100 protein-coding genes, 2 tRNA genes and 1 pseudogene (2 of these 103 only partly in view) are annotated in these 114177 nt (G+C 59.9%); 51 read left to right on the top strand and 52 right to left on the bottom strand.

All coding sequences use genetic code 11. From position 1 onward, the window contains the following. The 3 genes in view from ACWFVE_RS02445 to ACWFVE_RS02455 are tightly spaced (at most 3 nt apart) and all read left to right on the top strand, a layout consistent with a single transcriptional unit that may run on beyond the window. Nucleotides 1-870, top strand: partial view of a nucleoid-associated protein gene (locus tag ACWFVE_RS02445; RefSeq protein WP_447527707.1) — the 3' portion only. The gene continues 141 nt to the left of window position 1, outside the view; only the last 870 of its 1011 coding nucleotides appear in the window; the start codon falls outside the window, past its left edge; it ends in the stop codon at nucleotides 868-870. 3 nt (nucleotides 871-873) lie between these two features. Continuing rightward, a complete protein-coding gene (locus ACWFVE_RS02450) occupies nucleotides 874-1338 on the top strand; it encodes a tellurite resistance TerB family protein (RefSeq protein WP_447527708.1) in 465 nt (154 codons plus the stop codon). Beyond that, nucleotides 1331-1924 (top strand): exopolysaccharide biosynthesis protein, encoded by a 594-nt coding sequence (locus tag ACWFVE_RS02455; protein ID WP_447527709.1) that lies wholly within the window; start codon nucleotides 1331-1333, stop codon nucleotides 1922-1924. Before ACWFVE_RS02450 ends, ACWFVE_RS02455 begins: the two co-directional genes overlap by 8 nt. A gap of 33 nt (nucleotides 1925-1957) precedes the next feature. On the opposite strand, the gene ACWFVE_RS02460 is transcribed toward ACWFVE_RS02455, so the two are convergent. Then, a complete protein-coding gene (locus ACWFVE_RS02460) occupies nucleotides 1958-2956 on the bottom strand; it encodes a serine hydrolase domain-containing protein (RefSeq protein ID WP_447527710.1) in 999 nt (332 codons plus the stop codon). Nucleotides 2957-3286: 330 nt separating this feature from the next. Further along, nucleotides 3287-3607: a hypothetical protein gene (locus ACWFVE_RS02465; RefSeq protein WP_447527711.1), complete on the bottom strand. Its 321-nt coding sequence runs from the start codon at nucleotides 3605-3607 to the stop codon at nucleotides 3287-3289. A gap of 291 nt (nucleotides 3608-3898) precedes the next feature. Between ACWFVE_RS02465 and fliD (ACWFVE_RS02470) the strand changes: the two genes are divergently transcribed. From fliD (ACWFVE_RS02470) to ACWFVE_RS02520, 11 genes and pseudogenes are all read left to right on the top strand, one after another. After that, the gene (gene fliD / locus ACWFVE_RS02470) at nucleotides 3899-5254 is read left to right on the top strand and encodes a flagellar filament capping protein FliD (protein WP_447527712.1); all 1356 of its coding nucleotides are present in this window, start codon (nucleotides 3899-3901) and stop codon (nucleotides 5252-5254) included. Between the two features lie 151 nt (nucleotides 5255-5405). Next, nucleotides 5406-6755, top strand: coding sequence for a flagellar filament capping protein FliD (fliD, locus tag ACWFVE_RS02475; protein ID WP_447527713.1), 1350 nt, complete (start codon nucleotides 5406-5408; stop codon nucleotides 6753-6755). 226 nt (nucleotides 6756-6981) lie between these two features. Next, entirely contained in the window at nucleotides 6982-7869 is an 888-nt protein-coding gene (locus ACWFVE_RS02480; protein WP_447527714.1) for a flagellin N-terminal helical domain-containing protein, read from the top strand. Between the two features lie 277 nt (nucleotides 7870-8146). Next, on the top strand, nucleotides 8147-9007 hold the full coding sequence (locus ACWFVE_RS02485; protein WP_447527715.1) for a flagellin N-terminal helical domain-containing protein: 861 nt from the start codon (nucleotides 8147-8149) through the stop codon (nucleotides 9005-9007). A 265-nt stretch (nucleotides 9008-9272) separates the two neighbouring features. Then, entirely contained in the window at nucleotides 9273-10160 is an 888-nt protein-coding gene (locus ACWFVE_RS02490; protein WP_447527716.1) for a flagellin N-terminal helical domain-containing protein, read from the top strand. A gap of 274 nt (nucleotides 10161-10434) precedes the next feature. Further along, complete coding sequence (locus ACWFVE_RS02495) at nucleotides 10435-11322, top strand: flagellin N-terminal helical domain-containing protein (RefSeq protein WP_447527714.1); 888 nt, start codon at nucleotides 10435-10437, stop codon at nucleotides 11320-11322. Nucleotides 11323-11596: 274 nt separating this feature from the next. Further along, nucleotides 11597-12484: a flagellin N-terminal helical domain-containing protein gene (locus ACWFVE_RS02500; protein WP_447527714.1), complete on the top strand. Its 888-nt coding sequence runs from the start codon at nucleotides 11597-11599 to the stop codon at nucleotides 12482-12484. Between the two features lie 251 nt (nucleotides 12485-12735). Further along, entirely contained in the window at nucleotides 12736-16767 is a 4032-nt protein-coding gene (locus tag ACWFVE_RS02505; protein WP_447527717.1) for an FkbM family methyltransferase, read from the top strand. Nucleotides 16768-16881: 114 nt separating this feature from the next. Continuing rightward, nucleotides 16882-17864: pseudogene (locus ACWFVE_RS02510) on the top strand (IS30 family transposase). A gap of 74 nt (nucleotides 17865-17938) precedes the next feature. Then, nucleotides 17939-20194, top strand: a complete 2256-nt coding sequence (locus ACWFVE_RS02515) for a flagellin N-terminal helical domain-containing protein (protein ID WP_447527718.1) — start codon at nucleotides 17939-17941, stop codon at nucleotides 20192-20194. 258 nt (nucleotides 20195-20452) lie between these two features. Further along, nucleotides 20453-21052 carry a hypothetical protein gene (locus ACWFVE_RS02520; RefSeq protein ID WP_447527719.1) on the top strand — a complete coding sequence of 200 codons (600 nt, stop codon included), beginning with the start codon at nucleotides 20453-20455 and terminating at the stop codon, nucleotides 21050-21052. Nucleotides 21053-21213: 161 nt separating this feature from the next. Here ACWFVE_RS02520 and ACWFVE_RS02525 read toward each other — a convergent pair whose 3' ends face one another. Then, nucleotides 21214-23154 carry a methyl-accepting chemotaxis protein gene (locus ACWFVE_RS02525; RefSeq protein WP_447527720.1) on the bottom strand — a complete coding sequence of 647 codons (1941 nt, stop codon included), beginning with the start codon at nucleotides 23152-23154 and terminating at the stop codon, nucleotides 21214-21216. 595 nt (nucleotides 23155-23749) lie between these two features. Here ACWFVE_RS02525 and thpD point away from each other — a divergent pair. Continuing rightward, entirely contained in the window at nucleotides 23750-24730 is a 981-nt protein-coding gene (gene thpD, locus ACWFVE_RS02530) for an ectoine hydroxylase (protein WP_447527721.1), read from the top strand. A gap of 147 nt (nucleotides 24731-24877) precedes the next feature. Here the strand turns inward: thpD and ACWFVE_RS02535 are convergent, their stop codons facing one another. Next, nucleotides 24878-25177 (bottom strand): hypothetical protein, encoded by a 300-nt coding sequence (locus tag ACWFVE_RS02535; RefSeq protein WP_447527722.1) that lies wholly within the window; start codon nucleotides 25175-25177, stop codon nucleotides 24878-24880. 468 nt (nucleotides 25178-25645) lie between these two features. Between ACWFVE_RS02535 and ACWFVE_RS02540 the strand changes: the two genes are divergently transcribed. After that, a complete protein-coding gene (locus ACWFVE_RS02540; RefSeq protein ID WP_447527723.1) occupies nucleotides 25646-26149 on the top strand; it encodes a ferritin-like domain-containing protein in 504 nt (167 codons plus the stop codon). 452 nt (nucleotides 26150-26601) lie between these two features. Continuing rightward, nucleotides 26602-27408, top strand: coding sequence for a Crp/Fnr family transcriptional regulator (locus ACWFVE_RS02545; RefSeq protein ID WP_447527724.1), 807 nt, complete (start codon nucleotides 26602-26604; stop codon nucleotides 27406-27408). 175 nt (nucleotides 27409-27583) lie between these two features. Here ACWFVE_RS02545 and ACWFVE_RS02550 read toward each other — a convergent pair whose 3' ends face one another. Both ACWFVE_RS02550 and ACWFVE_RS02555 read right to left on the bottom strand, forming a co-directional pair. Beyond that, entirely contained in the window at nucleotides 27584-29440 is a 1857-nt protein-coding gene (locus tag ACWFVE_RS02550; RefSeq protein WP_447527725.1) for an Lnb N-terminal periplasmic domain-containing protein, read from the bottom strand. Between the two features lie 79 nt (nucleotides 29441-29519). Beyond that, nucleotides 29520-30017: a DUF3015 family protein gene (locus ACWFVE_RS02555; RefSeq protein WP_447527726.1), complete on the bottom strand. Its 498-nt coding sequence runs from the start codon at nucleotides 30015-30017 to the stop codon at nucleotides 29520-29522. A gap of 396 nt (nucleotides 30018-30413) precedes the next feature. On the opposite strand from ACWFVE_RS02555, the gene ACWFVE_RS02560 reads away from it, so the two are divergent. Beyond that, on the top strand, nucleotides 30414-31079 hold the full coding sequence (locus tag ACWFVE_RS02560) for a fumarylacetoacetate hydrolase family protein (protein ID WP_447527727.1): 666 nt from the start codon (nucleotides 30414-30416) through the stop codon (nucleotides 31077-31079). Nucleotides 31080-31178: 99 nt separating this feature from the next. Here the strand turns inward: ACWFVE_RS02560 and speA are convergent, their stop codons facing one another. After that, nucleotides 31179-33098, bottom strand: coding sequence for a biosynthetic arginine decarboxylase (gene speA / locus ACWFVE_RS02565; RefSeq protein WP_447527728.1), 1920 nt, complete (start codon nucleotides 33096-33098; stop codon nucleotides 31179-31181). Then, nucleotides 33095-34057 (bottom strand): homoserine kinase, encoded by a 963-nt coding sequence (locus ACWFVE_RS02570; RefSeq protein ID WP_447527729.1) that lies wholly within the window; start codon nucleotides 34055-34057, stop codon nucleotides 33095-33097. The genes speA and ACWFVE_RS02570 overlap by 4 nt, the downstream gene beginning before the upstream one ends. Before the next feature lie 211 nt (nucleotides 34058-34268). Between ACWFVE_RS02570 and polA the strand changes: the two genes are divergently transcribed. Beyond that, a complete protein-coding gene (gene polA / locus ACWFVE_RS02575) occupies nucleotides 34269-37034 on the top strand; it encodes a DNA polymerase I (protein ID WP_447527730.1) in 2766 nt (921 codons plus the stop codon). A gap of 48 nt (nucleotides 37035-37082) precedes the next feature. Here polA and ACWFVE_RS02580 read toward each other — a convergent pair whose 3' ends face one another. The 3 genes from ACWFVE_RS02580 to dctP are packed head-to-tail and all read right to left on the bottom strand — an operon-like array spanning nucleotide 37083 to nucleotide 40069. Beyond that, nucleotides 37083-38417 (bottom strand): TRAP transporter large permease, encoded by a 1335-nt coding sequence (locus ACWFVE_RS02580; protein WP_447527731.1) that lies wholly within the window; start codon nucleotides 38415-38417, stop codon nucleotides 37083-37085. Further along, on the bottom strand, nucleotides 38401-38916 hold the full coding sequence (locus ACWFVE_RS02585) for a TRAP transporter small permease subunit (RefSeq protein ID WP_447527732.1): 516 nt from the start codon (nucleotides 38914-38916) through the stop codon (nucleotides 38401-38403). The genes ACWFVE_RS02580 and ACWFVE_RS02585 overlap by 17 nt, the downstream gene beginning before the upstream one ends. A gap of 58 nt (nucleotides 38917-38974) precedes the next feature. Then, nucleotides 38975-40069 (bottom strand): TRAP transporter substrate-binding protein DctP, encoded by a 1095-nt coding sequence (gene dctP, locus ACWFVE_RS02590; protein WP_447527733.1) that lies wholly within the window; start codon nucleotides 40067-40069, stop codon nucleotides 38975-38977. A gap of 273 nt (nucleotides 40070-40342) precedes the next feature. Here dctP and ACWFVE_RS02595 point away from each other — a divergent pair, with 273 nt between their 5' ends. Next, nucleotides 40343-42529, top strand: a complete 2187-nt coding sequence (locus tag ACWFVE_RS02595; RefSeq protein ID WP_447527734.1) for a tRNA(Met) cytidine acetyltransferase TmcA — start codon at nucleotides 40343-40345, stop codon at nucleotides 42527-42529. A gap of 32 nt (nucleotides 42530-42561) precedes the next feature. Beyond that, nucleotides 42562-44028 (top strand): aminoacyl-histidine dipeptidase, encoded by a 1467-nt coding sequence (locus tag ACWFVE_RS02600; protein WP_447527735.1) that lies wholly within the window; start codon nucleotides 42562-42564, stop codon nucleotides 44026-44028. Between the two features lie 79 nt (nucleotides 44029-44107). On the opposite strand, the gene ACWFVE_RS02605 is transcribed toward ACWFVE_RS02600, so the two are convergent. Further along, nucleotides 44108-44584 carry a Dps family protein gene (locus tag ACWFVE_RS02605; RefSeq protein WP_447527736.1) on the bottom strand — a complete coding sequence of 159 codons (477 nt, stop codon included), beginning with the start codon at nucleotides 44582-44584 and terminating at the stop codon, nucleotides 44108-44110. A 185-nt stretch (nucleotides 44585-44769) separates the two neighbouring features. Continuing rightward, nucleotides 44770-45915, bottom strand: a complete 1146-nt coding sequence (locus ACWFVE_RS02610; RefSeq protein WP_447527737.1) for a glycerate kinase — start codon at nucleotides 45913-45915, stop codon at nucleotides 44770-44772. A gap of 143 nt (nucleotides 45916-46058) precedes the next feature. On the opposite strand from ACWFVE_RS02610, the gene ACWFVE_RS02615 reads away from it, so the two are divergent. The 4 genes from ACWFVE_RS02615 to ACWFVE_RS02630 are packed head-to-tail and all read left to right on the top strand — an operon-like array spanning nucleotide 46059 to nucleotide 48758. Further along, nucleotides 46059-46616, top strand: a complete 558-nt coding sequence (locus tag ACWFVE_RS02615) for a hypothetical protein (protein ID WP_447527738.1) — start codon at nucleotides 46059-46061, stop codon at nucleotides 46614-46616. After that, complete coding sequence (locus ACWFVE_RS02620) at nucleotides 46613-46987, top strand: hypothetical protein (RefSeq protein ID WP_447527739.1); 375 nt, start codon at nucleotides 46613-46615, stop codon at nucleotides 46985-46987. Before ACWFVE_RS02615 ends, ACWFVE_RS02620 begins: the two co-directional genes overlap by 4 nt. Further along, complete coding sequence (locus tag ACWFVE_RS02625) at nucleotides 46984-47676, top strand: DUF1007 family protein (RefSeq protein ID WP_447527740.1); 693 nt, start codon at nucleotides 46984-46986, stop codon at nucleotides 47674-47676. The genes ACWFVE_RS02620 and ACWFVE_RS02625 overlap by 4 nt, the downstream gene beginning before the upstream one ends. A gap of 2 nt (nucleotides 47677-47678) precedes the next feature. After that, the gene (locus ACWFVE_RS02630) at nucleotides 47679-48758 is read left to right on the top strand and encodes a nickel/cobalt transporter (RefSeq protein ID WP_447527741.1); all 1080 of its coding nucleotides are present in this window, start codon (nucleotides 47679-47681) and stop codon (nucleotides 48756-48758) included. Nucleotide 48759: 1 nt separating this feature from the next. On the opposite strand, the gene ACWFVE_RS02635 is transcribed toward ACWFVE_RS02630, so the two are convergent. Further along, complete coding sequence (locus tag ACWFVE_RS02635; RefSeq protein ID WP_447527742.1) at nucleotides 48760-49179, bottom strand: HIT domain-containing protein; 420 nt, start codon at nucleotides 49177-49179, stop codon at nucleotides 48760-48762. Between the two features lie 174 nt (nucleotides 49180-49353). Between ACWFVE_RS02635 and ACWFVE_RS02640 the strand changes: the two genes are divergently transcribed. Next, nucleotides 49354-49485 (top strand): entericidin A/B family lipoprotein, encoded by a 132-nt coding sequence (locus tag ACWFVE_RS02640; protein ID WP_447527743.1) that lies wholly within the window; start codon nucleotides 49354-49356, stop codon nucleotides 49483-49485. Between the two features lie 117 nt (nucleotides 49486-49602). Next, complete coding sequence (locus ACWFVE_RS02645) at nucleotides 49603-49965, top strand: I78 family peptidase inhibitor (protein WP_447527744.1); 363 nt, start codon at nucleotides 49603-49605, stop codon at nucleotides 49963-49965. Between the two features lie 7 nt (nucleotides 49966-49972). Here the strand turns inward: ACWFVE_RS02645 and ACWFVE_RS02650 are convergent, their stop codons facing one another. From ACWFVE_RS02650 to ACWFVE_RS02685, 8 genes are all read right to left on the bottom strand, one after another. Continuing rightward, nucleotides 49973-50584 (bottom strand): LysE family translocator, encoded by a 612-nt coding sequence (locus ACWFVE_RS02650; protein WP_447527745.1) that lies wholly within the window; start codon nucleotides 50582-50584, stop codon nucleotides 49973-49975. A 53-nt stretch (nucleotides 50585-50637) separates the two neighbouring features. Further along, nucleotides 50638-51642, bottom strand: a complete 1005-nt coding sequence (locus ACWFVE_RS02655; RefSeq protein WP_447527746.1) for an ion transporter — start codon at nucleotides 51640-51642, stop codon at nucleotides 50638-50640. A 32-nt stretch (nucleotides 51643-51674) separates the two neighbouring features. After that, a complete protein-coding gene (locus tag ACWFVE_RS02660) occupies nucleotides 51675-52199 on the bottom strand; it encodes an acyl-CoA thioesterase (protein WP_447527747.1) in 525 nt (174 codons plus the stop codon). Between the two features lie 71 nt (nucleotides 52200-52270). Next, nucleotides 52271-53581 carry a short-chain fatty acid transporter gene (locus ACWFVE_RS02665; RefSeq protein ID WP_447527748.1) on the bottom strand — a complete coding sequence of 437 codons (1311 nt, stop codon included), beginning with the start codon at nucleotides 53579-53581 and terminating at the stop codon, nucleotides 52271-52273. An 86-nt stretch (nucleotides 53582-53667) separates the two neighbouring features. Next, a complete protein-coding gene (locus tag ACWFVE_RS02670) occupies nucleotides 53668-54969 on the bottom strand; it encodes an MATE family efflux transporter (RefSeq protein WP_447527749.1) in 1302 nt (433 codons plus the stop codon). Nucleotides 54970-54976: 7 nt separating this feature from the next. After that, nucleotides 54977-55225 (bottom strand): YfhL family 4Fe-4S dicluster ferredoxin, encoded by a 249-nt coding sequence (locus ACWFVE_RS02675; protein ID WP_447527750.1) that lies wholly within the window; start codon nucleotides 55223-55225, stop codon nucleotides 54977-54979. Between the two features lie 67 nt (nucleotides 55226-55292). Next, the gene (gene coaD, locus ACWFVE_RS02680) at nucleotides 55293-55793 is read right to left on the bottom strand and encodes a pantetheine-phosphate adenylyltransferase (protein ID WP_447527751.1); all 501 of its coding nucleotides are present in this window, start codon (nucleotides 55791-55793) and stop codon (nucleotides 55293-55295) included. 1 nt (nucleotide 55794) lies between these two features. After that, the gene (locus ACWFVE_RS02685) at nucleotides 55795-57681 is read right to left on the bottom strand and encodes a beta-ketoacyl synthase (protein ID WP_447530492.1); all 1887 of its coding nucleotides are present in this window, start codon (nucleotides 57679-57681) and stop codon (nucleotides 55795-55797) included. Nucleotides 57682-57885: 204 nt separating this feature from the next. Between ACWFVE_RS02685 and trmB the strand changes: the two genes are divergently transcribed. From trmB to ACWFVE_RS02710, 5 genes are all read left to right on the top strand, one after another. Further along, a complete protein-coding gene (gene trmB / locus ACWFVE_RS02690) occupies nucleotides 57886-58563 on the top strand; it encodes a tRNA (guanine(46)-N(7))-methyltransferase TrmB (protein WP_447527752.1) in 678 nt (225 codons plus the stop codon). A gap of 152 nt (nucleotides 58564-58715) precedes the next feature. Beyond that, complete coding sequence (dacB, locus tag ACWFVE_RS02695; RefSeq protein ID WP_447527753.1) at nucleotides 58716-60110, top strand: D-alanyl-D-alanine carboxypeptidase/D-alanyl-D-alanine endopeptidase; 1395 nt, start codon at nucleotides 58716-58718, stop codon at nucleotides 60108-60110. A 27-nt stretch (nucleotides 60111-60137) separates the two neighbouring features. After that, entirely contained in the window at nucleotides 60138-60509 is a 372-nt protein-coding gene (locus ACWFVE_RS02700) for a diacylglycerol kinase (RefSeq protein ID WP_447527754.1), read from the top strand. Between the two features lie 53 nt (nucleotides 60510-60562). Beyond that, nucleotides 60563-63517, top strand: coding sequence for a bifunctional [glutamate--ammonia ligase]-adenylyl-L-tyrosine phosphorylase/[glutamate--ammonia-ligase] adenylyltransferase (gene glnE / locus ACWFVE_RS02705; protein ID WP_447527755.1), 2955 nt, complete (start codon nucleotides 60563-60565; stop codon nucleotides 63515-63517). Nucleotides 63518-63535: 18 nt separating this feature from the next. Further along, entirely contained in the window at nucleotides 63536-64429 is an 894-nt protein-coding gene (locus ACWFVE_RS02710; protein WP_447527756.1) for an AEC family transporter, read from the top strand. On the opposite strand, the gene ACWFVE_RS02715 is transcribed toward ACWFVE_RS02710, so the two are convergent. Beyond that, nucleotides 64426-64785: a hypothetical protein gene (locus ACWFVE_RS02715; protein WP_447527757.1), complete on the bottom strand. Its 360-nt coding sequence runs from the start codon at nucleotides 64783-64785 to the stop codon at nucleotides 64426-64428. The two genes, ACWFVE_RS02710 and ACWFVE_RS02715, sit on opposite strands and share 4 nt — an antisense overlap. A 177-nt stretch (nucleotides 64786-64962) precedes the next feature. Between ACWFVE_RS02715 and ACWFVE_RS02720 the strand changes: the two genes are divergently transcribed. Together ACWFVE_RS02720 and ACWFVE_RS02725 are read left to right on the top strand one after the other, a co-directional pair. After that, nucleotides 64963-66594: a BCCT family transporter gene (locus ACWFVE_RS02720; protein WP_447527758.1), complete on the top strand. Its 1632-nt coding sequence runs from the start codon at nucleotides 64963-64965 to the stop codon at nucleotides 66592-66594. Nucleotides 66595-66642: 48 nt separating this feature from the next. Next, complete coding sequence (locus tag ACWFVE_RS02725) at nucleotides 66643-66810, top strand: hypothetical protein (protein WP_447527759.1); 168 nt, start codon at nucleotides 66643-66645, stop codon at nucleotides 66808-66810. Between the two features lie 127 nt (nucleotides 66811-66937). Here ACWFVE_RS02725 and ACWFVE_RS02730 read toward each other — a convergent pair whose 3' ends face one another. The 3 genes from ACWFVE_RS02730 to ACWFVE_RS02740 are packed head-to-tail and all read right to left on the bottom strand — an operon-like array spanning nucleotide 66938 to nucleotide 69670. Continuing rightward, nucleotides 66938-68191 (bottom strand): GGDEF domain-containing protein, encoded by a 1254-nt coding sequence (locus ACWFVE_RS02730; RefSeq protein WP_447527760.1) that lies wholly within the window; start codon nucleotides 68189-68191, stop codon nucleotides 66938-66940. Continuing rightward, nucleotides 68188-68838 (bottom strand): substrate-binding periplasmic protein, encoded by a 651-nt coding sequence (locus ACWFVE_RS02735; RefSeq protein WP_447527761.1) that lies wholly within the window; start codon nucleotides 68836-68838, stop codon nucleotides 68188-68190. Before ACWFVE_RS02735 ends, ACWFVE_RS02730 begins: the two co-directional genes overlap by 4 nt. Before the next feature lie 46 nt (nucleotides 68839-68884). After that, on the bottom strand, nucleotides 68885-69670 hold the full coding sequence (locus ACWFVE_RS02740) for a substrate-binding periplasmic protein (protein ID WP_447527762.1): 786 nt from the start codon (nucleotides 69668-69670) through the stop codon (nucleotides 68885-68887). 132 nt (nucleotides 69671-69802) lie between these two features. Between ACWFVE_RS02740 and ACWFVE_RS02745 the strand changes: the two genes are divergently transcribed. The 3 genes from ACWFVE_RS02745 (at nucleotide 69803) to ACWFVE_RS02755 (ending at nucleotide 71932) form a co-directional block, all read left to right on the top strand. Then, nucleotides 69803-71146, top strand: coding sequence for an MFS transporter (locus ACWFVE_RS02745; RefSeq protein WP_447527763.1), 1344 nt, complete (start codon nucleotides 69803-69805; stop codon nucleotides 71144-71146). 16 nt (nucleotides 71147-71162) lie between these two features. Next, a complete protein-coding gene (locus ACWFVE_RS02750) occupies nucleotides 71163-71678 on the top strand; it encodes a retropepsin-like aspartic protease family protein (protein WP_447527764.1) in 516 nt (171 codons plus the stop codon). A 74-nt stretch (nucleotides 71679-71752) separates the two neighbouring features. Then, the gene (locus ACWFVE_RS02755) at nucleotides 71753-71932 is read left to right on the top strand and encodes a PLDc N-terminal domain-containing protein (RefSeq protein WP_447527765.1); all 180 of its coding nucleotides are present in this window, start codon (nucleotides 71753-71755) and stop codon (nucleotides 71930-71932) included. A gap of 87 nt (nucleotides 71933-72019) precedes the next feature. Here the strand turns inward: ACWFVE_RS02755 and ACWFVE_RS02760 are convergent, their stop codons facing one another. Beyond that, nucleotides 72020-72160 (bottom strand): hypothetical protein, encoded by a 141-nt coding sequence (locus ACWFVE_RS02760; protein ID WP_447527766.1) that lies wholly within the window; start codon nucleotides 72158-72160, stop codon nucleotides 72020-72022. A 271-nt stretch (nucleotides 72161-72431) separates the two neighbouring features. Between ACWFVE_RS02760 and ACWFVE_RS02765 the strand changes: the two genes are divergently transcribed. Together ACWFVE_RS02765 and ACWFVE_RS02770 are read left to right on the top strand one after the other, a co-directional pair. Beyond that, on the top strand, nucleotides 72432-73139 hold the full coding sequence (locus tag ACWFVE_RS02765; RefSeq protein ID WP_447527767.1) for a response regulator: 708 nt from the start codon (nucleotides 72432-72434) through the stop codon (nucleotides 73137-73139). 47 nt (nucleotides 73140-73186) lie between these two features. Next, a complete protein-coding gene (locus ACWFVE_RS02770; protein WP_447527768.1) occupies nucleotides 73187-74797 on the top strand; it encodes an ATP-binding protein in 1611 nt (536 codons plus the stop codon). Here the strand turns inward: ACWFVE_RS02770 and ACWFVE_RS02775 are convergent. Together ACWFVE_RS02775 and ppk1 are read right to left on the bottom strand one after the other, a co-directional pair. Beyond that, nucleotides 74760-75698 carry a LysR family transcriptional regulator gene (locus ACWFVE_RS02775; RefSeq protein ID WP_447527769.1) on the bottom strand — a complete coding sequence of 313 codons (939 nt, stop codon included), beginning with the start codon at nucleotides 75696-75698 and terminating at the stop codon, nucleotides 74760-74762. The genes ACWFVE_RS02770 and ACWFVE_RS02775 overlap by 38 nt on opposite strands. A 146-nt stretch (nucleotides 75699-75844) precedes the next feature. Further along, a complete protein-coding gene (gene ppk1 / locus ACWFVE_RS02780; RefSeq protein WP_447527770.1) occupies nucleotides 75845-78037 on the bottom strand; it encodes a polyphosphate kinase 1 in 2193 nt (730 codons plus the stop codon). Nucleotides 78038-78346: 309 nt separating this feature from the next. Between ppk1 and elbB the strand changes: the two genes are divergently transcribed. After that, a complete protein-coding gene (gene elbB / locus ACWFVE_RS02785) occupies nucleotides 78347-79018 on the top strand; it encodes an isoprenoid biosynthesis glyoxalase ElbB (protein WP_447527771.1) in 672 nt (223 codons plus the stop codon). Nucleotides 79019-79105: 87 nt separating this feature from the next. On the opposite strand, the gene tatC is transcribed toward elbB, so the two are convergent. From tatC to ACWFVE_RS02850, 13 genes are all read right to left on the bottom strand, one after another. Beyond that, the gene (gene tatC / locus ACWFVE_RS02790) at nucleotides 79106-79888 is read right to left on the bottom strand and encodes a twin-arginine translocase subunit TatC (protein WP_447527772.1); all 783 of its coding nucleotides are present in this window, start codon (nucleotides 79886-79888) and stop codon (nucleotides 79106-79108) included. Next, nucleotides 79885-80334, bottom strand: coding sequence for a Sec-independent protein translocase protein TatB (gene tatB / locus ACWFVE_RS02795; protein WP_447527773.1), 450 nt, complete (start codon nucleotides 80332-80334; stop codon nucleotides 79885-79887). Before tatB ends, tatC begins: the two co-directional genes overlap by 4 nt. A 3-nt stretch (nucleotides 80335-80337) precedes the next feature. Next, nucleotides 80338-80610, bottom strand: a complete 273-nt coding sequence (tatA, locus tag ACWFVE_RS02800; RefSeq protein WP_447527774.1) for a Sec-independent protein translocase subunit TatA — start codon at nucleotides 80608-80610, stop codon at nucleotides 80338-80340. A 57-nt stretch (nucleotides 80611-80667) separates the two neighbouring features. Further along, on the bottom strand, nucleotides 80668-81012 hold the full coding sequence (locus ACWFVE_RS02805) for a phosphoribosyl-ATP diphosphatase (protein WP_447527775.1): 345 nt from the start codon (nucleotides 81010-81012) through the stop codon (nucleotides 80668-80670). 88 nt (nucleotides 81013-81100) lie between these two features. Beyond that, nucleotides 81101-82723: a ubiquinone biosynthesis regulatory protein kinase UbiB gene (ubiB, locus tag ACWFVE_RS02810; protein WP_447527776.1), complete on the bottom strand. Its 1623-nt coding sequence runs from the start codon at nucleotides 82721-82723 to the stop codon at nucleotides 81101-81103. Further along, entirely contained in the window at nucleotides 82720-83370 is a 651-nt protein-coding gene (locus ACWFVE_RS02815; protein WP_447530493.1) for a ubiquinone biosynthesis accessory factor UbiJ, read from the bottom strand. Before ACWFVE_RS02815 ends, ubiB begins: the two co-directional genes overlap by 4 nt. An 82-nt stretch (nucleotides 83371-83452) precedes the next feature. Further along, entirely contained in the window at nucleotides 83453-84208 is a 756-nt protein-coding gene (gene ubiE / locus ACWFVE_RS02820) for a bifunctional demethylmenaquinone methyltransferase/2-methoxy-6-polyprenyl-1,4-benzoquinol methylase UbiE (RefSeq protein WP_447527777.1), read from the bottom strand. Nucleotides 84209-84383: 175 nt separating this feature from the next. Next, nucleotides 84384-84767 carry a gamma-butyrobetaine hydroxylase-like domain-containing protein gene (locus ACWFVE_RS02825; RefSeq protein ID WP_447527778.1) on the bottom strand — a complete coding sequence of 128 codons (384 nt, stop codon included), beginning with the start codon at nucleotides 84765-84767 and terminating at the stop codon, nucleotides 84384-84386. Between the two features lie 96 nt (nucleotides 84768-84863). After that, nucleotides 84864-86186 carry an ATP-dependent protease ATPase subunit HslU gene (hslU, locus tag ACWFVE_RS02830; protein WP_447527779.1) on the bottom strand — a complete coding sequence of 441 codons (1323 nt, stop codon included), beginning with the start codon at nucleotides 86184-86186 and terminating at the stop codon, nucleotides 84864-84866. Nucleotides 86187-86194: 8 nt separating this feature from the next. Beyond that, the gene (hslV, locus tag ACWFVE_RS02835; protein WP_447527780.1) at nucleotides 86195-86728 is read right to left on the bottom strand and encodes an ATP-dependent protease subunit HslV; all 534 of its coding nucleotides are present in this window, start codon (nucleotides 86726-86728) and stop codon (nucleotides 86195-86197) included. 191 nt (nucleotides 86729-86919) lie between these two features. Continuing rightward, complete coding sequence (locus ACWFVE_RS02840) at nucleotides 86920-87654, bottom strand: SPOR domain-containing protein (RefSeq protein WP_447527781.1); 735 nt, start codon at nucleotides 87652-87654, stop codon at nucleotides 86920-86922. Then, entirely contained in the window at nucleotides 87655-89340 is a 1686-nt protein-coding gene (gene argS / locus ACWFVE_RS02845) for an arginine--tRNA ligase (RefSeq protein ID WP_447527782.1), read from the bottom strand. A 162-nt stretch (nucleotides 89341-89502) separates the two neighbouring features. After that, entirely contained in the window at nucleotides 89503-91755 is a 2253-nt protein-coding gene (locus ACWFVE_RS02850; protein ID WP_447527783.1) for a primosomal protein N', read from the bottom strand. A gap of 158 nt (nucleotides 91756-91913) precedes the next feature. On the opposite strand from ACWFVE_RS02850, the gene rpmE reads away from it, so the two are divergent. Together rpmE and ACWFVE_RS02860 are read left to right on the top strand one after the other, a co-directional pair. Then, the gene (gene rpmE / locus ACWFVE_RS02855; RefSeq protein ID WP_447527784.1) at nucleotides 91914-92129 is read left to right on the top strand and encodes a 50S ribosomal protein L31; all 216 of its coding nucleotides are present in this window, start codon (nucleotides 91914-91916) and stop codon (nucleotides 92127-92129) included. 301 nt (nucleotides 92130-92430) lie between these two features. Further along, nucleotides 92431-93702, top strand: a complete 1272-nt coding sequence (locus tag ACWFVE_RS02860; RefSeq protein ID WP_447527785.1) for a malic enzyme-like NAD(P)-binding protein — start codon at nucleotides 92431-92433, stop codon at nucleotides 93700-93702. Nucleotides 93703-93969: 267 nt separating this feature from the next. Here ACWFVE_RS02860 and ACWFVE_RS02865 read toward each other — a convergent pair whose 3' ends face one another. After that, a complete protein-coding gene (locus ACWFVE_RS02865) occupies nucleotides 93970-94788 on the bottom strand; it encodes an acyl-CoA thioesterase (RefSeq protein WP_447527786.1) in 819 nt (272 codons plus the stop codon). A gap of 66 nt (nucleotides 94789-94854) precedes the next feature. Here ACWFVE_RS02865 and tadA point away from each other — a divergent pair, with 66 nt between their 5' ends. Next, the gene (gene tadA / locus ACWFVE_RS02870) at nucleotides 94855-95313 is read left to right on the top strand and encodes a tRNA adenosine(34) deaminase TadA (protein ID WP_447527787.1); all 459 of its coding nucleotides are present in this window, start codon (nucleotides 94855-94857) and stop codon (nucleotides 95311-95313) included. 24 nt (nucleotides 95314-95337) lie between these two features. Continuing rightward, nucleotides 95338-95883, top strand: coding sequence for a sterol desaturase family protein (locus ACWFVE_RS02875; RefSeq protein ID WP_447527788.1), 546 nt, complete (start codon nucleotides 95338-95340; stop codon nucleotides 95881-95883). Here ACWFVE_RS02875 and crtB read toward each other — a convergent pair. The 7 genes from crtB to mltF all read right to left on the bottom strand — a co-directional run bounded on the left by crtB (nucleotide 95810) and on the right by mltF (nucleotide 103832). Next, nucleotides 95810-96760 (bottom strand): 15-cis-phytoene synthase CrtB, encoded by a 951-nt coding sequence (crtB, locus tag ACWFVE_RS02880; RefSeq protein ID WP_447527789.1) that lies wholly within the window; start codon nucleotides 96758-96760, stop codon nucleotides 95810-95812. The two genes, ACWFVE_RS02875 and crtB, sit on opposite strands and share 74 nt — an antisense overlap. Further along, the gene (locus tag ACWFVE_RS02885) at nucleotides 96753-98252 is read right to left on the bottom strand and encodes a phytoene desaturase (RefSeq protein WP_447527790.1); all 1500 of its coding nucleotides are present in this window, start codon (nucleotides 98250-98252) and stop codon (nucleotides 96753-96755) included. Before ACWFVE_RS02885 ends, crtB begins: the two co-directional genes overlap by 8 nt. Next, nucleotides 98245-99417, bottom strand: coding sequence for a lycopene beta-cyclase CrtY (crtY, locus tag ACWFVE_RS02890; protein WP_447527791.1), 1173 nt, complete (start codon nucleotides 99415-99417; stop codon nucleotides 98245-98247). Before crtY ends, ACWFVE_RS02885 begins: the two co-directional genes overlap by 8 nt. Then, nucleotides 99404-100696 carry a glycosyltransferase gene (locus ACWFVE_RS02895; protein ID WP_447527792.1) on the bottom strand — a complete coding sequence of 431 codons (1293 nt, stop codon included), beginning with the start codon at nucleotides 100694-100696 and terminating at the stop codon, nucleotides 99404-99406. The genes crtY and ACWFVE_RS02895 overlap by 14 nt, the downstream gene beginning before the upstream one ends. 21 nt (nucleotides 100697-100717) lie before the next feature. Beyond that, the gene (locus ACWFVE_RS02900; protein WP_447527793.1) at nucleotides 100718-101623 is read right to left on the bottom strand and encodes a polyprenyl synthetase family protein; all 906 of its coding nucleotides are present in this window, start codon (nucleotides 101621-101623) and stop codon (nucleotides 100718-100720) included. Between the two features lie 153 nt (nucleotides 101624-101776). Beyond that, on the bottom strand, nucleotides 101777-102355 hold the full coding sequence (locus tag ACWFVE_RS02905) for a YtfJ family protein (protein ID WP_447527794.1): 579 nt from the start codon (nucleotides 102353-102355) through the stop codon (nucleotides 101777-101779). Nucleotides 102356-102392: 37 nt separating this feature from the next. Next, on the bottom strand, nucleotides 102393-103832 hold the full coding sequence (mltF, locus tag ACWFVE_RS02910) for a membrane-bound lytic murein transglycosylase MltF (protein ID WP_447527795.1): 1440 nt from the start codon (nucleotides 103830-103832) through the stop codon (nucleotides 102393-102395). Between the two features lie 165 nt (nucleotides 103833-103997). Between mltF and purL the strand changes: the two genes are divergently transcribed. Continuing rightward, nucleotides 103998-107930: a phosphoribosylformylglycinamidine synthase gene (purL, locus tag ACWFVE_RS02915; protein ID WP_447527796.1), complete on the top strand. Its 3933-nt coding sequence runs from the start codon at nucleotides 103998-104000 to the stop codon at nucleotides 107928-107930. A 119-nt stretch (nucleotides 107931-108049) separates the two neighbouring features. Here the strand turns inward: purL and ACWFVE_RS02920 are convergent, their stop codons facing one another. After that, on the bottom strand, nucleotides 108050-108283 hold the full coding sequence (locus tag ACWFVE_RS02920) for a hypothetical protein (RefSeq protein ID WP_447527797.1): 234 nt from the start codon (nucleotides 108281-108283) through the stop codon (nucleotides 108050-108052). A 112-nt stretch (nucleotides 108284-108395) separates the two neighbouring features. Between ACWFVE_RS02920 and ACWFVE_RS02925 the strand changes: the two genes are divergently transcribed. The 6 genes from ACWFVE_RS02925 to ACWFVE_RS02950 all read left to right on the top strand — a co-directional run bounded on the left by ACWFVE_RS02925 (nucleotide 108396) and on the right by ACWFVE_RS02950 (nucleotide 113410). Further along, nucleotides 108396-110186: a DEAD/DEAH box helicase gene (locus ACWFVE_RS02925; protein ID WP_447527798.1), complete on the top strand. Its 1791-nt coding sequence runs from the start codon at nucleotides 108396-108398 to the stop codon at nucleotides 110184-110186. A 137-nt stretch (nucleotides 110187-110323) separates the two neighbouring features. Further along, entirely contained in the window at nucleotides 110324-111256 is a 933-nt protein-coding gene (locus ACWFVE_RS02930) for a segregation and condensation protein A (RefSeq protein ID WP_447527799.1), read from the top strand. Continuing rightward, nucleotides 111253-112140: an SMC-Scp complex subunit ScpB gene (gene scpB / locus ACWFVE_RS02935; protein WP_447527800.1), complete on the top strand. Its 888-nt coding sequence runs from the start codon at nucleotides 111253-111255 to the stop codon at nucleotides 112138-112140. The genes ACWFVE_RS02930 and scpB overlap by 4 nt, the downstream gene beginning before the upstream one ends. Then, on the top strand, nucleotides 112127-113002 hold the full coding sequence (gene rluB / locus ACWFVE_RS02940; protein ID WP_447527801.1) for a 23S rRNA pseudouridine(2605) synthase RluB: 876 nt from the start codon (nucleotides 112127-112129) through the stop codon (nucleotides 113000-113002). The genes scpB and rluB overlap by 14 nt, the downstream gene beginning before the upstream one ends. Nucleotides 113003-113141: 139 nt before the next feature. Next, nucleotides 113142-113217, top strand: a tRNA-Lys gene (locus ACWFVE_RS02945). 117 nt (nucleotides 113218-113334) lie between these two features. Beyond that, nucleotides 113335-113410 (top strand) — tRNA-Lys (locus ACWFVE_RS02950). Between the two features lie 71 nt (nucleotides 113411-113481). Here the strand turns inward: ACWFVE_RS02950 and ACWFVE_RS02955 are convergent. Then, nucleotides 113482-114177, bottom strand: partial view of a M48 family metalloprotease gene (locus ACWFVE_RS02955; RefSeq protein WP_447527802.1) — the final stretch only. It continues 765 nt past the right edge of the window; 696 of the gene's 1461 nt are visible here — the last part of the coding sequence; its start codon lies beyond the right edge, outside the window; the stop codon is at nucleotides 113482-113484.

The raw sequence follows: 114177 nt of genomic DNA on the forward strand, positions 1-114177 counted from the left end.
AACACCAAGGCCAAGGGGTGGGGGCGCTTCGCTCTCGAGGGCGAGCAGGCCGGGCCGCTGGTGGCCTGGCTTGCCGCATACCTTAAAGGTGATCAGGACTTCATGGCATTCTCCACCGCCTTGACCGAGCGCCTGGCGCGCGAGCTGCAGGAGGCGCTTTCGGTGAGCGGGTATCTGGTGATCGCCCACCAGCGCCAGGGCGATACCGAAACGCTTTTCTTTGCGCTCGTGCATCAGCGCGAAGGCATCGGTATTAGCGAATCCCACCAGGCCGTGCCCGCCGCCCAGCTCAATACCCAGCAGCTCACCCTGGCCGCGCGGGTCAACATTACCCAGTGGCAGGGCGATGAGACCGCCAGCCAACAGTACGTCTCGTTTCTAAAGGATCGTGGCGCGAAGAAGCTGGCCGATGGCGTGGCGGCGGTGCTCGGCATGGAGGAGGGCATCGACGCGCCCGCCGAGACGCGCACGCTGCTCAAGGCCTTTAGTGACTTCGTCGAGCAGGAAGAATTCGACGAAGAGGCCAGCCGCGAAAAGACCGATACGCTGGTGGACTACGCCAACGAGCAGATGCGCCGCGGCGAGCCGATGACCCTGGAAGAACTCTCCGGGCTCGTCGACGAGCAGCAGCCCAAGGCGTTTTATGAGCACATTCGCAACGCCGACTACGGCCTTTCGCCGGAGATTCCGCCGGACAAGAAAACGCTGAGCCAGTTTCGCCGCTTTACCGGCCGCGCCGGTGGTGTCTCCATCAGCTTCGATTCGCACCTGCTAGGCTCCAGCATCGAGTACGACGAGGGCCAGGATCGGCTGATCATCAAGCAAGTGCCCAAACAGCTCAAAGAACAGCTTGCCAAGCGTAAGGAGTGAGCCATGCTCGACGCGATTCGTGATTTTTTTCAGGACGCGCTCGCCGAGCCCGAGCGGCGCGAAAACCAGCACCTGACACTGGAACTTGCCTCGGCGGCGCTACTTTGCGAAGTGATGCGCGCGGACTTCGAGCAAACCGATGCCGAGCGCCAAACGCTCAAGCAGATACTTATGGCCCGCTATCGGCTGGGAGATGCGGAAGTCACCGAGCTGATGGCGCTGGCGGATGCCGAAGTGGAGGAGGCGGTGGACCACTACCAGTTCGTAAGCCTCATCAAGGAGCACTACGACTACGCAAAGCGCTGCGACCTAGTGGCGCTGATGTGGCAACTGGCGTGGGCGGATGGCAGCATCGACCCGCAGGAAGAGCACCGCATTCGCCGCCTGGCGGATCTTCTGCACGTAAGCCACAGCGACTTCATTCGCAGTAAACTCGCCGCCGAGGAGCACCAACGCCCCCATGAGTGACGAATCCCCGGCCGCGAGCCTGACCGAACTGCTCGACGCCATGGCGCAAATGGAAGAGGAAAAGCGCCGCGTCAGTGTCGAGGACATTCTCGATGCCGTCGGGCGGCGCTCCTTTGGGCCGCTGCTGCTGGTGGCCGGCATCATTACCCTGGCGCCCGTCGTGGGGGATATTCCTGGCGTGCCTACGCTCATGGCGGTGCTGGTGCTTCTAACCTCGAGCCAATTGCTTTTGGGGCGCAAGGCCTTCTGGCTGCCGGGCATACTCTTGAACCGGTCGGTCTCGCGCAAAGGCTTCGATAAATCACTGGGGCTGATGCGCAAGCCTGCCAAGTGGGTCGACGGGCTTTTGGGCGTGCGCTTGGCCTGGATGAGCGGCTATATCGGTATGCGTGCCACGGCGCTTGCCTGCTTGTTGGTGGCACTGGCCATGCCACCGATGGAGTTCATTCCCTTCACCGCCAACGGTGCAGGGCTTGCGCTAACGCTCTTCGGCCTTGGGTTGGTGGCGAAGGACGGATTGGTACTCTCGCTTGGTTTTCTGATCACCGGCGCCACCTTCGCCGCTATCCTCATGTATCTGCTTTAACCCCCGCGCTGCGCTCGAGAGTTGAAGGGAGCGTTAGCGGTAGGTCAGCAGGTTCATCACCAGCCGGTTCAACTGCTGCTGAAACTGCCCGCCCGGTGAGGGAGGCGTGGGGTCGGAGGTGATCACCACGGTCATGTCACGCTCGGGAATGACGAATAGCGCTTGGCCGCCGTAGCCGCGCCCGTAATACACCGGCGTGGTGCCAAGGGTGGTGACGAACCAGCCAAGCCCATAGCCATCCCCGGTCCACTGGGAACTACCCCGCGGTGTCCAGGAGTCCTCTACCCAGCCTTCGGGCAGAATGCGTTCGCCGTTTACCACGCCGTCATTGCGGTAAAGCTCGCCGATTTCCACCAGCGCCCGGGGCGAGAGCTGCATGTCGTTGCCGCCAAAGTAGATACCCTGCGGGTCCTGCAACCAGCGGGGAATGGCAATGTTCAGCGGTTCGGCCAGAAGCCGCTGAGCAAGCTGGTAGGTCGACTCGCCGCTTGCGTAGGTGAGCGCGGCGGATACCAGATGGCTCGAGCCGGTAGAGTAGAGCATGCGCCCGCCGGGCTCATCCACAAAGGGCCGGGTCAGGGCATCCTCTACCCAGTTGGAGCTTGCCACCCAGGCGCTGTAGTTGCCGCCCGAGGTGCGCTCGAGCCCCGCCTGCATGGCGAGGAGGTTCTCGATGCTAATCTCGTTAACCTTCGGGTCTGCGCCTGGCGGCACACGGCTGCCTAAAAGCTCGACCAGTGGTTGGTCGATCGAGTCGATCACACCGGCCTGGATAGCGGCGCCGGTAATCGCTGCCAGTACGGTTTTGGAGAGCGACTTTACGTTCGCCGGGGTGGCGACCCCCGGCCCGCCCTGCTTAAATTCGTGAACGATCTCCCCCTCGACCGCGACCACGACCGTATGCAGGCGGCCAAGCGCGCTGGCTTGCTCATCCAGCACGTTAAATGCCTCTCTCGAAGGCGCTTCGGCTTGAGCGGTAAAAGGTAGCCCCATGGCCATCACCACCCCTAATCCCATTAACATTGCGCGCATTGGCACCCCTTTCGACGACGGCTTGACTGCTAAAAAGCGTAGAGTCTTCGACACGCTAGCGCACGTAAATTACGCAAAGAACCCAAAAGCCTGCTAGGATGTGGGTGTTGCCCCGATGGGGAAAGCAACCCGTTGATTTTTCTAAACGCAAAAAAGCAAGGAGCGCCGTTATGCGTAATATCATCTACATCGTGGGTCTGATAGTCGTCGTACTGTTTATTCTTTCGATGCTTGGCCTTCGTTAATTACAACGCCGTGCCAAACACAAACGCCCGCATTCGCGGGCGTTTTTGCGTTTAGAGCGCTTATTTTAAGAGGTTCGGGCTATCCCTAGGCGCAGTCCGCCGCCCCTTGGCCAAACATATCGAACATGATCTCGCGGCCCAGCGCCGTTAGCACAAAGCGCCCCGCTGCGTTGGTGGTGCCCGCCTCGCTTGCCTCGAGCGTTTTGCGACACCTTGCCCAGCCAGCGTTTTGCTCTTCCAGTACGGCCATCTCCCGCTTCGCCAGTCCGCAGCCGGGTAGTGTAATGGTTTCCAGCACGTATCCGTTCACATAGAGAAGCTCCGCCACGTTAAAAAGGCACCTACGCAGTTGCTCTCGGCTAAACGGGGCAGGGTTGGCAGTAAGGGTGTTGCCCTGGGCAAACATGAGGCTCTCCAGCAATGAACGCACAATACGCTGGCCAGTGTAAGTCACTCCCGGGTATTAGACCAAGGTCTAAATAAGACGGTGGTTCAACGAACGCTTTTTAGCGGATTCGTTGGGAAGCGGCGTAGCCCAAAACTTTCCAAACATTACAGAAAATAACCTTTTAATGAGTTAAAACAGGTCAAGAGCTAAAGAAAAAGCGCCGGATGCCGATATTCAATGCATCAACGCAGGCAAATTTTCAGGTCGCGCTGTCGAATGAGCGACACTACTTCCAAGAGGCACTAACTCATGGCTGCTATTACATCACTGGGCATCGGCTCCGGGCTCGATTTGAACGGGCTGCTGGACCAGCTTGAGACTGCTGAGCGAGCCAAGCTCACGCCCATCGCGCAACAGGTACAATCTGAACAAGCGACGGTTTCGGCTTACGGGACACTCAAGAGTGCGGTGGCCACTTTTCAGGATGCCACTGAGGCGCTCAACGACACAGCCACGTTCGAGAGCCTTACTACCAACGTCGACGGCGATGCCGTGACGGCGGTAGTTAGTAACGAAGCACAAGCCGGCAGGTACGAAGTTGAGGTCGATCAGTTAGCAACGGCTGGAAGTTTCGTCACGGAGCGTTTGGGTTCCTCCGATGAAAGCATCGTCAGTGGTGAGCAAACACTAACTTTCGATGTGGCTAAAGGCGATATGGCCCCCATAACCATTGCCGACGGCAGTTCGCTGCAAGACATTCGCGACGCCATCAATGAACAAGGCGGTGGTCAGGTAACGGCTTCCATCATCGATGACGGCCAAGGGTATCGGCTATCGGTCATGGCGAGTGAAACGGGAGCCGACGCCAGCATCGAAAGCTCCAACTTCTCCTCCGTTCTATCCGAAGCAGCCGTGACGTCGGACACCCAGGTGATTCAAGCAGGGCAGGATGCGGCCTTCAATGTGAATGGCATCGACATCGTAAGCAGCTCCAACCAGGTCGAAGAAGCCATTCAGGGCATGACCCTGAATCTCACCGAAGCGGGCGCCTCGAGTACCATTAGCGTCGAACAGGATGACGAAGCGTTGCGGAAAAACGTTGATGCCTTCGTTGAAGGCTTCAACTCGCTCAAGGATACCTTGACGCGCTTGACCAGTTTCGACGCCGAAACCGGTCAATCAGCAGGTCTGAACGCCGACGCCACTACGCGGGCGGTTGAACGGGATCTGCGTTCTGCTATTAGCAGCGTAGTGGGCGGCGATGGCTTTAGCGTGCTTTCTGACATCGGCATTTCACTGCAAACCGATGGTAAGCTTAAAATCGATGATGACAAGCTGGACAACGTCATCGCGACGGAGCCCGATACGCTTGCCAACTTTTTTGCCGGCAGCAGCGATGACACGGGTATGGCCGGGCAAATCAATGCCTCTCTCGAGCGCATCGTGGGCGACGGAGGACGCCTGGATACGGCTGAAAGCAACGCTGAAAGCCGTGTTGGAACGTTAGAAAATCGTTTCGCCCGCACCGAGGAGCGCATCGATCAGACTATCGCGCGCTTTCGCGCCCAGTTTCAGGCAATGGATAGCATGGTGGCGCAGATGAACCAGACCAGCAGTTACCTGAGCGAGCAGTTGGGAATGCTGGGCCAGAACAACCAGTCGTGATCGCCAAGCGATACTCGTGAGACAGGAAATGCCCGGCACTTGCCGGGCATTTTTACAGGACTTTAAGAATCTTAGCCGCTAAAGTTCGTCGTTTATCAGCCGATAGAGTATTTAACTGTACTTCTCTACTACTTACTAGAGGACTAACCTCATGGCGTCTATTACGGCATTGGGTGTGGGGTCTGGGTTGGATTTGTCGGGCTTGGTGGATCAGCTCAAGGCGGCCGAACGCCAAAAGCTCGTTCCCATCCTTGAGCAGAAAAGCGCTCAGCAAACCAAGATTTCTGCTTATGGGCGCCTGGAATCCGCAATGGATAGGGTGCAGAACTCTATTACGGCGTTGAACGATGCCGCTACTTTCAATCAGCAAAAAAGTACGGTAACGGGAGAAGGCGTACTGGCGACGGCGAACGAAAAAGCCAATCCAGGTCGCTATGAGGTGACGGTTTCCCAGCTGGCGCGCGGCGGCAGCGCTGCGTCCAATAGCGTGTCATTGGACCAGGAGCTTACGGCAACCGATACGAAATTGATGCTGAATTTCGGAGCTGGCGATACGCAAAAAACTTACGGCGTCGATATTAAAGCAGGCAGTACCCTGGCTGAGGTGCGTGATCAGATCAATGCGGATAAAGAGTCTGGCGTTACGGCTTCGCTCATCAATGATGGTAAAGGGTATCGCCTGGCGCTGAGCTCCAAGGAAACGGGCAAAGAGGCTTCGCTGACAGGGTTTTCAGGGCTGACCTCCCTTTCGATGGACCCCACCACGCTACGTGCTGGCCAGGATGCCGAGTTGAATGTCAACGGCATCGCGATTACGAGTAAAAGCAATCGGGTAGAAGAGGCTATCCAGGGAGTAACGCTCAACCTGACCGCTGCCTCCCCGACCCCGTCCACGCTTGTAATCGAGCGTGATGAGGCGTCACTGAAAGAAGCCATCAATGCCTTCGTTAGCAACTATAACGAAATGAAGTCCACCGTTGGCCGTATGACCGAATTCAAGGGCGTAGGTAATACATCGGGCGATTTAGTGGGCGACCGTACCGTTCGTACTATCGAAAACCGCCTGCGTCAGGATGTAACGGGCAACTTTGGAACGGGCGATATAACGCGGCTTGCTCAAATGGGTATCGACATCGACAAGCAGGGCCGCCTCCAGGTCGATGAAGCCAAACTGGATGAAGCAATTGCCAATAACTCCGAGGGTTTGGCTGCCTTTTTTGCAGGTGACACGAAAGAAGGCGGCTTTGCAGGGAAGATAAGTTCGACGCTCAAGGACATAACCGGGGATGACGGCATCATCAAGAGCTCCATCGGCAGTGCTGAGCTGCGAATAGAGAGCCTGGACCAGCGCAAGCTGCGTATGGAAGCCAGCATCGAGCGAAGCACTGAGCGCTACCGTAAGCAGTTCGGCCAGTTGGACGGCATGCTCGCCCAGATGAACTCCATGAGCAGCTACCTCTCTCAGCAGTTCGATATGATGAGCGCCATGCAGAAGAAGTAGGTCGTATTTTCCTGGCTGGGTCAGAACGCTTTTGACGTAACAGCCATCAACGCAAGTGACGGGGCCGAAAGGCCCCGTTTGCCGTTTGAGGATGCAACGACTTTTTTTATAAAAAAGTGCAAAAGAGTTAAAGAAGTGGGGCGACAGGCCGTTAATTATAATAACGGCGATGCAAGTGCCGATTCATAGGCCTCTCCCGGGCCACTAAACACCGAGGATTAAATTCATGTCTGTTATCAACACCAACATCACTTCCATGATCGGCCAGAACAACCTGAGCAAGTCCCAGGGCATGCTGGCTCAGGCGCAAGAGCGTCTCTCTTCCGGCCTTCGTATCAACAGCGCTTCCGACGATGCGGCTGGCCAGGCCATTGCCAACAAAATGACTGCCCAAATCAAGGGCATGGATCAGGCGAGCCGTAACGCCAGTGATGGTATCTCATTGGTACAGACCATGGAAGGCGGTCTGGATCAGGTTAACGATAACCTTCAGCGTATTCGCGAACTGGCAGTACAGGGTGCCAACGACACCAACACCGCTGATGACCGCGCCGCCATCACTACCGAGATCAACGAGCGCCTGGCAGAAATCGATCGTGTTGCGGGCAGCAACAACTTCAACGGTACTAATCTGCTAAACGTAGCTAGCGGTGCCGGTGCCGCGCTAAGTATCCAGGTAGGTTCTAATACTAACGTAGAGGACGTTATTACAGTTCAACGAATCGATGCTACCGTTAGTGGTCTTGGTTTGGAAACAGCGGCAGGATCTGGTGCTGCTGCAGTAGCTGGTGGGGAATTTAACGTTGCCAATGCTTCTGGTGGAGCTACTCACGCTGAGTTCCAGACAATGATCGATGCCGTGGATGCGGCTACCAAATCTCTGGATACCAACCGCGCAACATTGGGTGCCACGCTGAACCGTTTCGACTCGGTGATTGACAACCTGGCGACCACCACCACCAACCTGTCCGAAGCGCGTTCACGTATCGAAGATGCGGACTACGCGGTGGAAGTGTCCAACATGACGCGTGCCAACATCCTGCAGCAGGCCGGTACCTCCATGCTGGCCCAGGCCAACCAGACTCCGCAGTCCGTACTGTCTCTGCTGGGCTAATAGTACGCTAGCGCTAAATCATGACGGGGCCAATAGGCCCCGTTTTTTGGTTTTTTAACCCGCAATTTTTGTTAATTGAGTTTTTTGAAAATCGCCGCATGGCGGGAGCTTAAGCGCGATGGCTTGGGTGTTGAGTGGCTAATGTTACTTTCCCTTACATAAAAAACGTATTGTTTTCTAAAGACTTTGTACGAGCAGCCGTTACCAAGGGGTAGCGGCATGACAAACGTCGCAAAGTTGGCCCGCTGGCCAGTTATACTTCCAGGAGAAAATACTCATGTCTGTAATCAATACGAATATCACCTCCATGATCGGCCAGAACAACCTGAGCTCTTCGCAGAGCATGCTGGCTCAGGCGCAAGAACGTCTCTCCTCTGGTCTGCGCATCAACAGCGCTTCTGACGATGCCGCTGGTCAGGCCATCGCCAACAAAATGACCGCGCAAATCGATGGTATGAGCCAGGCAAGCCGTAACGCCAGCGACGGTATCTCGCTGGTACAGACCATGGAAGGCGGTCTCGACCAGGTGAACGACAACCTGCAGCGTATTCGTGAGCTGGCAGTACAGGGTGCCAATGACACCAATACTCAAGAAGACCGCGCGGCGATTGCCACTGAAATTAACGAACGTATCGAAGAAATTGATCGCGTTGCGGGTAGCACAAACTTTAACGGCACCAACTTACTGGCGAGTGGTGGTGGTGCTGACCTGAATATCCAGGTTGGCGCGAACACTTCCGGAAACGACACTATTGAAGTCTCCGTTTTTGACGCCACCAGCGAAAACCTGGGCGTAAGTGGGTCGGCGGCTACTATTTCCACGAATGCTGCTTCGGGTGGCTCCGGCGCCACTAACGAAAATTTCCAAGACCTGATCGACGATATTGATGATGCAGTAGAGACGCTTGATACCCAACGTGCGACGCTAGGTGCAACACTCAACCGCTTCGACTCGGTCATCGACAACCTGGCGACTACCGAAACCAATCTTTCCGAAGCGCGCTCGCGCATCGAAGATGCCGACTACGCGAAAGAAGTCTCCAATATGACCCGCGCCAACATTCTGCAACAGGCGGGTACGTCTATGCTTGCACAGGCGAATCAGACCCCGCAGTCCGTGCTGTCTCTGCTGGGCTAATAGTGCACTATTTGTAGCACTTAATAACGACGGGGCCACAAGGCCCCGTTTTTTATATTTTAGGTTAGGTAAAACCTTTTTTATCAATATCTTGTTGTTATTATTTTCCCTGCTTTTAAGCGTCACGCGTTCTCGAGAAAGATTTTTCAAAAAAATGAGCTATCGGCTAAAGAACTCGGTCGTACGGCCGTTAATTATAGTAACGGCGATGCAAGCGCCGATTTCCCGGCCCTTCCCAGGCCACTAAACACCGAGGATTGCTTCCATGTCCGTTATCAATACCAACATCACTTCCATGATCGGCCAGAACAACCTGAACAAGTCCCAGGGCATGCTGGCCCAGGCTCAGGAACGTCTTTCATCCGGTCTGCGCATCAACAGCGCCAAGGACGATGCCGCGGGTCAGGCCATCGCCAACAAAATGACCGCCCAAATCAAGGGCATGGATCAGGCGAGCCGTAACGCGAGCGATGGTATCTCGCTGGTACAAACCATGGAAGGCGGTCTGGATCAGGTTAACGATAACCTTCAGCGTATTCGCGAACTGGCAGTACAGGGTGCCAACGACACCAACACTGCTGATGACCGCGCCGCCATCACTACCGAGATCAACGAGCGCCTGGCAGAAATCGATCGTGTTGCGGGCAGCAACAACTTCAACGGTACTAATCTGCTAAACGTAGCTAGCGGTGCCGGTTCCGCGCTAAGTATCCAGGTAGGTTCTAATACTAACGCAGAGGACGTTATTACAGTTCAACGAATCGATGCTACCGTTAGTGGTCTTGGTTTGGAAACAGCGGCAGGATCTGGTGCTGCTGCAGTAGCTGGTGGGGAATTTAACGTTGCCAATGCTTCTGGTGGAGCTACTCACGCTGAGTTCCAGACAATGATCGATGCCGTGGATGCGGCTACCAAATCTCTGGATACCAACCGCGCAACATTGGGTGCCACGCTGAACCGTTTCGACTCGGTGATCGACAACCTGGCGACCACCACCACCAACCTGTCCGAAGCGCGTTCACGTATCGAAGATGCGGACTACGCGGTGGAAGTGTCCAACATGACCCGTGCCAACATCCTGCAGCAGGCCGGTACGTCCATGCTGGCCCAGGCCAACCAGACCCCGCAGTCCGTACTGTCTCTGCTGGGCTAATAAAGCAGTATCAGTAGCGTTTAACAATGACGGGGCCAATAGGCCCCGTTTTACGTTTAAGCCCCATACTGATGCTGAATGGTTTAAGTGTGGAAACGAGTCGCCGTAGCTTTGTACCGTCCTGGGATTCAACTGCTTGCACAGGATGGTTTATTTCTAAAAAGAGGTATTATTTTCTAAAGAATCCGGGCATACAGCCGTTAATTATAGTAACGGCGATGCTAACGCCGATTTCCCGGCCCCTCCCAGGCCACTAAACACCGAGGATTACCCCATGTCCGTTATCAACACCAACATCACTTCCATGATCGGCCAGAACAACCTGAGCAAGTCCCAGGGCATGCTGGCTCAGGCGCAAGAGCGTCTCTCTTCCGGCCTTCGTATCAACAGCGCTTCTGACGATGCGGCTGGCCAGGCCATTGCCAACAAAATGACTGCCCAAATCAAGGGCATGGATCAGGCGAGCCGTAACGCCAGTGATGGTATCTCATTGGTACAGACCATGGAAGGCGGTCTGGATCAGGTTAACGATAACCTTCAGCGTATTCGCGAACTGGCAGTACAGGGTGCCAACGACACCAACACCGCTGATGACCGCGCCGCCATCACTACCGAGATCAACGAGCGCCTGGCAGAAATCGATCGTGTTGCGGGCAGCAACAACTTCAACGGTACTAATCTGCTAAACGTAGCTAGCGGTGCCGGTGCCGCGCTAAGTATCCAGGTAGGTTCTAATACTAACGTAGAGGACGTTATTACAGTTCAACGAATCGATGCTACCGTTAGTGGTCTTGGTTTGGAAACAGCGGCAGGATCTGGTGCTGCTGCAGTAGCTGGTGGGGAATTTAACGTTGCCAATGCTTCTGGTGGAGCTACTCACGCTGAGTTCCAGACAATGATCGATGCCGTGGATGCGGCTACCAAATCTCTGGATACCAACCGCGCAACATTGGGTGCTACGCTGAACCGTTTCGACTCGGTGATCGACAACCTGGCGACCACCACCACCAACCTGTCCGAAGCACGTTCACGTATCGAAGATGCGGACTACGCGGTGGAAGTGTCCAACATGACCCGTGCCAACATCCTGCAGCAGGCCGGTACGTCCATGCTGGCCCAGGCCAACCAGACTCCGCAGTCCGTACTGTCTCTGCTGGGCTAATAAAGCAGTATCAGTAGCGTTTAACAATGACGGGGCCAATAGGCCCCGTTTTACGTTTAAGACCCATACTGATGCTGAATGGTTTAAGTGTGGAAACGAGTCGCCGTAGCTTTGTACCGTCCTGGGATTCAACTGCTTGCACAGGATGGTTTATTTCTAAAAAGAGGTATTATTTTCTAAAGAATCCGGGCATACAGCCGTTAATTATAGTAACGGCGATGCTAACGCCGATTTCCCGGCCCCTCCCAGGCCACTAAACACCGAGGATTACCCCATGTCCGTTATCAACACCAACATCACTTCCATGATCGGCCAGAACAACCTGAGCAAGTCCCAGGGCATGCTGGCTCAGGCGCAAGAGCGTCTCTCTTCCGGCCTTCGTATCAACAGCGCTTCTGACGATGCGGCTGGCCAGGCCATTGCCAACAAAATGACTGCCCAAATCAAGGGCATGGATCAGGCGAGCCGTAACGCCAGTGATGGTATCTCACTGGTACAGACCATGGAAGGCGGTCTGGATCAGGTTAACGATAACCTTCAGCGTATTCGCGAACTGGCAGTACAGGGTGCCAACGACACCAACACCGCTGATGACCGCGCCGCCATCACTACCGAGATCAACGAGCGCCTGGCAGAAATCGATCGTGTTGCGGGCAGCAACAACTTCAACGGTACTAATCTGCTAAACGTAGCTAGCGGTGCCGGTGCCGCGCTAAGTATCCAGGTAGGTTCTAATACTAACGTAGAGGACGTTATTACAGTTCAACGAATCGATGCTACCGTTAGTGGTCTTGGTTTGGAAACAGCGGCAGGATCTGGTGCTGCTGCAGTAGCTGGTGGGGAATTTAACGTTGCCAATGCTTCTGGTGGAGCTACTCACGCTGAGTTCCAGACAATGATCGATGCCGTGGATGCGGCTACCAAATCTCTGGATACCAACCGCGCAACATTGGGTGCCACGCTGAACCGTTTCGACTCGGTGATCGACAACCTGGCGACCACCACCACCAACCTGTCCGAAGCGCGTTCACGTATCGAAGATGCGGACTACGCGGTGGAAGTGTCCAACATGACCCGTGCCAACATCCTGCAGCAGGCCGGTACGTCCATGCTGGCCCAGGCCAACCAGACCCCGCAGTCCGTACTGTCTCTGCTGGGCTAATAAAGCAGTATCAGTAGCGTTTAACAATGACGGGGCCAATAGGCCCCGTTTTTGTTTTGCTTTTTGGAAAGTAAGCTTCTTACTTGCTTTAAATACTGAAAACACTGGGGGTGACGGCTTTCTCGGTTGGTCCATGCTCCAGGTAGCGATTGCCAGAATACCTGCTTAAACATGGGCGCATTCGCGCCTTTGCCTTCCTTATTAGCAACGTAAACTAGCTATATAATCACTACTGCTATGCGAGTCGTTTAATGGCCAAGCAAAAAACTGCACCTGTTTCAGAAAAACGCAAGCCTCGCCTTCTCTGGGCCAACCCTTTCTGCCTGTTGGATACGTCCAGCGGTGCCAGTATGACCGTACGGCAAATGTTGCTGCAGCTAGTGGCCAGCGGTTATGAAGTGCAGATACTAGGCGCAACGGTGTTTGATAACCCCAAGGGCATGGGGCTTCTCAAGGAGCAGTTTCCCGATCTGAGTACACCTCTGCACCAACTGATCGAAGCGGAAGATGGGCCACTGACGCATCAATTAGTTGTGAGTTACAGCCATAATCGCAATCACTTTACCACCCACGAAGAGGGGCTTTGGTATAGCCAGTACCTGTACCTGCTCGACTCTTTCAAGCCGGATATCGTCTGGTTCTACGGCGGCCAAACCGTCGACATGCTCATTGCCGACGAGGCTCGGGACCGCGGTGTCCCGGTGGCTTTCTATCTGGCCAACGGCCACTACAAGTCGCCACGCTGGTGTCGCGATATCGACTTGATTCTCACCGATAGTCAGGCCACGGCGGATATGTACCGTAAGGACGTGGGCTTTGCCGCCAAGCCGGTAGGTAAGTTCATTGCCGCGGACCGCTTCATCGCCAAAGAGCACGAGCGCAAGCGGCTGCTATTCGTGAATCCTAGCTGGCAAAAAGGCGCTAGCGTGTTCGTGCAGCTAGCCGAAAAGCTGGAGCGAGAGCGGCCCGATATCGAGCTAGAGGTAGTGGAAGCGCGTGCTGACTGGACAAGCGTTCTGCGCGAAACAACCCATCGAATGGGGCAGCAGCGTAACTCTTTAAGCAATGTGACCGTGACGGCCAATACCGCCGATATGCGAGGGCCCTACAGCCGGGCACGTGTGCTGGCAGCCCCCAGCCTCTGGTGGGAAAGCTCGGGGCGCGTACTGGCCGAGGCCATGCTCAATGGCATACCGGCGCTTATTACCAACCGGGGTGGCATGCCCGAAATGGTGGGTGAGGCAGGTATTGCTTTTGATTTTCCAGCACAGTGTTACGAAGAGCCTTACCAGCAGCTGTTGAGCGAGGAGGAGCTTCAGCCGCTTTTCGACGCGGCCGTGGCCTTTTTCGATGATGAAGCACTTTACCAGGACTACGTAGCGCGGGCGTTCAGTGTAGGGGAAGAGAAGCACCATATAAATCGCGCGACCGAACGGCTGCTCGATGCCTTAACCCCCTTGGCGCGTGATCGCGCAGGCAATAAAGACTTTTCAATTAGCCAGAAAAAACGCCATCGTCAGCGCTTGCCCAGTGTAGCCAACAAGCCTGAGCTGAAAGTTGATCGTTCTTTGGAGCAGTTGCTTACTAACAAAGCGGGTAGCGGCGAAGAGGGCGTATCAAAGGTTCCCCGCCTACACCTCACGGAAGACTTTACCTGGCAGTTCAAGGGTAAAATTATCGTACTCGATAACCGCGCCAGCTTGATCAAAAGTGGTCTGGCCGATCAGATGGCCGCAACGAGCGCTTTTGGCATCGTAGCCTTTGATCCTGCCAGCGAAGTAAAGAATGCCAAGCAGTACGAAGGCAGCGATACGATCCAGATTTTCCAGCATGCCTTATTGGGCGATGGCAACGCAGCCACGCTCAATGCCTGCGTTGCCCCGGAAATGACCAGCACGCTAAAGCCAATGCCCGCCGAACAGCTTCCCGAGCGCCACCACTTGGGGACACAGCTATTGGCGGAATTGCCCATCAATTCGGTTGCTCTGGACAGCATTACCGGTCTGGAAAGCCTTGACTGGCTGATTCTGGATGAACTTAGCGATGCCATGGCAGTGCTCGAGAATGGTAAAGAAGCGCTCGAACATACATTGCTCATCCAAGCACGCATTCCCTTCCAGCTAACACACGAAAAGCAGCCGAGCCTGGCCGAACTCCAGCATTGGGCGATCCGCAACGGCTTCCGCTTCTATCGTTTTCATAACATTCGCCATTATAGCCACTTGCCCGAGAAACTAAATGAGCGTTCTCCATGCGCCAGTGAGCAAGAAAGTGCAGATGTTCTTTTTATACCTAATCACCAGCGCATGGCAGCGCTGACTGATGATCGAAAAAATAAGCTTGCCTTTATTTTGAGTGCCGGTTTTGCAGCGCACGATATGGCCTTTGAGTTGATGGCGGATAGTGGTCAAGATAATGCAATGGGTTTCTTGGAGTCGCTAGGCTTTTTGCCAAAGCAAAATAGCGACGATGATCAGAAAGCAAAAGCGTCTTTAGAAAAGAATGAAATTAAAACCGAAGAAGCTTCGGCTGAAAATGATAACGCTATTGCGCTCTCTCAAAAAGACGGAGTAAAGCCAAATGGACGTTCCGTCGAGAGAGATTTAAACCGTGTTTTGAAAAAGATCAAAAAAATCGACTTCAACGAGAACTTGGCAAGTGATGTCGTGAAGTTGGCCGACGATTTGGTTGTTGTTGAGGGGCAAAGAGTTATTAATGAAATTGTTAAAAAAATAGAAGTTTCGTTTAAAGAAAAGCCGGATAGCATACCTCTTTTTTACCTTTTAACCAATGCATTGATGAATGCGGACGCGCCGGTAGCAGAAGGAAAGTTATCGACGATTGTCGAAAAGAGGTTAGAAAGTATTGGTTGGAGCGCCAAATCCCGCCTTTATTCATGGTGGGTAAGTAATGTTGAATATAAAAGTGAAGAGTATGCAGAGAGTTCTATATCAGTAGTGGTTATATGTAATAAATACAAGCAGGAAACACGAGATAATCTGATAGAACTCTGTCGGCAAACTAGAGGGATCGGTGATGTTGTTTTTGTTAATAATGGCGATAGGAGCCAAGAAATAGCAAGGCTCAAGGATTATGCTGATGTCTTCATCGAGCTGAAAGGCAATAGTGGGGCATATTTGGCTCGGAATATTGGAGCCGCATTTTCTAACGGAAATGTTATCGCCTTCATAGATGATGATGGATTACCCGAACCCGGTATGATTAATGCACACCTCGAGGCGCACTCTAACTATACGTTGGACTCTGTGCGCGGGAGCTATCTTCCTAAAAACAAGGACGAGACCCCGCCTCCCCACTACCACTTGGGTGAAAAACCTGTTGTGGCAATTAACTCATTGGAAGGCAATTGCTCATACAGGAAAGATATTTTTCTGAAAATGGGAGGGTGGGGTGATTATATTTTATTCGGCCATGGTGGACCCGAGCTTTACGTAAGAATGATTGAACAAGGCAGTAAGAATCATAATCATGTATATATACCCAACTGTATATTGAGACACAATTATTTTCGTGGTGAAAAACATGCAGTCAGTAAAAAGAGAAAGCAGGCTGAGTCCGCTTTTATCTTATACGCTAGAGATAAAAAAATAGCCCCGATGGTGTCTGGCTTTTTGAAAAAAAATGAAAATTTAGATAAGGATATAAAAGTAAGTAGTTATTCTCAATATGGGGAAGATCTTGCTATAGCTGAAATTTTGAAGCCAGAAAATAGATCTGGTGTGTATGTAGATGTTGGTGCCTTTCATCCTACAAAATATTCTAATACAGCACTTCTTCACTCTTATGGATGGTGCGGCATAAATGTTGATGCTTCTGAGGCCTCTATTTCTTTGTTTGAGAAAGCTAGGCCAGAGGATATAAATATTTGCTGTGTTGTTTCAGAGCAGTATGGCTATTTAACTTTTTATGAGTCTCAGCGTGGTACTGTAAGTACACTTTCAAAAAAACATCGTGATAAATGGATGTCAAGGGGGGAGCCTTATAAGGAGGTTAGAGTTAAGTCCAAAAAACTGGTTGAGATTTTTAGCTGTTTGAATGGTCGTAGAATAGATTATTTAAATATTGATGTGGAAGATGCTGAAATGGGAGTTCTTTTGTCAAATGATTGGTCTGAATTTAAGCCTAGTCTGATAACAATAGAGGTCCATGATTTGGATGTTAGTGATATAGAGAAGAACGAAGTTTGTGAGTTTTTGCTGGATAAGGGATATGAGTTTAACCGTTATGTAAAGCCTACAGCTTTTTTTATATTAAAAGTGTGAGGTAGGTATGAATTTGGATTCATAGAATAACTGCAGAACTTTGGATTACACAGTAGAGAAAGGAGGGCCAGTGCCAGTACCCTCTTGACTTTACCGACCAAAGTGAAGCAGAGCATGGGATACCGACAGCTGTCCTGGGCACAACGGTACCAAATTTTTGCTTATTTTGAGACCGGCATCAACCAGCGACAAATAGCCAGAACGATTGGGGTTCACAGCAGCACCATCAGCCGGGAGATAAAGCGCAATGGGCCTGCGGCTGGCTATGCGCCTGAGCAGGCGCAATCAAGAAGTGATCATCGCCGACGCAGTGCTTGGAAAGTAACGAAGCGGCTGACAAGTCTGATTCGTTGGGTGACTGATCAACTGATGGATGAATGGAGCCCTCAGCAAATTAGCGGCTTCATGGCGAATGCCAACGGGGGTTGTGTAAGCCACCAGTGGATCTATGCTTTGATCCGAGATGACAAGAAACACGGCGGCTAATTATGGAAGCGGCTCCGGCTACCACACCAGCGGCGCTATCAGCGCCAGTTGGCCAAGTATGCGGGATTGGGCAAGATCCCACACCGGGTGGGCATTGAACAGCGCCCCGCAGAAGTGGAAGGACGAAGCTATATCGGCCATTGGGAAGGCGATACGGTACTCAAGGGTCATAAAGAATCTGGCCTGGTGACCCTGGTCGAGAGACGCAGCGTTTATCTCTTGGCAGCGCGCCTGTCGACGATCACGGCCATTGGACGGCCAAAGCGATGACCTTTTTATTAAAACTACGCTGAGGCGCAGTGCAGACTATCGCCTTGGATAACGGTTCGGAATTCGCCTAGCACTCACAGGTTGCCAAGCCCGCCTCGGCCAGGACTTATTTTTGTGACCCGTACCGCTCATGCCAGCGTGGTACCAATGAGGATACCAACGGCCTGATTAGGCAGTATTTCCCGAAAGGAACGGACTTCCGAAAGGTGAGCGACTCAGCACAGAGGAGAGTCGTTGCCAAGCTGAACGATCGCCCCAGAAAACGTCTGGGGTATCGGATACCGGCACAAGTGTTTCTCGGAGAGTATTCAGAGGCGCTGAAAACTGCAGAGGCTGCTTAATGTTTGAATTCAGGATTATAAGGTTTTCTCCATTTCAGCGGATGACCATACTAACCCTTTAGAGTAAAGAGCCTATGCCCGTCATCAATACCAATATTACGGCCATAACCTCGCAGCAAAACCTGCAACGCTCGCAGTCGTCGCTTGCGACCAGCCTCGAGCGCTTGTCATCAGGGCTGCGTATCAATAGCGCCAAAGATGACGCTGCCGGTCAGGCGATCAGCAACCGTATGACCAGTCAGATCAACGGGCGGGCCATGGCCATGCGTAACGCGAATGACGGTGTGTCGCTATCGCAAACCGCTGAAGGGGCGCTTGATCAAATCAACGACAAGCTCCAGCGTATCCGCGAGCTGACGGTCCAGGGGTTGAATGGCACGCTCAGTTGGAGCGATAGCGATTCGATTCAAAATGAAATCAATATGAACCTCAAGGAGATCGACCGTCTGGCGGAATCCGCTCAGTACAACGGCATACCGCTACTGGATGGTCAGAAAGGCCTGGTCAATTTACAGGTCGGTGCCAATACCAGCGATACTCTGAATTTAGATCTTTTGCCACCGGGGTTTAGTGTGGAGGCGTTAGGGCTCGAGGACTTTACGGTGAGGGGGATAGACGGAGACGTCGCCCCAAGGAATACGCTGAAGGGGCAAGCCATTGATATCGAGCTCTATCCGCAGGACTCAAATCAAACCCGGGTCACTTATACAGGTGTAACGGGCACTGAGCCGACCTTGCGTCAACAAAATGCGACCGATGGCGGGCTAAATTACTATATCAGTACGCTAGACAATGACGGCAATCCGCGTTTTTACGATACCCGCACGCCAGTGGCCAACCACACGACGGCCACTGATAGTAGTACGGTACGCGTTGCGAGTACCGGGCTGCTTTATACCGACGCACTATCCAACGAGCCCGAGCAAGAAATTTCCAGCATTACCTTCAACGATGCCAACGGTAATACCCTGGAAGGCTCGGCACGCCTGCTGCAGTCGAATGGACGCTATTTGATCGAGCAAACATCCGATAACGGTAGCGTAAGTTACTTTGATGCCGAGCTCGATTATGTGCCTGGTGAACAAGTGGCTACTGCCAGTGCGGTAAGCAACGCGCGTACCGCTGAGCAAGCATATTTTATGGCTTCGGATATCGAAGTCGACGGGGCAAATTACGCGTTTGGCGACGCAGAGCTCGTATTTCAAAGCCGCGACGGCGAAACCTTATCCAACGCGGATGTCCTCGAAAAGGGTGATAACTACTATATTCGCAGCCAGTTGGACGGAGAAACCGTTTACTATCGCGTGGATGAGGTTAGTGCTACGACCACGACGGAAAGTGGCGTCGAAGAAACGACGTTGGTTTTTCAAACGGATACTACCCGCGCCTTTTTAAGTGATGATTTCGCCGATAGCGATGAAGTCACGACGTTACCCGCGATTGATTTTTCCGCTTCGCCCAACATGAATATTACCGATGTTGATGGAAACGTTAGCAACGATAATGCGCGGCTAATGCAGGACGTGTCGACCGGCGAGTATATGGTGGAAATCAGCGATGGTGGGGGCCGCTACAGCTACCATGAAGCCAACGTAGCTTTTTCGCTGGGGCCTAACGGAGATGTACAGGTCGATGCCCAGGCGCAGTCGACGGCGGTAAATACGTTTGATCTCAATGAGCGAGTCGAAAAAGTAGACGGCACCTCAACGATTACGCTCGACCCGCGTAACGTGACAGTTAACTATACGGATTCCAATGGTGACACCTTTAGCGATGTGCTTCGCCAGCGTGAGGATGGGAACTACTACTTCGATTTGCCTAATAGCCATTCAAGCTACGGCAATTCTAAAGTCGCAAGCCTGGTCGATGTCGATGGTAACGATACGCTGATCAAAACGATCAACGGTACGGGGGAGGTGATTATCTATCATCCTCTGAATGTAGCGCCGTTATCGGTCAATGTCGTCACGGATGCTAACGGCGCCGCCGGCGATGGCGTGCCTCACAGCACGGTGAATTTGACCGAGGTGGATCGGGATATCCGGCTGCGCACTCCGCCCAACCCGCTGGCAGCGTTGGATCAGGCCATTGCCATGGTGGATAGTAAGCGGAGCTATTTAGGGGCTTTCGAGAACCGGCTGGGATCAGTGATCGAGAATAACCTGAATGCCAATATCAACCTCTTGGCCGCTCGATCACGTATTGAAGATACCGATTACGCGAGCGAGGCCTCCAATATGGTAAAAACTCAAATACTCCAGCAGGCGGGTACCGCCATGCTGGCCCAAGCCAATCAAACGCCTCAAACTATTCTCACTCTGTTGGAGTAGTTCAAAGCGTTAAGCAGAAACCGATATTCAATAAGTGGGCGGTAGGGGAGACACCTCAAAGGGCTGTGGGTATGCGCGCATTTGAAAACGTTCAACGTCCATTAGGGGCCGCTCATGGAAAGCAGCGCCGCCTGTGATATAGGCCGAAGACCCTTCGTTCATTGTTGTTATATCTCATAAGTCTATTCTGATATGCTTTACTGGCTTAACCTATGATAATAAGCAGTTGGTTCAGTTTATAAGCCAAGGCCGTACTCAATGGACACCGTTACCCTAACCCTCGTTTTTGCCATTCTGGCGATGTGGCTTAGCTTTACCTGCGCACTGGTCGTGGTGTATTTGCTTCTCAGCGGCCAGCCCGCCGGGGCGGCCTCTTCTGGCAATGCGGCGGGAGAAGACAGTAATAGGGGAAGCGAACCCGATAAAAACGCCCCTATGCTGGTGAATGATAGCGGCGTCGCCTGGGGAGTGCAGGTGCTCTTCGAAGACCCATCGACCGCTACCAATCAGCGCCTGATCAACGTACTGGCTTCTCTAGGGGCCGAGTATGAGAGTGCCACTAAGGTCTATACAGTCTCGGGAGAGACGTCGCGCACGCCCATCGTGGTTGAAAACGCCGCGGCCCCTGCGCCGCTACCGGCGCCAGACGATGTCGATAGCCCCTATATAGTAAAGGGCGTAAGCGTTCAGATCCGCGCGAATAGCGAGGTGATGAAACCCGGCAAGCTGCAGCTAGCGCGCTTGGTCAAAATCGCCAAAGCGGTGACCCGAGTGGGGGGGACCGTGGTGGATGCCCAGAAAGCGCCGATTACTAAAGCGGGTTTCAAGGCCGTGATTGCCGGTAAGGCCAGAATGTAGCCGCGTCGCTTCAATCGTGCTGTTGGCCGCTCCCCGGTTTGCTGAGGCAGGCGGATCTGGGCAGCAACGAAAAAGGCAGCCTGTGGCTGCCTTTTTCGTTGCTGCTTTTCCTTGGGAGTGCAATAGGGAGGCGCTATGAACGCCCCCGATAAAGCAGTCCCTTAGTGCGCCAATGTAAGCGGCTGGTGTTCACCGGTTACCTTGAAGCGGCTGACCATACTGGCCATGTCGCTGGCCTGGTCATCCAGTGCACTGCTCGCCGTGGCGACCTGTTCTACCAACGCCGCGTTTTGCTGGGTGACTTCGTCCAGCTGGGTCAATGCCTGATTGATCTGCTCGATCCCGGAGGACTGTTCCGCCGTGGCGGCGGAGATTTCCGCGACCAGCGCGGCGGTGTGCTGGGCGCGTTCGGCAATGGTTTTGAGCGTGTCGCTGGTCGAGGTCACCAGGTTTTCGCCTTCCTGAATGCTTTCGACGTTATGGTGGATGAGCTGGCGAATCCGTTTGGCTTCTTCGGCGCTACGGCTGGCCAGGTTGCGTACTTCCGCTGCGACCACGGCGAAGCCGCGGCCCTGCTCACCCGCCCGCGCCGCTTCCACAGAAGCATTCAATGCCAAAATGTTGGTTTGGAAGGCGATGCCGTCGATCGCTTCGATGATCGCGGTGACCTGCTGGTTGGCTTGGTGGATTTGCTCCATGGCCAGGCGGGCCCGCTCGGCGATATCGTTGGCCGCGTTGGCCTGCTCGGCCATGTCCTGGGTGGAGTGGCTTGCCTGTTGCGCGGTGCTCGCGCTTTGCTTAACGGTTGCCGTGATTTGCTCCATGCTGGTCGCCGTTTCCACCAGTGAGGAGGACTGTTCTTCGGTGCGCTGCGCCAGATCCGCATTGCCCTTGGCGATCTCTTTGCTGGCCACTTCGACGGACTGTGCGCCCTGTTTGATACTGGCGACCAGCTCTTCTGTTTTGGCCGTCGACTCATTGAACGCTAGGTAAAGCCTTGAAAGTTCATCGCTGCCGGGAACGGTCAAACGCTGGGTGAGATCGCCGCCTCGGGTTTGAATGTTGTGAAGCGCAGCATTTAAAGGCCTTACGATGCTGCGCACGATCAGGATGGAAAGCACGATGGCCAGCACCGCGGCGGCCAGCGTTAAAATCAGATAAGACGTCAGCTCGCTCACCGCATCGTCGCGAAGGCCACTGGCGGTCTCGAGCAGCTGTTCGGCCGCGCTTTGTCCGACTCCGGCCAACTGGTCGATCAAACGGGTTTGCTGCTCGAACCACTGCTGGTGATCCACATTGAAGTTACCGGCGGTTCCTTGCGCTATGGCGATACCGCGCATGTCGCTCAAGGTTTGGGCCAGGGGGCTTGTCAGTATCTCATCGAGTTCGCTTTGAAGCTCTGCGTTGGAGAGTTTGTTGAACGTGCTTACGTATGCCTGAGAGCGGCCGGTTAGCGAAAGCAGGTTGGCGTACGTGGCGGGCAGCAGGGTGTCGACACTGAACGCGGTGGTCAGCACCGCGCGCTCGATCCCGGCCAGTTCCTTGATATTCAGGAGGCTGTAATAGGCGTTGAGCTGCCGGACGATCTCGCCACGCTCGACACTAAAGGTCAATGCGCTAACGATATCGATCAACAGGGTATTGATGTTCGTGTAGTAGGCAGTCGATTGTTCACCCGCAATGGCCAGCTGATCGATACGCTGGCGATACGACGCCAACTCACTCAGCAGGGCGCTCGCCTGATCTACTTGCGCTCGCACTGCTGTATCATCGCTGGTAAAAGTCAGGGTATTCGAATAGAGGTTGAAGTCCTCAAACTTCGCGTCGGTTTGACGCCGCTGTTCTGGCAGCTCCGCACGAAAGTTTTGGCCCTCACTGCCTAGAAAAGCCGCTGACATTCCTCGTTCGCGTTGAAGCTCGTGAACCAGAACGCCGGCCTGCTGACTAAGCTCCGTCATTTCTTGAAGATGGCCCATTTCGGAGGCTATGTCCTCACGTTCTAAAATGCCCGTTACCGCCAGCCAAGCCATGGCGAGCAAGGGTAACGCTAGGGTCATGGCAAATTTACGTCCCATGGATATACGATGTAGTGCCTTTTGCATGGCGGTTTCTCGTCTGAAAAAAGGTGGCCTACCGAGGCTGACAGGAGGGCGGCAAGGGAAGATGCGCACAGTCCTTTCAATGGTATCGGCTTTAGGTCCGCACTCTTGACGAGAGAAAAAAGCCGTTAAAAAAATCCATGATATAGATCAATATTTTTTAAAATTTACGGCTGATTTTTTGGCTTTAACGCTATTCGGGGAGGCTCTCGGGCGTTTTGATACGAAAGGATCGTCTCTCCTGATATGTTTTGCTGATTTATTGTTTTAACTTATATCAAATAGTAAGTTTAACTTTAAGCGATTTTCTCCTGATAGTTTAGTAATGTGAGGAGGTCGTTTAGTGGAGTAAATATATTGTATTTTTATTTTAATTTTATAAGCAATTGATTTTTATAATAAATTTATTTTAAAAAGACGTCAAAATCAATAAGCTGGGGAAAATGAGGAAGTTGAGGCTGTCATTATAACGTGCGTTAGTAATTAGTGTTTCAAGGGTTGCAAGCCTGCCTGTATTGGCTACTTTTGTTATTACACAGTTAGTAACGTTTTAAAAAGCTTCTAGATCTGAAGTTTAATCATACAAGGAGTGGATTAGATGACAGTCACCAACACACCTCTTAACGTTGTGACCGCTCATAAACAGTATAGCGAGATGGGCGATATGGCCTCTACCCAAAGCGTGAAAGAGCAGGATTTATATCCTACGCGTCTTTCCAAAAAGCCCGCCTCACTCACCCAGCCGCGCCGTGATGCAGTGGTGAAAGGCGGTGAGCTAAGCGGACCGCTATCCAAAGCGCAGCTCGATGAGTTCGAGCGTAAAGGGTTTTTGTTTATCCCTAACCTGATTAGCGGCGACGAGCTCGACGAGCTTTGCGATGACATCACCGAGCTTATGAACACAGACGAATTCCGCAACCGGGAATTCAGTATTACCGAGCCGGAAAGTAACGAGATCCGCTCGCTCTTTGCGGTGCATAAGCTCTCTGAGCGGCTGGGCCAGCTTGCAAATGACGAGCGCGTGGCAGGCGCCGCCCGCCAGATCATCGGTGATGACCCCTACGTGCATCAGTCGCGTATCAATTACAAGCCGGGCTTTGCTGGTAAAGGTTTTGATTGGCACTCGGATTTCGAAACCTGGCACGCGGAAGACGGCATGCCGAACATGCATGCCGTGAGTGCTTCGCTGATCCTGACCGATAATCATGAGTTCAACGGACCGCTGATGCTGATCCCCGGTTCGCACAATGAGTTCGTACCGTGTTTGGGTGAAACCCCGGAGGATAACCACAAGAGCTCATTGAAAGCGCAGGAAGTGGGCGTTCCCAGCGCCGAGGCGCTGACAGAGCTTGTAGACAAATACGGTATCGAGGCGCCCAAGGGCAAGGCAGGGGGCTTATTGTTGTTCGATTGCAACACCCTTCACGCCTCCAACGCGAACCTGTCGCCAGACCCGCGCAGCAACGTGTTCTTTGTTTTCAACCGCCCGGATAACCGTTGCGGCGAGCCCTTCGCGGCACCCAAGCAGCGCCCCGGCTTTTTGGCCCATGGTCCTGACGGCGGCTGGTCGCCGGAATAAGGTTGAATGCCTTGACTGCCAGGGCGTGCATTTAAAAGAAAGGCTCGGGTCTAAATAGCACCGCCCGAACCAGGCTTCACGGCTGGTTCGGGCGGTTTTTTATTGAGACAAAGGTCGTTGACTCAGGATGGGGCGGATGACGAGTGACTATTCACTGCTTTTTGGATCTGCCTTGTCATTCTCCTGATCAATATTTTTCTTGTGTGCTTTCTTCTCCTTGACGACCTGAGCACCGGAAAAAGGCGCATTCTTCATGGAGGTGTTGTGTGCCGGCGACGTTGAATGGTTCTTTTGGCCATCTACGTTTTCGTCAGGCCGATAAGGCTTTGGCTTTTGGGTGTGCGAGCCTTCTTGCGGTGCCTCCTCGCTATTGGGCACGTCTCTCTCCATTAGCCGTTCGGCTTCTTTAACGTCACCACGTTTTTGATCGCTGCGTTGATCGTTCATCGGAATACTCCATTGCGGATGAGAAGCAATTTAAAAGGTAGTATCTTCTTTTTATTTATCAATCGTTATTTAGGGGTTTTCGAATGTTCTAGAATAAAAAAATATTAATGTAGGTTATCTTATTGCTGAGCATTGACAGGTTCTAATGATATTTATTGAACTATCCTGTCGTTTACCAGCTCTTAGCTTTAAGTTGGCGCTTATTTTTTCATGACGTGTTTTTCTAAGGATACTTTTATAAATATAGCTTTCTAAATATGGTTAGCTGATAACGCTTGTCGATTTTTATTAAAGTTATTCGATAGAAAGATCTCATTTGAGATGGATAAGCGCTCAATGGGTATGGAGAAGGTCTTTATTTATACTGAAGTAGCTGGCGCTTGAGCGGAAATCGTTTTTACTGGAATGTTGTTAAGACATGCGTAGTCATTAATACGTATAACGCTTTTAAATCGAGGAGTAAGCACCATGGAAAACAGACATCTTTTGGACTGGCTTCGAGATGCCCACGCGATGGAGAAACAGGCCGAGCAAATGCTAAGCGCTCAGGCGCGGCGGCTTGAAAGCTACCCTGAACTTCAAAAGCACATCGAGCAACATATAGATGAAACGCAAGGTCAGGCCCGAAAACTCGAGCACTGTATTGGGCTTTTGGATGCCAACACATCTACCATCAAGGATATTGGCGCGCAGATGATGGCGTTCGGCCAAGCCATTGGCGCAATGACGGCTGAGGACGAAGTGATCAAAGGCAGTATTGCTTCTTACGCTTTCGAGCATTTCGAGATCGCCTGCTATAAGGCGCTCATCGCAGCGGCGGATATGGCAGGAGAAGCGGAGATATCACAAATTTGTCATGAGATCCTCGAAGAGGAAGTCGCTATGGCGCAGTGGTTGAATAAGCACCTCGAAGATACGACGCGTGACTTTTTAGAGCGTTCGGACAGCGAGAGCCTGCGCTCTAAAACGTAGCCTTGGAATTGGCCTATAACGCTAGTGGCATTGAAACGATCACCCCGGCTTGCCGCCGGGTTTTTTTATAATTCATTATTCGATTATGTGGTTTTTATTAACCTTTTATAATGTTTTAGGGGTTGAATCGAGTTATTTAGCTTTTATTAAAGCCTTTCTTTTCAATAACATAGGTTATGACTTTTGCGTGCTTTATTCTTTGACAAAAAAAGCCTTTTTGTTTAATCATTTAGCCGCGATCGAAAGATACAAGGACTTTAGAAATACAGGCTGAGTAGTCGGTGCATTTTATTAACATTTATTAATAATATTCTCTTTGGTCAGGGTTAGACCTGGTTATGAGTGTTGCTATATTTTTCGTCCATTTGGCTGTTCCGTTATATATGTGTACGCGCCCTGTATTTTGTCTTTTAAAATCATAACTTTTGTATAGCGGTAATGGAGTGTTGAGAATGCGTAGCAGGTATGGCGCTGATGGACAGGATTTGATGAAAGATAGTAGTTATACTTCGTCGCCAAACACTATTGTAAAGCATGAGAAAAATATCTCGCTTGCGAAAGCGCTAAGTCTTTATGGCGTTGTTAGCGAGAAATCCAATGAGCTGTTGACTCGAATTGCTGTCAAAAAAGTCGAGCTAAAGCGCCACCAGAAGCTGTTTTTTCTACAGGAAGGGAAGCCCAAACTTTTTATCGTTAAAAAGGGATGGGTCAGTATTTGCCAATCAGTTAAAAATCACGGGCAGGATATATGTAACGTTTATATGCCTGGCGATATTGTAGGTCTGCGTGAAAGTTTTTTCGACACTAACGATGTTGCCATAGTGGCGCTACAAAACTGCGAGCTGGAGCGTGTGTCCGCTGAAGAGGTTCACGCACTGTTTGAAATACACGATGACATAAGAAAGGCGATTATTTCTTATGTCATGGTCAATGACAATATCGCCATTGCACGGTTAAGAAGCTGCACCCACCACAAGGCGGAAGAGCGAGTCGCCCACTACCTGCTCGAAGTATATGCCCGCTACCGGTTCAAGCAGGCGAGCGATACAGACTTTTTCACGCTTCCCATTACTCAAGAGGTCATTGGTGAGCTTTTAGGAATGACCAGCGTGCACGTTAGCCGCTGTATGACCACGCTGGAGCAGAAAAAGCTGATCCGAAAAAATCGTGCCGCCATAAAACTGCTCGAACCCGAGCGTTTGATTGAGGCAACGGGCTTTGACGAGCGGCTGATTTATGGGCATGTGTACTCGAACTGAGATGTTCTGCTTTGTACCGGTCATGCAAGCGGCTTAGGCTCTGTTTGAAAAGTGCCTGCGCTCGACAATACGGCGTTAAAAATTGGCTCAAAATACTCATTTACACGTGTAAACTCCGTTTTTTCGCCAATTTTTGCCTTGTCTTGTCTTCGCTCGTCGACTTTTCAGACAGACCCTAGAAATACCATGATAAACCGATACTGACCTCTTCGGCACGCTCGTCGTGTTCTATACCGATGCGGGCGTCCAGTGATTTGTCGATCGCCAAACGGTGCTGCAGTTGCCAGTGGGTACGCCGCCCGGCCGCGCCCTTGAACGAGTCGGTATGCGTGGCCTGTAGCAGGGTACGCTGGGCCGCGCTCCACTCGGTCAGTACGCCCAGTTGGGCTGATGGGGCAACCGCGCCCGATTGATAGCGCTCTGTACGTGCCTGGCCGCCCACCATGGCAAAGGGCAGGTAGCGCCCAACACGAAACGACTTCCCCGCTAAAAGTGTTGTATGTGCCTCCAGGCAGCCATGGCAGGCAAGGTTCGAGCGTTCGATACCGCCGGATGCGTGCCAGGCGGCACTGGGCAAGGTGGGTAGTGGAACGCTCTGGGCGTGCAAGTTGGTGATATGAAACAGTGATAGCCGACGCAGGCGGGCGGTCTCATCGGTAAGGGATAACTCGACGCGGCCAATCTCGAGCGCGGCGTTGGGCATTCGGGTGGTATTGCTATCCAGCAAATCGTATTGCAAGGGCCTTAATGTCAGGCGCAAAGCCTCGCCCTGTTCGTCGTTGTAAAGCCCCTCAACGCGTACCAGGGAAGAGGGCGTGGCCTCGTGTAACGGTGTTAACGCTCCAGGTGCTTGTGAAGTGCTTGCCTGGGGGAGGGCCAGGCGCGCTTGAAGCAATCGGCGTTCGGTTTCGGCCTGGTTGGGCGCATCACCGGCTTGCTTTAGAAACGCGGCATGACTTAGCAAAGTATCCAGCACGCGGGCCTGGCTTGCCGCGGGCAATGCCCGCAATACCGTGCTGTTGAGTTCGAGTTTCTCTATGTCCGGCCAGGTACTGGGTACAGCCTGCTGCTCCTGACGGTTGAGTGCCTGGTAGTGGCGTTCGGTTTGCAGGCGCCGCGAGGGCACGTGCCGTGTCTCCTGGAGTAGTGGCTGATTGTCCCCTTGTGTTTCGCCGATAGCGCGTATCAGCGTTTCCGGTGCCACCCAGAGCGCGCGGCCAGGCGTCAGGTCCCGGTCAATGACGAGCTCGAGGGTACGGGCAATGCGTGAGGCGCAGTTCTGGGTAAGAAACAGGTAGTCGAAATGCTGGCTGCGGATTTCATAAAGATGCGCTATCAGAAGCTCGCGCTTCTCTAGCGGTAGATTGAGTCGGTAGTGCCATAGATCGCGCATCTCGCGCTCACTGTAGACCGTGTTATTACGGTAAAAAGAGGCGTGAGAGTAGCGGGCTTCGTAGCCGCCCAGCATCCCCTTGGCCATATAGGTTACAAGACCGTCATCCGCTGGAACATCGGCGCCGAAGTTGAAGCTTGTATCAAGAAGCCGTGAGACCGAGGTCGCGCCATCTTCGTCGCTTTTTTCCAGGTGTAGCATCAGGTGACCAAAGAAAGAGGCAGGGTTACCCAGATAACCCGAGGCAAACATCAGCCCGACTTCTGAACCACCATAACGGCTCTGCCAGTCATCCCATTCGGGGCAGGACGCTTCAGGCCACTGCTCGCCGGTCATTTGGGTCAGCCAGCGCGCACGAGCGGGAAACCGACAGCGCGCGTGGGGTTCACGTGCTCGAGCGGGCAGGCGCAGGGCCGCAAGCGTTGCGGCAAGCTCTGCTTGCGGGTCGAACGGGCCATTCTCGGCCAGGAAGAAAGCGTCATCCAGTACGGCGCTGCGCGGCTGGCTAAACGTGCCCGCTCGGTCAAAGTGCAGCAGCGAATGCCACTGTGGATGATTAGAAAGCGCGAGTTGTGCGCCTTGACTAACGCCCACGTAAAGAGACAGGCACGCTGAAAGCGCTACCAGAAGGCGTCGCATGGCAAACTCATCCTCACATTGATCGGTCGAGCGGGGTGGGAATAGCGAGACCGAACGTTCATCGGCCCCGCAGTGTCACTTAGCTAGCAAAACAGCTAACGGTGGCTTGGTTCAGGCTGGTGTAAAATTGAAAGGCTTTATCGGCGTGGGCCTGGTCGGCGTAACCGGTAGACGCGGTGCTGGCTTGCAGATCGGTGCGCAACTGGCTCACTACCTCTTGCTGAGCGCTGGCCGAGCAGTCCATCAGGCCAAGGGCGGCAGTCAAATGCTCACCTTCACCCATGGCGGTTTCCATGGCCAACTGGTCGTAAGTGGTGTCGATGAACTGGGCCACTTCGATTTCCTTGCTGCTGCAGGTATCCGGCGAAATGGTCGCAGATGTCACAGCGGTAGAGCCCGAGTCCCAGATAACGTTTGAGAGTGCCGCTGCTGTGGTGTTGTTATCAAAAATCGCGGCGCCAATACCGCAATGCTGCCAAGGGTTAATATCCTGGCTCGTTTCTGCAGCGGCGGTGCTGGTACCCATTACCATCAGGCAGCCGGTCAGCGTGGCGGCAGAAAGCGTCATTAGTTTCATTTTTTCTAGTTCCCTTGTTCAAGTATGACGACCTTGTTCAGCGCTTCATCAGGAGGGCCGTCGTCTCCCAATAAGATTTACATCGTTGCCGACACCGGCGGGCTCTATTAACGAAGGTAGCCACGGCAATCGAGATTGCAAAGTATAATTAGCCAATTTGTAATTGTAAGTATACTTTGATTATTAATGATTGTTAATATTGACTTTTTTATTCGCCAGCAGTAAAGGTGTTCGGGTTGGCTTGGAAAAGCAGCGCTGGCGGCGCGGTGCGCGGGTGGCCTTGACGTTCTTGGCAAAAAAGCGGGGGAGGGTTGTCGTACAGGTAGTCGGGTGGGGTAGACTAATGCGCCTGTCGTTGAGTATGCGGCACGTATAATGAGAAGGAGAGTACCCGCCATGCGTTTTGTTCCACAGTTTACCGATGGCCAGGAATTTCCCCACGCGCTGGGTAAGGTCGTGTGCGTTGGCCGTAACTACGCCGACCACGCCAAAGAGCTGCAAAATCCTGTTCCGAGCGAGCCGTTGCTGTTTATCAAGCCGGCGACCAGCGTGGTCGATATTACCAAACCGTTGGATCCTCCCTTCTCCCGCGGTGATGTGCACTATGAAGCCGAGCTTGCGCTGCTGATCGGCGAAACGCTGACCCACGCGACCCACGAACAGGCCGAGCGCGCTATTGTCGGCATTGGCCTGGCGATGGATCTAACCCTTCGCGACGTGCAAACCCAGCTCAAAGAGAAGGGCCACCCCTGGGAAACCGCCAAGGCCTTTGACGGGGCGTGCCCGCTCTCGGCGTTTTTGCCGCTTAGCCGGGTGCCCAACTGGAACGCGCTGACGTTTACGCTCGATATCAACGGCGAGCAGCGCCAGTACGGCGAAGGCGCGGATATGCTGTTTGCGATCCCGACGCTGGTGGCGGAAATGAGCCGCCATTTCACCCTGGAGCCTGGGGATGTGATCTTGACCGGCACGCCGGCGGGTGTCGGCGAGCTGCCTCGTGGCGCGGCGCTCAAACTGACGCTGACCGGCGGGCTCGAGGTGAATACCACCGTCGTCGAATAAAAGCAGGCATTAAAAACGCCGCCGACCCTTGGGGCCGGCGGCGTTTTTGCGTCTGCGCTACATGTTTGCCGTTCGAGCGTCATTCAAGCTAGAGGCCCATCATTCAAGATAGGTGTAGCCTTCAAGCCCTTCGTTGAGGCTCGCGGCGAAGCTCTCTTGTTCGGCCTCGGAGAAACCACTTCTGGTGAGTTGGTCGAACAGTTTGCGCTTGAGGGCCGCGGCGTCAAAGTTCACGTAGCCCAGCACGTTGGCCACCGTATCGCCGGCTTGCGGGTTGGAGAGCACCCACTCGCCGTTCTGGCCCAGGGCGGCGTCGACGGAGTCGGTGTCGCCAAACAGGTTGTGCAAGTCGCCCAGAATCTCCTGATAGGCGCCCACCAGGAAAAAGCCGAGCCAGCGCTCTTCGTTTTCGGGCCACTCGGGTAGCGGCAGGGTGCTTTCAACGCCCTGGCCGTCCACGTAGCTGTCGATACGCCCGTCGGAGTCGCAGGTAATGTCCTGAATCACCGCGCGGCGGGTGGGCGCCTCGTTCAGCCCGGTCAGTGGCAGCACCGGGAAGATCTGCTCGATCCCCCAGACATCCGGCACCGACTGGAACAGCGAGAAGTTCACGAAAAGCTTGTCGGCGAGTTTCTCGGCCAGCTCATCCATGATCTCGCGGTGGGCGCGGTTGCGGGTATCCAGCTGGCCGCGCAGGCGCGCGCAGGTCGCCATATAGAGGCGCTCGCCCTGGGCGCGGGCGTCGATGTTGGAAAGCCCCATTACGAAGCGTTCGTGCAGCTCGCTGACCGCCTGTAGCACGTCGTGCCAGGCTTCGACCAGCACGCGGGGCTCCTGAGCGCTCTCGAGCTGGTCGAAAACGCGCCAGAGCGCTTCCACCTGGGGGTCGTCCTGTTGTTCGCGCACCGGTGGGGTGTCGTCGATGCGCTCCTCGCCGATCACGTTGGTGATTAGTACCGCGTGGTGGGCGGTCAGCGCCCGGCCGGATTCACTGATCAGGTGCGGGGCGGGCAAGTTCGCCTCCTGGCAAAGCTGAGCGAAGGCGTTGACCACGTTGCGGGCGTACTCGCGCATCGAGTAGTTCACCGAGCAGTCACTTCTCGAGCGCGTGCCCTCGTAATCGATCCCCAGGCCGCCGCCCACGTCCACCGTATCCACCGGCGCGCCCAGGGCGATCAGGTTCTGGTAGAAACGGGCGCACTCGCGCAGCCCGCGCTGAATATCGCGAATGTTGGCGATCTGCGAGCCCAGGTGGAAGTGCACCAGCTGCAGGCTTTCCAAAGCGTTTTGGCTTCGCAGGGTGTCGACCACCTGCAGAATCTGGCTGGCGGTGAGACCGAACTTGGATTTCTCGCCGCCGGTGTTTTGCCATTTGCCTTTGCCCACCGAGGCGAGCCGGGCGCGCAGGCCGATACGCGGGGTCACCTCGAGCGCGCGGGCCTCTTCGAGAATCATCGAAAGCTCGGAGAGCTTTTCGACCACGAGATACACCTTGTGACCGAGCTTTTCGCCCAGCAGCGCCAAGCGCACGTACTCGCGGTCTTTGTAGCCGTTGCAGACGATCAGCGAAGAGCCGGCATCCGAGAGCGCCATCACGGCGATAAGCTCGGGCTTGCTGCCCGCTTCCAGGCCCACGCGGCCGCTGCCGCGCTCGGCGGTGGCGAGTATTTCCTCCACCACGCGGCGCTGCTGGTTCACCTTGATGGGATACACCGCGGTATAGCCGCCGGCGTAGTCCGCTTCCTGCATGGCACTGTCAAAAGCGCTGCAAAGCTGCTCGACCCGGTCGTGAAGAATATCGCTAAAGCGCACCAGTACCGGTAGACGAAGCCCGGCGTTTTGCAGCTCCCGGGTCAGCGTACTGAGCGCAAGTGCCGGGCCCTCGGCGTCGCTGCCCAGCGGGCGCACCAGCGCCTGGCCCTGCTCGTTGACGTCGAAATAGCCGCTGCCCCACTGGTCGATGTTCCAGGTGCGGCGCGCGCGCTGGGCGGCGCTTTGGGAGCTTGAAGAGTCACTCATTCATCAATGGCCTCAGGCAGCGGCAAGGCCCCGTGGGCGATGCGTGCCTTCAAGATGGTGCGAAAACGCTCCGGGTCGTGGGGCGTCAAATCGTGGGCCGGCGGGTCGACATAAACGACCAGAAGGCGCGAGAGCCAGTAACGAAGCGCGGTCATGCGCAGCATCGTCGGCCACAGCGCACGCTCTTGCGCGGTGAAGGGCCGCCGCGCCATGTACGCCGATAAAAGGGTGTCGTAACGCTCGGCGTTGAGCGTGCCGTCTTCATCGGTTGCCCAGTCGTTGATCACGATGGCGACGTCGAATAAGAGCTCGCCGGTGCAGCCGTTGTAAAGATCGATAATACCGCCAAGCCGGTCGCCCTCGAACAGCGTGTTATCACGAAACAGGTCGCCGTGAAGCGCCCCGGTGGGCAACGCATCCGCCTGGCCAAACGCGCTTTGAAAGTCGTCGACCTCGTCTTTCATCAGCGCTTGATCGGCGGGGCTCAAATACGCCAGCACCTTGTGGTGTACCGCCTCCAGCCAGTTTAGATCCCGCGGGTTGGGGCGCTGCCCCGGAAAATGTTGGGAGACCACGTGCAATTGGCCCAGCGCCTCGCCCAGCGCCCGGCACTGCGCCAAATTGGGGCTGGCGGGGTGGCGCCCCGGCATACGGGGAAACAAAAGCGCCGGCTTGCCCGCCAGGCTTTGTAGCGCCGTACCGTGATGGTCGTGCACCGGGCCGGGTACCGGAATGCGGTGCTCGTCCAGGTAATCCATCAGGTCGACGAAAAACGGAAGCTCTTCGTGCTCGCCTTGCTCGAAAAGGGTCAATACCAGCTCCCGCTGGTCGGTCGTGACGAAAAACGTCGAATTCTCCGTGCCGCCGGCCACGCCCTCCAGCGCGACCAACCGGCCCACGTCGAATCGTTCCAGAAAAGTGGCGACCTGCGCGTCGCTAAGCGGGGTGAATACAGCCATCGTTTTCTCGCCCGGGGTTTGGTTGGCTCATTGTAGCGACTCGACTCGCCAGTTGGCAGCGTTATGGTGATTTCCTCGCCGTACCCATTCTGCACCCTGGCCCACGAACGCGTATCATGGCCGCCCACAGCTTGCGTTTTGGCCTATAGTGACCACCATTAACGCTCAAGCGATACCGCTCATTTCACCCGATCTGCAATAGGGACTGGTTATGGCCCGCGCTCCAATCGTGCTCGTCGATGGCTCTTCGTATTTGTACCGCGCCTTTCACGCGCTGCCTCCGCTCAATGCCTCCAACGGCCAGCCCACCGGCGCCGTGAAGGGCGTTTTGAACATGCTCAAGCGGCTCATCAAGGACTACCCCCAAAGCCCCATGGCGGTGGTGTTCGACGCGCCCGGCAAGACCTTTCGCGACGAGATGTACAGCGAGTACAAGGCCCACCGCCCGCCCATGCCGGACGACCTGCGCGGCCAAATCCAGCCGCTGCACGACTGCGTCAAGGCGCTGGGTCTGCCGCTTTTGTGCATCGAAGGCGTAGAAGCGGACGACGTGATCGGCACGCTCGCCTTTCACGCAACACAAGCCGGGCGCGACGCGGTGATCTCCACCGGCGACAAGGACATGGCGCAGTTGGTCAACGCCCATATCACCCTGGTCAACACCATGAAGGACGAGACCCTGGATGTGGCGGGCGTGGAAGACAAGTTCGGCTTGCCGCCGTCCTTGATCATCGATTTTCTCGCGCTGATGGGCGACAAGGTGGATAACATCCCAGGCGTGCCCGGGGTGGGCGAGAAAACCGCGATCGGCCTTTTGCAGGGCATGGAAGGTGGGCTCGATACCATTTATGGTGATCTGGATAAGATCAAAACGCTGAGCTTTCGCGGCGCCAAGACGCTGCACAAAAAGCTCGAGGAGCACCGCGACCAGGCCTACCTTTCCTACCAGCTCGCCACTATCAAGACCGACTGTGAGCTGCCGGTGGGCCTCGATGATCTCGACATCGCCCACCCGGACCGGGAAAAGCTCACCGAGCTCTATCAGATGCTGGAGTTCAAGCAGTGGCTGGTGGAGCTGCTCGAGGGCAAGGATGAAGGCGTCGACGACGTGAAAGGCGGCGAACCGGCCCCGAGTGAGGCCGGGGAGGCCGAACCCACCCCCAGCGCGACGCGGGAAGACCACGTCATCACCGACCAAAAAGAGTTCGATGCGTGGCTCGAGCGGCTTACAAAGGCCGATCGGTTCTGTTTCGATCTGGAAACCACCAGCCTTAACTACATGGAGGCGGAGATCGTCGGCGTGGGTCTTTGCCTGCAGGCGGGGGAGGCGGCCTATATACCGTTGGCCCACGACTACCTCGACGCCCCGGCCCAGCTCGACCGGGCTGCGGTGCTCGAAGCGCTCAAGCCGATTCTGGAAGGCGAGAAAACCGTCAAGATCGGCCAGAACCTGAAGTACGATATCTCCGTGCTCGCCAACTACGACATTTCAGTTGCCGGCCCCCTGGCGGACACCATGTTGGCTTCTTATGTACTGAACTCCACCGCCACCCGCCACGACATGGATTCCCTGGCGCTCAAGTACCTCGGCGAGAAAACCATCTCGTTCGAGGAGATCGCCGGCAAGGGCGCCAAGCAGCTCACCTTCAATCAGATCGCGCTGGAAGAAGCCGCGCCCTACGCCTGCGAAGACGTGGACATCACCCTGCGCCTGCACGACACCCTGCGCCCGCTGGTCGAAAAAGAGGGCCGCCTGGCCGAGGTGCTCGACCGGCTTGAGCTACCGCTGATTAAGGTGATTTCGCGCATCGAGCGCAACGGCGTGGCCATCGATGACGAGCGCCTTCACACGCAAAGCCAGCAGCTCGACACGCGCATTCGCGAGCTCGAGCAAAAGGCGTTCGAGCTTGCCGGTCGGGAGTTCAACCTGGGCTCGCCCAAGCAGCTCGGCGAGATCCTGTTCGATGAGCAAAAAATCCCGGTGCTCAAGAAAACCCCGAAGGGCGCCCCGTCTACGGCGGAAGCCGTGCTCGAGGAGCTGGCGCTGGACTACCCGCTGCCCAAGGTGATCATGGAGCACCGCGGGCTTTCCAAGCTCAAATCCACCTACACCGATAAGCTTCCACGCTTGATCAACAAGCAGAGCAAGCGGGTGCATACCAGCTACCACCAGGCGGTGACCGCCACCGGGCGGCTATCGTCCTCCGACCCGAACCTGCAGAACATTCCCATTCGCACAGAAGAGGGGCGCAAGATTCGCCAGGCGTTCGTCGCCCGGCCCGGCTACAAGATCGTCGCCGCCGACTACTCGCAGATCGAGCTGCGCATCATGGCGCACCTGTCCGAGGACAAGGGCCTTCTGGAAGCGTTCGCCGAAAACCGGGATATCCACACCGCCACCGCCGCCGAGGTCTTCGGCACGGCGCTTGATAAAGTCAGCAATGAGCAGCGCCGCAGCGCCAAGGCGATCAACTTCGGGCTGATCTACGGCATGAGTGCCTGGGGGCTGGGTAAGCAGCTACACATCGAGCGCAATCAGGCGCAGACCTACATCGACCGCTATTTCGACCGCTACCCGGGCGTGGCCCGCTATATGGAGCGCATTCGCACCCAGGCCGGTGAAGACGGCTTCGTCGAGACCGTACTGGGGCGGCGCCTGTACCTGCCGGAGATCCACTCGCAAAACCGCAACCGCCGTCAGGGCGCCGAGCGCACCGCGATCAACGCCCCCATGCAGGGTACCGCGGCGGACATCATCAAGCAGGCGATGATCGACGTCGACGCCTGGCTCGCCGAGGGTGAATTCGACGCGCTGATGGTCATGCAAGTACACGATGAGCTGGTGTTCGAGGTGAAGGAGACCCAGGTAGAGTCGTTCATCCAACAGGTGCAAAAACGCATGCAAGGCGCGGCGGAATTGAAAGTACCGCTGATCGTCGAGGCCGAAACCGGCGATAACTGGGACGAGGCGCACTAGCCACTGACCCCGAATTACCGCCGCCTATCCTGGGCGGCGGTACGTAGCTCAATAACCGATCATTACGCTCGGCAGGCCCGTCACCAGCACCGGGAAGAATGCCATCAGCAGGCAGGCGAGCAGAATCAGCGCGCAGAAGGGAATCACCGCCTTGTAGAGATCGACGATTTCCACCCCGGGCGGGGCGACGCCTTTAAGATAAAACAGCGCGTAGCCGAAAGGCGGGGTGAGGAAGGACGTTTGCAGTACCACGGCCACCATCACCACGAACCAGAGCGGATCGATTCCCATTTGTTGGATGATCGGCAGCATGATGGGAAAGCTCAGCAGCACGATGCCGGTCCAGTCCAGAAACATGCCCAGCACGAACACCAACAAAAACATCATGATCAGCGCCCCGGTCGTGCCGCCGGGCATCGCCAGCAGCAAGTCCTGTATCACCTGCATGCCGCCGCCCCGGGAGAATACGCCGGTAAAGGCGGTGGCGCCCACCAGCACCAGCATCACCATGGTGGTGGTCTTGCCCGCGTCGATCAGCGTACGGTAACAGGTCGAGAGCTTACGGTCGCCGAAGATCAAAAAGAGCAGAAAGGCGATGAAAACGCCGATCGCCGAGGCCTCGGTGGCCGTCGCAATACCGGTAAACAGCGCCCCGAGCACACCCAGAATCAGCGCCATGGGCGGCACCACGTACTTGCCCAGCATCTTGAGAAGCTCGTGCGTGCTGACCTCGTCGCGCTCCTCCTTTGGCACAGGCGGGCCGTAAGAGGGTTTGAAGTGGCAAACGAGCAACACGTAGAGCGCGTACATGGTGCCCAGCATCACGCCCGGCACCATGGCCCCGGCAAACAGAGCCCCGACCGAGACCGGCGAGTAGCTCGCCATCAGGATCAGCATGATGCTCGGCGGTATCAAAATCCCCAGGCAGCCACTGGCCATGATCACCCCGGCGCTGAGCTCCTTGTTGTAGCCGTATTTCAGCATCGGCACCAGTGCGATCATGCCCATCACCGCAATCGAGGCGCCGACGATACCGGTGGTCGCCGCCAGCAATATCGAGACGATCACCACGGTCAGTGCCAGCCCCCCGCGCAGGTTGGCCAGAAGCAGCCGCATGGCGTCGAACATGCGCTCGGTGACGCCGGAGTCGTTGAGAAACCGCGCCATGAGCACGAACAGCGGAATGGCCACCAGCACGTAGTTGTCCATGGCGTTGCCGAAGATATTGTTGATCAATGTACCCAGCACCCGCTCGCCGGGGCCGAGAAAGGCGCCGATCACCGCGACCCCGCCCAGCACGAAGGCCAGCGGGTGGCCCATGAAAAGCCCAACCAACAGCCCGCCGAACATCGAAAGCGCCAACAGTTCAGGACTCAGGTTCATAGCGCCTCTCCTCACGCAGGGCGATGAAAGCGCGCAGCACGATGGCGAAGGCCTGCAGCAGTATCAGTACGGCGGCCACCACGATCACGCCCTTGATGGGGTAGACGGGAATGGCCACCATGCCGTAGGTCGTCTCACCGCGACTGAAGGAGCGCTCGAAAAACAGCCAGCCGTATTTCAACAGCATCCAGATGAACGGCACGAAGAAGATCGCATAGCCCAGAAGGGTCAGCACCGCTTGGCGCTTTAGCGAGAGCAGGCGCTTGAGTACGTCCACTTCGACGTGGGCGTGGTGTTTCAAGCCGTAAGCGGCCATCAGCATGAAGTGGGCGCCGAACAGCATCTTGGTGACGTCGAACGCCCAGTCGCTGGGTCGGCCCAGGAAAAAGCGCGAGGCGATATCGAACAGCACGATCAGGGTGATGACGGCAATCAAGGGCGCGATGAGACGCCCAAAAAGCTCGTTCACGGCATCGATCGCCTTGGCAATGGCGTGCATGGAGAACCCTCCGCAGTCAGCAAAGCCGCCCCGTGGTTAGCGAAGCGGCCAACGCGCCTTATAGGCAGGCTTCGATCTCTGAAAGCGACGGCAGGCTCTCCATGGTCCGGCTCATGTTGAAGGGGGCGGAGACATCGCGCCAGGTGGCGTAGTCCTCCAAGTAGCTCACCATCGACTGGTAGACTTTGGCGTGGTCCGGGTTCTCGCAGGCGCCCTGAACGATCACCTCGTTGGTGACCTCCTGAATGCGCGCCAGGTCCTCCTCGGAGAACTGGTTGATGGTCACGCCGTCTTCGATGAACTGGCGGGTCGCCTCGTTGGACGCGCGCTCGGACCAGGCCAGCGACCAGGCCATGGTGGCGTCGGCGGCGATGCGCAGCTTTTCCTGGGTCGTCTCATCGAGCGCGTTCCAGGCCTCCATGTTGATCATCACGCCGAACACACTCGCGGACTGATGCCAGCCAGGCGTTGCCCAGTTGTCCGCCACCTCGGAAAAGCCCGCCTTGTAGTCCACGCCGGGGGTGGAGAACTCGCCGGCGTCGATCACGCCGCGCTCGATGGCCTGGTACACCTCGCCGCCGGCCAGGGTCACCTGGGAGCCGCCCAAGCGTTCGAGCACGCGCCCCTGGTCGCGGCCGGAAAGGCGCAGGCGCTTGCCTTCAAGGTCCGCGATGCTCGCGATCGGCGTGCGGCCCATGAAACCGGATTCGTTGTTGGTGATGCCGTAGGGCAGGTACATCATGTTGAACTGGCCGTAGATCTCCTCGTAGAGCTCACGCCCGCCCCACTGCTGAATCCAGTTCAGGTAATCGACGCCGTTGAACAGGCTCGTAGTGGTGGCAAGCGGTGAGAACGCCGGGTTGAGCCCCGCCCAGTAGCCCGGCCAGTCGCCGGCGGCCTCGATGCTGCCGGTTTCGGTGGCATCGAACACCTCGGTGCCGGGCATCAGGGTGCCGCCGGCGCGAAAATTGATTTGTAGTTCCTCGCCGGCAAGCCTATTGACCAGCTCCACCCAATGGCGGTCGATCTGAATCAGGTCCAGGTTGTCCGGCCAGGTGGAGGTCATGGTCCACTGCTGCTGGGCCTGGGCGGTGGAGGCGAAGAGCACGCCGGTGGCAAGCGCGCTTAGAGCGAAACGGGAGATCGTCGTCATGATGAGTTTCCTTAGCGTGTGATGTTGTTGGTATTGGTAAACGGTCAGGAAAACCAACGCAGCCTTACGTATACGTCAACTTGGGTGCGCTACAGCGATAAGCTAGCATACTCCCCGGGCCCGCGCGCCATAGCCGTTGGTGGTAGACGCTCAAAGCCGGTCTTGCCGCGTTGAAAGTGTATTCCCGGGGCAGGCGTCGCGTTGCAGGACTTACGTTGCAGGACCGCTTACGCCGGCGCTTAACGACCCAGACCCACCTGTTCAGGAACTTCCATGATAGAGCGCCCCGCTAATGCATCGGCCCCCTTTTCCAAGCGCTGCGCCCAGGTCGTGGCCGCCCACGCCAAACGCCTGAAGCGGCGCCGCTGGCGCCAGCTGGTGTGGCTTCACGGCGAGACTAGCGCGTGCCGAGAAACGGCGCTGGCGCTCTGGCAAGCCCAGGCTTGGCACGCGCCGCTTTGGGTGGCAAGCCCGGAAGACGCCCCGGTCGCGGCGCTATCCAACAAAAAAGCGCGCAGCCGGCTGGGGGGCGAGCACCAGTTGGTGGTGATTGACGCAAGCGGAGCTCAGGGCTTCGACCCGGACGCGCTCGGCGTACTGGCGGGCACGTTAACCGCAGGCGGGCTTTGCGTGCTGATTACCCCGTCGGACTGGGGCCGCGCGCCGGACCCGGACTACGCTCGCTTTACCGACCACCCCTGGCATTGGCAGGGGCTGAGCGCCTACTACCTTCAGCGACTGGCGGGCATTTTGACGGCCTCTGCTGATGTCGTCCGCTGGCCGGTAGCGCTCCGGCCCTGGCTGCCCCGGCTTGGCCCGGTACCACCCGCCCCGCACTATGTGGAAGACCCGGCCTGCCAAACCCCCGACCAGGCGCGGGTGGCTTCCCTTATTACTCGCTTGAAGCGCCGCCGGCCGCTGGTGATTACCGCCGACCGCGGCCGGGGTAAGAGCGCGGCGCTGGGCATCGCCTGCGCGCGGCTGCTGCAAAGCGGCGTAAACGACATCGTCGTCACCGCGCCGTCGCTTGATGCTATCGTAAGCCTCACCGAGCGGCTCGGCGCGCTCTGCCCCGCGGGGCGCTGGCAAGGACCTGGGCACTTCGAACTACCTGGCGGGCAAACGGTGCGCTACTTGACGCCCCAGGCACTCGGCGAGCAGGTAAGCGACGGTGTGCTTGGCGGCGATGGCCGCTATCTGCTCGTGGATGAAGCGGCGGCGATCCCCGCCGGGCTGCTGGCCCAGTGGCTCGAGGCGTTTCCGCGCATTGCGTTTGCCACCACCGTGCACGGCTACGAAGGTTCCGGGCGCGGCTTTGCGCTGCGCTTTCGCGAGGTACTCGAGCGCCAAACCCCGCTCTGGCGCGAAGTACGCCTGGATGCGCCGGTGCGCTGGGCCGCCCAGGACCCGCTGGAAGCGGTGCTGAAAAAACTGCTGCTGCTGGATGCGCCGCTTCCCAGGCTCCAACGCGGCGCCCCTGGCGCGACCCAGGCGCTCACCCAGCCAATGCTTTCCCGCGACCCGGTGCTGCTGGAAACCCTCTTCGGTTTGCTGGTTCAGTCGCACTACCGCACCACGCCCAATGATTTGCGTCAGCTAATGGACGGCCCGGGCACCGGCTTTCGCATGATGGGCGAGGGCGCCGCGCCCCAGGCCGTACTGGTGACCCGGGAAGAAGGGGGCTTCGAGGCCGAGCTCGCCGACCAGGTCGCCCGGGGCGAGCGTCGCCCGCGCGGGCACCTGCTCGCGCAGTCGCTGGCCGCCCACAGCGGCAGCCGCGGCGCACTCATCGCCCGCTGGCGCCGGGTCGCGCGTATTGCCACTCACCCGCAGCGCCGCCGTGAAGGGTTGGGCCGGGCGCTGATCGAGGCGGATATCGCGGCCGCGCGGGAAAGCGGCCTGGCGCTTTATGGGGCGACCTTCGGTGCCGAGGCCTCGCTTTTACGCTTTTGGCGGGCGCTGGGGTTCAAACCGGTGCGGCTGGGCGTTACCCGCGAAGCCTCCACCGGCGAGTACGCGGTGATGGTGGCGCGCGCGCTCAACCCGGAAGGCGAAGCGGTGCTAAAGGAGCTCGACGCCTCCTTTAGCGCGGGTCTTGAAAGTCTGCTCGCGTTTGAGCTACCAACGCTTGCCCCGGATGTCGTGGTGTTACTGCTCGGTGCGCTAAAGCCTGCGTCTTTGAATGCGCAGCAGCGCCAGGACGTGCGGGACGTGGCCTACGCCCACCGCGACCCGGCGCTGGCCCGGCCGGCACTTGCGTTGCTGGCGCGTTTGGCAAGCGCCGAGCAAGAAAAGCCGGGCGCGCCTTCGGATGCAACCCACGCCCTCGAAACCCTGACCGCGTGGGCGTTTCAAAACCGCCTGCCCGCCCCCGCGCCGCGGGAGGCGAACCGGGCGCTTCGGGCGGCGGTTCGGTGTCTGGCCGAGTGGGCTCTTTTCCCCGACGAGCGGGAGCGGTAGAGTAGGACGGTTATGAATCACAAAGAGCTATCATGAACGCACATCTGGACTCGCTTGAACCTACGCTGGTATGGCGCCACTTCCGTACGCTGTGTAATACGCCCAGACCCTCCGGTTTCGAGGCCGCGCTGGTCGAAAAGCTCGAAGCCTGGGCGGCGGGGCTTGGCTTGACGTCCGATCGCGACAGCTTCGGTAATCTGCGTATCAAAAAGCCGGCAAGCCAGGGCTTTGAAAGCGCCCCCGGCGTGATCCTTCAGGGCCACCTGGACATGGTCGCCCAGGCCAACGCCGACACCCCGCACGATTTCACTAAAGATCCGATCAGCACCTACGTCGAAAGCGGCTGGCTACACGCCGATGGCACCACCCTGGGGGCGGATAACGGGCTTGGTGTGGCGGCGATTCTGGCGCTGCTCGAAGACGACACCCTGACCCACGGCCCGCTGGAGGCGCTGTTCACGCTGGAGGAAGAGAGCTCCATGGGTGGCGCGCTGAACCTGGACGAGAACTGGCTGGAAGGCTCGCTGCTTTTGAACCTGGACAGCGAAGAGCGCGGCGAAGCGTATATCGGCTGCGCCGGCGGCGCGGACGTGCTGGTGGATGCCAAGCTGCCCGGCAGCGCCCTGCGCGAAGAGGAAGCGGTGATCGAGCTTTCGCTGACCGGGCTCAAGGGTGGCCACTCGGGGATAGACATTCACAAGCCGCTGGGCAACGCCAACCGCTTGCTGGTGCGCGCGCTGCGGGCGCTGGATATTCTCGATGCGCGGCTGATCGACTACCGCGGCGGCACGCTGCGAAACGCGATCCCCCGCGAGGCGTTTGCCACCGTAGCGCTGCCCGCCGATGAGCTGGACGCCGCACTTGGTAAGGTGGAAAAGCTCGCAGACATTCTGAAAGCGGAGCTCGGTAGCGGTGACCCTGGCCTTTCGCTAAAGGCCAAACAGGTCGAAGGCGATAGCGCTCAAGAGCCGCTGACCCGCGATGCCAGCGCCATGCTGGTGGCCGCGCTTTACGCCGCCCCCTGTGGGGTGGAACGCATGAGCGCGGACGTTCAGGGCGTGGTCGAGACCTCGAACAACCTGGGCGTCCTCAGCCTGGAGGATGGGCGGCTGCATCTTTGTGCGCTGGTGCGCTCGCTGCACGACAGCGCTACAACGGCGCTGGCGGATCGCTTCAGTGCGCTGTTCGGGCTCATGGGCGCGCGTGTCCGGGTGGAAAACGGCTACCCCGGCTGGGCGCCCAACCCGCAGAGTGAGCTGCTGGCCACGTTCAAGGAGCGCCACCAGGCGCTGTTGGGCGTCGAGCCCGCGGTGAAGGTCATCCACGCAGGTCTCGAGTGCGGCATCTTGGGCAGCAAGTACCCGCATTTGGACATGATCTCGTTTGGCCCGCTGATTCGCGGCGCCCACTCGCCGGACGAGCGGGTCGAGCTCGCCTCCGTCGAGGAGTTCTGGAAAATGCTGCGCGCCTTTACCGAGGCGCTGGCACAAAAGCGCTAGCCACTTCGGTGTTCCAGAAGTGCTGGTGGTACTCACAAAAACGGCGCCTACAGGCGCCGTTTTTGTGATGCGGTGCGGGTTACTTGCTCAAATAAGCGTTTAACATCCACACGGTTTTTTCCTGCTCGCGGATGTAGTCGCCGGCCTGGGCGGCGGTGCCTTCATCGTCGGCATCGGAGGCCAGGGCCAGCACTTCGCGCTGCAGGGCGATCAGCGTCTGGTAGCCGTCGAGCACGCCTTTAACGCAGGCCTGGCCATCGTGTACGTCCTTGTCTTCCTCCAGGCGCGAAAGCTTGGCGTAGTCGCTGTAAGCGTGAACCGGCTTGTGGCCCAGCGTCAGAATACGCTCGGCGACTTCGTCTACTTTGGTGAGCAGGTCGGTGTAGAGCTCCTCGAACTTCTCGTGAAGCTGGAAAAAGTCGCTGCCCTTGACGTTCCAGTGGTAGCCGCGCACGTTCATGTAGAAGATCTGGTAGTTGGCGAGCAGGTGATTGAGCTTCTCGGCCAGTTGGCTTGCACTACCTTCGTGTAGACCAATGCTGTTGAACTCGGACATAAAGACTCCTTCCTGTAAAACCGTACTGTGAAACCGTTCCTGGGCGTTCGGCCCTTCGTGGCACTTACCTTCGTGGTGCTTAGAGTAGCGAAGGGCAATGGCGCGATAAAACGGGTTTTGTGTATCGCGTTCATAGCGTGGCGATATCACCGCCGCTTCTACCCTGTTAAGTGCAGGCGGCCAGGCTATTTTTCAACCGCCGGGGCGCCGCAGTAGAGCCGGGTGATACTTTCGCAGCGCGCGCTCAAAAGCTCGGCGGTGCGCGCCAGCGCCTCCTCTAACGTCATGGGGCCGTCGGCCAGGGCGAAGGCCGCCGTCACGCCCTCCTCGAGGCACGCCTGCCAGCCTTCACCCAGGCTGCCCGCTAGCACCACCACCGGTTTGCCGTACGGCCGGGCGGCCCGGGCTACGCCAATCGGCGTTTTGCCCGCCAGGCTCTGGCCGTCCAGGCGGCCTTCGCCGGTGATCACCCAATCCGCGTCTTCGATCAGCGCGGATAGGTTCGCCTGGGCCATGATGATCTCGATACCCGGCTTCAGGTTGGCCTTCAAAAAGCTCGCCGCGGCAAAGCCCATGCCGCCCGCGGCCCCGGCGCCGGGAAGCGCCCGATGGTCGTCCCCCAGCGCCGCCGCGCTAACGTCGGCGAAGCGCTCGAGCGCTTTATCCAGGGTGGCCACATCCGCCTCAGTGGCGCCTTTTTGCGGGCCGAAAACGGCGCTTGCCCCGCGGCTGCCTAAAAGCGGGTTGTCCACGTCTACCGCCGCCTCGACACTGAGCGCTTCAAGGCGCGGGTCGAGCCCGGACAGATCCAGGGTGTCGAGCGAGGCGAGCGCGGCGCCGCCCGGCGCCAGCGTTTTCCCGCTGGCATCTTTAAGGACCGCCCCCAGCGCTTGGAGCATCCCTGCGCCTGCATCGTTGGTGGCGCTACCGCCCAGCAGTAGCAAAGCTTTTTCGGCGCCGGCGTCCAGGGCGGCGCGAAAAAGCTCGCCCACGCCAAACGTGCTGGTGTGCAGGGCGCGGCGCTCCTGGGGGGGCAAGTGCTGCAAGCCGCTGGCTTCGGCCAGTTCTATAAATGCGGTACGCTCGCTAGCGAGCCAGCCCCAGCTGGCCAGGCGGGGCCGGCCCAGGGCGTCGTGTACCTCGATTTGGCAGCGGCTGGCATTCGTGGCGGCAATCAGTGCGTCGAGGCTTCCTTCACCGCCGTCGGCGAGCGGGCAAGCGTGCACGGTCGCCGAGGGGCACGCCTTGCGGACGCCTTTTGCCATGGCCTGGGCGGCCTTTTCGGCACTCAGCGCATCCTTGAAGCTATCGGGGCAGAGCACAACCTTCATGACGCAGCCTCCATAAAACCTTATGATGAATTGTTTGTCTTGGAAGAGAAATTAAGGCCTGAGCTTAACGTGGCACCAGGTTGGGTACCAGGGCTTGCGTTATCAACCCTACAAGAGCCGGTTTGAACGCCGAGGGAGCACCCATGAAGTCACTACCGATCGGGGTCGTCTGTTTAATGGCGCTGGCAGGCTGTCAGACCGTGCCGGATCAGCTGCCCCGCGCCGAACCGGCACCGGCGCCGGCGTGCTACTTTCCAACCCAGGGCGCCGACGCGCAGGATCTCGTGATCCAGAGCGTGGCGCTTCTGGAAAACTGGGACTTCGAGCTCGATACGACGGATACCACCCTTGGCCTGGTGAGCGCTAGCAAGGAGCGGGAGCTGGTGGGCTATTACGACGCCTACGATGGCTACCGTTACGGCTCCGGCGTGCGTCTGTTTGGCGGGCTGGGGATCGGCCGCGGCTCCTCGGTCGGCCTTGGGGTGGGCACCGGTATCGGTATCGGTATCGGTCAGCAGCCCATCGAAAGCGAGCGGGTGAGCGTGCTGGTCCACAACGACCACGTGCGTATATCCCGTGATATTCGCCGCTTCGATCATGTGCGCGATGTGCGTGAATCGCGCACCGCCAGCAACGACGACTTCTGCCGGCGCTTTCAGTCGGCGCTGCCCGCCTTCGAGCACTCCGGGAGCCGCTTATGATGCTTTTTCGCCGTGCTTTCGCAGCGCCCGCCCTGATGTTCTGCGCCCTGGCGCTTGCCGGGTGCGCCACTACCCAGCCGGTCGACCCGCGCGAGCTTCGCTTTAACGCCGCGCCGGAGCGCACCTTCCGCGAGGCGGTGGATTTGATGGTGGCCCAGGGCTACGTGATTCGCCACGCCGATTTGGCCCTGGGGCGGGCGGAAGGCGCGTTGGCTCGCTGGCCGGAGTACCGCCTGACGCTGCAGGTCGAACCGCTAGGGTCGGCAAGCCAGGTACGTGTTTCTGCACTGCGCGGCGCCACGCCCCTGGCGCCGTACCTGCTCGACCCCTGGCTTGTCGAGCTGCAGCAGCGGCTGGGAGAAGCCCCTTGAGCATTTTGCACCGACTGGGCGGCTGGGCGACACGCCCGGCGAGGCTTGGCGCCCTGGCCTTTACGCTGAGCGTGCTTGCCAGCCCCGGCGCCCAGGCGCACCCCCACGGGTGGATCGACCTGAGCGTGAACGTTTTGACCGACGAGCAGGGCCGGGCCACGGCGCTCAGCCAGACCTGGCGGATGGACCCGTTCTATAGCCTGATCGTATTCGATGAGCTCTCTCGGGTGGAGGATGCAAGTTTCGAGGAGGGGCTGGATCAGTTGGGCCAGGACATACGCGAGAATCTCGAAGCCCAGGGGTATTTCACCGAGCTTTGGGTCGATGGCGAACCTCAGGCGCTTGGCGAGGTTAGCGAGTACACCACCCTCAAGCGCAACGAGCGGCTGGTGTACATGTTCACGCTGCCCCTGGCGGAGCCGGTGGCGCTCGACGGCGCGCTGCTCGAGTACCAGATTTTCGATCCGACCTATTACATCGAAGTGGTCCATGAGGAGCAAAACGGCGCCCCCGCAGAAAGCGCGCTCGCGCTCGCCGGTGAGCTTTCCTGCGATTTGAGCGTAACCCCCGCCGACCCGGACCCGGAGCTTGTGCTACAGGCCGCGTTGCTGGACAAGGGCGAGCAGGGCGAGCCCGATCTGGGGCGCTTTTTTGCTGAAACCGGCCACGTTAACTGCACCGAGTCGTAGCCATGCGTGATGTCACCTTCAAAAGCCCCGCCGTACAAAAGCCCTCTTCGAAGAAAAAAATCCTCGGCGCGGCGGTGTTGGCCGTCTGCCTGGCGCTGGCAGCCTACGCAGCGTACGGCTGGTTTCAGGGCGCGAGCCTGCAGGTGCTTGCCTGGCAGCGCGGTCTGCACCGCTCGCTCACTCTGGCGGTCACCGAGCTTGCTCGTACGCCTTCGCCCTCGGCGTGGTTTACGCTCTTGAGCGTAAGCTTCGGCTATGGCGTGTTCCACGCCGCGGGCCCGGGCCACGGCAAGGCGGTGTTGGCCACCTATCTCGCTTCCCACGGCGGGGCGACCCGTCGGGCACTAGGGCTCTCCTTCGCCGCATCGCTTTTGCAAGGCGTCACCGCCATCGCGATGGTGGGGGTGCTGGTGTTGGGGCTTGGCTTCGTGACCCGTCAGGCGATGGGCAGCGTGGTTTGGGTCGAGCAGGCAAGCTTTGCGCTGGTGGCGCTTTTGGGCTTATGGCTGTGCGTTCGGGCACTCCGCCAACTGCGCCACGCCTATCGAGCGCCACCGCGCGCGACGTTTGCGCCGGTCGCGGCCTCGCCCTTGAGCCTAAGGCCGTCTTCGACACCTGGCCCGGCGCATCACCACCACCACGACCACCACTGCTGTGGCGGGGCGCATCATATCGAACCCGACCAGGCGCTCGATTGGCGCACCGCGCTGATGACCGTGGGCGCGATCGGCATGCGCCCGTGTTCCGGAGCGGTGCTTTTGCTGGGCGCTGCGGGGCTTTTAGGGCAGTTTTACGTGGGCGTGACGGCGGTCGTTGCGATGTCCGTCGGCACCGGGATGACGGTATCGGCGTTGGCCTTGGCAAGCGTTTTCGCTCGCGGCTGGGCCACGCGGCGGCTCAAGCGTCAGTCGCGCCAAAGCGTGCTGGAAAAAACCGCGGCCTGGGCGGCCTTTGCAGGGGGCGCGGTGATTATCCTGCTGGGGGTGTCGCTTTCGGTTGCCGGGTTTAACCAGCCGGCGAGTTCGCCGCTTTTTAGCGAACCCGCCTCGCGCAGCGCCGCGCCCTTTGGCGCCTCCCCCTGATTTAGAAGGTGAGCTTGTCCATATGCGCCAAAATCAGCTCGCGGCGCTCGCTTTGCTGGGTGGGGGTGTAGGGCACGGCTTCACCTCTGCCCCATACCGGGGCTGGCCAGCTTTCATCGCTTTCAAAGCGCACTACCAGGTGAACGTGCAGTTGACTGACCACGTTGCCAAGCGTGGCGATATTGAGCTTGTCGCCCTTGAACGCACTATTCATCGCTTTGCCCAGCGCCGTCGCTTCCTGCCAAAGCCGGGTTTGGTCCTCGGCGCTTAGCTCGAAGACTTCACAGGCGCTCTCGTAGCGCGGCACCAGAATCACCCAGGGGTAGCGGGCATCGTTCATTAACAGGGCGCGGCAAAGCGGCAGGTCGGCCAGCGCCAGGGTATCGGCGGCCAGGCGAGGGTCTAGCGTAAAGGTGCTCATGGGCGGGCTCCAGGTTCAAATGTTGACGACTAGCATGGCAACTGCTATCTAATTCGGGTGAGCGGCGGTGCGTTAAACGGGCACGATGGCCCAAACGCTGTTACGCTAACACAATGCCTGCGTTACCTATTAAAGCGAAGGCTTCCCCGGCCCATAATTGTTAAGGAGAACACGATGAAAAAACTAATCGCGATGAGCTTCATTCTACTGGTTAGCGCCGCCACTCTGGCAGGCTGCAACACCATGTCGGGTGCAGGCCAGGACGTTCAAGCGGGCGGCCAGGCCGTACAAGACGCCGCCGAATAAGATCGAGCGGGGTTCGAAAAGCAGGCGAGATACTCTCTCGCCTGCTTTTTTATGTCAGGCCGTTGTGCAACTCGAACGCCGCGGCCCGTTCACCACGCACTCACAAGGATAAGTGGCATGTTAAGCGTTAATCGATTGTGCAAAACCGGTTCCGCCGCGCTGGCGCTGGCGGTACTTCTCAGTGGCTGCGCGACCAGCACCGGCGTCGCCCAGGCGCCCACCAGCCCGGACGTTAGCGCGCCGCCGCCGCCGCGGGTAAGCGAAACCGCCCCTAGGGGCGAGTGCGACATTGCCAGACTCGACCAGGTAACGGGCGAGCAGTTAACCGATGCGCGCACCCGCGAACTACAGGCCGAAAGCGGCGCGAGCGACGTTCGCGTGCTCACGCCGGACAGCTCGGCCACGATGGATCATCGTGCGGACCGGCTCAACATCGAAGTCGATGAGGCCGGGCGTATCAGCGCGTTTCGCTGCGGTTAATGAGCGCCTAGCGCAAAATCAGCACTACACAGGCGGCGGTTAGAACCCCCATGGTGATATTGAACGCCCGCCAGGCGCCATCGCTTTTGATAAAGCGCCCGATGGCCACGCCAAAGACCGCCCACAACAGCAAACAGGGCATGGCCACGAACTCGGCAAAGCCCACCAGTATTACCGCATTAACCAACGTGGAGCCGCTGTCGGGCAGAAATCCGGCAATCAGCGCAAGCCCCAGCACCCAGGCCTTGGGGTTGGCCAGTTGAAACAGCGCCGCCTGCCAAAACGTCAGCGGCGCTCCTTTTGTGCGCGTGTCCGTTAAATCCGGCGGGGGCGCCGTGGCAATCTTGAAAGCCAGGTAGAGCAGGTAGGCGCTCCCCACCCAGCGCAGTGTGATCTGCAAAATCGGAAAACGCTCGAAGAGTACGCCCAGACCCAGTGCAATGGCCACATAAAGGGCGAAGCATCCTCCCAGAATCCCCCCCATATGGGGCACGGTTCGGCGAACGCCGAAGTTCGCCCCGGAGGCCGTCAGCATCAAGTTGTTCGGCCCCGGCGTCAGGGTCATCGACACAATGAAAACCGCCACCGGCCCTAGTAGTAAAAGTAGTTCGCTGTTCATCTCTTCGGGCCTTGTCCTGTGAAGCGCTTAGCGGGTAGGTCGAATGTGCTCGTTTAGTCGTAGCGGTCTTTCCAGCGCTGACGGCGCACCTGCTCCTTGAGCATTTCCAGCATGTCGTAGAGCACCTGCTCGGTGACGTAGGCGCTGGTTTCGTCCACGGTAAGCCAGCTCTCAAACCCGCTTTCGGCGGTGCGCTCGACGAGCTGACGGAAATCCGACGAGTGAATGCCGAGGGCCAGCTCGTCGACCAGCCGCTGGGCCACGCCGCTTAACGAGGCCTGCATGACGCTGGAGGCGGCTTCGCCCATCGGCAGGCGGTTGAGCCGCTGAATCTCCGGGCTTTCGTTGAGCGTGCGGGTGATCAAACCATCGATGGAGCTCATGATCGACGCGCGGTTTTGCTCGTAGGCCTTGCCCACGGTCGATTCCAGCCGCTGGGAGATCTCGTGAATCAGCTCGGCCTTGCGGGGCATGATCACCCGGTCCACCAGCCGCTCGGTGAGCGAATCCGCCGCCAAAATCTGCTGCTGTACGTTACCCATCAGGCGCAGCGCGATACGATCTGAAAGCTCTTCGAGCAGGATGTCGTAGTACTTGGCCACGAACTGAAAGCTCGACCAGCTGCGCACGTTGATCAAACCCAGCCGGTGCAGGCGGTTGATCAGCGACAAAAGCCTGAGCGCGCGCAGCCAGCGAAAGCCCGCCAGCGGAATGCAGCCGAGCACGTCGTACCAGTGGATGAACGGGTAGAAAAACCAGCGGTGGTAGCGCCGCTCGACGACGGCGGCGATCCAACTCAGCAGCACGTCGATCACGAATATCGTGACGAACACCAGGTCGATGGCGAAAAACCGGCTATGGATGGTGCGCTGGTAAGCGTCGTGAAAGCCGGGGGCGGTACTTTCCAGGCCCTGGCGAAACCAGTCCAGCAAAAAAAGCGAGTCGAACAGCAGCAGCGCCAGGTTGACGATCACCACGGCCAGAATGAAAAAATCCCAGCCGATGTGCGCGTACTCCACGGCTTTGGGTAGTTGGGGGTGGCGCTCTCTGGCCAGCATGAAGACTCCTTTCAATAGTGGTCAAAAACGGGCTAGGACTCGTCGCGTAGGTGTTGCTGGGCGAGCCTTTCTTCCTGCTCGGCCTGTTTTCGCAGCTTTTTACGCAGTGCCGCCTTCTCGAAGCGCAGCTTCTGAAGCGGCGTATCGAGCGAAAGCGGGGGCACTGTGGCGGGCTGGCCCTGGGGGTCGACCGCCACCATGGTCAGGTAGCAGCTATTGGTGTGGCGGATCAGCTTTTCGCGGATGTCTTCCGCCACCACCTTCACGCCGATCTCCATCGAGGAGCGGCCCACGTGGTTGACGGTGGCCAAAAACGTCACCAGTTCGCCGACCAAAATGGGCTGCTTGAAAAGCACCTGGTCGACGGAGAGCGTGACGACGTAGTGGCCGGAGTAGCGGCTGGCGCAGGCGTAGGCCACCTCGTCGAGCTTTTTGAGAATAGCACCGCCGTGTACCTTGCCGCTGAAATTGGCCATGTCCGGGGTCATCAGCACCGTCATGGAAAGCTCGCGCTGACCGGGCAGGGCCGTGGCGTCGGCGCGTTGGGTATCCGTCATACAAAAGCCTTCTTTAAAATCTGAAAAGCGCGTACCCGTTCGATTGTGGGCCGCGCATCGAACGGAGCGGGTTAAAACCACACCAGCCCAATGGAGATGATCGCGCCGGTTAAAAATAGCTGAACCAGGCAAAAGCCCATAATGTCCTTGGCTTTGAGCCCGGCAATGGCGAGTACCGGCAGCGCCCAGAACGGCTGCAGCAGGTTCGTCCAGGCATCGCCCCAGGCGACCGCCATGGCGACCCGGGCAACGTCCGCGCCCAGTGCCTCGGCGGCGGGCAGCATGACCGGCGCCTGCACCGCCCACTGCCCGCCTCCGGAGGGCACGAAAATGTTCACGATACCGGCGCTGATAAACGACCAGAACGGCAGCGAGGTGGCACTGGCAAACGACACCAGCCACTCCGACAGGCTCTGGGCCAGCCCCGACTCCACCATGATCGCCATGATGCCGGCGTAGAACGGAAACTGGATGACGATCCCCGCGCCGCCCTTGATCGCCTCGTTCAGGCTGGTGAGCAGGTTACGTGGCGTACGGTGCAAGACGATGGCTAAAAACAGAAACAGAAAGTTGACCACGTTCAGGTTGAGCCCGCCGCTGCGTAGCAGAAAGTGATCCAGCAAAAACAGCAGGCCAGGCACGCCCACCAGCAGGGCAAGCCAGGTGCTGTTTTCGAGCTTCTCGGCGGGGCGGGTGGTGCGCGCGGTCGTTTCCGGCTCGTCGTCCAAAAGCGCCGGGTCCACGTACACGCTCTCCTGGTCGGCGGGCAGCATCAGCCGGTTGATCAGCGGAATCGCGATGAACAGACACACGACGATGGCCAGGTTGAAGAAGGCAAAAATGGTCGAACCGGTGCCGATCACGCCGATCTGCTCAAAGGAGAAGTGGCCTTCGGTGGCGATGGTGAGCGGAATCGACCCCGCCAGGCCCCCGTGCCATACCACGAAGCCCGAGTAGGCGCTGGCCACCAGCAGCCGGTAATCGACCTTGATCAGCCGGGCGAGTTCCTTGGCGAACAAAGCGCCGACCACCAGCCCGAAGCCCCAGTTGATCCAGCTGGCCGCAAGCGATACCAGCGTGACCAGGATGATGGCGCCGCCCGGGCTTTTGACGGTGCCCGCCAGACGCTGAAGCAGGCGTTTGACCGGCGGTGAGCTCGCCAGCATGAAGCCGGTCACCAGCACCAAAAGCATCTGCATGGAGAACGTCAAAAGCCCCCAGAAGCCGTCGCCCCACATGCGCAGCACGGCAAGCGGGGTTTGGCGCTCTACGGCGATGGCCGCGACGCAGGTGATCAAGGTGAGCAGCAAAACGAAGATATAGGGGTCGGGCAAATAGCGCTCGACCAGCTTGACCGCGGGTCTGGAGATAAACCTTAGCATGGGAGGCTCGCTTTATTCGTTATTGGGAACGCGTGCTCAATATACGAGCCCGGGGTGGTTTTTTCATCCCCACCAATGGATCAATGTTAGGCGTCGGCGCTTCGCCAGCGCGTTTGGCGGTAGTGCACGTAGTAGCCGATCAGCACCGCCGAGCGGGTGAGCATGAACAGCGTGAAGGCAAGCCATAGCCCGTGGTTGCCAAGCCCCTGGCAAAGCCACCAGGCGGGCAGGTAGACCAAAAGGCCGATAAAGATACTGTTGCGCATCTCGCGCACTGCCGTGGTGCCGATGAACACGCCGTCGAGCAGGTAGCTCCACACCGCAATCAACGGCATGACGACCATCCAGGGCAGATACACGGCAGCGGCGGCGCGCACTTCGCCAAGGCCGGTCAACAGCGCAATGATCGCGTTACCAAACAGCGCAAAGGCAAGTGCTGCCAATGCGGCAGTGTAGAACGAAAAGCGCGCCGCAGCGCCCACCGTGGCGCTAAACTGCGCCCAGTCGCGCTTGCCGAAGGCCCGGCCCACGAGCGACTCGGCGGCGTGGGCGAAGCCGTCCAGGGCGTAGCTCGTCATCATGATGAACTGCAAAAGCACGGCGTTGGCCGCCAGTACCGTATCGCCCTGGCGGGCGCCCTGGGCGGTAAAAAACGCCGTGGCGAACAAAAGCCCAAGCGTACGCACGAACAGGTGCGCGTTAACGCTAAAAAGTGCCTTGTAGGCGTGAAGCGTTAAAAGGCGCGCGCGATCGAAGGCGCCTTTTAAAAGGCGTAGTTGGCGCAGTACCAGCCAGCTACCGAAGGCCAGCGCACTGTAGTCGGCGATGACGCTAGCGAGCGCCACGCCGTTGCTGGTCATGCCCAGCCCGACCACGAAATAGAGATCGAGCACAATGTTCACGCTGTTGGTCAGCACCAGCATCATCAGCGTGACGCGCGCATTTTGCTGGCCCAAAAACCAGCCCAGCAGCGTGTAGTTGGCGAGCACCGCCGGCGCCGACCAAAGCCGGATCTCGGCGTACTCCCGGGCCAGCGCCTGAGCGTCCTCGCTGCCATCCAAAAGCCAAAGCCCTAAATCGATCAAGGGCGCGCCCAGCAGCAGCAGGAGGGCGCCAATAACAAACGCCAGTAAAAGCGACTGGCCGAGCAGGGTTTTGACTTCAGAGGGGCTTTCGCGACCGACCGCTTGGGCGACGAGCCCCGTGGTGCCCATGCGCAGAAAGCCAAAGCCCCAATAAAGGAAACTAAAAAGTGTCGCGCCCAGGGTCACCGCGGCCAGATAGCGCGAGTCCGGCAGATGGCCGACCACGGCGGTATCCACCAGCCCCAAAAGCGGGACGGTGAGGTTGGAAAGGATGATGGGCCAGGCAAGCGCCCAGATGCGCACGGGCGGCTTAGGCGGCGGTGATGATGTGATACTTCTTCAAAAGCTGCTCTTTGGATTCCGGGCGTTCGGGGTCGAGCGGAATGCAATCCACCGGGCAGACCTGCTGGCACTGGGGCTCGTCGAAATGGCCCACGCACTCGGTGCAAAGGCCAGGGTCGATCACGTAGATCTCGTCACCTGGTGAAATCGCATCGTTGGGGCACTCCGGTTCGCAGACGTCGCAGTTGATGCATTCGTCGGTAATCATCAGGGCCATGGCTATTACCTCTTGAATGGCGAATTCCCTGGCGCGCTTGCCGCGCATCAGGGTGAAGCAGAGGGCTTCAGCGCGCGTTGGCGTAGCGCTCGCGTAGTGCGTCGACGACCGCCGACGGCACCAAAGCCGAGACGTCGCCGCCGAGCCTTGCGATTTCACGTACGATGGTCGACGAAATATAGGAGTTTTCCACCGCCGGCGTGAGAAAAACGCTTTCGAGCTCCGGGTTCTGCGCGCGGTTCATGTTAGCAAGCTGCAGCTCGTACTCAAAGTCGGAGGCGGCGCGAATGCCGCGCAGCATGATGCGCGCATCCAGCTCCCCCATCAAGGTGGTCAAAAGCGACGAAAACCCGACCGTCGAGACATTGCCAAGCTCGGCGCAGGCCGCCTCGCTGAGTTCGATGCGCTTTTCAAGCGAAAGCGCCGGCGTCTTGCCCGGGCTTGCCGCCACGGCGATGATGACCTGGTCGAACATCCGCGCGGCGCGCTCGATCAGGTCGAAATGGCCGTTGGTGATGGGGTCGAAGGTGCCCGGATAAACGGCGATGGTCGGGTGCTCGGCGCTCATGTTAAAAGCTCTCCTGGTCGTCGAGCCGGCCGAAGGGGTTGTCGGCTTTCAAGGAGACCGGCTGCGCGTAGCCTGGAATATGGATGCGCTCGGCGCTGATGTCCAGTTCCGGGCCTTCGAGCACCGCTTCGCCAAACTGGTAGCGCGGCGCGAACTGCCCGCGGCTGGCCCGGTCGAGATAGCTTTGGGCCGTGGCGTTGACCGCCTCGCGGCGCTTTTTCCAGGCGCTGATCGCGGCTTCGCCGTGGCGTTGGGTCAGCAGGCGCTCGGTGACGCCTGGTGAAAGCACCACGCCGGTGGCGTTGTTGCCGCCAAAGCCCTTGGCATTGATGAAGCTGGCGTCCGCCTCGAAGGCGATCGGCTCCTTGAAAAAGCGTAGCCGCTCGGCGAAGACATCGTCGGCCACCGCGTCAAGGGTCGGGATGCCGGGCAGCAGGGCGTGGCTGAAGCTGCCCAGCGCGCTTGCCAACTGGTCGCCGGCCGCCGAGCCCTGGGAGTGGCCGATAAACGCCTTGATCGCGACCACCGGCCACTGTTCTATACCGTGGGCCCGGGCGATCTCGTGGAGCACGTGGGACTCGGTGGTGCGGTTTTTCGGCGTGCTGGTGCCGTGGGCGTGCATGAAACTTCTCGTCGCCAGCGACTTTTCGCCCAGCATATCGCGCACCAGCGCCGCCGCCTTGCCCAGGGTAATGTAGTTGCCGATACCCGGCGCGGAGATCGAGCGCTTGAAGCCGTCGGCGTTGACGAATACATCCGGCACCGCGCCCAAAATATTGGCGCCGACCTCGAGGGCGAGGCTATCGTCCATCAACATGACGAACTGGCTCGCCTCGGCCATGGTGAAGCCGCAGTTTTGCGCGAAGGGCCTGCAGGCGCGCTGGTAGTCGGCGTCGGTCAAAAGCGTCAGCGCGTCGAGCGCCTTGAGGCCGGCGTCGTCGGCCAGCGCCCCCATGGCGCGAAACCCTTCGATGATTTCCGGGGTGATCGGCGCATCCGAGGTGCCGACCATGACCACCCGGGCGCGCCCGGCGCGAATATCGTGGATTCCCAATCGCAGGTTGTACAAAAAGCTTGCGCAGGCGCCAAGTGCGGCGCCGGTACTGCCGACACTGCCCAGCACGTAAGCGTTCAAAAAGTCCGCCGGCATCTGCCCGTAACCCAAAGGCATCTGTTTGGAGGTGGCACGGTTGCCGGTCACCAGGCTTTTCATTAGCCCGCCCCAGCCCTCGTCGTCCAGCTGGCCGATGGAGTTGCCTGCGTAAACGGCGATGTTATCCGGGTCCAGGCGCGCGCGCAGGCTCTCCCAGTCGAGCCCGCTTGCGCCCAAGCAGTCGCTGGCGGCAAAAATGGCCATGGCGAGCCCGCGCGGGTGGTGCACGCTACGATAGAGGCTGGCCGGGTCGAACCCCGCCGGTAGCTGCGCGGCGGCAACGACTTTAGGTATCTGGGCATCGGGCAGTAGGGCGCTCAGTGTGCCACCGGGCACGGTCACCTTGACGTGACGGGTATCTTCGGCGGGGCTGAGTGTCCAGTCGGCGGGCAGGTTCTCCGGTAGCTGGCGGCGGCGCAGCGTGAAACGTAGCGGGGCATCGAGGGCCATATCGGCCTGGCGGCCAGCGGGCAGGCCCGGGGCTAAAAAGCGCGGGTCTTCGTTACGCCGAATCAGCGTATGGCGCAGAACCTGCTCGGCAAGCGCCTCGGCCGGCTCCTCGAGCGGGGCTCCTTGGGCGTCCTGCCAGCCTTGTTCGGTGTGAATCGCCAAGCGCATCAGCGCCGCCAGGCCTTCCAGCGTGTGACGCTTTTGTTCAGCGGGTAGCGCATCAAGCACGGTGCGGCGAAAGGCCTGATGGCCCGAGGTTCTGCCAGCAGGATTGATGCCGCCCATGCCGACAATTACCGGTAAGTGTGACAAGCCGGATTCCTCGTGGTGCGATAATTAGGTAACGTTAGCGTAAGCGGGGGTAGTCGAACACACCCATGCCAAGCGCCATACAATTTAAAGGCATGATCATAGCACCGGGGGTGCAATGGCGTCATGCCGCGCGCGCCAGAGACTGATAGAATCATGGCTTTTCCATCAGAGGCTGGTATGCAGCACGCGTCTCGAGTCGTTACATCCAACCAGACCGGACCGCACAAGGATCTAAAGCGCCGGGTAGAGCGCGCCCTGGCGCATCCGCTTCAAAAGCCCGTGGCCGAACATAGCCGCCAGGCGTTCGAGACCGCCAACGCCTGGTACGCGGAGGCCAATGCCCCCTTGATTCTCGATGCCGGCTGCGGTGTCGGGCTTTCGACACGGCGTTTGGCGGCGCGGTTCCCGGATCACGTCGTGATCGGTGTGGACCGCAGCGAAAGCCGGCTGGGGCGCGAGCACGGGGCGCTGCCCGCCAACGCCCTGCTGGTGCGCGCGGACCTGGTCGATTTCTGGCGGCTGGCGCTGGCGGCGGGGTGGGCGCCGGCACGTCACTATCTGCTCTACCCGAACCCTTACCCCAAGGCGGCGCACTTGAAAATGCGCTGGCACGGCCATCCGGTGTTTCCCACCGCCCTTGCACTGGGCGGACGGCTGGAGGTGCGCTCCAACTGGCAGATTTACATCGAGGAGTTCGCTTGTGGTGTGATGTTGGCCACCGGGCGTCAGGCGCGGGTCGAGCCGGTCGTACCCGGCGAGGAGTACCTGACGCCGTTCGAAGCCAAGTACGCGCAGAGCGGCCAGCCGCTTTGGCGACTCGAGTGCGCACTCGAAAGACAGAAGGCAAGCGCATGACGGCGCTTTGGCGATCGATGCCGCGACCGGCGGCGGGGCGTGACAGCGGGTCTTTTTCAAACGAACGAGTAATAAGGTAGGTGAGTGTGAGTCGTTGCAAACCATTGAGGCGGTGCCTAACGCGGGCCGCGGGCGTTGCCGCTGCGGCCCTTTTGTTCAGTCAACCGCTGCTGGCGGACTTTAGTCGCCTGAGCGAACTTCGCGAGCAGGGCTTTTCGATCAGCGCCGAGGCACGCCTTTTAGGGCCGGATGCCGACCGGGTGCTGGGCAGTATCGACCCGGACCGCCAGCTCTCGCCGGCCTCGGTCACCAAGGCGTACATGAGCGCGGCACTGCTTAGTCGCTTTGGCCCCCAGCACCGCTTTACTTCGGCGCTGGTCAGCAGCGGGGTGATCGATAACGGCGTGCTGCGCGGCGACCTGATTTTCGAAGGCGGCGGCGACCCGGGGCTGACCAGCGAAGACCTGTGGCGACTGGTGCAGCGTTTGAAACTGGCCGGGGTTCAGGAGGTCGATGGGGCGCTGGTCGTCAGCCAATGGCGTTTCGGGCCGGTGACCTGCGCCACGACCGACCGCTGCAATGCGCAAACCCGCGTGACCAACGCCTACAGCGCGCCGCTCACCTCGGCCGGGGTCAATTTTGGCACCTGGTGTGTGAACGTGGCCCCCGGGGCAAGCGCCAATACGCCGGCGCGTACCGGCCTTTGCGATAGCCCCGCACCGCTGATCACGATCGACAACCAGGTACGCACCGTGCCCGCCAATAGCGGCACCGAAATTGGCGCCGTGCGTATTTCTGATGAGCGCGGCGACGTACTGCGTCTGACCGGGCAGATCTCCACTAACGCCTCGCCCCAGGACATCTACCGTGGCGCTGGCGACCCGGCGGCGCAGACCGCCCAGGTACTTTTGAGTATGCTCAATCAGGCGGGCGTGACGGTGCGCGACCCCTGGCAGGTGACCTCTAGCCGTCCGGCGGGGGCGAGCCGGCTGGCGGCGGTGGACAGCAAGCCGTTGCAGGAGCTTTTGCTGCGCACCATGAACTACTCCAACAACTACATGGCCGATGTGCTGGCGCTCAACCTGGTGGAAACACCCCAGGCGCAGCTTGGCCAGGCCGGGCAGGCGATCGAAGTCTTTGCCCAAAGCCTTCCTGACCACGGCCCGCTGACCATGGACAGCGGCAGCGGTCTGACCACCGGCAATCGCATCTCCGCCCACGGCGCGACCGTCATGCTCGAGGCGATGTTCAATCAAAACGCGCTCTTTCCAAGCTTCGTGGCGGCATTTCAGTCGCCGGAAAACGGTGTGATGCGTTTTATACGCCGGGGCTCTTCCGCCTTCCAGAACAGCGTGATGCTCAAGACCGGCACGCTGAACGAGCCGTTTGCGGTACGCGCGGCGGCAGGCTACTTTCGTACCGCCCAGGGGCGCTGGGGCGTGTTTAGCGTATTGGTGAATGGCACCGGCTCGACGCCTTATTTAAGCTGGTCGGCAGTGCTCGACCCGCTCTCCCAGGATTTGGATGCCATGATAATGGCAAACTAACAACGCTTAGCAGGTGAAACTCACGCCATGAAGCCACGCCATACCGGAATAACTCACTTGGTCCACTCCACGCGCTATTCGTGGAAGGGGCTGCGGGCGGCTTTTACCAACGAGGCGGCCTTTCGCCAGGAAGTCGTGATCTGCGTTGTCCTGCTACCGCTTGCCTGGTGGCTGGCGGATACGGCCATGGCCTGGCTTACGTTGGTGGGCAGCCTTTTCATGGTGCTGATCGTCGAGCTTTTGAACAGCGCCGTCGAGAACGTGGTGGACCGCATCGGCCCGGAGCATCATGAGCTCTCCGGCCGCGCCAAGGATATCGGCTCCGCGGCGGTCATGCTCTCGCTGATCATGGCAGGGCTTACCTGGGGGGTGCTGGGCTGGGTGAAACTGGCCGGCTAACGCGCAAACTTAACAACGCGCCGGGGTGTACCCGGACAGGCAACGAGGTGGCTATGCAGTGGAACGCAGCGGTTTTATCCCAGGCGCCCGAGGCGCTCACCCCGCTTGCCGAGCAAGCGTTTGCGAGTTTGACGGAGGCGCTCGATAAGGCGGACAACGTCGCCTCGATGACCGACAAGCCGCTCCCGTCGCGCGCCTTCGAGGCGCTCGATGAGCCGCTTTTGGCCGCGCTTTATCGCGTGATCACCGTCTCCCATTTCGCCGGTGAAACCCTTGGCCGCTACCCCGAATGGTTGGGCGAGCTGATGGACAACGCCGAGTTCGACGCCACGCCGGATAAAGCCACCCAGCAGGCCTGGCTTGAAAAGGCGCTGGCCGGCGCCGAAGACGAAGAAGCCATGCACCGGGTCATCCGCCGCTTTCGCCGGGCGCGCATGCTCGGGATTATCTGGCGCGATCTCAATCGGCCGGCGGATTACGCCATGTGGCAAACCGCCCAGGCGCTTGCCTGGCTTGCCGAGGTGTGCCTGGAGGGGGCGCTTGGCTGGCTGGAAACCTTCTACGCCCCGCGCTGGGGAACCCCCGCGCCCTGCGCCGATGGCCGCCCGCAGCGGCTGGTAGTGCTGGGTATGGGCAAGTTGGGGGCCGGCGAGCTCAACCTCTCCTCGGATATCGACCTGATTTTCGCTTTTCCGGAAAAGGGCGAGACCCAGGGCGGGCGCAAGCCGCTGGAGCACCAGGAGTATTTCACCAAGCTTGGTCAGCGCCTGATCGCTGCGCTCGATGCACTCACCCGGGACGGCTTCGCCTTTCGCGTGGATATGCGCCTGCGCCCGCTTGGTGACGGCGGGCCGCTGGTGGGGAGCTTCGCTATGCTGTCGAGCTACTACCAGGACCAGGGGCGCGAGTGGGAGCGCTACGCGATGCTCAAGGCGCGCCCGGTCGCCGGGGATGTCGAAGGCGGCAAGGCGCTGCTGGCAAGCCTGCGTCCCTTCGTTTACCGGCGCTACCTGGATTTCGGCGCGATCGAGTCGCTTCGAGAGCTGAAAGCGATGATCAACCGGGAAGTGAAGCGCAAGGGCATGCAGAGCAATATCAAGCTCGGCCCTGGCGGCATTCGCGAGGTGGAGTTCGTCGTCCAGGCGTTTCAACTGATTCGCGGTGGCCGCGATACCGAACTACAGGTCGCCTCGCTTGCCCGCGCGTTGAGCGAGCTGCCCCCGCTTGGCCTGCTGCCCGAAGCGGTCGTCGAAGAGCTTTTACACGACTACGCGTTTTTACGCGACGTCGAGCATGCCATCCAGGCGCTCGACGACCGCCAGACCCAGATGCTGCCCGACGATGACGACGAGCGCACCCGCGTGGCCTACGCCCTGAAGAAACCAGACTGGGCAGCACTCGTCGAGGCGCTGGACGCGGCGCGGGAGCGAGTGCGCCGCCACTTCGATGCGGTCATCGCCGACCCGGAAGGCGAGGTGGACGACGAAAGCAGCACCAGTGTCGAGCTCGAGCAGTGGCGGCTTTTATGGCGCGGGGAGCTGGAGGAGGACGAGGCCCTGGCGCAGTTGGACGCGGCGGGCTTTGCCGACCCGGCCCAGGTGCTCAAACGCTTGAAGAACTTCTATCACTCCCGCCAGGTACAGGGCATGCAGCGTATCGGCTTCGAGCGCCTGAACGCGCTGATGCCGCTGCTGCTCGACGCCGTCGCCGAACACGACACGCCGGACACGGCGCTTGAACGGGTCCAGCCGTTGATCGAATCGGTCCTGCGGCGCACCGCGTACCTGGCGCTTTTAAGGGAGAACCCCCACGCCCTCGAGCACCTGATGCATCTTTGCGCTCCCAGTCCCTGGATCGCCCAGCACCTGGCGCGCTACCCGATTTTGCTCGACGAGCTGTTAACGCCGGAGACGCTTTACACCCCGGCGGATAAGGCGGCGCTAAGCGATGAGCTTCGCCAAACGCTGAACCGGTTGCCCGAGGACGACGAAGAGGCCCAGCTCGAGGCGCTGCGTGTGTTCAAGCACGCCAAAACGCTGCACGTCGCCGCCTCGGATATCGCCGGTACCCGCCACCTGATGAAGGTGAGCGACTACCTGACCTACATCGCCGAGGTGATTCTGGAGGCGGTGCTGGCCATGGCCTGGAAGCACGTGGCGCGCAAGCACGGCGTGCCCGCTGGGCTGAGTGAGCATGAGCCGGCGTTTTTGATTATCGGTTACGGCAAGCTCGGCGGCATCGAACTGGGGTACGGCTCCGACCTGGATCTGGTGTTTCTCCACGACAGCGACACCAAGGGCGCCACCAACGGGCCCCGCCCGCTGGATACGCCGGTGTTCTACACGCGCCTTGGTCAGCGCATCATTCACCTTTTGACCGCCACCACCCCGGCGGGCAGCCTTTATGAAGTGGACATGCGCCTGCGCCCGTCGGGCAACGCCGGGCTTTTGGTCACCTCCATCGACGCCTTCGGCGAGTATCAGCGCCAAAACGCCTGGACCTGGGAGCACCAGGCGCTGGTGCGCGCCCGGGTCGTGGCGGGCCACGCCGCCCTTGCAGAGAAGTTCGAGAAGCTGCGCGCAGGCCTTTTGACCCAGCCCCGCGAAGGCGAGGCGCTCAAAAGCGATGTGGTGGGCATGCGCCAGAAAATGCGCGATCACCTGGCGACCAGGCCCGGGCCGAAGGAGGCCGCCACGACCTTCAATCTGAAGCAGGACGCCGGCGGCATGGTGGATATCGAGTTTCTCTGCCAGTACGGGGTGCTGGCGCTCTCGAACAAGACCCCTGAGCTTGCCACCTACCGCGACAATATTCGGCTGTTGGAGACGCTGGCCGAGCACGGTTATATCAGCGACGACGAGGCGGGCGCGCTTCGAGAGGCTTACCTTGCCTACCGAAGCCGCACCCACCGCGCCGCGCTGACCGGCGACAAACCCGTGGCGGACCCTGACCCGTTTACCCAGCACCGCGAGGCGGTTTGTGCGCTCTGGCAACGCTTTTTGGGCTAGCACCTTGAGTAGCGATCCATGACCGGCCATATCCTTGCCACGCTGTTACCCGTTTTCCTGATTGCCGCGGCGGGGGCGCTTTACGGGCGCTTTCGCACGCCGGATATCGCAACGCTCAACACGCTCAATATGGAGCTGTTCGTGCCGCTTCTGGTGTTTGCCGTGCTGGCGGACCGCCAGGCGCCGCTGGCCGAGTACGCCTGGCTTGGCGGGGCGGCGGCGCTGGTGGTGCTTGGCTCGGGGGTGGTGCTCTGGCCGCTGGCCCGGTGGCTAAATCTTGACCGCAAGGTGTTCTTGCCGTCGATGATGTTCAATAACTCGGGCAACATGGGCGTACCGCTTCTGGTGTTCGCCTTTGGCGAGGCGGCGCTGCCGGCGGCGGTGGTGGTGTTCATCGTCGAGATGCTGCTGCACTTCTCGGTGGGGCTCTACATGCTCGATTCGCGTACGTCACTTTGGCGCATGCTCAAAATGCCGATCGTGGCGGCCAGCGTAGCGGGGCTTTTCATCAATGTGGGCGATATCGCGCTGCCGGGCTGGCTGCTGGACGCCATGCACATGCTAGGCGGGGTGTGCATTCCATTGATGCTCTTCGCGCTGGGCGTGCGGTTGCTGGAGGTGGATCTTGGCGACTGGCGCACCGGGCTTTTAGGGGCGGTCTTGTGCCCGCTATCGGGGCTTGTGATCGCGCTGCCGCTGATGTGGCTGCTGCCCCTGGAACCCCTTCAACTGGCAACGCTTTTGGTATTCGCTGCACTCCCCCCGGCGGTGCTGAACTACCTGGTGGCCGAGCAGTACGACCTGTTACCCCAAAAGGTGGCCTCTATCGTACTGATCGGAAACCTGGGGAGCCTGGTCGTGATGCCGCTGGTGTTGGGCGTTACCTTCGCCTTCATCCATGCGCCGGTTTAGCGTTTCTCCTTGACCTCGAAGGTGCCTTCGAGCGCGTCCTGCTGGCCATGACGCGTGTCCTGGGCGTGAGAAGAACCGCCGGCACTGCCGCCAATATCCTGGGCCTGGTCGGCGCGCATCTGATCCATACGCTTTTTCATCTTGTAGCGCATCAATGGCATCAAGGCCCAGCCGATCAGTAAAAAGACCAGCCCGAACACCACGCCGACGATCATCAAGGCGCCGAAGGCCAGCCATACCAGGGCAAGCTTCAGGGTGCCTAAAAGGCCGTGGGGTTGGGTATTGGCCGCTTTGGCACGCCACTGATGGGCGGCCTGCCAGGCAGCGTTTTGCGAATCACGATGAGGGTGGCGCATGAGGGACTCCCTTGATCTTTGGCAACCGGTCTTTGGCAACCCGTCTTTTGCAAACATTGGAACACAGCGCGTAGGGCGAGTTCACTTCTGGCGCGGCGCTTGCTTTAGACCCTGTTAGCTGCAAGGGTTAAAACACTGAATGGGGATGATTTAAATCCGGGAGAATAAGGAGATCAAATGGCGCGTAAAGAAGGCAAAACGGTATTCATCGCTTCCGCCGTTATCATCTTTGCACTGGTGATAATCGGCGCGGCGTTTCCCGAAAATTTTGGTAACGGCGCCGAGGCCGCGTTGGGTGCGGTGACCGAGCACCTGGGCTGGTTCTATCTGATCTCGGTGTTCGGGTTCGTCATCTTTTTGTTCGGGCTGGCGCTGAGCAAGTATGGCAAGGTGCGGCTGGGCCCCCAGGACAGCCGCCCCGACTATACCTTTTTCTCCTGGATCAGCATGCTGCTGGCGGCGGGGTTTGGCGTTGGGCTGGTGTTTTACGGTATGGCCGAGCCCATGAGTCACTTCATCGAGGTGCCCTACGGCGATTTCGAGTCCGAGACCGAGGCCGCCGCGCGCTACGCGATCCAGTACAGCTACTTCAACTGGGGCATTCATCAGTGGGCGGCGTTTTCGGTCGTCGGGCTGATCATTGCTTATTTCCAGTTTCGTAAGGGCCAGGCGGGGCTGGTATCGTCGGTGCTTTCATCGGTGGTGGCCAAAAAGCCGCGGCTGCGCTCCTACGTTTCCTGGATCGATGTGTTCGCCGTGGTCGCGACCGTCATGGGCGTGGCGACCTCGCTGGGGCTTGGCGTGCTGCAAATGAACGGCGGATTGAACGCAGTGTTTGGCGTGCCCGAAGGTACGCTTTGGCAGTTCATCATTCTTGCCGTCATGTTCTGCGCCTACATGCTTTCGACCTGGGCGGGGCTTGATAAAGGCATCAAGCGCCTTTCCAATTTGAACCTGGCGATCTGTATCGGCCTGATGCTCTACGTGCTGATTACCGGGCCGACGGTGGCGATCCTCGAAACCATTACGCTGGGCATTGGCGACTACCTGCAGAACTTCATCGGCATGAGCCTGCGCATTTCACCTTATAGTAGCAACGAGTGGGCCAGCGAGTGGACGATCTTCTACTGGGCCTGGGTAATCGCTTGGTCGCCCTTCGTGGGCACCTTCGTGGCGCGCGTTTCCCGCGGGCGCACCATCAAGGAGTACGTGTTCGGCGTGCTGATCATGCCGCCGCTGCTGGCGTGTTTGTGGATCGGTGTGTTTGGCGGCGCCGCGCTCACCATGGAGATCAATGGCGACAATATCGGTCTGGCCGCGGCGACCCAGGATAACATCACCGTGGCGCTTTTCGAGATGTACGAGCTGATGCCCTTTACCAGTGTGCTCTCGCTCGTTTCCATTTTGCTGATATTTATCTTTTTGGTGACCTCGGCGGACTCGGCCTCTTATATTGTGGCGCAGATGACCGACAACGGTTCGATCAATCCGCCGCTTTACAAGCGCGTGATCTGGGGCGTATTGATTGCCGCCATTTGCCTTACGCTGATCGCGGCGGGGGGCTTGACCGGTTTGCAGTCGGCAGCGGTGTTGGCAGCGCTTCCCTTTACGTTCATTCTTTACCTGATGGTGTTCGTGCTGGTTCGTGAGCTGCAGGCGGATCGTCGCTCGATGCTGACCCAGCTTTATCGTCGTCACGGCGATACCCCGGTCGGCGCGGACGCTTTCGAGGCCGGCGAGCTAAGCGATGCCGAGCAGGAACGCTTGCGGCGTGCACCGCTCGTGGTCAATCGGCGCATCAAGGACTAGACTTTATCCAGGTATTTTATAAACTGTCTAAAGAGGGAGTAAGCGCTAATGGCTCGACCGCGCCAAGGCGCAACGCGACGTCAGCCCAAAGGGGCTGGCCTTGGTCGATGTGGGGCTGTCTTCGACCGCTGGCTGGATTTGATCGTCATCGTGGCGGTTCTGACGGCGCTGGTGATCGGTTTGTCCGCCGTTTTGGCGCACTGGCTGCTCACCTGACCAGGACGAGACTCAGCCAACAAAAGGGGCGCATTACGCGCCCCTTTTTTAATGTCTCGCAGTGAGTTTCTCGTGCATTTCGATGGTTCGTTCACTCAGTGCATGCTTGACCTTTCAAACGCCGTGTTTAAACCGGGTCGAAGGCTTCTATGCGATTTCGGCCACGGTTTTTGGCATGGTAAAGCCGATCGTCGGCTTCGCTTAGCAGCTGACTAGCGGTTTTGTCATTGGTGGGCAGGGCGCAGGCCACCCCGATGCTCACGGTGAGCACGCTATCCTGGCCACGGGCGTGGGGAATGGCCAGCGTCAGTACCGTTTGGCGCATGTGGTTGGCGATGCTCAGGGCGCGATAAATATCCTTGGCCGGCAGTACGCAAACGAACTCTTCGCCTCCGTAGCGCGCCAGCAGGTCGGTTTCTTGATCGATGCAGCGGCTAAGCGCGCGGGCAACGCTTTTGAGTGTATCGTCGCCCATGGTGTGGCCGTAGTAGTCGTTGAACGCCTTGAAACGGTCGATATCGACAAATATCACCGAAATAGGCTCTTCCGCCTTGAGGGATTTCTCCCAGTGGCTGGCCAGAAAGGTGTCGAAGTAGCGTCGGTTGGCGATACCGGTCAGGCCGTCGTGCCGGGAGAGCTGATGCAGGTGGTCGCGCTGCTCCAGACCGCGCTGAAACTCACGCAGCAGGTGATCCATGCTCTCGACCAGGTGGCCCAGCTCATCGTTTCGATGGCCGCGCAGCGTGGGCTTGGGCCACTGGGCCGGAAAGGCCGGGTCGGTCAGGGTGATGGCGGCGTGAACCTTTAAAAGCGGCCGGGTGATGAAAATATGGAAAAAAGCGATAAACAGCGAGCTGAGTAAAAAGGCTTCGACGATACTGATACCCACCACGCGATAGCCTCGGGCGAGAAACTGGGCCGTTAGATAATGCTGGTCCAGCGATAGCCGGATTTCCCCGACCTGTGAGGCCGGCACGGTTTCGCCCATGTGATAACGAAGCGGTTCCTGGTAGTTGAGTATATCGCCAAACAGCGCCTGCCCAAGGCGCCCGGACGGCAGCGTGGGCGATTCGAATTCGGCCAGCTTACGGCCAAAATCATCCTCGATGACCACGCGAGCGACATCGCTATCATTGAAAAGCCCCCGTGCGATCTGTTCGGCAAGCTGGGGGTTGAGCTGAAACGCCGCCTCCGCCGCCGCGCCATTGATGATGGCAAGCTGCTGCTGGGTGCGTTGTTCGATGCTGGCCCGCATACCTTTAGCGTGGCTCCAAAGCTCGAGGCTGCCCGCGACCAGGCTGATCAGCGTGGCGATGAGAAGCGTCAAAAGCGCTTGCTTCAAGGTCAAGCGTCCTTTGATGAGCCGGTTTTGGGTGTTCATGGCAGCGCCCTTATTGCGTGCTGGATTTTGTCCATTACCTGGCGGGGGACGCTTGGGTTGCAGGCCAGATAAAGCGGCACATGGGCAAAGCTAAACAGGTAAACGAGCGGGATGCCTTCATCCTGGGCGATGAACTCCCCCGGTGTCCGGCCGGAAACGATCACATCCAAAAAACCGGCTTCCAACCGTGCGATGTTGACCCGCTCGCTGGGTGCTCTTATAACGTCGATACCTTGGCTTTTGACGTAGTCGCCCACGGCATCTTCTCGAAAGCTGCCGACGCGCAGGCCAGCCAGGTCCTCGAGGCGGATTAACTCGCCCGCATGGCCCTCGAGCGCGAACGCCGCCCACTCGTTCGCCGCCAGCGGCCCCGCCCAGCGAAAAAGCGCCTCGCGCTGTGGGGTGCGCGTGGTCGAGTAAACGCAGTGGTCGCGGCGAAGCCGCGCTTCGGTATAGGCGCGCGCCCAGGGAAGCAGATAAAACCGGGCCTCGATCCCGGTTTGTTCGAGCGCCTGCTGTAAGCGCTCGGTCGCGTAACCCTGGATGTCGCCACCCAGGCCATGGTTGAAGGGCGGATATTCTTCGGTATTAATCGTCAAGAGGTAGGAGGGCGCCGGGCTCGCCGTCACCTTCATGCTTGAAAACATCACAATGATCATAACGAGTACAGGTGAAAAAGATGGGAGCCAGCGGTTACTCATCCTCATATACCGGCGACGGAATATCAAATGAACTTAGCTCAAGAAGCATCGTTTGAAAATATTCGGTCAGCGCCGGGTCGCTCTCCTTGTTGATCGCGAAGTAGAGCGGATAGCGACTCAAGGTATAAACCGGGATCAAAGTGGCAGGCCGGTAGCCCTCGTGATCGACGATCCAGTCGACCACGTTTGCGCTATAGGCCCACAGGTCGACCCGTTCATTGATCAGCATATTGAGCGCACTCTGGTTATCCAGCGCATGGTGAATGAGCGTTTCCGGGTAGCCCGCCTCCGTCAGGCTCAATTCACCGATATCGCCCCGGATTACCACGACGCTGAGGCTTTGCGCGATGGCGTCACTCAGTTCCTCGATGCGTAGTGGCTTGCTGGCATGACCGATCAGTGTGACCTGGTCGATGGCGATGGGCCCGGCCCAGTGAAAAAGCGCTTCGCGCGAGGGCGTCCGATTGGTCGAGAAAAGCACTGTGTTGGGCGTTTGCAGCGCCATGTTGTAGCCTCTTATCCACGGGTAACTGTGAATATCGGCGTATTCGAAGGGTGTTTGAGAGTAGTTGAACAGACGCTTTAAAAGATCGACCGTTTGACCCTTTGCAACACCTTGTTCGACATAGTTATAGGGGGGATACTCTTCGGTAATATAGCTAAAGGCAGCGAGGGAGGGGGACGTATCGGCAAAGGATGCGCTTACCCCCATAAGCACCGCGACCCGCAATGCGCCCTTGGCTATTGAATGCTTTTTGACGGCGAATTCATGCGTCATGCGCAGATACCCCAACGTAACTCCCAGGAAAATTTAGAGTAACTTTCACCCCCTGTCATCCCCCTTTTACTGGCTTAGGCGTTAATGTAGTCGAGCTGGCCCCTTTGATGCACTATCTGCACGAGAGCTTCTATGTCCTCTGAACCCGTAAAAAGCGCAGCGGCCTACGCCTCCCGGCGCGAGATATTTGGTTGGGCAATGTTCGATTTTGCCAACCAGGCCTATACGCTGCTGATTATCACGGTGGTTTTCGGCGAGCTTTTTACTACCGTGATCGTTGGTGATCGCGGTGACAACTTCCGACTGGCCAATTTTTTATGGAGCCTGGCGCTTGCCACCAGCTACCTGATGGTGGTGATTACCGCGCCGCTTAGCGGGGCCATCATGGATTATCGGGCCGAAAAAAAGCGCTTTCTGCTGGTAAGTTATCTGGCGACGATCGCCACGACCGCCATGCTCTATTTCGTCGAACCCGGCTACGTGGTGGCGGGGCTTTTGCTGATCATACTCTCCAACTACGCCTACTCCATGGGCGAATCGTTCATTGCTGCGTTTTTACCCGAACTCGGCCCGCCCTCGGCGCTGGGTAAAATTTCCGGGGTTGGCTGGGCGCTTGGCTATATTGGCGGGCTATTCGCCGCGGGATTTACGCTTTTGGTGCTGGGCGAAGCCACGCTTGAGAATTTCGAGCGTATTCGCTGGGTCGGCCCGTTCGCTGCCGGATTCTTCCTGGTCGCCGCCATTCCTACCTTCCTGTGGTTAAAAGAGCGGGGGGAGCCCCGAGAGAAGGGCGTATCGTATTGGCGGATCGCGCGGGGGCGCTTGACGTCTACCTTCAAGGAGCTTCGCTACTTCAAGGACCTGACCATTTTTTTGGTGTCGCTGCTTTTCTCGATGGCCGGGGTCTACATCATCATCGCGTTTGCGTTCATCTATGGCGCCCAGGTGATCGGCTGGGACGAAGGGGTACGCAACATCATGTTCATCGTCGTGCAGCTCACCGCGGCGGCGGGGGCGCTGGGGTTCGGCTTTATTCAGGATAAGCTGGGTGCCAAGCGCACCTACCAGATGACCCTGGCGCTCTGGGTCCTGGCCATTCTGGCGATTTGGGCGACGCCAGAACTTACCCAATGGGCCAATGCGCGTTTTGGCTGGCAGTGGCAGGCGCAATACGTCTTTTTATACGTGGGCTGTTTGGCGGGGCTGAGCCTGGGGTCGAGCCAGTCGGCCAGCCGCGCGCTGGTCGGGGTTTTCTCGCCGCTTGCCAAGTCCGCGGAATTTTTCGGCTTCTGGGGCCTGGCGAACAAGCTGGCCGGGGTGCTGGGCATCGTGCTGCTGGGCGTGTTGCAAACGTTGATTGGTTTGCAGGCCTCTATTCTATTATGTGTAGGGTTGTTCATCATGGCGATGCTGATTTGTGCAGGCGTGAACGAGCGCCGCGGCCGCGAGGCGGCGACTGCATGGGAAAGCACCTAACGGGCGGAGAGGGTGTATGACATCGCTAAGCACACAGCGCGGCGGCATCGTGATGATGCTGCTATTTTGGATAGCCTTGATCGGGGCGGGCACTTGGCTTATCGACGGCGGTTTCAAAAACCTCACCACTCCCAACGCTCATATCATGGACACCTCGACAGAGGGGGCGCCGGTGCGGCTCAAGCGCAACCGCTCAGGCCATTTCGAGGCCCCCGGCCAGATCAACGGCGAGCCGGTGACTTTCCTGCTCGATACCGGCGCCACCTATGTGGCCGTGCCCCACGAGCTTGCCGATAGGTTGTCGCTAGAGCCCGGGCGCAGCGCCTGGTTCAATACGGCCAACGGCCGGGTACAGGGTAACTTAACCGAGCTCGACGAAGTGTCCCTTGGCGGGCTACGCGCCAGTAACGTGCAGGGCTCGATCAGCCCCGGTATGGAGCGCGATACCGTGCTGTTGGGCATGAGCTTTTTGAATCTGCTTAGTATCGAAATAGCGGACGGCGAAATGCTGCTGCGCTTGCCGCCTCAGTAACGCTCGCATGTTGTCCAGGAAGTGCTATGCTGAGCGCGTAATGTAAGGATATCGGCACACCAAGGAGCGTTGTTATGGGAATTGAAGTAGGCGGCCTGTTAGGCCTTATCTGGCTTGTCATTGTCATTTGGGCCATTGTTAAAGTCGCCAAAAGTTCGGCTGGCGGCCTTGCCAAGCTGATCTGGATTCTGGTGTTACTCTTCTTCCCGCTAATCGGTTTGATTATCTGGTTCGTGTTGGGGCCCAAGGGATAGCCGGTTTAAGCGAAATAAAAAAGCAGGCCCTGGGCCTGCTTTTTTTGTATTCTAAAAGCGCGTCTTGTAACGCTTAAAAGCGCTTCGCTAGTCTTCGCCGCTTTCGTCACTCGCGGGCGGCGCCTTGTAATGCCCGGGGATCGTCAGCTTTTCGCCGTTGGGTAAATCGCGCACCTGAGTGGGTACGTAGACGCGTTTTATGACGCTTTTGGTTTTTTGATCGCCCATCGCCTTCTCCTGTCATGTCCAAAAGATGGTTGACAACTCGCGAGTTCAACATTAGCGCGCTACGCATCAACAATCAAGCGGCGTGCGCCGCTTAAAACTAGTGAAAAGCAGCCTGGCAGGTTCTCCGGGGGTGCCGATTTATTCTTGCAATTTGCCCTTCAAACGTTAATAAAGAGTAAGCTAGTGTTACCATTAAGCACTTTGCCACGTTGATCAGATACCATGAAGTTACCGAGGCTATTGACCATTATAAAGGAAGCGGGAGCCGCTCATGTCTGACTATCCCGATCAAGACCATGTGCTGATTATCGAAGATGACCAGCGTCTGGCCGAGCTAACCCGAGAATACTTGGACAACAACGGCTTTAAAGTAACGGTCGAAGCCGATGGTGCGAAAGGGGTCGAGCGGATTCTGGAGCTTCAGCCGGACCTTGTCATTTTGGACTTGATGCTGCCAGGCGAGGACGGTCTTTCGATTTGCCGGCGCGTACGCCCCAATTTCACCGGGCCTATCATGATGTTGACCGCGCGCACCGATGACCTCGACCAGGTGCTGGGGCTCGAAATGGGCGCCGATGATTACGTGCCCAAACCCGTCAAGCCCCGGGTGCTGCTGGCACGCATGCGGGCCCTGTTGCGCCGCGCCGACGCGCCGGTGGCCCCCAATGGCGAGGTGCGCCTGCAGTTTTCCAATCTGGATATCGATAGCGCCACCCGCGAGGCGTGGCTCGAGGGGGAGCGTATCGACCTGACCAGTGCGGAGTTCGATCTGCTTTGGCTTTTAGCGAGCAATGCGGGCACCGTGCTGACCCGGGAGGAGATATTCAGCGACCTGCGGGGGATCAAGTACGACGGCCAGGACCGCTCTATCGACGTGCGCGTGTCACGCATTCGCCCCAAGATCGGCGATGACCCCCATCAGCCTCACCGTATTAAAACCGTGCGCAGCAAAGGCTACCTCTTTGTCAAGGATAGCTAATCGCAGCGTCGCGGGACCCGGTCAAAAGCGTCAGCGAGGTGAATGCCATGCCGCGCGTGCTTAGCCACGGCTCTTTTTTTAGATTTTACGTGCTGCTGGCCCTGGCGCTTTGCGTGGTGTTCGTCATTACGATCGGCGGGCGTACCTTCATCGAACAGGTACGCCGCGAAGAGTTTCGCGAAAAGATGGTGAGCCTGCCGATGACGCTAATGACCCGGCAGTTGGCCGAGCTTGCCCCGGAAAATCGAGAAGCGCGTTTGAACGCTTTCTCGCATCAGTTCGGTATGCAGCTGGCGCTGGTACCGGCCAACGATGCCGAACTCGGCTATTTCGAGAAAGCCCGCCTGGCGCGGGGTAATATTTTGATCGAGACCAACCCCTGGCGGCTTCGCCAGCGCATTCCCGATGAGCGCTCGGCGCAGGATAGTCTCTTGAGCGCTACCTTCCTGGGCTGGAACGAGCGCCAGTGGCAGGGCAGCATGGTGGTCCTGGGCGAGTGGCTGGCACGAACGCCCGCTCCCCAGCGCCAGTCAGTGCTTGCCGATGTGAATCTGCCGGGATGGCCGCTGGCGCTCGTCTCGACACTGCCCGAAGGCCTCACCCCGGCCCAGCGCCAGCAACTGGCCCGCGGCGAGGTCGTGACGCGGCTGGTCACCGAGCAGCTCTCTCTTACGTTTCTTTATCAAATACCCGGCAGCGAGCAGTGGTTGAAAGCCGGCCCCATTACCCGGCGGGATACGCTACCGCTGAGCCTGCATTTACCGCTTCTCATCGGCGTCATGGTGGTGCTGAGTCTCATCATCTATCTCATCATGCGCAGTATCGAAGCGCGCATGGCGCGTTTGGAACTCGCCGCCACGCGTATCGCAAGCGGCCGGCTGGAAACCCGGGTGAAGGTGGAAAGCGGCGATTTTCTGGGCCGGCTCGGCATGGCCTTCAACGCCATGGCAAGCCAGGTGCAAACGCTCTTGAGAGGCCAGCAGGAGATGATTCGCGCGGTGTCTCACGAGCTACGTACGCCGGTAGCGCGTATACGCTTTGCCGTGCAGATGGTCGAGGATATGACCGAGGAGCCGTCGATTCGCCGTCAACTGCAGGGGATCGACGCCGACATCGCCGAGCTCGACGATCTGGTCGACGAGATTTTGACCTACGCGCGTCTGGGCGGCGGGCCAAGCCACGGTGACCCGCTGGAGATGGTGCCGGTGGAGTGCTGTGCCATGGCCAATCGCGTCATCGACGCGCTCACCCCGCTACACAAAACGCTTAGCCTCAAGCTCGAGACAGAGCACGAGGAGATCGAGCTTCTGGCCGAGCCGCGCTATCTGCAGCGTGCGCTGCAAAACCTGGTCAGTAACGCCTGCCGCTATGGCCGCACCCAGGTCAACATTCGTCTTTGCGACGAGCCACACCTGGTACGTATCGATGTCGAAGACGACGGCCCGGGGGTGCCGCTGGAGGCGCGCAGTGATATCTTCAAACCCTTTGCCAGGTTGGACGACAGCCGGGCGCGAAGCTCCGGCGGCTACGGTCTTGGGCTTTCCATCGTGCACAAGGTCATGACCGGCCACGGCGGCAGCGTCACCATCGATGAAAGCCCGAGCCTTGGCGGGGCGCGCTTTACGCTATTGATTCCTCGCCGCCCCCCGCCGGCTTGACGCCGCTGAGCACCGCGAAGGACGTTTCCCGCGCGGTGCGCAGAAAATCCTGCATCCAGGGGGTGTGGCGCGTCTCATCGCGAATCGCCGCATAGAGCGTGCCCCAAATCCCCGCCTCGCCAAGTTTCACCGCGCTTACGTAGTCGCGCTCCAGATATTCGGTCAACGCCCAGTTGGGCAGCGCGCAAACGCCACGGCCGCTGGCCACCAGCTGCATCATCATGATGGTGAGCTCCGCGGTGCGAATCTCCTTCGGGCGTACCTGGGCCGGGGTCAAAAACTGGGTGAACACATCCAACCGAGACTGCTCCACCGGGTAGGTAATCAGCGTCTGTTCGGCGAGCTCAAAGGGGCTGACAAAGCCTTTCTGCGCGAAAGGGTGCTGGCGGGCCACGGCCAAAAGCCCCTCGTAGCGAAATAGCGGCGCGTAGTGAATGCCCTCAATGGGCTGTGGGTCGGCGGTGATCACCAGATCGAGCTGCTCGCGGGCAAGGGCCGGTAGCGGGTCGAAGTGATGACCGCTCGGGATATCGATCTCGACTTCCGGCCAGTGATCGCGAAAGTAATCCACGGTAGGCATCAGCCACTGAAAACAGCTGTGGCACTCGATGGCCATGTGCAAGCGGCCCTGCTCGGCACCTGAAAGCCTGGCCAGGTCGCGCTCAGCACGACGCACTGCCGGCAGGAGCTCGTCGGCCAGCGCCAACAGGCGAAGCCCGGCCCGGGTGAACTCCACCGGACGCGTTTTACGCACGAAAAGCGGGCTCGCCACGCGGCTTTCCAGATCTTTCAACTGATGCGAAAGCGCCGACTGGGTAAGGTGAACGCGCTCGGCGGCCTCGACCAGCGAGCCGGTTTCGCGCAGGGCGGCCAGCGTACGCAGATGACGTAGTTCAAGCATTGACGATTCGGTTCGCGGTTATAAAAGACAGTGAACATGTTTAAAGCGAGAACCCCGGTGTTCGGGATTCCCTCGTCGCAGTGTCTCATATTTGCGCCGACACCGCGCCTGGAAGAGCCGCGCGGCGTCGAAGGAGAGGTCGAAGGCTAGCTTTTCGAGGCGTAGGCGTACAACAGCGTTTCCTGGGCGCTGATGGCGTCACTGGTGCCCGAGCCCTGGAGGCGGTAGCTGCCGTCGCTTTCCAAAAGCCAGCTCTGGCAGTTATCCACCAGGTAGGTTTCCATGTCCTTGCGTACCCGGTTAGCGAGCTTTTTGTCCTTTAGGAGAAAGCAGGTTTCCACTCGGTGGAACATGTTGCGCGGCATGAAATCGGCGCTCGAGCACCAGGTTTCGGGCTTGTCGTTGTTGTGAAAGTAGAAGACCCGGGTATGCTCCAGAAAGCGTCCGATGATTGAGCGCACGCGAATGTTCTCCGAGACACCCTTGACGCCAGGCTTCAAACAGCACATGCCACGAATGATCAAGTCGCACTCCACGCCCGCCTGGGAGGCGCGGTAGAGCGCCTTGATCAATTTGGGTTCGGTGAGCGAGTTGCACTTGATGATGATATGGCCGCGCTTGCCCTTGGCGGCAAACTGCGCTTCGCGGTCGATCATTTCGATCAGACGCTGATGTAACGTAAAGGGGGCGTGGAGAAGGGTATCGATCTTGCGCGTCTGCCCCATGCCGGAGAGCTGCTGAAACACCCGGTGTACATCGGCGCACAACGCCTGATTGGCGGTCAAAAGGCTGTAGTCGGTATAGAGCTTGGCGGTTTTGGCGTGATAGTTGCCGGTGCCCAGGTGGGCGTAGTGTTTGAGCTCGCCCTTCTCGCGGCGCACGATATGGATCATCTTGGCGTGAGTTTTATAGGCCATGATGCCGTAGATCACGATGGCGCCGGCCTCCTGCAGGCGCGAGGCGAGCTGCAGGTTATCGGCCTCGTCGAAACGCGCGCGCAGCTCGATGACGACGGTGACTTCCTTGCCCTGGCTTGCCGCGTCCACCAGGGCGCTGACGATCGACGAGTCCGCACCGGTGCGGTAAAGCGTTTGCTTGATCGCCAGTACGTCCGGGTCCCGCGCCGCCTCGCGTAGCCAATCCTCGATGGGCGAAAACGCCTGGAAGGGGTGGTGCAGCAGAATATCCTGCTGGCTGATCGCGCTGAACAAACTCCCTTCCTTGAGCGCCTTGGGTACGCTTGGGATGAAGGGGCGGTACATCAGCTCCGGGCGGTCGACATCGTCGAGCACGGCCATCATGCGGGTCAGGTTGACCGGGCCTTCTACGCGGTAGAGATCGTCGGGCGTTAGATCGAACTGGCGCAGCAGAAAATCGGTCAAGTCGTCGGGGCAGTTGTCGGCCACCTCCAGGCGAACGCCGCTGCCGTAGCGGCGCGCCAAAAGTTCGCCGCGCAGCGCCGAGGCCAAATCCGACACCTCTTCCGGGTCGACGCTCAAATCCGCGTTGCGCGTCAGCCGGAACTGGTAGCAGCCGAGCACGCGCATGCCGGGAAAGAGCTCTTCGGCGTGGGCGTGAATCATCGAGGAGAGGAATACGTATTCGGAGAAGCCTTCGGCGCAGAGCTCCTTGGGCAGCGCGATCAGTCTGGGCAGCGAACGCGGGGCGGGCAGAATCGCCATGCCGCCGGCCCGGCCGAACGCATCCTTGCCTTCGAGGGCGACGATAAAGTTGAGGCTCTTGTTCACTAGCCGGGGAAACGGATGCGAGGGGTCGAGGCCGATCGGACTGATCACCGGCATGATTTCACGATCGAAATACGCCCTCACCCAGGCTTGTTGCGCCTCGTTCCACTGGTCGCGGCGGCGAAAGCGTAGCCCCTGAGCTTCGAGCGCGGGCAGTAAGGTGTTGTTGAGGATCTGATACTGGCGGCGAATCTGGCGGTGGGCGGTGTCGGATATCTCGCTCAGCACAGCCCTTGGCAAGCGGCCGTCGGCGGAGGTGGCGTTATCGTTCAGCGCAATCTGGTGTTTGAGCCCGGCCACGCGAATCTCGAAAAACTCGTCCATGTTGGAGGAGAAAATCAGCAAAAACATCAGCCGGTTCAATAGCGGGTGGGCATCGTCCAGCGCTTGTTCCAACACGCGAATGTTGAACTGCAGGTGCGAAAGTTCGCGGTTGAAATAGAGCTCCGGGTCGTCCAGGTCGGTTTGCCCGTCTCCGCCTTTGGCTTGAACGCCGGTCGGGGTACGATTGATCCGAAGGGGCAAGCTCTCGCCTTCACCGCTGGATGCTTCAATACTTTGAAGCGGCGTAGAGTCCGACGTTTGCATCTCCATACATCTCCCGCAGATTGGGCATCACGCGTTGTAAGCGCCTACCTGGATCTTAGTGTGTTGGGCTCGATTTTGCAGGATAAAGATGACAGTTCGATGTCGCTCTGGTCTTGAGTTAATTAAAATTAATATTGCCGACGCTCAAGCGGTCTGGTTTTGCTCAGGACTCAGGGGGTGCTTGGCAGACGCGAATACCCGCGCCGTACTCTACGGCGAAAGCCGTCTTGTGGAGCCGGTGAAGAGTGACTAGAGTGTCGGCTTTACTATGTCGCTCGCTGTCGAGACTACGAAAACAACCAGGAGAGTTAGGGCATGAGCAAAAAAGTAGCAGTGATACTGGCCGGCTGCGGCGCTTATGATGGCTCGGAGATTTATGAAACCACGCTGACACTGTTGCGTCTCGATCAGCTGGGTATCGCGTACCGCGCCTTTGCACCGGATATCGATCAGCACCACGTCGTCAACCACCTGACCCAAAAGGCCCAGGACGGCGAGACGCGCAACGTCCTGGAGGAATCGGCGCGGCTGATGCGCGGCGAGATCCAGCCCATTACCGAGCTCGACGCCGATGACTTCGACGCGGTGATCGTGCCTGGCGGTTTCGGCGTGGCTAAAAACCTTTCCGACTTTGCCGAACAGGGCGACGCCATGGCCGTGCTCGAGAGCCTGAAAACGGCGCTTGGCGCGTTCAAGGAGGACGCCAAGCCGATCGGCCTTATGTGCATCGCCCCGGTGCTGGTGTCCAGGCTTTGGGGCGACGGTATTTCGGTCACCATCGGGCGCGATCCAAGCGTTGCCGGAGCGATCAGCGCCATGGGTGGGCTGCACAAAAGCTGCGACGTCGATGATATCGTCGTCGATTTGGAGCATCAGGTGGTGACCACTCCCGCCTACATGCAGGCGAGGCGCATCAGCGAAGCCGCCACCGGTATTTTCAAGCTGGTCGAACGCATCAACGAAATGATCGATCAGGCCAAGCAATAGCCTCCTTTTGGGTCGTCGACGTGGTCGAGTGACCAACAAAAAACCTCTGCACGGGTGCAGAGGTTTTTTTAGGTTTATAAGAAAGGGTTATTCGCTTTCGCTGTTCTCTTCGGCCTTGAGCTGACGTTTGCGTACCAGTCGGCCAAACAGCAAGCCCACCTCGTAAAGCAGGTACATCGGAATGGCCAGCAGGCTTTGCGAGATGATGTCCGGTGGCGTGAGCACCATGCCGATGACGAAGCAGCCCAGCAAAATGTAGGGGCGCTTTTGCGAAAGGCTCTGGACTGTCGTGGCGCCGGAGAGAATCAGCAAAAACGTCGCAATGGGAATCTCGAAAGCCACGCCAAAGGCGAAAAAGAGCTTCAGTACGAAGTTAAGATACTGATTGATGTCGGTCATCACCGCCACGTTGGCAGGCCCGGTCTGGGTGAAAAACTCGAACAGCAAGGGAAACACGACGTAGTAGGCAAACGCCGCCCCGGCGTAGAAGAGCGCAATGCTCGACACCAGAATGGGGATCGCCAGGGCCTTCTCGTTGTCGTAAAGCCCGGGGGCAACGAAGGCCCAAGCCTGGTGTAGCACGAACGGAATCGCCAGAAATACCGCGACCACGAGCGTTAGCTTGAAAGGTGCCAGAAAGGGCGAGGCCACTTCGGTGGCGATCATTTGTGAACCCGCCGGTAGCAGCGCGATCAAGGGGTCAGCGACGAAGGTGTAGATATCGTTGGCAAAGGCGTAAAGCGCCAGGAACATCACCAGCACGACCGCCACCGCCTTGACCAGCCGCGAGCGCAGCTCGATCAGGTGTTCGATTAGCGGTGCCTGGCTTAGATCCTCGCGCGGCTGGTTTGAATCGCCCGGCTTACTCATGACGGGTTACTATCCTTTTTCAGCTCATCGGATTCGGGACGCGCGGACTCCTCGGCACTCGCCTGGGAGGAGGGCTCGGGGCTTTCGTGGACTTCCTCCAGCGCATCGTCCAGGCGCGCGGCGGCCTTGGCAACGCGCTTGTCCGTGTCATCTCCCGGGGCGCCGGAAGAAGACGGCGCCCCTGGGGTACTCGCGATGCTTTCGACGTCGCGCTTGGCCTGCTTCAGGCTGCTATCGAGTTTTTTCTGCTGATCGCTGATCTTCTGGCGAAGCTCTTCGGCCTCGAGCTGCGCGCTGATTTCGCGCTGCATACCGGATACCGTTCGCTTGATCTTGCCGATCCACATACCGGTGGTGCGCGCCGCCTTCGGCAGGCGCTCGGGGCCGAGTACCAAAAGGGCCACGATGCCAATGAGCATGAGCTCGAGAAAGCCGATATCCAGCATGGCTTAGGGACGCTCCTCAGAGCGCTTCTCGGCCTCGGCCTTGCGCTTCTCCTCGGCCTGCACGTCATAGGTGTTGCCCGGCTCTTCGTGAGCCACTTTGGCGGCTTCGTCGCGCTCGGCGGATTTTTCTTTCTCTTCCTCGCTCATGGCGCTTTTAAAACCCTTGACCGCGCCGCCCAGGTCGGTGCCGACGTTGCGCAGTTTTTTGGTTCCAAAAATCAGGATGATAATGCCCAGTACAATCAAGAGCTGCCAGATACTGATGCCACCTAACATAGTCGTTTCCTCATTAAGCCGGGGCGTAAAACGCGGGAAAAGGGCGCTGATTAAGCGCTATCGGGACGCTTTTTCATCGTGGCCGGAGACCCCGAAGCGCCGTGCGAGCTCGTCGAGCACGCGCTGATGGTCGAGCTCGAGGTGCGAGAGCATCACCAGCGTATGAAACCACAGATCGGCGGTTTCAGCGATAACCGCTTGGCGCTCTTCGTCACCGCCAGCCTCGACGTCCTTGGCGGCCAGCACGGTCTCGAAGGCTTCCTCGCCTACTTTTTCGAGTATCTTGTTGAGCCCCTTGCCGTGCAAGGCGGCGACATAAGAGTGCTCCGGGGCGGCGTGGCGTCGCTGCTCCAGCACCTTTGCTAGCTGGTCCAAAACGGGCATGGTGTTGGCGGTGCTCATCGAAATCCTTGGGCGTTGATTAAAGATCCTGCGGGCGCTGCGTTCGCATCAATTGGGTATGATTCAAGTGTAGCCTGGCGCGCCTGGCTTACTGCCATAAAAGCAGTAAGAGCCCGGCACCGGCGGCGGCCAGCACCTGCCAGGGTTGGGCCAGCGCCCATTCGCTCAAGGGCTGCCAGGTAAGTGCAATGGCGAGAAGCGCCACGCCAATACGCAGGCGGTGGTGGCGCTTTTTCTGCTGGGTGAATTTGGCATCCAGTTGGGTAATGGCGCTGGCTTGAAGGTGGCGCTGGCGGTGCTCCTGCTCCATGCGGCTAAGCGCCTGGTGGGCGAGCACGGGAAGCTCCGGCAACTGGTGGGAAAGCTCCGGCGCCTGGCGTTTGAGCGACTCCCAAAGCCCGCCGATCCCGGCGCGCTCTTTCATCCACTGCTCTAAATAGGGCTTGGCGGTGCTCCAAAGATCGAGCTCCGGGTAGAGCTGGCGGCCCAGGCCCTCGATGTTCAAAAGTGTTTTCTGCAACAGCACCAGCTGCGGCTGGACTTCCATGTTGAAGCGCCGGGCGGTCTGGAAAAGCCCCAAAAGCACCTGGCCAAAGGAGATATCCTTGAGCGGTTTTTCTAAAATCGGCTCGCACACGGTACGAATGGCGGCGGCGAACTCGTTGGCCCGGGTATTCTCGCCGACCCAGCCGGACTCGATATGAAGCGCCGCTACCTCGTAATAATCCTGATGGAAAAACGCCAGCAGGTTGCGCGCGAGATAATCCTGGTCTTCCCGGGTCAGGCTTCCTACGATCCCACAGTCGATGGCGATGTACTGCGGGTCTTCCGGGTTGTCGCAGTTGACGAAAATATTGCCCGGGTGCATGTCGGCGTGAAAGAAGTTATCGCGAAACACCTGGGTGAAAAAGAGCTCGACGCCGCGCTCGGCGAGCTTTCTAAGATTGACGCCGTTTTTGATCAGCGTGTCCATATCCGCCACCGGCACGCCGCGAATGCGCTCCTGCACCATGACGTTGCGCCGAGTGAAGGGCCAGTAGATGGTGGGGACGAATAAAAGCGCCGAGTCCTTGAAGTTACGCTTGAGCTGGGAGGTGTTGGCGGCCTCCTTGTAAAGGTCGAGCTCGTCGAACAGGGTCGATTCGTAGTCGCGGATCACCTCGACCGGACGCAGGCGCTTGGCCTCGGGCACTCGCGCCACAAGCTTGGCCACCTGATACATCAGCGCCATGTCCTGGCGCATCACCGCATCGATGCTGGGGCGGATGATCTTGACCACCACCTCTTCGCCGGTGTGAAGCGTGGCGGCGTGGACCTGGGCAATGGACGCCGAGGCAAGCGGGACGCGGTCGAATTCGGCGAACGCCTCGACAAGCGACATCTCGAGCTCTTTTTCCACTCGGGCCACGGCCAGTTCACCGGGGAAGGGCGGCACCTGGTCTTGAAGCCTTCTGAGCTCGTTAGAGATATCGTCGGGCAGCAGATCGCGCCGGGTCGAGAGCATCTGGCCGAACTTGATGAAGATCGGCCCCAAAGATTCCAGCGCCAGGCGCAAGCGCTCGCCTCGGGAGCGCTTGCCGACCGGCACCAGGCGTAGCGGCAAAAACCACATCAAAACGCGCAGCCAAAGCGATAAGCGCTCCTTGGGCACCAGCGTATCCAAGCGGTGGCGCGCAATGACCCAGAGGATTTTGAAAAGCCGCAGGCTCATGAGCAGGGCTCCTGAACGATGCTCGCGTTCAGGCGCCGTGTAAGGCGGTCAAGGCGCGCCTCCAGGCGGTCGGTGGCCATGTCGAGCTCGGTGAGCGCGTCGCGCAGCACATCGCGCTGATGGCGCCCGGGCAGCATCCGGGCTTCTTCGAACACGTACTCGGAAAGATCCTGCAAAAACTCGTCCCGGGCGCGCAGTCCGAAACGGCTCAGCCGGCGAATGCCTTCGGCAAATGAGTGGGCGGGAGTGGCGCCGATCCAGGTGGCAAGTTCACCTTCCCAGTCGAGATCCAGGTCGAAAAACAGATCCCGGGTCGCTTCCAAAAGCCCCAGACGCCCGCGGACGGCAAGCTTGCCGTCGAACATCAGTCGCTCGATCGAGGCGCCGCTCAGCCACTCGGAGAAGGTTTCCGGGGTCAGCTCGACGGTGGCATCGACGCTTGCCTCGAGCACATCGTCGCCGGGCAGCAGGTCGACCCCAGTGGCGTGGTAGGCAAGCAAAAGCGTCAGGTGTGGTTTTTCGAGCCTGATCAGCAAACGGCTGCCCGCCAGCGCCTCGAGACGGCCAGGGGCTGCCGGGTCGCGGGCGAGCAGAGCGTTTAGCGTGCGTTCACATCCGGCCAGTAACAGGGGCGGGGTCAATCGCATGCTCACCTCAGCGTTCTTTGAACGAGTGCTCGTCGAATCAGAGCACGTTGCTTTATAGCGTGGCATTTCGCGGTATTGAGGGTCATAGCTTGATGCCGCGATGTAGCGCGACGATCCCACCGGTCAGGTTGGTGTACTCCACCCGCTCGAGTCCCGCGTCTTCCATCATGGCCTTGAGGGTTTTCTGGTCCGGGTGCATGCGGATCGACTCCGCCAGGTAGCGGTAGCTCTCGCCATCCTTGGCCACCAGCTCACCGATGCGCGGCAAAAAGCGGAACGAGTATTCGTCGTAGGCTTTGCTCAAAAGCGCGTTATCGGGCTTGGAGAACTCCAGCACCAAAAGGCGCCCGCCGGGTTTGAGCACGCGGGCCATGGAGCGCAGTGCGGCGTCCTTGTCGGTGACGTTGCGAAGCCCGAAAGCGATGGTGATGCAGTCGAAGTGGTTGTCGGGAAAGGGCAGCGTTTCGGCGTTGGCTTGAACGTATTCGACGTTGCCGCCGACACCGTTGTCGATGAGCTTGTCGCGGCCGACGTTAAGCATCGAGGCGTTGATATCCGCCAACACGACCTTGCCACGGGGTCCCACCATACGCGAAAACTTAAGCGTCAGATCACCGGTGCCGCCGGCGATATCGAGCACCTTATGGCCAGGGCGCACGCCTGCGCGCTCGATGGTGAGGCGTTTCCATACCCGGTGAATGCCGAAGGACATCAGGTCGTTCATCACATCGTAACGCGCGGCGACCGAGTGAAAGACATCCGCCACGCGCGAGGCTTTCTCGTCGAGCGGTACTTCCTGGTAGCCAAAATGGGTGGTGCGCTTTTCCGTGGGGCTCATGAGGCGACGGGCTCCCGAGTTCGAGGCGGACATCGATGACGCGTCTGTCATCGCTTGATAGGTTGGCTGTATTGTAGCCTTCTCTCTGTCGTTTTGTCTGCGCCTGCCGCTTCAAAGCCAGGTCTCGACGCGCTTTTCGAAGCGGCCGGGCTTTCCAAATCGGCCGGTGTCACCCCTATAGTTCCTTGAACTGAATGCTCGCCGGCTCGCGGGAGGCCCCCGCATCGCTCAACTGCTGTAGATACTCGGCCCAATAGGCGTCTTGTTGGGTGGCGATCTCGTAAAGGTAGTTGTAGCTATACAGGCCGCTGTCGTGGCCGTCGTCGAAGTGAAGTTTGAGCGCGTAGTTGCCGACCTGGCTGATATCCATCAAGCCCACGTCGCGCTTACCGGTTTGCAGCACCGCGCTGTCGGCGCTATGGCCGCGCACCTCCGCGGAGGGCGAGTAAACGCGTAGAAGCTCGATCGGCACGCGGTAGTGCAGATCGCCCGGGTAGGTCAGCTCCAGCAGGCGGTTTTTCTTGTGGTAGTGAACGTGGGTGGGAATCGGGCTATCCATTGGCAATCTCCCTTTGAAGTAGCAAACAGGCGGGTGTGGTGGCCCGCCTGAAAAGCATGTTACCGCGCGGCCTGGACCGCGCTTCAACGCAACTGCTTACAAGATATAGCGCGACAGGTCTTCGTCGACGGCAAGTTCGCCAAGCTGGGCGTTGACGTAGTCGGCATCGACCACCAAGGGGCTGTCCATATCGCCGCCCTTGAACGAGGCCTCTTCCAGCAGGCGCTCCATCACGGTGTGCAGACGACGCGCGCCGATGTTTTCGGTGCCTTCGTTGACCTGCCAGGAGATCTCGGCGATGCGCGCGATACCATCCTCGGTGAACTCGACGTCGAGCCCTTCGGTGGCCAGCAGCGCTTGATATTGCCGAGTGAGTGAGGCCGAAGGCTCGGTCAGGATGCGCTTGAAGTCGTTCGGCGTCAGCGCATCGAGCTCGACGCGAATCGGCAAGCGGCCTTGAAGCTCCGGAATCAGATCGGAGGGCCGCGACAGATGGAACGCGCCGGAGGCGATGAACAGGATATGGTCGGTCTTGACCATACCGTACTTGGTCGAGACGGTGGAGCCTTCGATCAGCGGGAGCAAATCGCGCTGCACGCCTTCCCGGGAAACTTCGCCGCCGCTTGATTGGCCGCTGCCCTTGGCGACTTTATCGATCTCGTCGAGAAAGACGATGCCGTGCTGCTCGACGGACTCGACCGCCCGCGCCTTGATCTCTTCTTCGTTGACGAGCTTGCCGGCCTCTTCGTCGCGCAGCAGTACCAGCGCTTCCTTGACCGTGACCCGGCGCTGTTCGCGCTTTTGCTGGCCCATGTTGGAGAACATGCTCTGCAGCTGGTTGGTCATCTCTTCCATGCCTGGCGGCGTCATGATATCGACGCCCTGGCCCTGGGCGGAGACTTCGATGTCGACCTCTTTATCGTCGAGCTGGCCTTCGCGAAGCTTCTTGCGGAAAGACTGGCGCGTGGCGTTGTCGTCGCGCGGCTTGTCTTCCTGACCCCGGGGCGGCGGCAGCAGCGCGTCGAGTACGCGATCTTCCGCGGCGTCTTCGGCGCGGTGGCCAACCTCTTCCTTGGCGTGCTCGCGCACCATCTTGATCGCAGCTTCCATCAAATCGCGAATGATCGACTCGACGTCGCGGCCCACATAACCGACTTCGGTGAATTTGGTCGCTTCGACCTTGATGAACGGTGCGCGGGCCAGTTTGGCAAGCCGCCGGGCGATTTCGGTTTTACCTACGCCGGTGGGGCCGATCATCAGGATGTTCTTCGGCGTGACTTCCGGGCGCAGGTCGGTGTCGAGCTGCATGCGCCGCCAGCGGTTGCGCAGGGCAATGGCCACGGCGCGCTTGGCATCCTGCTGCCCGATGATGTACTGGTCGAGCGCGTGAACGATTTCGCGGGGTGTCATCTGGGTCATGGGGTGCCTCAGCGTTCGTTGGAATCAAGCTCTTCGAGCGTGATGTGATGGTTGGTAAACACGCAGATGTCACCGGCGATTTGCAGCGATTTCTCGGTGATCTCCCGGGCGCCGAGCTCGGTGTTTTCCAAAAGCGCGCGGGCGCTGGCCTGGGCGAAGTTGCCGCCGGAGCCGATGGCGATGATGCCGCGTTCGGGCTCGACGACGTCACCGTTACCGGTAATGATCAATGAAGCGCTGTGATCGGCCACGGCCAAAAGCGCCTCTAACCGGCGCAGCGCCCGGTCGGTGCGCCAGTCCTTGGCAAGCTCGACGGCGGCCTTGGTCAGGTGGCCCTGGTATTTTTCGAGCTGCGCTTCGAAGCGCTCAAAGAGGGTAAATGCGTCGGCCGTGCCGCCGGCGAAGCCCGCGAGCACCTTGCCCCGATAGAGGCGGCGCACCTTGCTGGCATTGCCTTTCATAACGGTGTTGCCAAGCGATACCTGGCCATCGCCCGCCAGGGCGACATGATTTCCGCGGCGTACGGATACGATCGTGGTCATGGAGATGACTCCTTAAGAGAGCAAAGGCTCCCGATAACTTACCGGCCGCGTGGCGGCCGCAACTAAAGCACGTTAGAACCCGAGTGATTCACAACAAAATGCGGGCGGCTGATAAAAAATCAACCGCCCGCGTCAGGTTCTGCCGGGGATTATGTGTACGCGTACCGATTCACACGTACTGGGCAGCGGCGCTAGTTTTGCAACTGAATCAAAAGTGGCTCGATCCCCTGGGTCGCCATCAGGTCCTGGGCGCGGCTGAGCTCCCGGGTATCCTCGTAGGGCCCTACCTGGACGCGATGCCACACGTCGCCGCTTGCCTGGACCTCGGTAATCTGGGCCAGAAGGCTCAGATTGCGAAGCTTTGAGCGCAGCTGCTCGGCGTCACCGAGCTCCTTGAAGGAGGCCGCCTGGAGCATGTAGCGGTTGGGCGATGCGCTCGTTGCCGGCGTCGAGGGGGCGGCGTCGGCGCTGGCCTGTTCCTGGGGGCGGGTGTTGGCGGCGATGATCTGGGCGATCTGATCGCCCCCCTGGTCGCTTTCCGTGCTGCTTGCCTCGGCGGGGTCCGGCGCCTCCGGGCGATTGACCGTCGAGGGCAGCGTCACGCCCGGCGCGATCACCTCGGTTTCCGGCAACAGGGTGTAGAACTCGAAGGTCGGCATGGAAGGCTCGGCCTCGCCCTCGGTTTGGCGCGCCGCGCTTCGCTCCTCGCTTCCCGAGGGCTTGGGCAGTACCGTGGCCTGGGGGGTGTCCTCCTGAGCCTGCCAGGGCGCGGTGCCTTGCTGGTGCTGGGCCAGAAAGAAGCCCGCCACGATACCTAGAAGCGCCCAAAGCCAGCCCGGTAGCCTAAACCCCGAGCCTTCGGTTTTGGACGCCTTACGCTGGCTGGTCGCTCCGCGGCGGGTAGGCCGTTTGCGCGGTCTTGCCATTTACATCTCCTCTGGGGCGCTAACCCCCATTAGATCGAGTCCGTTACGCAGCACCTGGCGGGTGGCAAGGCCAAGGGCCAACCGGGCGTTTCTAAGCGCGTCGTCGTCGACCATGACTTTGACCGCGTTGTAGCAGGTGTGGAAATCGCCGGCCAGGTCCAAAAGGTACTGAGAAACCTGCTGGGGCTCGCGTGCCCGCGCCGCCTGTTCGACGACTTCCGGGTAGCGCGCCAACCGGTTCAGTACGGCTTTTTCCTGGTCGCTATCGAGCTTCGCCAGGTGCGTAAGCGCCTGGTCGTAGTCGAACGCCTTGTCTTCGTTTTGTGCCTTGCGCAGCATGCTGCATACCCGGGCGTGGGCGTACTGAATGTAGTAGACCGGGTTATCGTTGGACTGGGAGCGGGCCAGGTCGATATCGAAGGTGAGCTGGGAGTCCGCGCGACGCGCGGCGAGGAAAAAGCGCGTGGCGTCGCGCCCCACTTCGTCGATCAAATCGCGAAGCGTCACGTAGCTGCCCGCCCGCTTGGAGAGTTTTACCTCCACACCGCTTCGAGTCACCAACACCATCTGGTGCAGCACGTAATCCGGGTAGCCCTTGGGAATACCCAGCTCCAGCGCCTGTAGGCCTGCGCGCACTCGGGTCACGGTGGAGTGGTGGTCTGCGCCTTGCTCGTTGATCACGGTTTTGAAGCCGCGCTGCCACTTGTTGTAGTGATACGCTACGTCCGGCAAGAAGTAGGTGTAGCCGCCGTCCGTCTTACGCATGACGCGGTCCTTGTCGTCACCGAAGTCGGTGGTGCGCAGCCACATCGCGCCGTCGTCTTCATAGGTGTGGCCGTTGGCGATCAGTCGCTCGACGGTGGCCTCGACGTTGCCCTTTTCGTAGAGCGACGACTCCAAAAAGTAGATGTCGAACTCGACGCCGTACGCCTTGAGATCGAGATCCTGCTCCCGGCGAAGCCAGGCCACGGCAAATGCCTGAATGGCGGCGAGATCCTCCGGGTCGGCCTGGCCGGTGACTTCGCGGTCGTCGGCGCTGACGGTCTTGCCCGCCAGATAATCCTTGGCGACATCAAAAATGTAGTCGCCGCGATAGCCGTCGGCGGGCCAGCTTTCCTCGTCCGGCCCCAGCCCCTTGGCGCGCGCCTGCACGGAAAGCGCCAGGTTCTGGATCTGAGCGCCGGCGTCGTTGTAGTAGAACTCGCGGGTCACGTCATACCCGGTGGCTTCTAAAAGCCGGCACAGGCAGTCGCCGATCGCAGCACCCCGGCCGTGGCCTACGTGTAAAGGGCCGGTCGGGTTGGCCGAGACGAACTCGACCTGGACCTTTTCGCCCTTGCCCAAAAGGCTGCGGCCAAAGGCGTCGCCTGCGTCCAGCACCTGGGCGATGATTTGCGCGGCGGCATCGGCGGCGGCAAAGAAGTTGATGAAGCCGGGGCCGGCGATCTCGGTTTTGGCAATGGCCTCGCTTTCGGGCAGCGCCTCGACCAGCTTCTCGGCTAGATCGCGCGGCTTCATGCCCGCGGGCTTGGCCAGCATCAGCGCCAGGTTGGTGGCGTAGTCGCCGTGGGCCTTGTCTTTCGTCGGGTCGATCTTGATGGTCGGGGCAAGATCCTCGGGCAGCACGCCTTGGTGCTTAAGCGCGTCGATCGCGCCCTGGAGCAAAGAAGTGATCGTCTCTTTCATTTGAATATCCGGGATTTTGGTGGCGGCGTGTGCGTCGTGAAACGGTTGCTTGACGTTAAAACGTGAACAGGCAAAAAAGTAAAAGCGACCATTATCGGCAATTGGCGCCCAGTTTCAAAGCCGTATTGCGTTTGAGGGGCGCCATGCTTGAAAAGTGGGCGCTTACGAAAGCGTTTGCGGGTCGATATCGATCGACCAGCGTACGCCGCGAGCCTCGCGATGGGCGTCCAGCCACTGTACCAGGTAGTTGGCCGCCGCGTGGCGCTGGCTGCGCTTGTCCGCGGCCAGCAGCACGTGAATGTGGTAGCGATTTTGGCGGCGCTCCATGGGCGCGGGCACCGGGCCCAGGCAGTTCGCCTGCACGCCGGATTCCTTCAGCCACTGGCGCAGCGCCTGGGCCGCTTGCTGGGCCAGCGCCAGAGCGGCCTGCTCTTTGGGGCTCTCCAGGCGCAAGAGCGCCATGAAACCAAAGGGCGGCAGTTTGGCAAGCCTTCGCTCCTCGAGCAAATTGCGCGCCAACGCCCCGTAGCCGTGTTCGGCCAGTTGGCCCAGGTGCGGGTCGTCCGGGTGCAGGGTTTGCACCAGCACCCGGCCTGGGTGTGCGGCGCGCCCGGCCCGGCCCGCGACTTGCTCGAGAAGCTGGGCGCTATGCTCGAGCGCCCGGAAGTCGGCGCTGTAGAGCCCGCCATCGGCGTTGATCACTACCACCAGGGTGACGTGGGGCAGGTGGTGCCCCTTGGCGAGCATCTGGGTGCCGACCAGAATACACGGCTCGCCGCGATGAACCTCTTTGAGGACCTGGTCGAAGCTGTCCTTGCGCCGGGTGCTGTCACGATCGATCCGGTACACCGTGGTGTCCGGGAAAAGCCCCTGCAGGGTCTCTTCGGTGCGTTCGGTGCCGGCGCCTAGCGCGCGCAGGTCGCCGCTGCCGCAATCCGGGCAGGCATCCGGCAGTGCCCGGCGGCTGTCGCAGTGGTGGCAGGCCAGAAGCGGCGGCTGGCGGTGTAGCGTCATGCGCGCATCGCACTGCTGGCAATCCGCCATCCAGCCGCAGGCGTGGCAGGCAAGCCGGGGCGCGAAGCCGCGCCGGTTGATGAAAATCAGCACCTGCTTGCCCGCCTCGAGGGTCGATTTGATCGACTTGATCGCACCGGGCAGGAGCCCGCCCTGGCGGCGCTGGTGGCGCAGATCACAAAGCTCGAGCTTGGCCGGTGGGTGGCGGCTGGGTCGCTTGGTCAGACGCAGGTGGCGGTAGTGTCCGGTGAGTGCCTGTTGAAGGCTCTCGAGCGACGGCGTGGCGCTGCCCAGCAAAAGCGGTATCTGGTGGTGGTGGGCGCGGGCCACGGCCAGGTCCCGGGCGTGGTAGCGAAGCCCGTCGTGCTGCTTGTAGGAGCCGTCGTGCTCTTCGTCGACGATGATCGCGCCGGGTTTGGCAAGCGGCGTGAAAATCGCCGAGCGGGTGCCGATCACGATCAGCGCCCGGCCATCGGCGGCGGCCTCCCAGGCATCCATACGCTCGGCGTCGTTGAGCCCGGAGTGAAGCGCCACCACCGCCACCTTGAAACGGCTTTTAAAGCGCGCAAGCGTCTGCGGCGTCAGGCCGATCTCCGGTACCAGCACCAGCGACTGCTTGCCCTTCGCCGCTATCGCCTCGATCAGTTGAAGGTAGATCTCGGTCTTGCCACTGCCGGTCACGCCTTCGAGCAGGCAGGGGTGATAGCCTGCCAGGTTTTCGTGCAGCGCGGAAAGGGCCACGGCCTGCTCGCGGTTGAGCGGTAGTGCCGGGCTTGCCAGAAGCCCCTGGGGGGCGCCGGCCCCGGCCTGGCGGGCGATTTCCCGGGAGCTTACCAGCCCTTTGCGCTCCAGCGCGTTTAGCTGCTCTTTGGCGTAGCCGTGGGCGCTGATCGCCTGGGTGGGCAGGCCTTGGGCGTGCTGGCGCAAAAGCGCGTAGAGCGCGGCCTGTTTAGGGGCGTTTTTAAGCGTTGGGGGATCTGACTCGCCCGCTGCCTGCCACTGGGTGTAGGTGCGCCCGGCCATTGGGTAGCCCTGACGGAGCCTGGCCGGCATGGCCAGTTGCATGGTGTCGCCAAGGCCGTGCTGGTAGTAGCGCGCGGTAAAGTGGCAAAGCCACAGCCAGTCCGCGGGTAGCGGCGCATCGTCGAGTACCTCGGAAATCGGCTTTAGCTTCTCTCTTGGGTACGCGCTTTGCTCTATCGCCTGAATGACCACGCCCACCACGTCGCGTCGGCCAAAGGGCACGCGCACGCGAAGACCGGGCACCCAGCCGCCGGCCGGCGTTTGGCGCGCTGGCAAGTAATCGAAAAGCTGCCTGAGCGGGGAGGGCAGCGCCACGGCAAGCGCGCCGGGGGCCTTGGGCGCCTGGGAAGTGGGGGCAGAAGAAAAGGGTTCGGGCAATTGGCCTCCGGCTTAAAAAGTTGCTAGAATATGTGCCCGCTACACGTTTTACCAACTCGGTTTACGCGTGAAGCGGCGATCCGGTTAGCAGTTATTTCAACCCCATATGCGGTGCCTGGCAACGGATCAGGTGGCGGCATAAGCGTGCGAGGTTCACGATGAAACAAGGTATTCACCCGAATTACAACACGGTCACCGCGACGTGTTCTTGTGGCAACGCCTTCCAGGTGGGTTCTACCTCTGGTCAGGACTTCTCTTTGGATGTGTGCTCCAACTGCCACCCGTTCTATACGGGCAAGCAGAAGCAAGCGACCACCGGTGGCCGCGTAGAGCGCTTCAACAAGCGTTTCGGCGCTGCCGTCAAACGCGGCTAAATGCCCGTTTACCGGCACATATGTGCCGGGCGCTAAAAACCCACGCTCACGCGTGGGTTTTTTTATGGGCGCGATAAAATGAAATTAATTTCCAGAATTGCTGCGCTGCATCTATAAGTAAAGCGTTATGGTTAAAAGGGTTGAGTATAAGTTGCAGCAAATGGCTGTAAAAAAGCCCGATCATGAGCCAATGTGGGGCTAAAAAGCTGTTTCGTTTTTAAAGTTGACCGCGCCTTGAGGCGCCAGGGGTTTTTCTATACTCTAAAGTCACATATCTACTTTAGAATGACGGAATCCCATCATGACAGACGCTAATCGGCAGGCAGCGCTTGATTATCATGCCAAACCCATTCCTGGAAAGCTTTCGGTCGAGTTAACCAAGTCCACTGCGACTGCCCGCGATCTGTCGCTGGCCTATAGCCCGGGGGTGGCGGAGCCGGTGCGCGAGATCGCTCGCGACGCCGAAAACGCTTACCGTTACACCGGTAAAGGCAATCTGGTTGCGGTGATCTCCGATGGCAGCGCCATTTTAGGCCTTGGCAACCTGGGGCCGCTTGCCAGCAAGCCGGTCATGGAAGGCAAGGGCGTGCTGTTCAAGTGCTTTGCCGGTATCAACTCGGTGGATATCGAGGTCGAGGCCGAAAGCCCGCAAGCGTTCATCGATACCGTCGCGCGCATCGCCAATACCTGGGGCGGCATTAACCTCGAGGATATCAAGGCGCCGGAGTGTTTCGAGATCGAAAAAGCGCTGATCGAGCGCTGCTCGATTCCGGTGTTCCACGATGACCAGCACGGCACGGCGATCGTGACCGCGGCGGGCATGCTCAACGCCCTGGATATCGCCGAAAAGCGTATCGAAGACGTCAAGATCGTGTGCATGGGCGCGGGGGCGGCGGCGATTGCTTGCATGCGTCTGTTGATCTCCTGCGGTGCCAAAGCGGAGAACCTGGTGATGCTCGACCGGCGCGGGGTCATTCACACCGAGCGCGACGGCATCAACGAGTACAAGGCGGAGTTCGCCCGCGACACCGATATGCGCACCCTCGATGACGCTATCGACGGCGCTGACGTGTTCATCGGCCTGTCTGGTCCGGGGCTTTTGAGCGCCGACCACGTGAAGAAGATGGCCGCGGACCCGATCATTTTCGCCTGCACCAACCCGGACCCGGAGATTCATCCGGACGTGGCTCGCGAGGCGCGCCCGGACGTGATCATGGCCACAGGCCGCTCGGACTTCCCCAACCAGGTCAATAACGTACTGGGTTTTCCGTTCATCTTCCGCGGGGCTCTGGATGTGCGCGCCACGCGCATCAACGAGGCGATGAAACTTGCCGCGGTGCACGCGCTGAAAGATCTGGCCCGGGAGCCGGTGCCGGAGGAGGTGTTGAACGCTTACGAGCTCACCGAAATGAGCTTTGGCCGCGACTACATCATTCCCACCCCGGTCGATGTGCGCCTTTTGGAGCGTGTCTCTTCCGCGGTGGCCCAGGCCGCCGTGGACTCGGGGGTGGCCCGCAAGCCCTACCCGGCGCACTACCCGCTTAAAACGATCAACAACGTTTACGGCGGCTGATTGAGTTGCCTTAAACGCGTTATCGCAAAAATGCCCGCTAAAAAGCGGGCATTTTTGTCAGAGCCTCGTGGTTACCAGGCCACATTGATCGCGCTCAGAAGTAATCCGTAGCGGGGGTCTTTCGCCAGGGCCGAAAACCAGCTCCTGCGTTTCCGGCATTCCCGCCATCCTTGGCGGTCAGGTGGCGAAAGTAGCGTACAGGGAGGTATTCACAGCGCCCCCGCGTAGGATTGCTTGTGAGCCTACCGATGTTAGCCGGTTAGTAGCCTACTCCTGCGGATAGCGCGTCAGCCCTTCCTGGGCGGTGGAGGCGACCAGCTGGCCGCGCTGGTTGAAAATATGTCCGCGGGCCAGACCGCGGGCGCCGCCGGACCAGGGCGCGTCGATCGAGTAGAAAAGCCACTCGTTGAGACGGGTATCCTGGTGCAGCCAGAGCGCGTGATCCAGGCTTGCGATACGCAGCTTCGGGTCACCGAATTCGACACCGTGGGGAATCAATCCGGTGCTCAACAGGTTGAAGTCCGATGAGTAGGAGAGAAGATGGCGGTGGAGCGCCGGGTCATCGGGTAGCTCGCCGTTGATGCGAAACCACATGCCGCGCCCGGCCGGGGTGGCGGGGGTAGGGTTATGGTCCAGGTGGACGAACTCGATCGGGTGGCCGGGAAAGCGCTCGTGCTTGACGTTGCCCTCTTCGATCAGCGCCTCGGGGCCGGGTACCTCGGGCATGCTGATCTGGTGGCTAAAGCCCGGCTCCGGGGCTTGAAACGAGGCGCTGCAGAAAAAGATCGGCCGCCCCTTTTGAATGGCAGTGACGCGGCGAGTGGTGAAACTGCCACCGTCACGCACGTTGTCCACTTGGTAGACCACTGGGCGGTGTGGGTCGCCGGGGCGTAGAAAATAGCCGTGTTGGGAGTGGGGTAAACGGCCTTCGTCGACGGTACGGGACGCGGCGGCCAGCGCCTGGCCGAGTACCTGCCCGCCGTAAAGCTGGGGAAAGCCCAGATCCTGGCTCTGGCCGCGAAACAGCGTCTCCTCCAGAGTTTCGAGCTCCAGCAAGTTGATCAGCGTCTTCAGCGCATCGTTCATTCTCGGTATCCTGTGACATTTAGCCGCTTAAACAATTTGCGGGTTACCTTAACGGAGTTCGCCTTCATGCGCAGCGACGAATTTTACATGCACCGGGCGTTGGACCAGGCGCATCGGGCGGCGGCGGCGGGGGAGGTGCCCGTCGGCGCGGTGGTGGTCGGCCCAAACGGTGACATCATCGGCGCGGCGCACAATTACCCGGTGGCAAGCCATGACCCCAGCGGGCACGCCGAAATTCGCGCGCTGCGCGAGGCAGGCCGCACTTTGGAAAATTATCGCCTTGACGGCTGTACCCTGTATGTCACATTAGAGCCTTGTATGATGTGTGCTGGTGCCATGGTCCACGCGCGCATCACGCGGCTGGTTTACGCCGCCGCCGAGCCGCGCACCGGCATGGTGGAATCGAAGGCGAACCTGCTCGCCCAGCCCTGGTTCAACCATCAGGTCGATGTTGATGCCGGTGTATTGGCCGGCGCCTCCAAAAAGCTGTTGAAAGCGTTTTTCGCCCGCCGCCGCCAGGCGTAAAAGGCGATTCTCCCGGGAGACAAGATGTACGTGCTACTCAACGTTTTGATCGTGCTCGCGACCATCGCCGCCATGGAAGTGGTGGCCACGCTTTCGCACAAGTACATCATGCACGGCTGGGGGTGGGGGTGGCACCGCTCTCACCACGAACCGCGCACGGGCTGGTTCGAGCTCAACGACCTGTACGCGGTGGTCGCGGCGGCGTTGGCCATCGCGCTCATCGCCTTCGGCACCGCCGGGGCCTGGCCGCTACAGTGGATTGGCGCGGGCATGACCGCCTACGGCATGATTTACTTCGTGCTTCACGATGGATTGGTACACAAGCGCTGGCCGTTTAGTCTCATCCCGCGGCGCGGCTATCTAAAGCGCCTTTACAAGGCGCACCGGCTGCACCACGCGGTGAAAGGGCGCCACGACTGCGTCTCCTTCGGCTTCATTTATGCCCCGCCGGTCGACAAGCTCGAACGAACGCTGAAACGCCGCCACGGCCAAAAAGCTAGCGCGGGCGCTGCCAAAGCTTCAAAGGGCGCTCAGGCGACGCCTTCCGAGCGCGAGAACCAAGCGCGCTAGTCCCGCCCCATAGCAAAAGCGACGCTTTCTCGCCTCGGCCGGTGCTCATGCGCCGGTCCCAGGCGCCCGCCCCGGCGCTGGTCACCTTCACGCCGATTTTACGATACACCCCGAGCGCGGTGGCGATCGCCCAGGCCGAGCGCAGTGGCAGCGCTTGGATGCCTATGCGCGCCGAAGCGTAGTAGGGCTCAGCGGCCTGAATCAGTCGCGTCGCCACGCGGGCAAGCGCCTCCCGGTAAGCCGGGTCGAGAATATCCGCTTGGGTCATGCCCTCATCGCGCAACCACTGGGCGGGCACGTAGCAGCGCCCGGCCTCGGCGTCCTCGACGATATCCCGAGCGATGTTGGTCAACTGAAACGCCAGACCCAAATCGCAGGCGCGATCGAGCACGGCGTCGTCGCGCACGCCCATCACCCGCGCCATCATCAGGCCCACCACCCCGGCCACGTGGTAGCAGTAGCGCAGGGTGTCGTTTAGGGTCTCGTAGCGCTCGTCGCGCACGTCCATGGCGTAGCCTTCCAGGTGATCGAAAGCCTGAGATGGAGGCATCTCGTGGGCCAGCGCCACCTCCTGAAAGGCAGCGAAAGCGGGCTCGCTCATGGGCTCGCCTGCAAAGGCGCGCTCGGTTTGCGCCTTGAGCTCGGTCAGGCGCGCTTCACTTGCGGCCTTTTCGACTTCGCTATCCTGGGCTCGGTTTGCCGGGTTGTTGAATCCCAGGGTCTGGTCGTCGATCACGTCATCACAGTGGCGACACCAGGCGTAGAGCATCAGCGCACTGCGGCGCGTTTGCGGATCGAACAGCCGGGATGCGCTGGCAAAGCTTTTCGAGCCTGCCGCCATGGTGACGGTGGCGTGATCCAGAAGTGCTTCACTCATTGCCTGGTTTCTCTATTGATAGCCTCTCCACCATCAAGCCTGCCGTCGCCTTGGCCGAGCCGATCACGCCGGGAATGCCCGCCCCCGGGTGGGTGCCCGCGCCGACCAGGTACAGGTTGTCGATCTTGCTGTCCAGGTTGTGGGGGCGAAACCAGGCGCTTTGGGTGAGAATCGGCTCGATCGAGAACGCCGAGCCCTGATGGGCGCTGAGCGTGTCGCGAAAATCAAACGGCGTGAACATGCGATGGGTCACCAGCTGGCTTTTGAGCCCCGGCATGTAGTGCTTTTCCAGATAATCGAAGATGCGCTCGCGAAGCTTTGGGCCTTCCACGTCCCAGTCGAGATCTGCGGTGCCCAGGTGCGGTACCGGGGCCAGCACGTAGTAGCTACCCGAGCCCTGGGGGGCAAGCGAGGGGTCGGTCACGCACGGCGCGTGCAGGTAGAGCGAGAAGTCCTCGGCCAGACCGTCGCTTGAGAATATTTCGTCGATCAACTCCCGGTAGCGCGGCCCGAAGCAGACCGTATGGTGGGCCAACTGAGTGTGGTTGTGATTCAGACCGAAATAGAGCACGAACAGCGAGTTGCTCATGCGCTTGCGCTTGAGTTTTTTAGCGCGGGAGGCGCCGACCGGGTGGTGGCCCAATAGCTTTTCGTAGGTGTGCACTACGTCGGCGTTGGAAGCCACGGCGCGGGCGGGTATCTCGCGGCCATCAGAAAGTTTGACGGCGTTGATGTGATTACCGTCCGCCTCGATGCGCTCGACCTTCGCGTTGAGCGCGATTTCACCGCCCAGGTCCTCGAAGAGTTTGGCCATGCCCTGCACCAAGGCGCCGGTGCCCCCGCGGGGAAACCACACGCCCCACTTGCGCTCCAGCGCGTGGATCAGTGTGTAGATCGACGAGGTAGCAAACGGGTTGCCGCCGACCAGCAGCGAGTGAAACGAAAACGCTTGGCGCAGATGTTCGTCCTCGATGAAGGTCGACACCTTGGCGTAGACGCTCTTCCAGGCCTCGAGCTTTGCCAGTTGAGGGGCGGCGCGCAGCATGTCGCGAAAGTGGAGAAACGGCACTGTGCCGAGTTTGACGTAGCCTTCGTCGAACACCGCTTGGGAGTAAGTCAGAAAGCGCCGGTAACCCTCGACGTCCCTGGGGTTGAAGTGTTCGATCTGGGTCTCGAGGCTTTGCTGGTCGTTGTCGTAGTTGAAGACCTCGCCGGACTCCCAGCAGAGCCGGTAGAAGGGCGTGACCGGCAAAAGCTCGACGTACTCACCGATGGATTTCCCCGCAAGCTTAAAAAGCTCCTCGATGGCGCTGGGGTCGGTGATCACCGTGGGGCCGGCGTCGAACACGAACCCTTCGTCCTCGTAGACGTAGGCCCGCCCGCCGGGCTTGTCACGTTGCTCGAGCAACAGCGTCGGAATGCCCGCCGCCTGCAGCCGGATGGCCAGCGCCAGGCCACCAAAGCCCGCGCCAATTACGATCGTTTTAGTCATCTTTGAAGGCTCGCAGCCGAGGAGTTTGTTTAAGCACGGCCGGGATGGCCTCTCGAATGGGCACCGGCGGCTTTCCGGAGACGATGCGCGCCTTGTCGAAAAGGGTGGTCGTGCCCGCGTAAAACCGGTCGATCAGGGCGCCATTGAGCCCGTAAAAACGCTGCATGACCTGCCAGCGCCGCTCCGGCCGGCCGGCCAGAAACAGCATACGGTTGAGCATGCGGAAAAACCGCTGCTCGCGCCAGCGCCTTCTGGCGTAGCGCTCGATTAGCCCTGAAAGTGCCTCGGCGCTCAGGTCTTTCTGCGCGGCGATCAGGTCGGCAAGTGCCACCGCGTGGGGCAGCGAATAGCCGGTGGTGGCGTGAAAAAGCCCGGCCCGCAAACCGCTGACGGGCTGGCCGTCGAGCGCTTTCCAGAACGCGTCGATATCGCCGTCGAGCGTAATCGGTAAATGACCGAGCTCTTCGCGCTCCAGCGTCTCGAGCGCCCAGCCCTGGGCCTTGGCGTAGCGGGCGATGTTCTCCCGGGCGCGGGGGGCGTCGAGGCCTTTATCATCCACGTAGTGGGTGTCTTCGATCAAAAGCGTGTCGTCGGAAAGCGGCAGGCTGTACACGAAGCGGTAGCCGCTGCCCTGATCCACCGCGGCATCCATCATGCGCGGGCGCGCCAGGCCGTGGGGCTTTGAAAGGCGCCACTGCTGGCCCACGAAGGACTGAAAGCCGACGCTCAGGTGCGCACTTTTGGCCTGGCCGCGGCCATCGATCACCGCTAGGGCCTCGAGCACGGTGGCGTCTTCCAGCGTTACGCTTTGCGGGGTCAGGCTTGCGACGTTGGTGTTGGTTAAGAGCCTTTCGCCCAGGGCTTCGGTCACTACCTGGGCAAAGTGCTCGGAGGTAATGCTCAGGTAGCCGCTTTCGAGGGTGCGCTCGAAGGCGGGAAAGCGCACTTCGTAATCCGGCCAGCGGTACGTCACCAAGGGTGCAAGCCAGGCGTGCTGCTCACTCGAGAGATCCCCCGCGTGAAACGACCAGGTATGGTTGCCCCCGGGGGTATCCCCCGCTTCGATGACCAGCAGCTTAATGCCTGGCTGGCGCTGGGTCAGGCGCCAGGCGATCAGGGCGTTGGCCAGGCCCGCGCCGACGAGAATGAGGTCATACTGCTGCATGGGGCGTCTCCGCGAAAACCGGCTGCCCGGTGGACAGCGCCTGCTCGGTGATGGCGGCGGCGCGTTCGGCCCCGCCCGCGGCGCGTAGCGGCGCCTGGAGTCGGCCAAGGTGCGTCTTGTACGCCGGGTCCGTCTTCAGCGCCGCGAGCTTTTGGGCAAAGGTGGCCGGGCGCGAGACGCTGAACGCGCGCTCGCCCAGGCCGTGGTAGAGCACCCGCGCCGCCACGCCCGGCTGGTCGAACGCCAGCGGCACCGCAAGGATCGGGGTGGCGTGCTCGATGGCATCCACCACGGTATTGAGCCCGCCGTGGGTGATCACCGCCTCAGCGCGCGCAAGGGCGGCGCCCTGGTCGACGAAATCGACCACCGCCGTGGCGCCCGCCGCGCTAAGCGCGGTTTCTTGCGCGGCGCTTAGCTTGCCGCAGTGGGCGATCAAAAGCGGGGCCTTTTGCATCTTACAGGCCCGGGCGATTTTTTTAAAAAGCTGGATGCGGTGGCCCTGCAGCGTGCCCAGCGAGGCAAACACGAAGCGCTCGGGTAAATCCAGCGTCTCCAGCCGCCGGTTCGTCGAAGGCCCAAAGGGCAGGCGCAGCGGCCCGACGGCGTGAAAGGTCTGGGGCAGTCGATGACGCGGGAAGTCGAAAGCCAGCGGCGTTTGGCTGATTTGGGCAAGCGGCGACAAACACTCGTGGAGCGCGTGGCGCGGCGTCAAGCCAAACGCCTGGGCGTGGCGCGCCACTACCCTTGCGTGGCGGCCCATCAGCCGGTCGTAGATACGTTCGCTTGTGGCGTACATGCCGCGGGCCTGATCGGTCTCGGCAAAACGAAAGGGCATGACGGGAAGCGGCAGGTGCGCCTCGCGGTTGACCGGCAGCGCGCAGGCGATCGAGACGAAGGGCAGCCCGAGCCCTTCGGCCACGATGGCGCCTGCCGGCTCCATCTGATCGGCCATCACGCCGTCCACGCCAAGGCGTTCGAGCGCGGCGGGAAGCTCGCGGCAAAGCATGTCCGTGGTAGCGGCCAGGTCACGGATCATGGCAAAAAGGCCAACACCTCCGGGGTTGGCGAGCCGCGAGAGCGTTTGCGCCATACGCCCTTCCGGGTGGCTTTCACGGCCCACCACGGCGAAGCCGATGCGTTCGTCGCCAATCAGCGGCCGGGCGTCCGCTTGATGAACGAAGGTGATCTGGTGGCCGCGCTCTATCAGCCGGACGCTGAGCGCCTCGAGGGCTTTGACGTGGCTGTAAAGCGGTGGTGCCACGACCGCATAATGGCTCATGGGTGCGTGCCCCCTCTCGCGCTAGCCGAGTACGGCGAGCTGCTGGGTGAACCAGGCGTGGACGAACTGCCGGGTGCGACTGCCCGCTGGGCAGGCTCTGCGAAGATGTGTATCGGCGCGGGTCAGGTGGTCGTCCAGGCGCTCGCGTACCGCGCGTTCGCCAAGCGTTGCCACCAGTGTCGATTTACCGGCGTCCTGGTGGGCGTCCTTGCCGGTGCCGCTCAGCCCATCGGCCAGGTCGTCGATCAGTTGAAAGGCCTGGCCGAGCTCCTGAGCGAAAAGCTCGAGGGTGTGGGTGGCGCTTTCGTCGGCATCCGCGGCTAGCGTGGCAAGCGACAGCGTCGCGTTGAACAACATGCCGGTTTTGAGCTCGTTGGCGGTCAGGATCGAATCGACATCCCGCGCCTTGTCCCCTTCGCTCAAATCGAGAAACTGACCCTGCACCAGGCCTTGCAGACCCACGGCGCGGGCCAGGGCCGCCACCGCGGCGGCGCGGCGCTCGCCGCCAAGGCCCGGGGCTTCGGCCACCATGGCGTAGGCGCGGCTCAAAAGCGCCACGGCGGCCAAAATGGCCACGCTCTCACCGAACTGGCGGTGAATGGTGGGCCTTCCGCGGCGCAGGTTGGCGTTGTCCATACAGGGAATGTCATCGAGAATCAGTGAGGCGGCGTGAACCATCTCCACCGCGCAGGCGAGATCCAGCAGGCCGTCGAGCTCGGTCTGCACCCCCAGATCCTTCGCGGTCAGAAGTAACAGCAGCGGACGCACCCGTTTGCCCGGCGTAAGCGTGGCCTCGCGCATGGCGTTGGCGACCAGGTCTTGGCCGGGGCCTTCGGGCAGCCAGTGATCCAGGCGCTTCTCCAGCGACTCGCGCAGCGCCTGGATCTCGTCTTCATGGCGTAACAGTTGGTCGGCGTCGGCGTTCATGGAAGCGGTCCCTGGTATTTCATTGTTCATGGCAGTGGCGGGCGTGAAAGGCGAAGCCCGCGCTGTTCGCCGGTCAAAGGGGCTTTCCAGCGCCACTGCGATTGTAAAAAGAGTTTTAACATCAAGGGGCGAGGCGGGAAAGTCAATGCCGCTTTACTCGAGCATGGCGTGGAGAAGCTCCATGACGTGGTTGACTTCGTAAAGCGTCAGCGGGCCGTCCTTGGCAAAGCGTACGCGCCCGGCATCGTCGTGTACCACGACTGCCGAGCCGCCGCGCTCCAGGTTCCAGGCGTTTTGTACCGCGCTCGACTCGTCCACCACGAACTGAACGGTGGGGACATCGCGTTTGCTGCTTTCGACGCTACGGCGTACGAACATGGCGCTGCCGAATACCGCGTCGTCGGTGTTGATGATCGTGGTGGTCTGAAAGCGCTCATTGGGAAAATCGGCGGCTTCGATCGCCTCGATGATCGGCGTGTTCAGATCCTTGGCCGAGAGCCGCCCCGCGACGTGAAGCACCACGCCCACGTGGCCGGAAAGCTCGGCGCTGTCCCAGGCCTGGTACCTGAGGGCGCCATCTGACAATACCAGCTCGCCGCGGTCCGCCACGCGTACTGGGGTGACCGGTTCGCCCTGTTCAAACGCGGCGGCGGGCGCCAGGGTGCTGCCTATCCATAGCGCGGCGGCAAAGGCCCAGCGGCCGGCGGTGACATTCAAAAAGGGTCGCATCATGCTCTTCTCCGGGCTGATGACGGGGAGGGGGGTATGGTCAAGGCAGCGCGCCGGTGCTGGCAAGGCCTGTCTGGTCCAGCCGGAAAAATTGCTGACGGCTGCGCTCGACGTAGCTCAGCATTTCGTAGTAACGCCGGATGTTGCGCACGTAGATCACCGGCTCGCCGCCCCGAGCGTACCCGTAGCGGGTCTGGCTGTGCCATCGGCGCTGCTGCAAAAGCGGCAGTGACTTGCGCACGTCTGCCCAAAGGTCCGGGTCGTCGCCGCGTCGGCGGGTAATGTCGCGGGCGTCGTACAAGTGGCCAAGCCCCACGTTGTAGGCGGCCATTGCCATGTAAAGGCGGTCTTCGCCGGTGATGTCGTCGGGCAGGCGCTCTTCCAGGCTTCTCAAATAGCGTGCCCCGCCGTCGATACTCTGCGCCGGATCGCGGCGGTTTTGCACGCCCATGTCGCTGGCGGTCGGGTGGGTCAGCATCATCACGCCCCGCACGCCGGTGGGCGAGACCGCCTCCGCGTCCCAGTGAGACTCCTGGTAGCCCACTGCGGCCAGCAGTTTCCAGTCGAAACCGGTGGTTTCGGCGGCTTGCTTGAACAGCGGCGCGAACTCGGGCAAACGCTCGTCCAGGTGGCCCAGAAACGTGCGCGTGCCGACGTACTCGAGGTAGTCGTCGTGGCCGAAGTAACGATCGATCAAGCGATCCAGCACGCCGTTTTCGCGCTGCTCGTCCAAAAAGCGGTTGGCGGCGTCGAGCAGGCCAAGCCCTTGGCCCGCGGGCAGCGCCCAGGCGAGGGACAGCGGCTCGCCAATGGCGAAACCGCGCTCGACGTTGGGAAAGAACAGCCGGTTGACGCGAAACTGATGGTCGAAAATCACCGCGGCGTCGAGTTTCCCGGACTCGACGCTTGCCAGCAGCTCGGCAATTTCGCTCTCGTCCATCACCTGCCATTCAAGGCCTGGCACCGAGTCTTCGAGCACCTGCAGGGTCCGTTCGGTGCCGGTGGCTCTGAGCGTACCCACTTCGAGCCCGACCAGGTCTTGGGGCGTGTTGATCGCGTACAGCCCGCGGCGGTAGACCACCAGCGGCTGCATGTCGATGATCGCCCGGGTGTAGTGAACGCCGGGGGTCGATGGCGAGAGCGGCAGCGCCGAGGTGCCGATGTCGCCACGCTCGCGTACGGCGTCGAGCACCTCTTCCGGTGCGTGGCGGGCGTCAAGGTTGAGGCTTACGCCCAGGTGCTCGGCAAAGGCGTGCACCAGCTCGTACTCGAAGCCGGTGGGCCCCTGGCGGCCCTCGTAGTAGGTGGTCGGCGTGGTGCGGGTATGCGCGGTGATGAAATCCTTTTCCAGCACGCGGTTTAGGTGTTCCTGGGGCGTTTTGCCGGCGGTCACGGGCACCATTACCAGCCATACAATACTGAGCAGTGCCCAGTAGAGGCGATAGTAGGTGAGAAAGTGTCGGCAATAGAGTGTCGGCATGGGGCGTGGTCGATGTAAAACAGGCAGTCACCATACCCAGCCTGGTAGTCACTGTCACCTTGTCGATTTCGTATCAAAGCCGCTTTCCAGTATCATGGCGGGATTGTCGCACTGCGGCTTGGTGATTTCCCGCTCGAACTCTCTTAGCTTTAGAGGCCCCCAGATATGCTCGAACTGCGAGGCGCGTCCGCCCTTTCTGCCTTCCGTCATGACCGGCTTTTAAAAGCGCTGCGTGAACGCGTTCCCGAGGTAACGGCCCTGGCCGCCCACTACGTCCACTTTGCCGATTGCGCCGAGCCGTTGACGGATTTTGCACAAACGCGTCTGGCCAGTCTTCTGGACTACGGAAGCTTCAGCGCCGGCGAGGAGGTCCAAAACGCGCTTCGACTATGGGTCGTCCCGCGGCTGGGTACCCAGTCTCCCTGGTCCACCAAGGCAACGGATATCGCGCATAGCTGCGGGCTATCCAGCGTGCGTCGTATCGAGCGGGGTATCGAGTATCACGTGGGGGGCGAGGGACTCGACGAGCAGAGCAAAGCGTTGATCGCCGAGGCGCTTCACGACCGGATGACCGAAACCGTGCTGTGGGAGGCCAGTGAGGCCCAAAAGCTCTTCACGCGGCTGGACCCGGCTCCGCTCGGCGCAGTGGACATCCTCGGCGGCGGGCGCGAGGCACTGGCGGTGGCCAATCAGGAACTTGGCCTGGCGCTGACCGACGACGAGATCGACTACCTGGTCGATGCCTTCGGTGAGCTCAACCGCAACCCAAGCGACGTCGAGCTGATGATGTTCGCCCAGGCGAACTCCGAGCACTGCCGCCACAAGATCTTCAACGCCGACTGGCTGATCGACGGCGAAGAGCAGCCTCAGTCGCTTTTCAAGATGATCAAGAACACCTTCGCTACTTCGCCGGACAACGTGCTCTCGGCTTACAGCGACAACGCCGCGGTGATCAAGGGTAGCCAGGCCGGGCGCTTTTTCCCCACGCCCTTGACCGGGGCGGCGGGCGAGCGCGCTCAATACGGTGCCCATCAGGAGCCGATCCACATTCTGATGAAGGTGGAGACCCATAACCACCCGACGGCCATCGCGCCGTTTCCAGGGGCGGCCACCGGCTCCGGCGGCGAGATTCGCGACGAGGGCGCCACCGGCATCGGCGGTAAACCCAAGGCGGGGCTTGCCGGTTTTACCGTGTCCAACCTGCGTATTCCCGAATTCGTCCAGCCCTGGGAGGCCTTCGATTACGGCAAGCCCGAGCGCATGCAGTCGGCGCTTTCGATCATGCTCGACGGGCCGATCGGCGGGGCGGCGTTCAACAACGAGTTTGGCCGTCCGAATTTGACCGGCTACTTTCGCACCTACGAGCAGGACACGCTCAGCGGTGACACCATCAAGCGCCGCGGTTTCCACAAGCCGATCATGATCGCCGGTGGTTTCGGCAACATTCGCGCTCAGCACGTTCAAAAAGGCGATATTCCCATCGGGGGCAAGCTGATCGTCATGGGCGGGCCCTCCATGTTGATCGGTTTGGGCGGCGGGGCGGCGTCGAGCGTGACCTCCGGTACCTCGAGCGCGGATCTTGATTTCGCCTCGGTACAGCGCGAAAACCCGGAAATGGAGCGCCGCGTTCAGGAAGTGATCGACCGCTGCTGGGCGATGGGGGATAAAAACCCGATCCGCTTCATTCACGATGTCGGCGCCGGCGGGCTCTCCAACGCCCTGCCGGAACTGGTCAAGGATGGTAACCGCGGCGGGCTTTTCGACCTGCGCGCCGTACCCAACGCGGAGCCGGGCATGAGCCCGCTGGAAATCTGGTGCAACGAAGCCCAAGAGCGCTACGTGCTGGCCGTGGCGCCGGAAGACCTCGATACCTTCGAGGCGTTCTGTAAGCGCGAGCGCTGCCCTTATGCGGTGGTCGGCGAGGCGCTGGAAGAGCACCACCTGGAAGTGCGCGACGGCCACTTCGAGAGCAAGCCCGTCGATCTGCCCATGAGCGTGCTGTTCGGCAAGGCGCCGAAAATGCAGCGCGAATTCACCCGGCAGACCCCGGAGCTCTCCGGGGTGATGCTCGACAACCTGGACCTGCGCGAAGCGCTGGACCGGGTGCTGCGCCTGCCAGCGGTGGCTTCGAAAAGCTTTCTGATCACCATTGGCGATCGCTCGATCACAGGCCAGGTCGCCCGTGACCAGATGGTCGGCCCCTGGCAGGTGCCGGTGGCGGATGTCGCCGTGACCACCGCAAGCTTTGACACCCACGCCGGTGAGGCCATGGCGATGGGCGAGCGCCCGCCGGTGGCGCTGATCGACGCGGCGGCCAGCGCCCGTTTGGCGGTGGCGGAGTCGATCACCAATCTGGCCGCTGCCCCCATCGGCAAACTCTCGGACATCAAGCTCTCCGCCAACTGGATGAGCGCGGCGGACCGTCCCGGCGAAAACCAGGCGCTGTTCGATGCCGTATACGCGGTCGGCATGGAGCTTTGCCCAGCGCTGGGTATCGCCGTGCCGGTGGGTAAGGACTCGATGTCCATGCACACCGCCTGGCAGGGCGAGAACGCCCGCGGTGAAGCGGAGGAGAAGAGCATTACCTCGCCGCTTTCGCTGGTCGTCACGGGCTTTGCGCCGGTCACCGACGCGCTGGCAACCCTGACCCCGCAGATCAACATGGAGCAGGACGAGTCGGATCTGATCCTGATTGACCTGGGCGGCGGCCAGAACCGCCTGGGCGGCTCGGCGCTGGCCCAGGTGTATGGCCAACTGGGCGACACTTGCCCGGATGTCGACGACCCGGAAGACATCAAGGCCTTCTTTGAAGTGATCCAGGGGCTCAATCGCGATGGCAAGCTGCTGGCCTACCACGACAGAAGCGACGGTGGTTTGCTCGTCACGCTGCTCGAGATGGCGTTTGCCGCCCACGCGGGGCTCGAGATCAAGCTCGATTGGATGGTCGACGAGCCGGTAGAGGCGCTCAACGCGCTGTTTTCCGAGGAGCTGGGCGCGGTGATTCAGGTCAACCGCCAGCACACCGAAGAAGTGCTCACCCAGTTCGCCGTAGCGGGTATCGAAACCTGCGGTGTGATCGCAAGGCCGCGCTACGACGACCAGGTGCGGGTCACGCTGTTCGAAGAGCCGCTTCTGGAAACCACGCGGCAATTGACCCAGCGCACCTGGTCGGAAACCAGCTACCGCATGCAGGCGCTGCGCGATAACCCTGAGTGCGCCAAGAACGAGTTCGACAGCCTGATGGACGTGCGCGATCCTGGTCTCAGCGCCGCGCCCAGCTTCGATGTGAACGAAGACATCAGTGCCCCTTTCGTCAACACCGCTAGGCCCGCGATCGCGGTGCTGCGCGAGCAGGGCGTCAACGGCCAGGTCGAGATGGCCTGGGCGTTCGACAAGGCGAAGTTTGAGGCCGTCGACGTCCACATGAGCGATATCCTCGAAGGCCGCGTGTCGTTGGACGAGTTCAAGGGTCTGGTCGCCTGCGGTGGCTTCTCGTTTGGTGACGTGCTCGGTGCCGGCGGCGGCTGGGCGAAGTCGATCCTCTTCAACGAACGCGCCCGGGAGCAGTTCGCCGGTTTCTTTGGTCGCGACGACACCTTTACCCTTGGCGTGTGCAACGGCTGTCAGATGCTTTCGCAGCTCAAACCGCTGATTCCGGGGGCCGAGAGCTGGCCGTCCTTCGCGCGCAACGAATCCGAGCAGTTCGAGGCGCGGGTCTCCATGGTGCGGGTCGAGAAAAGCCCCTCGATTCTACTCAAAGGCATGGAAGGCTCGACGCTGCCCATCGCCGTGGCCCACGGTGAAGGCCGCGCGGAATTTCGTGATAGCGCCCACCTGCGCCAGATGCAGTCGTCGAGCCAGATCGCGCTGCGCTATATCGACCACTACGGCCAGGTCACCACGCGCTATCCGGCCAACCCCAACGGCTCGCCGTCGGGTATTACCGGCCTCACCACGCCGGATGGCCGGGTAACGATCATGATGCCGCACCCGGAACGAGTGACCCGCGCGGTCACCAACTCCTGGCGGCCCAGCGAGTGGACCGAGGACGGCGCCTGGCTACGCCTGTTTCGCAACGCGCGCACCTGGCTTGGCTAGCCCCTCGTTGATCAATGAGCGTTAAGGTGTTTCAGGCGTAAAAAAAGCGGTGACAGGATGCGTTCCTGTCACCGCTTTGGCGTGACGGTTCATAATAGCGGTCAACCTGTTGCTCTCATCTATTCAAGGGGCTGGGGTGGGGCGTGTTGGCGCCAGGTAACCCCTGCAATGTCTAGCTCGTCTTCGAGATGGCTCAAGCTCTTTTGATAGCGCTCGACCATCGCTTCGTAGCGACCAAAGTCGTGACCACAGTCCATACAGTAAACGTGGACCGTGTTGCGGCGGGTGGCGGGTAAACGCTTTAGCCGGCTACCGCAGGAGGGACAATCGGCGCTAAAGTGGTTGGTAGACATGGCATACTCCTTCATGACGTCTTACATCCGCAAGAAATTAAAAAATGTTATCCCTGTCTCCCTGATGGTGTGATTCACATCCTGGCAAAAAGTTCAATAGCAGGCTAACTAATTGGTTGAAAACCCGGCATCGACCCTTCCTACACTGCGTGGTTATCAGCGCCAGGCGGTAGAGCGGGTCATCGAACATTTTCGCGCGACAAGCGCTCCAGGCGTGGTGGTGCTGCCCACCGGCAGTGGTAAGTCCCTGGTGATTGCCGAGCTTGCAAGGCTTGCCCGGGGGCGGGTGCTGGTGCTGGCCCACGTGCGCGAGCTGGTCGAACAAAATTACGCCAAGTACCAGGCCTACGGGCTCGAGGCGGATATCTTCAGCGCGGGGCTTTCGCGCAAGGAGGCGAGCCGCCAGGTGGTGTTTGGCTCGGTGCAGTCGGTGGTGCGCAACCTCGAATCCTTCGTTGATGAAAACTTCACGCTGCTGGTGATCGATGAGTGCCATCGGGTCTCGCTCGAGAAGGATTCAAGCTACCGCAAGGTGATCGACCATCTTCAGCGCCAGAACCCCCAGCTCAAGATTTTAGGCTTGACCGCCACGCCCTATCGGCTGGGTCAGGGGTTTATCTACCATCGCCACTACCATGGCATGGTGCGCGGCAGTGAGGCGTGCTTTTTCACCGACTGCGTGTTCGAGCAGCCGCTTCGCCTAATGGTCAAAAAGGGTTACCTGACTCCGCCCGAACGCCTCGACATGGCTGTTCAGGGCTACGACTTCTCGCGTTTGGTGCCAGCCCAGGGCGGCCAGTTCCCCGAGCGCGCACTCAACGAAGTGGTGGCGGCGAGCCGCGCCACGCCGGGCATCGTCGAGCAGATCGTCGAGCGCGCCGAGACGCGCCAGGGCGTGATGATCTTCGCCGCTACCGTCGCCCACGCCGAGGAGGTAACGGGGTATCTGCCCGAAGGACAAGCCGCGCTGATCACCGGCGATACCCCGGCCCAGGAGCGGGAGCGGCTGATCGCGGCGTTCAAGGCGCGCGCGCTCAAGTACCTGGTCAATGTCTCGGTGCTGACTACCGGTTTCGACGCGCCGCACGTCGATGTGATCGCGATTTTGCGGCCTACCGAGTCGGTGAGTCTTTATCAGCAGATCGTCGGGCGCGGGCTCAGGTTATCGCCAGGTAAGGAGGATTGTCTGGTGCTCGACTACGCCGGCAACCCCTGGAACCTGTACGCCCCGGAGGTCGGCGAGCCCAGACCCGATAGCGACAGCGAGCCGGTGCAGGTGATTTGCCCGGCCTGCGAGCACGCCAATCTCTTTTGGGGCAAGCGCGACGGCGAGCTGGTCATCGAGCACTTCGGGCGACGCTGCCAGGGGCTAATCGAGGACGACCAGGGCCGACGCCAACAGTGCGATTTTCGCTTTCGCTTCAAGGTGTGTGAGCAGTGCGGCGCTGAGAACGACATTGCCGCCAGGCGCTGCAATGGCTGCCAGACGCTGCTGGTCGACGCCGACGACAAGCTCAAGGATGCGCTGAAGCTCAAGGATGCCAAGGTGTTAAGAGTGAGCGGCATGCAGGTCGAGGCGACCACCAACGGGCGGGGCCTGCCGCGTTTGAAGGTCACCTACTTTGATGAGGACGGTTTGAGTCTGAGCGAGTGGTTCGCACTCGAAACCGCCGGTCAGCGCCACGCTTTTTACCAGCGCTTTCTGCGCGAGCATTTGCGCGCGCCGGGCATCGAGTGGAAGCCTGCCACCGCCGAGGAGGTCGCGGTTGATGCCCACCGGCTGCGTCGCCCGGATTTCGTGGTGGGGCGCAAGGTGGGCCGCCACTGGCAGATTCGTGAAAAGCTGTTCGACTACCAGGGGCGCTTTCGTAAGGCCGCCGACGCCGGTGGCGATGCCCCTTAGCCCACGCGCTGTTACACTGTGCGCATGTCCATGAATCTCTCCATGCAACCGTCCATACGACTATCCGTGCAGGCGTTTAGAAAGCGGTTGATAAGACCGCCCAGCCAACCGTTCATTAACCTGGCAGGTCCCCCCGCGTGAGCGAAACGCAAGAGCCCAGCGACGAGCATTACGCCGAGCAGTCGAGTGTCGACGAGCCCTTGGTCGAGGCGCTTGGTCGGCTCTTCGACGAGCCGATTACCCAGATGCCCGAGGATCTCTATATTCCCCCCGAGGCGCTCAAGGTGTTTCTCGAGGCCTTCGAGGGGCCGCTTGATCTGCTGCTCTATCTTATCCGCCGCCAGAATCTGGATATTCTGACCGTCAACGTGGCGACCATTACCCACCAGTACATCGAGTACGTGGAGCTGATGAAGGCGATGCAGATCGAGCTTGCCGGAGAGTATCTGTTGATGGCCGCGATGCTTGCCGAGATCAAATCGCGTACGCTGCTGCCGCGCCCGCCCAAGGAGGAGGGCGAGGAAGAAGAGGACCCGCGTGCCGAGCTGATCCGCCGCCTGCAGGAGTACGAGCGGCTCAAGGAGGCCGCCGAAACCCTCGATACCCTGCCCCGGGTGGGCCGCGACTGGTTCAGCGTGCAGGCGGGGCTGCCGCCGATCGAAACCCGGGTCATCCACCCGGACGTCGAGCTCGACGAGCTGTTGGGCGCGCTCACTCATATTCTGAAACGCGCGGAGCTGACCCAGAGTCACCAGATCGGCCGCGAGGTGCTCTCCACCCGCGAGCGCATGCTGAAGATCATGGAAATTCTGGGAGAGGACGCCGCTCAAGGGCGCTATACGCCTTTCGAGGCGTTGTTCACTCTGGAGGAGGGGCGCGGCGGCGTGGTGGTCACCTTCATGGCGATTCTGGAGCTTGCCAAGGAGGCCATGATCGATATCGTGCAGAACGCGCCACTTTCGCCCATTCACGTTCGCGCCCGCCAGGCGGCGCTGACCGACGCGCAGGAAAATACCGCCTTCGAGCCAGGCGATGACGCCCAGGACGCTTTTGAAGAGGATCCATCGTGACCACCACCACCCTCGACGAAATCATCGAAGCGGGGCTTTTGGCGGCCGGCGAGCCGCTGTCCGTCGAGCGCCTCGAAACGCTCTTTATGGAAGGTGAAAGCCCCGGCCCCCGGGCGCTACGCGAGGCGCTCGGCCGCCTGGGTGAGCGCCACGAAGCAGGCGCCCTGGAGCTGGTCGAAACCGCCTCGGGCTTTCAGCTGCGCATTCGCCCGCGGCTTTCCCGGTGGGTGTCCAGGCTTTGGGATGAACGCCCCCAGCGTTACTCCCGAGCGCTTTTAGAGACGCTGGCGCTGATCGCCTACCGCCAGCCGGTCACCCGCGGCGATATCGAAGAGGTGCGCGGGGTGAGCGTGTCGAGCTCGATCATGCGCACGCTGATGGAGCGCGGCTGGATTCGCGTGGTCGGCCACCGCGACGTGCCGGGCCGCCCGGCGGTCTACGCCACCACCCGCAGCTTTCTCGACGACTTCGGTCTGAAGACCCTGGACGCGCTGCCGCCGATGCACGCCCTGGTCCATCAGGAAGAAGCCCGGCAGGAGGAGGCCCAGCAGGAAGAGCTTGCCATCGGCGATGACGCCAGCGCCCCGGCCGAGCAGGAAAACGCACCGCTGGATTCGAGCGCACCGGGGAGCGAAAAGCCCGCGCCAGAAAAAACGTCCGAGTCTCTGGACGAGGCGCCGGAAACCGTGCAGGATGCGCCACCCAGTACGGGTGAGAGCGCTCAGGATACGAGCGCTCTCACCCCACACCACGCCGAGACGGCGTTAACCCCGCCGCTTAGCTTCGCCGATTTAGAGGCACGGCTAGCGGCGCGTGCGGCCAAAAAGCGTGACGAGCCCACGACGACAGAGAAGAAGAGGTCCGACGACCATGAGCCAGAATAACCAAACCCCACCCCCCGGCAGCGAAAAGCTGCAAAAAGTGCTGGCCCGCGCAGGCTTTGGCTCGCGCCGGGAAATGGAAAACGTCATCAGTGACGGCCGCGTCAAGGTCAACGGCCACGTTGCCAAACTTGGCGACCGGGTCGAAGAGCGCGATAAGGTCAGCCTCGACGACCGCCCGGTCTCGCTGCGCCCCGAAGCCGAAGTGCCCCGGCGCGTTTTGATGTACAACAAGCCCGAAGGCGAGCTTTGCACGCGTAAGGACCCGGAAGGCCGGCGTACGGTCTTCGAGCGCCTGCCGCGGCTCAAGGGCGAGCGCTGGATCGCGATTGGCCGACTGGATATCAACACCAGCGGACTTTTGCTGTTCACCACCGACGGCGAGCTTGCCAACCGCTTGATGCACCCCTCGACCCAGGTCGAGCGCGAGTACGCGGTGCGCGTGATGGGCGAGGTCAAGCAAGAGAACATCAAGGCAATGGTCGACGGCGTGATGCTTGAAGACGGCCCGGCGCGCTTTACCGACGTGCAGGAGTTCGGCGGCGAAGGCATCAATACCTGGTTTCACGTGGTGATCATGGAAGGCCGCAACCGCGAGGTGCGTCGTCTTTGGGAGTCCCAGAGCCTGACCGTGAGCCGTTTGAAGCGCGTGCGCTACGGCAATATCTTTTTGGACAAGCGCGCCAAGGCCGGCGAGTGGATCGAACTCAACCAGGACGAAATCGACGATTTGGCAACGCTCGCCCAGCTCGAAGCGCGCAAGGTGCCCGAGCTCACCCCGGACGAGAAAAACCGCTGGAGCCGCGACAAGCACAAGCGCCGCCCGGTGCAGGCGATGCGCAAGCCCAAACCCAAGCGTGGCTAAGGCAGGCTCATCCTTGTTGACTCCTATTGGGACAGTCATATTGGAACAATAGAGTGCAAGTGGCGATTAATGATCGGTAAAGTATAAAAAGTACTTGCGAAAGCGTTGGGGTATCCGTACTATATGCATCCGTTCGAGGGGGTCGTTAGCTCAGTTGGTAGAGCAGTTGACTTTTAATCAATTGGTCGCAGGTTCGAATCCTGCACGACCCACCACCGGCGCAAAGGCATTTATTCTGCGCTGGCCCTTTTGAAAGTATCAGTACTTTTAAAAGTCTCAATAGAAGTATCGAACGCCTTGCCCTATAGCGCACATCGTGCCCTTGGCAGTTTGGGTCGTTAGCTCAGTTGGTAGAGCAGTTGACTTTTAATCAATTGGTCGCAGGTTCGAATCCTGCACGACCCACCAAATTCAGCGCCCCTGGCAGTTATCTGCCAGGGGCGTTTTGTTGTGTACCCGTTCGCCGGGCTGGCAGTGGGTCAGTTAAACGATGAGAGCGCCTCTCGGTACTCCAGGAAGGCTTCCCGACGCTGGTCGATCAACGCCACCAGGGAAGGCTCGTTTTCCTGCTGGGCCACGTTTTTGGCAATCGCGAGTTGCTGAATGCCGCGGTCCACCCGGCCGGTCAGTTGAAGATACTCGGCCTGGGCCAAGTGCCCCCAGCCATTATGGCCGCTACGCCCGGCGGCGGTGCTCAAAAGGTTAAAGCCCTGCGGATTTTCCGGATAGCGCTCGGTCACGCGCCTAAGCAGCGAAAACGCCGCCTGGGGGTCGCGCTGAAGCTGCGCCTCGGCAAGCATCAACTGGGTGGGCAGGTAGTTGGGCATAAAGCGCAGCCAGCGCTCGCTACGCGTGATCGCTTCGTCGATACGGTTGGCCTGTAAGGCCACCTCGGCGGCGGAAGCGGGGATCATGGCGTAGTCTGGATGCTCGGCGGCGAGCTGGTCGAGGCGCTGCAGGGCGGTGTCCACCTGGCCGCGGCGGGCGTCGATCAACGCCGCCAGGTAGCGCTGCGCGGGCTCCTCGACACCGCCTTGTTCAAGGCGCGTGGTCGCTTGGCTTGGGGTATTGGCGTAAATGCTCAAAAGCGCCCGGGCGCGCATCATGTCGTAGAGGGTGTCGCTTTGGTAGCTGTCGGCCACGGTGAGCTGGGCCACCCGGGCCTGGGCGTCGCT

Source organism: Vreelandella mediterranea (assembly GCF_970647075.1).

Bases quoted from the DNA above. Each gene is read 5' to 3' on its own strand.
- ACWFVE_RS02450 (WP_447527708.1), top strand. From the start codon at position 874: ATGCTCGACGCGATTCGTGATTTTTTTCAGGACGCGCTCGCCGAGCCC.
- ACWFVE_RS02455 (WP_447527709.1), top strand. From the start codon at position 1,331: ATGAGTGACGAATCCCCGGCCGCGAGCCTGACCGAACTGCTCGACGCC.
- ACWFVE_RS02460 (WP_447527710.1), bottom strand. From the start codon at position 2,956: ATGCGCGCAATGTTAATGGGATTAGGGGTGGTGATGGCCATGGGGCTA.
- ACWFVE_RS02465 (WP_447527711.1), bottom strand. From the start codon at position 3,607: ATGTTTGCCCAGGGCAACACCCTTACTGCCAACCCTGCCCCGTTTAGC.
- fliD (WP_447527712.1), top strand. From the start codon at position 3,899: ATGGCTGCTATTACATCACTGGGCATCGGCTCCGGGCTCGATTTGAAC.
- fliD (WP_447527713.1), top strand. From the start codon at position 5,406: ATGGCGTCTATTACGGCATTGGGTGTGGGGTCTGGGTTGGATTTGTCG.
- ACWFVE_RS02480 (WP_447527714.1), top strand. From the start codon at position 6,982: ATGTCTGTTATCAACACCAACATCACTTCCATGATCGGCCAGAACAAC.
- ACWFVE_RS02485 (WP_447527715.1), top strand. From the start codon at position 8,147: ATGTCTGTAATCAATACGAATATCACCTCCATGATCGGCCAGAACAAC.
- ACWFVE_RS02490 (WP_447527716.1), top strand. From the start codon at position 9,273: ATGTCCGTTATCAATACCAACATCACTTCCATGATCGGCCAGAACAAC.
- ACWFVE_RS02495 (WP_447527714.1), top strand. From the start codon at position 10,435: ATGTCCGTTATCAACACCAACATCACTTCCATGATCGGCCAGAACAAC.
- ACWFVE_RS02500 (WP_447527714.1), top strand. From the start codon at position 11,597: ATGTCCGTTATCAACACCAACATCACTTCCATGATCGGCCAGAACAAC.
- ACWFVE_RS02505 (WP_447527717.1), top strand. From the start codon at position 12,736: ATGGCCAAGCAAAAAACTGCACCTGTTTCAGAAAAACGCAAGCCTCGC.
- ACWFVE_RS02515 (WP_447527718.1), top strand. From the start codon at position 17,939: ATGCCCGTCATCAATACCAATATTACGGCCATAACCTCGCAGCAAAAC.
- ACWFVE_RS02520 (WP_447527719.1), top strand. From the start codon at position 20,453: ATGGACACCGTTACCCTAACCCTCGTTTTTGCCATTCTGGCGATGTGG.
- ACWFVE_RS02525 (WP_447527720.1), bottom strand. From the start codon at position 23,154: ATGCAAAAGGCACTACATCGTATATCCATGGGACGTAAATTTGCCATG.
- thpD (WP_447527721.1), top strand. From the start codon at position 23,750: ATGACAGTCACCAACACACCTCTTAACGTTGTGACCGCTCATAAACAG.
- ACWFVE_RS02535 (WP_447527722.1), bottom strand. From the start codon at position 25,177: ATGAACGATCAACGCAGCGATCAAAAACGTGGTGACGTTAAAGAAGCC.
- ACWFVE_RS02540 (WP_447527723.1), top strand. From the start codon at position 25,646: ATGGAAAACAGACATCTTTTGGACTGGCTTCGAGATGCCCACGCGATG.
- ACWFVE_RS02545 (WP_447527724.1), top strand. From the start codon at position 26,602: ATGCGTAGCAGGTATGGCGCTGATGGACAGGATTTGATGAAAGATAGT.
- ACWFVE_RS02550 (WP_447527725.1), bottom strand. From the start codon at position 29,440: ATGCGACGCCTTCTGGTAGCGCTTTCAGCGTGCCTGTCTCTTTACGTG.
- ACWFVE_RS02555 (WP_447527726.1), bottom strand. From the start codon at position 30,017: ATGAAACTAATGACGCTTTCTGCCGCCACGCTGACCGGCTGCCTGATG.
- ACWFVE_RS02560 (WP_447527727.1), top strand. From the start codon at position 30,414: ATGCGTTTTGTTCCACAGTTTACCGATGGCCAGGAATTTCCCCACGCG.
- speA (WP_447527728.1), bottom strand. From the start codon at position 33,098: ATGAGTGACTCTTCAAGCTCCCAAAGCGCCGCCCAGCGCGCGCGCCGC.
- ACWFVE_RS02570 (WP_447527729.1), bottom strand. From the start codon at position 34,057: ATGGCTGTATTCACCCCGCTTAGCGACGCGCAGGTCGCCACTTTTCTG.
- polA (WP_447527730.1), top strand. From the start codon at position 34,269: ATGGCCCGCGCTCCAATCGTGCTCGTCGATGGCTCTTCGTATTTGTAC.
- ACWFVE_RS02580 (WP_447527731.1), bottom strand. From the start codon at position 38,417: ATGAACCTGAGTCCTGAACTGTTGGCGCTTTCGATGTTCGGCGGGCTG.
- ACWFVE_RS02585 (WP_447527732.1), bottom strand. From the start codon at position 38,916: ATGCACGCCATTGCCAAGGCGATCGATGCCGTGAACGAGCTTTTTGGG.
- dctP (WP_447527733.1), bottom strand. From the start codon at position 40,069: ATGACGACGATCTCCCGTTTCGCTCTAAGCGCGCTTGCCACCGGCGTG.
- ACWFVE_RS02595 (WP_447527734.1), top strand. From the start codon at position 40,343: ATGATAGAGCGCCCCGCTAATGCATCGGCCCCCTTTTCCAAGCGCTGC.
- ACWFVE_RS02600 (WP_447527735.1), top strand. From the start codon at position 42,562: ATGAACGCACATCTGGACTCGCTTGAACCTACGCTGGTATGGCGCCAC.
- ACWFVE_RS02605 (WP_447527736.1), bottom strand. From the start codon at position 44,584: ATGTCCGAGTTCAACAGCATTGGTCTACACGAAGGTAGTGCAAGCCAA.
- ACWFVE_RS02610 (WP_447527737.1), bottom strand. From the start codon at position 45,915: ATGAAGGTTGTGCTCTGCCCCGATAGCTTCAAGGATGCGCTGAGTGCC.
- ACWFVE_RS02615 (WP_447527738.1), top strand. From the start codon at position 46,059: ATGAAGTCACTACCGATCGGGGTCGTCTGTTTAATGGCGCTGGCAGGC.
- ACWFVE_RS02620 (WP_447527739.1), top strand. From the start codon at position 46,613: ATGATGCTTTTTCGCCGTGCTTTCGCAGCGCCCGCCCTGATGTTCTGC.
- ACWFVE_RS02630 (WP_447527741.1), top strand. From the start codon at position 47,679: ATGCGTGATGTCACCTTCAAAAGCCCCGCCGTACAAAAGCCCTCTTCG.
- ACWFVE_RS02635 (WP_447527742.1), bottom strand. From the start codon at position 49,179: ATGAGCACCTTTACGCTAGACCCTCGCCTGGCCGCCGATACCCTGGCG.
- ACWFVE_RS02640 (WP_447527743.1), top strand. From the start codon at position 49,354: ATGAAAAAACTAATCGCGATGAGCTTCATTCTACTGGTTAGCGCCGCC.
- ACWFVE_RS02645 (WP_447527744.1), top strand. From the start codon at position 49,603: ATGTTAAGCGTTAATCGATTGTGCAAAACCGGTTCCGCCGCGCTGGCG.
- ACWFVE_RS02650 (WP_447527745.1), bottom strand. From the start codon at position 50,584: ATGAACAGCGAACTACTTTTACTACTAGGGCCGGTGGCGGTTTTCATT.
- ACWFVE_RS02655 (WP_447527746.1), bottom strand. From the start codon at position 51,642: ATGCTGGCCAGAGAGCGCCACCCCCAACTACCCAAAGCCGTGGAGTAC.
- ACWFVE_RS02660 (WP_447527747.1), bottom strand. From the start codon at position 52,199: ATGACGGATACCCAACGCGCCGACGCCACGGCCCTGCCCGGTCAGCGC.
- ACWFVE_RS02665 (WP_447527748.1), bottom strand. From the start codon at position 53,581: ATGCTAAGGTTTATCTCCAGACCCGCGGTCAAGCTGGTCGAGCGCTAT.
- ACWFVE_RS02675 (WP_447527750.1), bottom strand. From the start codon at position 55,225: ATGGCCCTGATGATTACCGACGAATGCATCAACTGCGACGTCTGCGAA.
- coaD (WP_447527751.1), bottom strand. From the start codon at position 55,793: ATGAGCGCCGAGCACCCGACCATCGCCGTTTATCCGGGCACCTTCGAC.
- ACWFVE_RS02685 (WP_447530492.1), bottom strand. From the start codon at position 57,681: ATGGGCGGCATCAATCCTGCTGGCAGAACCTCGGGCCATCAGGCCTTT.
- trmB (WP_447527752.1), top strand. From the start codon at position 57,886: ATGCAGCACGCGTCTCGAGTCGTTACATCCAACCAGACCGGACCGCAC.
- ACWFVE_RS02700 (WP_447527754.1), top strand. From the start codon at position 60,138: ATGAAGCCACGCCATACCGGAATAACTCACTTGGTCCACTCCACGCGC.
- glnE (WP_447527755.1), top strand. From the start codon at position 60,563: ATGCAGTGGAACGCAGCGGTTTTATCCCAGGCGCCCGAGGCGCTCACC.
- ACWFVE_RS02710 (WP_447527756.1), top strand. From the start codon at position 63,536: ATGACCGGCCATATCCTTGCCACGCTGTTACCCGTTTTCCTGATTGCC.
- ACWFVE_RS02715 (WP_447527757.1), bottom strand. From the start codon at position 64,785: ATGCGCCACCCTCATCGTGATTCGCAAAACGCTGCCTGGCAGGCCGCC.
- ACWFVE_RS02720 (WP_447527758.1), top strand. From the start codon at position 64,963: ATGGCGCGTAAAGAAGGCAAAACGGTATTCATCGCTTCCGCCGTTATC.
- ACWFVE_RS02725 (WP_447527759.1), top strand. From the start codon at position 66,643: ATGGCTCGACCGCGCCAAGGCGCAACGCGACGTCAGCCCAAAGGGGCT.
- ACWFVE_RS02730 (WP_447527760.1), bottom strand. From the start codon at position 68,191: ATGAACACCCAAAACCGGCTCATCAAAGGACGCTTGACCTTGAAGCAA.
- ACWFVE_RS02735 (WP_447527761.1), bottom strand. From the start codon at position 68,838: ATGTTTTCAAGCATGAAGGTGACGGCGAGCCCGGCGCCCTCCTACCTC.
- ACWFVE_RS02740 (WP_447527762.1), bottom strand. From the start codon at position 69,670: ATGACGCATGAATTCGCCGTCAAAAAGCATTCAATAGCCAAGGGCGCA.
- ACWFVE_RS02745 (WP_447527763.1), top strand. From the start codon at position 69,803: ATGTCCTCTGAACCCGTAAAAAGCGCAGCGGCCTACGCCTCCCGGCGC.
- ACWFVE_RS02750 (WP_447527764.1), top strand. From the start codon at position 71,163: ATGACATCGCTAAGCACACAGCGCGGCGGCATCGTGATGATGCTGCTA.
- ACWFVE_RS02755 (WP_447527765.1), top strand. From the start codon at position 71,753: ATGGGAATTGAAGTAGGCGGCCTGTTAGGCCTTATCTGGCTTGTCATT.
- ACWFVE_RS02760 (WP_447527766.1), bottom strand. From the start codon at position 72,160: ATGGGCGATCAAAAAACCAAAAGCGTCATAAAACGCGTCTACGTACCC.
- ACWFVE_RS02765 (WP_447527767.1), top strand. From the start codon at position 72,432: ATGTCTGACTATCCCGATCAAGACCATGTGCTGATTATCGAAGATGAC.
- ACWFVE_RS02770 (WP_447527768.1), top strand. From the start codon at position 73,187: ATGCCGCGCGTGCTTAGCCACGGCTCTTTTTTTAGATTTTACGTGCTG.
- ACWFVE_RS02775 (WP_447527769.1), bottom strand. From the start codon at position 75,698: ATGCTTGAACTACGTCATCTGCGTACGCTGGCCGCCCTGCGCGAAACC.
- ppk1 (WP_447527770.1), bottom strand. From the start codon at position 78,037: ATGGAGATGCAAACGTCGGACTCTACGCCGCTTCAAAGTATTGAAGCA.
- elbB (WP_447527771.1), top strand. From the start codon at position 78,347: ATGAGCAAAAAAGTAGCAGTGATACTGGCCGGCTGCGGCGCTTATGAT.
- tatC (WP_447527772.1), bottom strand. From the start codon at position 79,888: ATGAGTAAGCCGGGCGATTCAAACCAGCCGCGCGAGGATCTAAGCCAG.
- tatB (WP_447527773.1), bottom strand. From the start codon at position 80,334: ATGCTGGATATCGGCTTTCTCGAGCTCATGCTCATTGGCATCGTGGCC.
- tatA (WP_447527774.1), bottom strand. From the start codon at position 80,610: ATGTTAGGTGGCATCAGTATCTGGCAGCTCTTGATTGTACTGGGCATT.
- ACWFVE_RS02805 (WP_447527775.1), bottom strand. From the start codon at position 81,012: ATGAGCACCGCCAACACCATGCCCGTTTTGGACCAGCTAGCAAAGGTG.
- ubiB (WP_447527776.1), bottom strand. From the start codon at position 82,723: ATGAGCCTGCGGCTTTTCAAAATCCTCTGGGTCATTGCGCGCCACCGC.
- ACWFVE_RS02815 (WP_447530493.1), bottom strand. From the start codon at position 83,370: ATGCGATTGACCCCGCCCCTGTTACTGGCCGGATGTGAACGCACGCTA.
- ubiE (WP_447527777.1), bottom strand. From the start codon at position 84,208: ATGAGCCCCACGGAAAAGCGCACCACCCATTTTGGCTACCAGGAAGTA.
- ACWFVE_RS02825 (WP_447527778.1), bottom strand. From the start codon at position 84,767: ATGGATAGCCCGATTCCCACCCACGTTCACTACCACAAGAAAAACCGC.
- hslU (WP_447527779.1), bottom strand. From the start codon at position 86,186: ATGACCCAGATGACACCCCGCGAAATCGTTCACGCGCTCGACCAGTAC.
- hslV (WP_447527780.1), bottom strand. From the start codon at position 86,728: ATGACCACGATCGTATCCGTACGCCGCGGAAATCATGTCGCCCTGGCG.
- ACWFVE_RS02840 (WP_447527781.1), bottom strand. From the start codon at position 87,654: ATGGCAAGACCGCGCAAACGGCCTACCCGCCGCGGAGCGACCAGCCAG.
- argS (WP_447527782.1), bottom strand. From the start codon at position 89,340: ATGAAAGAGACGATCACTTCTTTGCTCCAGGGCGCGATCGACGCGCTT.
- rpmE (WP_447527784.1), top strand. From the start codon at position 91,914: ATGAAACAAGGTATTCACCCGAATTACAACACGGTCACCGCGACGTGT.
- ACWFVE_RS02860 (WP_447527785.1), top strand. From the start codon at position 92,431: ATGACAGACGCTAATCGGCAGGCAGCGCTTGATTATCATGCCAAACCC.
- ACWFVE_RS02865 (WP_447527786.1), bottom strand. From the start codon at position 94,788: ATGAACGATGCGCTGAAGACGCTGATCAACTTGCTGGAGCTCGAAACT.
- tadA (WP_447527787.1), top strand. From the start codon at position 94,855: ATGCGCAGCGACGAATTTTACATGCACCGGGCGTTGGACCAGGCGCAT.
- ACWFVE_RS02875 (WP_447527788.1), top strand. From the start codon at position 95,338: ATGTACGTGCTACTCAACGTTTTGATCGTGCTCGCGACCATCGCCGCC.
- crtB (WP_447527789.1), bottom strand. From the start codon at position 96,760: ATGAGTGAAGCACTTCTGGATCACGCCACCGTCACCATGGCGGCAGGC.
- ACWFVE_RS02885 (WP_447527790.1), bottom strand. From the start codon at position 98,252: ATGACTAAAACGATCGTAATTGGCGCGGGCTTTGGTGGCCTGGCGCTG.
- crtY (WP_447527791.1), bottom strand. From the start codon at position 99,417: ATGCAGCAGTATGACCTCATTCTCGTCGGCGCGGGCCTGGCCAACGCC.
- ACWFVE_RS02895 (WP_447527792.1), bottom strand. From the start codon at position 100,696: ATGAGCCATTATGCGGTCGTGGCACCACCGCTTTACAGCCACGTCAAA.
- ACWFVE_RS02900 (WP_447527793.1), bottom strand. From the start codon at position 101,623: ATGAACGCCGACGCCGACCAACTGTTACGCCATGAAGACGAGATCCAG.
- ACWFVE_RS02905 (WP_447527794.1), bottom strand. From the start codon at position 102,355: ATGATGCGACCCTTTTTGAATGTCACCGCCGGCCGCTGGGCCTTTGCC.
- mltF (WP_447527795.1), bottom strand. From the start codon at position 103,832: ATGCCGACACTCTATTGCCGACACTTTCTCACCTACTATCGCCTCTAC.
- purL (WP_447527796.1), top strand. From the start codon at position 103,998: ATGCTCGAACTGCGAGGCGCGTCCGCCCTTTCTGCCTTCCGTCATGAC.
- ACWFVE_RS02920 (WP_447527797.1), bottom strand. From the start codon at position 108,283: ATGTCTACCAACCACTTTAGCGCCGATTGTCCCTCCTGCGGTAGCCGG.
- rluB (WP_447527801.1), top strand. From the start codon at position 112,127: ATGAGCCAGAATAACCAAACCCCACCCCCCGGCAGCGAAAAGCTGCAA.